Raw genomic sequence first — 88,401 nt, 5'->3', positions numbered from 1 at the left:
GGTAGATTTTTTATTAAGCTATCAGCGATTCAAAGCAGTGATATCATCAAAACAGTGTAAAGCTATTTTGAAACTAAAACTTGATAAACTCAAACAAAATAGACTAAAGCAAAATCAACTAAATACAATTACAGAAAGGTCTCATACTGCAAAAATTATAAATTACTGTAAACAATATATTAGTAAATTTAAGGTGGGGAATATAATTTAATTTCATTAATAAATATAAATTTAAAAAATAAAAAATTATAAAAATAATCAAATCTATTCTTTAGCAAGAAATACCATAATTTTTTATGAAAAAATTATATTTATCACATTTAAATAAATATAAATATTAGCAATATGGATTATCGGTGGGAGCATCTTTGAAAAAATGAATAATAATACTTTTTTACCTCCCATATCTTCAGATGATATGGAATTATTGCTCGATCGCTATCAACTAAAGCGAATAATTTCTCAAAGTGATATGGGAGAAATATTTTTAGCAGAAGATGTTTTGCTCGCCGGAGTACCAGTAGCAGTAAAATTCCTATCCTCAAATTTTTTTAATTCCAAACAACTGCAAAGTTTTGCTTCAGAAGCTCGTATTTGTGCAGCTTTAAGTCAGAAAAGCTTACATATTGTCAAGGTTACGGATTTTGGTTTAAGCAAATCAGGTAAACCTTTTTATGTAATGGAATACCTACAGGGAAAAAGTTTACAAGATTTAATGCCAATACCTTTAAATAAATTTATTAATTTGACTCGTCAAATATGTTTGGGTTTACAGTGTGCTCATCAAGGGATAAAAATTGATGGGACATTTTACCCATTAATACATAGAGATATTAAACCAAGTAATATATTAGTCCTTCCTGATCGCGTATTGGGTCAATTAGTCAAAATTTTGGATTTTGGTGTCGCTAAATTTATCAATAATTCAGCTACCCTAGCAATAGTAGATGGTTTCAGCGCTTCTTTACCTTATTCTTCTCCCGAACAGTTTCAAGATCGAGAATTAGATAACTGTTCTGATATTTATAGTTTGGGAGTAGTAATGTATGAAATGCTCACAGGCGAAAAACCTTGGGAAATAACAAATGATAACTTCGCCGCTTGGTATCAAGCACATTTGTCTGAAACACCACGACAACTGAGTAATATTAATCCTCAACTCCAATTACCCAAGGTTTTAGAGAATTTAGTTATGAACTGCTTGGCAAAATCTAAGGGCGATCGCCCCCAAAGTCTAACTGAAATTCTTAATGTTTTAGACAATATAAAATTGGAAGTCAGCGATCATCAGAAAAAACTAGTAAGTCCTACAAAAACCCTCAACACTAGAAACTTGACAACGCAAGATAAAGCAACAAACAGGAATATCCACAAACATTCAAGTCTGATTCCTTCCACTTCCGGATTAGAACCATCTCTGGAAAAAATTTGTTGGGGATTAGTTTGGAGTCAAGATAAACCTATTCAAGAAATTGTTTTCCCCCGTTTAGTGGAATTTGAAAATAGCTATGTCACCGCATTATTTCTGATGATGTCCCAAGAGGACATTCACAAACGCTTAAATTCTCAATCCTATAACCAATTTGTTTTCGCTCTTTCTCCTCATCCAATGTTGCTGTGGTTGACTGCACTCCATCAACCAGAACTAGGCGCGAAGTGGTTACCAAGCTATTTGGACATGCACAATCTAGAACATCGCCTTTTAGTGCGTTATTTAGCAGAAAACCAACGCTATCCCTTAGCTTTATTTTCTTTGGAACCCCCCCACCCAATTACCCACATTACAAGTGCTGCTGTCAGCTACCAACAGCAAGAGCTATTAAAAGATTGCTTGTTCAAAAGTGAAAACTTACCCAATTCCCATCAAGCACAACTTAGTAAGCAATTATTAAAACAGAAATATAAACAAATACGAGCCCAACTCTTGCAAACCCTTGACTGTGAGAGCGAAAAAGCCGACTTCAAATCTCCATGAAAAAAAAATTCAGCAAACCCTTGACAACTTTATAGGTCATGGAGATAATTAGTTAGTCACCAGTTGAGGGACCGTAGTTCAATTGGTTAGAGCACCGCCCTGTCACGGCGGAAGTTGCGGGTTCGAGCCCCGTCGGTCCCGTAGATTAAATCAATATCAGATTTTTATTAGCTTAGATTTTATATCTTTTATGATATTTAAATCTGAGCTAAATTGTTTATGCACGATTTATAGAGAGAATTAGCAGTGACTGTTAGAGTCCGTCTTGCTCCTAGTCCTACAGGAAACTTACATATTGGAACAGCTAGAACCGCTGTTTTTAATTGGTTGTTTGCCCGTCATCTCGGTGGCAAATTCATTTTGCGAGTTGAAGATACCGATACATCGCGATCGCGTCCCGAATATACAGAGAACATTCTTGAGGGATTACGTTGGTTGGGACTAGATTGGGATGAAGGTCCATTTTTCCAATCGAAACGTTTGGATTTCTACAAGCAAGGAGTACAAACTCTTTTAGATAAAGGTTTAGCCTATCGCTGTTACACCACCACTGAAGAGTTGGAAGCATTGCGGGAAGCTCAAAAATCTAGAAATGAAGCACCCCGTTATGATAATCGTCATCGGAATCTTACCCCAGAACAAGAAACAGCTTTTCAGGCTGAAGGTCGTAGTTTTGTAATTCGTTTTAAAATTGATGACACTCGGGAAATAGTCTGGAATGACTTAGTAAGGGGCAAAATGGTTTGGCGTGGTAGTGACTTAGGTGGTGATATGGTCATTGCTCGCGCTACCGACGGTGGTATTGGTCAACCCTTATATAATTTTGCTGTGGTTATAGATGACATGGATATGCAAATCACCCATGTTATTCGGGGAGAAGACCATATTGCTAATACTGCAAAACAAATTTTACTTTACGAAGCTTTTGGAGCGAAAACTCCAGAATTTGCCCACACTCCATTAATTCTGAATATGGAAGGACGCAAGCTTTCCAAACGAGATGGCGTTACTTCTATTTGTGACTTTCAGGAAATGGGCTTTACTGCAGAAGCTTTGGTGAATTACATGACTTTGCTGGGCTGGTCTCCCCCAGACTCAACACAAGAAATCTTTACCTTGGAAGGTGCAGCTAAAGAATTTAGTTTTGAACGAGTAAATAAAGCTGGAGCAAAATTTGATTGGGCAAAACTAGATTGGATTAATAGCCAGTATATTCACAATATGCCAGTAGATAAATTGACAGATCTACTCATGCCTGTATTGGAAAAAGCTGGGTGTAAATTGAACGATGGTAGGGAACGCCAGTGGCTAGAAGAGTTAGTTACTCTCACCCAACCCAGTCTGACTCGTCTACAGGACATAGTAAGTTTAACTAAAACCTTTTTCACAACAGAAGTGGAATATGGTGAAGAAGCGATCGCTCAACTAAAAAAAGAAGGAGTAATTGGTTCAGTCGAAGCAATTATTGCAGCCTTGGATGATAAAAATCCTTTAGATGCGACTACCGCAGGAGATATTATCAAACAGGTAGTAAAAGGACAAAAACTCAAGAAAGGTCTTGTAATGCGAAGTTTGCGAGCTGCACTAACTGGAGAACTCAATGGTCCGGACCTGATGCAATCTTGGTTACTACTTAATAAAATCAATTTAGATAAATCACGCTTAACTCAAGCTTTAGCCGCAGCAAGTTAAAGTCTAAGCATCTAAATCTTTATTAACATAGATTGTGAATTTACCATTGGGGTAATTGGTCTATGACTAATATGTAATTATTGGTAATAGGTAATAGGTTTTTCCAATTACCCATTACCCATTACCCATTACCCATTATTAGATATAAATTATCAATTCAATATCAAGTTCTTGATGTCAATCAAAAAATTTCTCAATACCCAAAAACTTATCAGCAATTACTCCTGAATCGGGAACTTGGTTTGTAAAATAAATGTCATTCAAATTACTTAAAAATCATCTAATCAGAATGGCAAATAATAATGATAAATCAAATTTTAAAGTTATCTTTGCTAACAATAACTCTGCTAACTTTATCAGATATTAAGTTTGTCGCTCATGCGGATGAAACTCCAGCACCAATTTTTGAAGATATCGTTATTGGTAACGAATTTGACCCAGATCCACTAGTTGTCAGCGGTATGAGCGGTGGAAAGATTCCAGCGAATAAACTTGCAGATAGAACAGAAACTCTTACAGGTCCATGTAAAGGTTTCTTTGACAGAGAACCAGACCATACTCTTCAATTAACTAGTAAGTTTGATTATTTAAAACTGCAGGTGCAAAGTCCAAAAGATACAACTCTGATGATTGAAGGTCCCGGAGGTAGCTGGTGTAATGACGATTTTGAAGGTAAAAATCCCGGTATTACCGGTGAGTGGCTTCCGGGAGAATATTACATTTGGATCGGATCTTACAATGAAGATGATTATCTCCCTTACCAATTGAGAATTACAGAAACAAAATAATGTTTGATAGTTTCAGCGCTCTAGTAAAATCTCATAATAATTTTTAACCACTTAACCTCTACTCTAAAGCTATCATTTTTATTGCATTAAAACCCTCATATCATGTCCGTAGGACTTACGCAACTGGCATATTTTTCCTGTAGGGTGTGTGACGCTGTAAAAATACCTGAACGTAAGAATCAGACTTATAGCGTCACGCACCAACCACCAATTGTGACACTTGCGTAAGTCCTGGTCCGCTTAATTACTTGTTTAAAAATAGTTTGTTTGTAGTAGCGCTTTAGCTTCATAGTAAAAATATTTGCGCTCAAGCGCTACTACGAACCTTATCGCAAGTGTTTTACCGGAAATGATATCACTCAGAATAGGAGGGTTTTATGGCAGCAGAATCTTATACTGATTTATGTTGAGTTTGATATATAGCAATCCTATTTGAAATGTGAACAATCAGCACCTTCAAACCCAAGCCCAGAAATAATTCCCGTTTATAAATCATTTAGGATTGCGATATACATCAAGTAAACAGTCTAAGACATGCTCAACATAGAAGCAGGTGCAGCAATAATTTCTTCCAAAGCTTGTAATAATTCCTGTTCGTTGTATGGTTTGGAGAAGTAAGCGACAGCACCAAGTTGCATTGCAAGCTTTCGATGTTTATTGCTACTACGAGATGAAAGCATAATCACGGGTATATCCTTAGATGCTTTTACTGATTTGATACTACCCAGAAAGCCATAACCATCCACTCGTGGCATCTCAATATCACATATTACAGCCTCAACTTGCAAACCACCCCCCAATTTGTCTAAAGCATCTTGACCATCTTTTGCTTGTTCTACTGAATACCCAGCTTTTTCTAGCATTAAAGCTAAGAAACGCCGGACATTTATTGAATCATCAACAATCAAAATTGTATTTCTTCTAACTCTGGATATGGAGTGGTTTGAAAGTAACAGCGATGGAGACATACCAGATGCGATGGGCTCTGGGGAAGAATTTTGATTGTTATTGACCGCTTCACTACTAGCAATCCAATACAGTAGCTCATTGATGCTAACCAAGGGTACCACTCTGCCATTACCAAGAATAGTACAATTACTAAAACCTGGTGGTAAAGGTATATTACTTTCCACTTGGCGCACCGCAACTTCCATCTCGCCCCATGTACGATCTAGTTGTACTGCGACTAACTGATTCCCACTCTTGATAATTATCACACTGGCAGAATTGATAACTGCTGGAGTTTCTAGATCAGGATTATCGTAGCGGGGACAATTAAATTTCAAATATTGATTCAACCTAATTAAAGCCAATCTCCGATCTTGCCAGTAGACAAATTCATTACTATCTACTTGAGAAATATGACTTTCTTCTAGCAAGAAAATTTCTTCAACCACATCAGTGGGAAATGCTAATAACATTCTATTGCATTCCACTAAAAGAATCCTGGCAACAGAAAGGGTAAATGGAACTGAGAGGGTAAAAGTTGTACCCTTGCCAAGCTCTGTATTAACAGTAACATTCCCCCTTACTTGTTTGAGATTATTTCGCACCACATCCATGCCCACACCTCGACCAGACAAAGATGTTACTTGCTCGTTGGTACTAAATCCTGGTTCAAAAATCAGCGACAGTAATTCTTCTTCCGTTGCTTGTGCTAATAGAGACTCATCTAAGCCCATAGCTAGAGCTTTTTGACGAATTTGCTCTAAATCAATGCCTCTGCCATCATCCCGTAAAGTAATTATGGTACGATTGCGATGATGTTTGGCTGCAATTTCAATGACTCCTGATTCTGATTTACCTGATGCTAAGCGCGTCGCTGGCTCTTCAATTCCATGATCGAAGGCATTACGCATCATATGCATTAATGGTTCATTTAAGGACTCTAAGATACTGCGTTCTATTAGAGTATTAGCACCTTCTATTTTCAATTGAACATTTTTACCGTGCTCCACACTCATATCGCGTAACGCTCTAGGAAAGCGATCAACAATATCTGATAGAGGACGCATTCTTGCTTGGGTAAGAGCATTTTGTAAATATTTTGAATTCTTATTAAATGAGCGCTTGACTTGTTGAATATCTTCTAGATTGACCTCAACATCAGCAACCACTTCCTGAATTTGAACGACGGTTTCCATAACTGCTTGAAATAGCATATGGATTTCGTCATAAGAATCTAATTCTAAAGTATCAAATTTATTAGTGAGGCTTTTTATATGAGTATTTTTATCATTTTCTTCTGAAGTTTTTGAATGATATTTTGTTGCTCTTAAAGCAGGTATTTTAAAAACTAATCGGTCATAAGCTGTACGCAGAGCATAATTTTCTGTTTCTAGTGTTTGAACGCGCTGATTTAAATTGCGAATGAGCTTTTGCAATCTTACTAATTGGAAGTCAAAACTGTGACGTTCAATTGTCAGTTCGCTAAATAAATCATTAATTTCTTCTAACTGTTTAACAGGAATCCTGACCGTATTTTCGTGGTGTTCGGAATGATTATGTGGAGTTACTAATTGCTGTGTTTGTGATTGTTGAGATTGTTGGGGAGTTTCTACAAAGTCCTCATCTCCAAATAATGTTTTTTCCACAGCCAATTTCTCGGTGCGCTGAGGTATTGGAGGATTAATAATGTCAGCAAAGAGTGATGTATCTAAAGAATTATCTAATTCTGGAGAAGCGGGTATTTTGACTTCACTCGTTTGAACTTCTGGTTTGTTGGAAACTACTGTAGTTATGTCGACATCACAATCAATTGCGTTAGGTAAATTATTAAATTGATTAGTTAATATTAATGCCTGAGAATTTCGCCATGCTTTCAATGCAGTATTAGCGATTTCTAAAATTACTGCTTCAGTATCAGTAGTTGCTAAATGATATGCAACTGATTCGCACAGTTGGGTAAAAGCTTCTATTTGTAACATCTCTCCCAAACCACCCAAACCAGCAGCCATCATTGCCAGTTCCTCTGATAAACCAGAGGTTTCACCACTTCCTAGTAATGATTCTAGGCGTTGCAAAGATTCTTCAACTTCGGTTTGGAAAATTAAAGGTATTATGTCTTGGGAGTTGTCTTCTGTAGAGAGTATTGTTGTTGCATCTTCAGGTACGGGATCTCCTAAAGTTTGATGTAAGTTCTCAAAAACTGGATAGCAATAATTTTCTAACCATTCTTCCGATATCGATTGACCTTGGGAATGAAAATCTACTATCTGTCTTAAAAAATCAATACTAGAGAGCAACAAACCTTGTAGCTCATCATCAATCTCCAACGACTTGTTTTGGGTTTTGAGAACTTTTAGGGCGTCTTCCAAGCGGTGAGCAAGATCGCTCAAAATTCGAAAGCCCATGATACCCGCACCACCTTTAATTGAATGAGCGGCTCTCAAAGCAGCGTTGATTTTTTCAATTTCAATACAATAGGTATGCTTTACTCCTAATAAAAAGTCTTCTAAAGTATTCAGATAATCGGTAGCTTCTTCTAGAAATAGTTTTTGAATTTCTAGCTCTTTATTCTCGTACATATGTTTATTAGTTATTCAAGTTATGATTCAAATATTATTTTTTATTTCCTGGGTCTTACTTTAAATCTAAATTTAGTTTAAATGTCTACAGATATTCATATTCAATTTATATCCCCTTCGATATCTTATTATTTAAGACAGTTTTTATGCATTATGTTGCTGTTCTTCTTATAGTAAATTTATCTTCTACCCATTCCACCTCTTACTAAATTTATATTTACTAAACTTACATTTACTCAATTTATCTGTAGGAGAAGATGTGAAGTGAATTTGTCAAGAACTAATGTTTTATAAAAACAATTATCTCAAAGTTCTCAGTTTTAGAAAATTTATTAATTTTTTCTAAATCACTGTAGATAGAATCGCTAATGATTAAATTTTGGCTCTCAACAAGACATTATCTCAATAAGACACTAGCATTTGATACAAGCAAAATTTAACCACTAGCAATTTACTTTCTATGCTTCGGGGTTGATTTTGAAAGTGCCAACGCTAGATTGTAATTCATGGGAAATTTCTACTGTTTTCTCCAGAGAAGCAGAAACTTTATGGGATGATTCGCTTGTCATTTCTGACAATTGGGCAACTTCTCTCATTAAATGTGCAACTTGTTTCGATGTTTGAACCTGAGAGACAGTAGCTGAAGAAATAGATTGTACTAGTTCATCAATTTGACGAGATACATCCAGAATTTGATACAAACAGTCTTTAGTATCTTCTACTAAACGAGTTCCTTCTACAACCTGAGAAGTACCTAATTCCATTGCTTTAACAACTTCACTAGTCTCTCTTTGAATGTTTGCAACTATACCTTCAATTTCTGTTGTGGCTGAAGCACTACGGGCTGCTAAAGCTGAAACTTCTTCGGCAACTACAGCAAAACCTTGACTTCCTTCACCAGCACGAGCAGCTTCAATACCAGCATTAATTGCTAACAGGTTTGTTTGAACCGCAATCTGATTAATTAATGAAACAACTCGCGATATTTGTTGTGAAGATTCTCCCAAACGTTTAACTTTTTTCGCAGTTTCTCCAATGGTTTCCCGGAGACTTAAGATATTTTCTACGGTCAAATCCATTGCTGTACCACCAGTTTCGGCAGTTTTATATGCGGTACGAGCTACTGAAGCTGCTTTGCGAGCACTGATCGCAATATCTTTAATTGAAATTCGCATTTCCCCAACCGAGTCTAGGGTGCGATTGACCTCTTCTGCTTGTCGAAGAGCTTCTGTAGCCAGTTCGTTAATTGCTCCAGAGTTATCGGAAATGGCTACATTTACCTCACTGGCTGCATGCTTAACTTGAGTAACAGTTTCCCGCAAACTTTCAATAATCGAATTGAAGAAGTCAGCAACCGTACCCATTTCTCCATTGGTAACTTCGGCTCTTACTGTCAAATCTCCTTCTGCTGCAGCTTCAATATCATTCAGAAGTCTGAGAAGTTCTTGTTGAAGTTGTTCTTTTTGTTCCCGTTGTTGCTTAGAACTGATTTCTGCTGCTTCCAGAGCTTGTTCCGTAATTTCTAGGAGGTTAGCTCGTTCGATACTCATCCCCAGAATTCTCGCAAATTGCTCGAGCAAATCTATTTCTGATTGTTCCCAAGTACGAGGTTGTATGCATTGATGAGCAATTAATAAGCCTAATAACTTGTTCCCTACCAGAATTGGCGCAACTAAATTAGCTTTAACACCAAAACTTTCTAGTTGTTGCTGATAACACTCGGTGAGATTAGCTTCATAAATATTATTGATAGCTAAGATTTGACCCTGCTGATATTTTTCTATATAGTCTTTACAACAGGGGTCGTTAATTTCCACCCCAACACTGGAAGGACAACCAGCTAACACTGATTCAGCAACAATTTTACCTGGTAAGTCCTCATTAAATTTGTAGATGACAACTCTGTCTGCAAGCAAAGCATTGCGAACATTTTGAACAGCCAAATTGTAAATTTCTGGTATGCTCAGAGAACTGGACAGATGTACGGCAAAATTTTTCAATACTTGAGTATCTTCTAGCAAACGAACCCTTTCTAAAGTAATTCCCACCTGGATTGCTAGTTGCTGAACAAAGTTAACTTCATATGATTGCCAGAAACGAACCGTGTGGCAATTATGGGCTATGAGGAAACCAAATAGTTGATTATCTTTTACGATGGGTGTAATCAGACTTGATTTAACGCGCAGCCTTTCCATCAACTGCAAGTGTTCGGGTGCGAATCCAGCTTCAAAAACATTGTTAACTGCTAGAACCCGACCATTTTTGTAAGCCTCGATTAACTCCTGAGTGATACAACTATCTTGAATTTTTTCTCCTAGGGCTTGAGGAATATCAGATGCTGCAGACTCTGCAATTACCTCTCCTCCTCCCTGAAAATCAAATCGATAGACCACAACGCGATCGACGTTCAATGAACGACGAACTTCCGTTACTGCTGCATTCATTAAATTCTCTGGGTTGGCAGAATGGCGAATAGAAATTAAGCTATTGGTAAATAACTTTAATTGTTCCGCTTCACTTCTTTGTTGGAGTAAAACTTCTTCTAATTGATCTGCCATGCGGTTAATATGAAATCCTAGGGCTGCAATTTCATCATTTCCACTAACTGCAACTCGATTATGAAGATTACCCTTAGCTAAAGATTTAACGGTAAAAGTTGCTGCAAGAATTCTTAAAACTATACGATTAGCAACAATTACACCCGCTCCACTAGCAATTAACCCTGTCAATAGAGTTGCTAGGGCGATAGTCATAAAAACATGATTGTGAGTATCTTCTTTAATTAGTTCTACTTCATCGCTATGAGGCGCGTCATGTGTAATTGAGTAGATTGATTTATGAATAAAATGATGAGTAATAGAACCAAATATTAATACAGGAATAGTTCCCAAACTCACAGAAAAAGCAATAGCTTTAGTACGCAAGTTTGTTTGTTGTAAGAATGAACTCAAGCGATTACTATCGGAGTTACGCCCCCGCATTTTTTTTTGTATTACAGTATTTGGTAAAGATTTACCTCCATTTTTTGAATTACCCAAAGTATCATTTGTATAGGGAATCTTATTTTCTAATTCCGAGTTAAAACTTTCTCGGTCAAAATTAACTTTTTTATCAAGCATCAATAAATTCTCTCTATTTATATATTGTGAAAACGGCCATTTCTAGAGTTATGGCTGATTGTTCGAAACTGCTAATTATTATGAAAAATTGCAGATTGCAAAATAGCTTGTGTATCTAATACTAAAAGTTGCTCTTGGTTCTGTAAAACCCATCCTCGTAAGTAAGGAACCAGATCGGAAGAGAATTTTTCCTGAGGAGACTCTATATCATTTGCTACTAATCTAGTTGTACCAATAATTTCTGGTACAACTAAAGCTAAGGCTGTAGATTCTGCTTGAATAACAAGTATCTTATGTTGTCTGCAAGTACGATTATTAGTCTCCAAATTTAACATATTTGGTAAATCAATGACCCAAATAATACGACTCCGCCAGTTGATTAGTCCTAAGACGCAAGCAGGCATATTTGGAATAGAAGGAATGGACTCAACTGGCACTACAACTACTTCATGTAAATATTGAACTGGTAATGCGGCATAGGTAAATTCATTTAGTTGAAACTTGAGATAAGTATCTGCCAAAGAACTTTGACTTTTATTTATCATTAAGTTATTGTTTAAATTATTCATTTGATTTTAAAATCAAGCAATTTCTTCTGTTAATGATTTAATTGCATTTAATAATTGTTCGCGACTATAGGGTTTTGTGAGATATATATCAGCCCCTTGTCTTATACCCCACAAACGATCTATTTCTTGGTTTTTAGAAGTACAAACAACGATTGGTACTTTTTTGGTATCTGGATTTCTTTTTAAGCAACGGCATAATTCGAAGCCACTCATTCCAGGCATGACGATATCAGTTACGATTATGTCTGGTTTGCTTTCTAGTGCTATTTCAAAAGCCTCTTTCCCACCCGTAGCTTTGATGATATTGTAGCCGCTATTGGCAAGATAATAGCTCATAAGCTCCAACTCGCTTGGAGAATCCTCCACTATCAGAACAGTATCAAAACTGTTTGCTTTCACTCTTTAACCTCCCTGAATCCACTAAAATATCTGTTTGTATTTATTTCGAACGCTTATAGAATATCGAGATGCTGGAACACTACTTTTAGTAGATCTCCTTGTGTGAATGGCTTCGTTAAATAACCAGATGCTCTAACCAATTTTGCTTTAGCTCTATCGACAAAACCAGTTCTACCGGTGACCATAATTACTGGAGTACTTTTGAAATATGAATGTTTCCGCAGTAAAGAACACAGTTCGTAGCCATCCAAATTGGGCATTCCAATATCTAATAAAACTAGATCTGGTTTCAAACGAATTATTTGCATCAATGCTTTTAATGGATCTTTAATACCAACTACAGAAAAAATCTGATCGTCCAAATAATTTTTGATTGCATTTAAGACTGCCGGACTATCATCAATACAAACTATCGTATATTTTGTACTGTGTATTGATGACTGATTATCATTGTTTTGATAATTGAAATCATTAATTTGTAATGATGATTTGATTTGAGAATAATCTATTAAATGTGTGCTGTTATTTTGATCGTTTATTTGCTGGTTTAGACTTTGGACATTTAGATCTACACCACTAACATTCTCCGGAAGAATACTATTATAGTTATCCACTAAATCTATAACAGAATAACTCTTGTCAGGTTGCTCTGAAGATGAGCGAGATGGCATATTATCATCTGATCCCATATTTTGACTAGATTTCATTACAGTTTTTTGAGTATTACTAATGCTTTGACTAGTTTTTTGTCTTGTTGGTGATAGGTAGCTGTTGTGTTGTCGTGATGTACTTGGAGGAGCATTATTCAATAGCGATGAGGAATCATATTGATTTCTTGGTGAGTGTTTCTTGGCGAGATCCTTAGGCTTTTGACAGCGTTCTACCAGTGAATGCCAATCTATATAATTGAACTTTGGTAGCTCTTCCAAAAAACTTTTAGGAGTAAAATCATAGCTCCCCTGCTCTAAAGATAAAAAAGACCTCATCAAGTCCAGCGCCAGATTTTCTATTAACGCACCTGCTTGGGGTGGATTAATATATTTTTTATGGACTAGCCAACAGATAGCTAAATACCCTTTATCTCTAAACGAAGCATCATCTTCATCTTTCCTACTCAATATTCTCTGTAAATGATGACATATTTCTTGATAAATATTTCGGTCACTATCAATTAAATAGCGAATATTCTGAGACAATAAATCAAGCATATTATCTGAGTAACATGCATAAATAATTTTGCTATTCTCTGTATAAAATGACCAAGAACGTAATGGACTAAAGACTTGTAAATGACCATTTGCATACTCAGTATTTATTCTTTGCAACACAGACATAGGATCTAGTTGCTGGAAAAATCTGTACCGAGCGATAGGAAGTGTATCCATTGATATAACTCAATTATTAAAGCGCAAGTGAGTAATCTTTCTATTGATGTTGCTGAGAACTTTATTAAGATGAAGGTCTTAAATTGTAGTAAATAAATATTTATTAAACTATATTTGCTACAAAATTGACCTTTCATGTATTTATAATAGAAATGTGTGTGGAGGGTGAGTTCTCAATTTAAACTCCAATGCGGTAATTGACTGCTTCAAGTAACAATATTCAACATTTTTATGTGAGAAGTTTTATACCTAAAATATAATCCCAAATTGAATTCGATATTATTGGGATATATGTGAAATTTTCATTGCTCCCCGCGAAAAAAATATTGAGATTGCACGCTGCAAAAGCTTCAAGAATAATTTCTGAATTAATCAGTCATCCTAATATTTGCAAAAAATACAGCAGGTAGGATAACAAATGTATTAGGAAGAATTTAGTCCGGAAATAATTTCACCAAAAGTATTTGGTTAATAACTTACGTACACAAATTACACAAGATTAATCCTATTACGAGTTTCTACTAATTATTAATTCTGCTCAACCCCCGATAAATTTTACAACTATACGTAGATTTTGAGAGATAGAAATAAGAAACTCAACTCCACAATACTTTTGTATCCGAAAATCTAAACTACGACCTGTTTTCAAAAGCAAGTTAATCCAAAACACACAACTAGTTTAGTCATAACCTTAAAGATTCATTATTTCAGACTGTCAGTAGATGCCATACAACATGGTTTCTATGATACAGATTACTATAAAATCCTGAAAAAAGTTAGTGATAAATATAAATTTTATCCCCAATCTTTGAAAAAGATCGGAGCAGTCACTTATTATTTTATTGTATTTTTAAATAATCATTGAATTGTTTGCTTTTTAAGTATAAGCACTTAATTAAATCATAATTAGCTCATTTTCAGTGGTTGTATTATTATTGTCATCAATATTTATATTGTAGTTTGATTATTCAGGCAAAAACTAAGGTTTTACCGTATTTTTATATACAATAAGTTTTTATATTTGAGGTATCTAAAATTTATTTTCAAAAATACCAGGTATGAATTTACACATATTTTTATGAAAGCTTATAATTTTTTATGTTTGACTTTTATTCTTGAAAGTGAATTAAAGCAATACTTTGAGAATTTTTATTTTACAAAGCTTGTATTTTAATTGAATCATTTATTACCTAGAATTATGATCATTATTTAAAAATCACAAGTACCAAAATATATATCGATTAATTTAGAAATTAACTTTATATTCTAAGTTAAATTTTGATAAATTAATTACTAGATAGCATTTCTCAAGCTTTATAAAATATTAATAAGCAGCAACTATGCAACTGTTGTTTAAAATACTTTTAATTCAGTATTAATATTTTTTTTCTGTGTATTTTAATTCTTGAAATCATAAGCTCCAATGTTACTTGTATTAAGTGAATGCTTTGCGTTGACTGCAATTGAAGCTTATTAATTAAAATTGCATCTTACTATTTGGTTTTTAAAGACTTGAACTAAAGTATTAGTTCATTTCTTAAATGCGATTATTAGTATATTTTAATTCAACAATTTATCTATTATTAGGTAGCTAATACTTGCGCAAAAAAATGCCCTGTCTAAGATAGGATAGTCTAATTCAGGGGATAGTTTGGACTGAATTGGGTAGATTATTTTTCAGGATATCTTCATCTAATAATGAGTAAAATGATACTAAATAGGCTATTTGTATGAAAAAATTTAGTAGTAAATGTATAAGTTATGTAAATAAAAGCTCCATCAGTTATTAATCAACGTCGATTTCTCTCTTGCTGTAAAGCATTTCTGATACTGCGTATGTTTAAGATAGTGGTACGAGAAAAATTAGATTGAAATTTCTCAAGTGTTTCCAAGGATTTGTCAAAATTCCTGATTATTTGTTCTAGATCCGATTTAGATAACTCAGAAGCTTTCTGTTTGAATTTATAACCAATGTTCGTTAGAGCAGAAGCAGCATCTGAACGCAGTAATTGAGATTCGTGATTTAAAGCTGCAACTATCAAAGGTAAAGTAGTTTTGACTTTACTTCCTTCAAATTCAGAGCCAATATTTGCAAGAGCGATCGCTGCACTGTAACGAACGCGAGGTTTTTTATCTTTTAAAGCTACCACTAGGTCTGGAACAGCAATTTGAGCCTGCTTACCCATACCCCCTAAGGCACGAATAGCATTTACACGAGCTTCGATATTTTTATCTTTAAGGATCTTAACTAAAGTCAATACAACACCATTAAGATTAACAGTCTGAGTTTTGAAAGTATTAGGATTTTGTGTTGGTAACACTTGAATTTGGGTTGTTTGTTCTGCCAAGCAACCTGTTATCGGAAGTATTGGCGATAGCATAGACAAGGTTACAAACCCCACAATCAAAACAGATGATTGCTGTTTTGAAGTTCTTATTCCTACAGTTTTCTTAAATTGTGTTTGCAAGTGATTCGAGCAAATACTTTTCATGAGTCAATTGACGTTAGTACTGTACTTTTATAAGCTCGATCGCTGGCAAACCGCACCTTGAGAACCAAGAAAATTTACTTTATTTTCTTGTTTCCATATAAATTACAAACAAAATTAGGCAGATCGGGATTATTTCAGAAGAATTACAACTAAAGATAGATAATTTTCCCCAAAATTTTACAAGGGATGATGAATTTAGCTGACCGGGGTCTTGTAGATCAAGCAGAGCTATGGATGAATATCTGTAGTCAAAAATTCATGTTTTACTTTACAAAGAACATAAAACAAAAAAATTTCCCTTTGGGAAATAAAGCACCATGTTTGGTTATATTTTCTTTTTGAGAAATTTTTACCCTATGAGATTAAATTTAAAAAGTATTATCATTGCAGTTCATTAGCTGTCACAAGCAAAAAACTAAAGACCTTTATTTTATGTATATAAATTTAAATTCTGTACGGGAGGGATAAAATATCAATAGACAATTGGGTAAATTCATATCTGAGTTTTATGGATTAAGGCACTTTTATGACAATTTTCCCACTCTCTCTGAAGGAAGTATAGTGTTTTAGTGATTAATATTAGTACTATATATGTTTTATTTACTATATATGCTTTATTTGTATAGGACAAAAATCATGGCGATTGACTGTGAATAAAGTTAATCTCAAAGTCGAGCAAGAAAATCTGCGCTTAGATCGCTATCTTTCCCAAGCCTTAGCAGAACTTTCACGTTCTCGAATTCAGCAACTTATAGAACAAGGAAATGTTCAATTAAACCATCAAATCTGCAATTCAAAGAAAACGATTGTTAAGCAGGGAGACAAGATAAGTTTGGAAATACCTCCTCCTGCACCTTTAGAGTTAAAACCAGAAAGTATTCCTCTAAATATACTTTATGAGGACGATCAAATACTGATTCTCAATAAGCCAGCAGGTTTGGTGGTACATCCCGCACCGGGTCATCCTGATGGTACTTTGGTAAATGCTGTTTTAGCACACTGTCCTAACTTACCAGGTATTGGGGGGGTACAACGCCCCGGTATTGTGCATCGTTTAGATAAAGATACCACAGGTGCGATCGCAATTGCGAAAACAGAATTAGCCCATCAGCACCTACAAGCCCAACTAAAAGCTAAAACTGCACGAAGAGAATACTTGGGGATAGTTTATGGTGCACCTTCCCAGAGTGATGGTACTGTTAATTTACCCATAGGTCGTCATCCGGTCGATCGCAAAAAAATGGCTGTTGTCCCTGTGGAGAAGGGTGGACGGGAAGCTATTACTCACTGGCAAATTAAAGAACGTCTAGGTAATTTCACGCTAATGCAATTCCAGTTAGAAACCGGACGCACTCACCAAATTCGCGTTCATAGTACTCATATCGGACATCCAATTGTTGGTGATCCAGTTTATGGTTCCGGTCGTTCCCTGAAAGTAAATCTTACCGGACAAGCTTTACATGCTTGGCGACTTAAATTGATACATCCTATTTCCCAAGAGTGGATGGAATTTTGCGCTCCTTTACCAGAAGAATTTACAAAGCTTCTAACTGTTTTGCAAAAAAGAGTTGCTTTTACTTAAAAATAATCGCTGATTTTATCCCACTACATTTCTGGTTCGGGACATTATTTTGTTCCCCGTTCTCTGTTCCTTTTTTGGAAATTATACTTCTTAACCAACACACTTAATGCGATGAAGATCCACAATTGACAAATGACAATAAAAACAAGAATCATTAGTCTGCGATCGCTAGCAAAAACTTTTTCATCAAAGTCCTGTAACTAACGATCGGTGACTAATGACTAAACGTTTAGACTCCAAGTTGTTATGTCACGCTGAGAATCTAAAAATCTACAATTTGCTTAGATAGATTAACTAAGGTCTGTCTGCTGTTACTTTACGATAGGGAACAGATTTAGCGATATCAATGTTAAACGGAGAAATTCTTTGGGGAGGATTACCCTGAGCATTTACACCCAATGCCATATTCATAAACAAGGATGGATCTCCTGCTTTTGGTTTTTTCTCCTGGGGAGTAAAGCGACGAATTTCGTTTTGCCAAACAATTTGGGGGAAGCCCAATTTGGCACGATAGTATTCATCGTAACGGGGAGACTGAATATTGAAAGGTCTTTCACCTTCAGCTCTTCCAGGTAATGAGCGACGTCGTTGATAGGGAACTGTATCGTAACCAAAGTTATCTAAATACTCGTCACTATCAAGTAAATCATCCACAAAACCTTTTATACCTTTGGTCGCAACCACAATTGACCAAGCAATTTTTTCGCGTTCGCTATAAACATCTCTGCCTAAAACTCTTTGTACGCATTGCTCAACAAAACGGTAGTTGCTATTGAGGTTGTAAAAGCTTCTTTTAAAAGTATCAGAAAGTACTAGACCGCGAATAAAATCTCTAACTGTAATTTGTCCACTCCGAAGTTGAGACTCCAAAAAGCGTTCGCGATCGGCTGCAAAAGCATGGAAGAACATTTGACGATAAGCTGCTTCAATTAAATCATCCATATCGGATGGTGAAAGCAGATTCTCTGTGGAATAGACTTTGGGCTGATCGTCACCGGGCTGTTCATATCCAGCTACTCTCTGGTTTTGACTTGAAGGAGCATAACCCAATAGAGGAATTGACACGCTTTATACCCCCATTTTCTTAATTAAAATTTATAACTTTCAATCACATCTTAAGGGAGCATTAGTAACATAAACTTATAATTATGATAAAAGTTAACGAAACTTAACTGTGCATCCAGTTAAGCTTCTGCTTGTTCAAAATTATACTCCAGGATTAACTCCGTAACTTATGAGTAAAGTCAGGGCTGCGACCCCTACAAACAGTAGTAGTACTCCTGCAACTCTTTTAAGGTCGATTTCTTGGATAAATTTTTCAAAATTAAAAGGTGCGTACGGGTCATAAATGCTCAATATTTTCCCGCTACTGGGAGGCAGTTTATCGCGGTAAAAACTGTCATAACGAGCCATACGGGCAAAAGGTAGTTCTCCTTGGTTGCGCTGCGGCAAAATTCGCCTTCTTTGATAAGGAATTGTCGTATAACCAAAATTACTTAAATATTCATCGCTGTTAAGCAAATCATCGATAAAACCCCTTAGCCCTTTAGTTGCTAGCACAATAGACCAAGCAAGTTTTTCGCGTTCGTCATACACTTTGCGCCCCAAAATTCTTTGGATACACATTTGTACGAAGCGATAGTTGTTATTTGTGTCGTAATTTCGAGTGCGGAAAACATCGGAAGTCGCTAGTCCGCGAATAAAGTCTTTAACTGTGATTTGACCAGCCCGCAATTGAGATTCCAGTGAGGTTTGGCGGTTGCTAGCAATCAGTTGTTGTTCGTTAAAAATTTGGCGATAAGCTGCCAAGATCAAATCATCCATATCTGATAACGATGGCAGATTATCAGTACTGTAAATTCTTGGTTGTTCATCGCCTGGGATCTCAAATCCAGGTACGCGTTGATTTTGGGATGAAGCGGGATAATCTAATAAAGGAATAGCCATATTAGTGCATCTCTAAGTATATGTAGGTTAACTAGGAGACAGAGAGCAAAAGACAATTAGCGTACCAGCAAACAGTTCAATGACAATTGCTCTATTAATACTCAGCCTAGAAGATTTAGGAATCTTTTCCTCCATAGTAGCAATAATCTGTAATATTGTTTCAGTGTAAAACCGAGAATTTGAGCCGAATGGCATCATTGAAAATTCTATTAGTCTACCTTCCTAAAGTGGGTGGTGCTATAACAGTTAGCACATATCAAATCCTTTCTATTTGTCCTAAAAGTTACCAGTAACTTGTGGAAATTATATTTGGGTGGGATTGTGCCCTTGGGGTTTTACTAGTGAATGAATTTATACCAGCAAACGAGCAACTAATTTTGGCCGCAATTCGAGGTGACACAGAAAAAGTAGATACTTTATTGGCTGAAGGCGTTGATGTGAATGCTTCAGGTCGGGGGAAGACGACTGCGTTGATGATGGCAGCTTCGGAAGGTTATTTAAATATTGTGCATAATTTGCTGGCTGCTGGTGCAGACGTAAATATCAAAAATGATTCTGATTATACAGCTGTACTGTATGCTGCAGAATCAAATTACCCGCATATAGTGGCAGCATTAGTTCACAAAGGTGCAGATATTAATGTCACTAACCACTATGGAGAAACAGCTTTAATGTCAGTCGCTCGCCAAGGACATACAGAATTGGTGGAATTACTCATTGCATGGGGCGCAGACATAAATATCACCAATTTTATTGGCGATACAGCTTTATATTTGGCAGCGGAGAATGGTCATGCCTACACAACTCAAACTCTAATAGATTACGGCGCTTGTGTAAATACAGCAAATGTTGTTGGTTGGACCCCATTGATGATGGCAGCAGCAAGGGGTGCGGCTGCAACAGTATCAGTGTTACTAGAAAATGGTGCAGATGTTAGTGCTCGAAACCGTTGGGGAAGTACTGCTTTAAAGGAAGCAAAAAATGCAGCATCCTTTGCAACAATTGAATTATTAAAACGTGCTGGAGCTAAAGAATAAGTAAATAGTTATAAACTGGGAACTTTTGTTTATTTATCTATTTATCTTATTAATTTAAAACCCACTATCAGTCTGAATTATTAATCTAGGCTTATGACCTCCACGGAGTTCGGGACAGTTCTTCGACACTTTTAGCTTTCTTATCTTTCAAAAGATTAAATTAATATGTAAAACCATCATCAAAATTAATAATTTTTAATAAATATAGCTTCGGCGTCGTATAAGAATTAAAAAGGAAAAGAAAGATGTGAATAACTTCAAAAACTAAAATAATCGTCACTATAGAGTTTTTTCAGAATGTTAATTCTGGAAGTTAGTTTCGATATGTGAAGTTTATTTGCATTTTTGTAATATTTTCTCAAGAAAACACCATTATTAACTGGGAGATAGTTTGAATGGCTTTCGGACCAGCATCTAGACTTGGGGTAGCTCTGTTTGAAGATTCAGACCGAGTTGAAATGTGCCCTGGTTGCTCTGCTGATGATAAAGAAATCGTCATTAAAGCAGTTTACAGGCAAGTTTTAGGCAATGCTTATGTAATGGAAAGCGAAAGATTGCCTGTGCCTGAGTCGCAATTAAAAAATGGAGATATTAGCGTTCGCGAATTTGTACGTCAAGTAGCAAAATCTGATTTGTACCGTTCGCGCTTTTTTGATAGCTGTCCCCGCTATCGAGCTATTGAATTGAATTTCAAACATCTTCTCGGTCGCGCTCCTGATAGCTATGACGAGATGAAAGCTCATAGTGCGATTTTGGATAAAGGTACTTTTGAGGATGAAATAGATTCTTACCTTGATAGCGATGAGTATCAAAACGCCTACGGAGAGTACATCGTACCTTACATCCGTGGCTATAAGACCCGTAACGGTCAGAGCATGGTTGAGTTCACTCACATGTTCCAACTTTTGCGTGGTGCTTCCAGTAGTGACTTCAAAGGTAATTTGGCAGGTAAAAAGCCAAGACTAAATTCGCTGGCAATAAATAATACTCCTACTCCCATTGTGCCACCTAGTGGTGCTACCAGTGGTTGGTCTTTCCAAAATCCTGCACTTGGTTCCCGGAGCCGTCATGGTGTGGGAGCTACTGCTGATGGTAAATCATACCGCATTGAGGTTACTGGCTACCGGGCAAAAGCGGTAAATCGGATTTCCAAGTTCCGCAGATCTAATCAAGTCTTTATCGTACCTTTTGATAAGCTTTCAGATGAATACAAGCGGATTCACAAGATGGGTGGCGTGATCGCGAGTATTACTCCTATCAACTAAAGAATCTGTTTGCAAATTAAATTTGGGAAGATTAGGAAATGGCAAGTACAGTATTGGATTATCCAACCGTGGAACTATGGCAAAATAGTTCCATGGAAGAGTTAGAATTAGTTATCCGCTCCGTCTATAAGCAAGTTTTAGGTAATGCTCACGTGATGGAGAGCGAGCGACTAGTAAGCGCCGAATCACAATTATGCGATCGCGCTATTACAGTACGGGAATTTGTGCGTGCTGTTGCTAAATCCGATATGTATCGGGCACGCTTTTTTGAGACTTCAGCGCCCTATCGCTTTGTAGAACTTAACTTCAAGCATTTATTGGGTCGCGCTCCCCAAGACCAAGCGGAAATTTCCGAACATATCCAGCGCTGTAATGAAGCTGGATACGATGCTGAAATCGACTCTTACATTGACAGTGCGGAATATTCAAATGCTTTTGGCGAAAATATTGTCCCCTTCTACCGGGGTAATCGCAGCCAAGTAGGGCAAAAACAAATTGCTTATAACCGAATATTTGAAGTTGTAAGAGGTGCGGCTGAAACTTCCAAGGCTGTTAAAGGGTCGAAGTTAGTTTACTCGGTAGCAGCTAATTCCACTGTCAAAATTAAGCCTAGTAATAGTGCTGCTAGCACCGAAAAAAGATTTAAGATTTTGGTTACAGGTTCTAAGTTTGATAGCCCACGTCGTCGTAGTACCACTGAATATGTTGTATCTGCGACTAAGATGACACCAACAATTCAGCGGATCAATCGTACCAGTGGCAAAATTGTCAGCATTGAAGAGATTTCCTAAGTCTTAAAACAAGATCAGGAGTTAGGAGTGAGAAGTTGAGGCTTTTAATTTATTAGCTTGGGAAATTAGGAAAATCCACATCCAAGATCGCGAATTAACAGATCGTAAATTATTAGTTATAACTTTTGACACCTAACTCCTGGACGTTAGATACTACATATAAAATAAATTAGATATAAATCAAATTAGATGTAAATTAAATTAGGTTTGTGTCTAAAAATATTATTGTTGGAGGAGTATCAAGAATGTCACTTTGGGCTACAGCTTCCACCGCAGCAGAGCTACGTCAAGATGCAAATGAAGACGATTTACAAATAATTATTCGGGCTGTTTATAAACAAGTCTTAGGTAATCAGCACTTAATGGAAGGTCAGCGCCTAAGTGTTGCTGAGTCATTGTTGCGGGATGGTTCTATATGCGTGCGCGATTTTGTGCGTATGGTAGGAAAATCAGAACTTTACAGAACTTTGTTCTTTAATTCTTCTTCTCAGTACCGATTTATTGAGTTGAACTTCAAACATTTCCTCGGTCGTGCACCTCAAGATCAGTCAGAAATTTCTGAACATGTTTGTATCTACAACGAACAAGGATATGATGCTGAGATCGATTCTTATATCGATAGCGATGAGTATCAGTTAAATTTTGGTGAAAATGTAGTTCCTTATCTTCGCAGCACTAGCACTCAAGCAGGTATTAAAAACATTGCTTTTAACCGCACATTTGCTCTGGCGAGGGGTATGGCTAGTAGCGATCGCGACACAAAAGCAAAATTAATTACATCTTTAGGAAGTAATTTATCAACAGCCATTAAGGCTCCAAGTGGACCTTCTGGTGCTGCTAGTAGCCTTGGTAAACGCTTCTTAATTAAAGTTTCCAAAAGTGCTGTCGGCCCAAGACCTCGCTTGAGCAAAATGGAATACGTGGTAGATTATACTCGTATGTCCGAGCAAATTCAAAATATTCACAAAATGGGTGGAAAAATCCTCAGTATTGCTGAGGTAGCTTAGTTTGTGAAGTTTTGGGTTGCGAATTAGGAATCTTGAGGGGAAACTTTGAGAATACTCAAAACTTACCCAAAGTAATTTTCTGCATTTTCTTCTTAAAGAGGGGATAAGTCAGATTGCACTTGCTTCTTGCTTAAAGAATGCACGTAATTCTTCAAAGATTTCGACATTTTAACTTTAACTTTTTCTTTGTCTTTACTTGTATGCCCTCAATGGGAGAGGAGAGAAAGTGTAGCATTTGATGCTAAAAGTTAAGAAAAATCAACGTTATTTTGAGGTGATTTGATGTCTGGTATGCTAACCACCGGTACTGCCGACTTAAGTGATTACAATAGTCGCACCATCATCATTGAAGTAACTGGTGCATTGGGCGATCTAGTGCGTAAAAGTAACTATACTCTCAAAGTCCCTTATAATCGGATGTCTGAAAAAGTGCGGCAAATCAACCGCATGGGTCAGAAGATTGTTAGCATTAGATTAGCATCATCTGTTGGAGCAACAGAATCTGAATAAAGCTCTATCTAGAAAGGTACAGAAGATTTAACATAAACCACACGGTTGGGTGTATGGGTTAATTCCTATACTATCTAAACCTTGCCTTGGCTGAAGGCTATATTACATAACCTTTTGCCAAGGAATACTTTAAAATTATAACTTTTTGCGATCGGCACTTTTGTAACCAAAATTACGAAATTTTCGACAATTTGTTTTATACGGTAGCGATTGCTCTGTCATGCTTGTTATTTGAGATTTGCTGACTCTGAAGTTTAGTTCCGTTAAATCAGCATTTTCTAGAGTTGATACTCAGATATTTGTTGATATTTGGATATTTACTGTTGAGGAAGTAACAGTATGAGAAATTTGTAAATCTTATAATGTTGGCTTGGGGGAAATTATCTGTCCATCGAAAGTGAGGGGCAAAATTCGTTACTTATCAATTTTCTAAAATTAGAAAAGTCAGATTACAAGATTACAGTAATTCAAATCAATCAGCCTAAATTCAATAGGATTAAAGTAAATTAAAAATCTTTAACTCCCGTTACCCTTAAATTTAGAATTTTAAGCTTAAATTTTAAGCCGACGCCTAAAATTTAACGTCTAAAATTGAAGTAAGGAAGTAACCGTGGGGCTCAAATAAAAGAACTTTTAAGTCTGAAAAATCACCAGCCAGTTTTACTTTGAAAGTACCTGACGCGAGTTCCTAGCAATCATGTATTTACATTCAGAACAACCTAAAATGTTGCCGCCACTGGCTGAAAAAAAGATGCGATGTTGGATTCGCAGTCGTCACTTAATTTGTTCCGGTAATTTTTTTATTTTTCAGACAGTTGAATACAGTACTGTTGAAAGATTTACAGAATGTGTAACCTCTCTAGGAGGAAGTTTAATATCCGTCGAACCGATTAACAAAATTTGGATGGGAAATCATCGCCAAGTAATTTTATATCAAGCAAAAGCTAGTTTGCATACTCCCCATCACGATTTAAAACAGTATTGGATCAAGTATGGTGCTTTCTATACTCGATTTGATGAACGTGGATAAGTTAATTTTAGTGATTAAAAATTTAGATTTGAATTAATTTCATAGTCAGTAATTTTAATTGATAACTATGTGTCTATTTGAGATGTAATTTTATTTGATTTTGTATCTCAATATTGATTAATGAAATTTAATCATTGATGAAATTAATATAAGTTTATATTTTTCTGCTTTTAGGCAGAAGATAATTTACATTATTTCTTGTTTAAATATAAATATATCTAAAATATATCTAAAGTCTTTGGGATGATTTTGATATTAAGCTTTTTGTAAAAATTAGCTAGTTTTGATTTTAAATAAAACAGGATAAGAACGAATTTTCTGGTTCAAACTTAGATTGTTAGAAATTTTAACTAATTAAAAAACCAAAAATTGATACATAAATAATAGACATTTGAAGGCCGAACTTTAAATTAAAAGATTTTTGGAGATGGTTTCAATGGTAAGTACTTTTATCAATCCTGCGATCGGTCGCGCCTCAAAATTAGGTGTTGGTTTTTTTGAAGATTCAGAACCATTAGAATATAGAACAGGGTATTCAGAAACAGAATTTGAAACCTTAATTCGTGCAGTATATAAGCAAGTTTTGGGTAACGCCCATATTATGGAAAGCGAACGGCTGAAAGTTCCGGAATCGCAATTAAAAAATGGTGAGATAACTGTACGTGAATTTGTCCGTCAAATAGCTAAATCAGAGTTATACAGTTCGCGCTTTTTTGATAATTATCCTCGTTATCGTTTCATAGAACTTAACTGTAAGCATTTACTTGGTCGCGCACCTAACGATCACGCTGAAATGCAGTATCACATCAAATTGTTACAGGAATCTGGCGTTGAAGCTGAAATTGATTCTTATCTTGATAGTGAAGAGTACAGTAACTTCTTTGGTGAAAATACAGTTCCCTATTATCGGGGTTATAAAACCCAATCAGGAAGAAATATATTGGGATTTACCCACCTTTTCCAGTTGCTTAAGGGTAATGCTAGCAGTGATAAATCCAGCGTATTAGCTACTTACTCAGGTTTAAATAAATCCCTGATGACCAACACTCCATTAGCTGTTATTCCCCTTACTGGTCCTTCTACTTCTCCTCAATTTACAGATATCAACAAACTAGTAGCTGATGTTCTCAAGCTTAACCAGCAAAAAACTTTATTACCAGCTACCAGCAAAAAACAAAGCTCAACATTTCTGGTAGAAGATGAAGTTAGACAACAACAATATCAAGCCTTTCAAAGGACAGAACCAATAGAATTTATATCTGGTGATTCACCTGATGATATTGAGATTGCCATTAGGGCAGTATACCGTCAAGTCCTGGGTAACGCTTATGTAATGGAAAGTGAGAGACTCGTAGTTCCTGAATCTCAACTTAGAAATGGCTTTAGCAGTGTGCGAGAATTTGTTCGTCAAGTAGCGAAATCAGAATTATATCGATCGCGCTTTTTTAACAATTGTTATCGCTATCGAGCAATTGAATTGAATTTTAAACATTTACTTGGTCGCGCACCGGGTAGTTATGATGAAATGAAGTTTCATAGTGCAATATTAGATTCAGAAGGTTTTGAGGCGGATATAGATTCTTACATCGATAGCGACGAGTATATCAATGCCTTTGGGGAGAATATAGTACCTTTTTGTCGGGGTTATAATTCCGAACCAGGTAAAACAATGATTGGTTTTACCAATATGTTCCAACTATTGCGTAGTAATTCTAGTAGTGACAAAGAACTTACTTCTCCAAATAAACCCCGATTAATGCGATCGCTAATTCGCAATACTCCCTTCGGTAAGCAGAAAGTCAGCGATGTTGATGCTATTCTGGCGAAGGTGTTCAAACCAAAAGCAGATTCAGCAGCAAAAATTAATTTGTATGAAGCACAACGTCTGCAACAAGAAAGAGAATTACAGCAAAAAATAGAAGAGCAAGAGAAACAAATAAGTGCTTTAAAAGCTCAACTTTCCGAACTGAGTCCATTTGCAAATATTGGTGCAGCACAACTTAACAGTAGCTGGCAATCTGCTGCTATTGGGGATAACAACAAAGATAACCTGTCCTTACAACAGCAATTAGAAATTCAAAAAACTGAAATTAATTCATTAGAAGCACAAATTGCTGATGCTCGTCGTTTTGCTACTATTGGTGAAGCTCGCTTAAATAAATGGCGCAGTCGGGTTTTTTCTAGTTAAATCTTTTCTAGTTAAATCTTTTCTAGTTAATTAAATACTTTTCTAGCTAAGTTTTTCTAGTTAAATAAACCTCAATTAAGCACACATCTACTAAATACGGCTCTACGTTTTTGAGGTTCTCGATCGCTTCTAGAGACGCGATATGATGACTTCAAGGTCATGCTATTACGCGTCTCTATAAAGGGAGACTTACCCTACAAGCTTGACTCTATAAGTATCATTCACCTCGTGAGAAAGGATATCCGAATTATGGGATTTATATGATGTCTAAGGTTTTTATGATTTTTTCTGAAATTCTGTTTTACATAAGCTGTTTTACATTACGCAGATAAACTGTTTTTATTAACGAGATTCTATACCTTTTGTAAATTTTTTGATTCCACGCAAGTAGAATGTACTACTATTCTCGTAAACATCAAAGTGTCCAACCTCAGGGATGAGTAACAGTTTTTTTGGTACTGGCGCTGCATTATACAGCTCTTTACTCATATCGTAGGGGACGACAGTATCAGCAGTTCCATGGATAAATAAAACAGGTACTTTTAAGTAAGGAACTTTGGAGATTGAGTTAAATCGTTGTGTGAGCAGTAAATCAATGGGAAACAAGGAGAACAAATTATGATGTTTTATTGTTTTTGCCATTGAGGTAAATGAGCTTTGGATAATTAGTCCACCCACTTCAGGATGTTTAACTGCTAAATCGATAGCAATTGCTCCTCCCAAAGATTCTCCATAAATCACAATATCTTTAGGTTGAATCTTTCGATTTTTTACCAAGTAATTCCAAGCTGTTTGACTATCTTGATAAAACTGGGATTCATTGGGATATTGTTTACCTTCACTTTCGCCAAAACCCCGGTAATCAATCACCAAAACCGAAAATCCCAATTTTCGTAACTCCTCAAATTTTTTGACCTGAGAACGGAAACTTTTATTACCAGCAGCACCACAAAAATACAATATCGTTTTGGGCGATCTGATTGTTTTTGCAGGTTTATTTGCAGGTTCATTTGCAACTACATTGATTTTCTCCTCAGATAATGGTGCATCAAACCACCAACCACTTAAATATTCACTTCGAGAGTTTGCAATTGGTATGCGCACTCTCTTGAATTCTGGAGAACTTGGTAATGTTTTAAGTTCCGGACTGGGACGAAATATTAAGTAACGTTGATGTGCAAATAGAAATGAACATGCGCAGGTGTAAATAAATATCAGAAATCCGAAAAAGATAAGTAGCTGTTTGCGACGAAAAAAGTAAAATTTTAACGTGTTTGCCACAGTTGTGTTTCCTGACAGGTTCCTGTAATAACGTCTAGTTGTTGTCCTCACACCATTCAGTCGGATGATACCCATCAACGAAGAAACCCCTCCCCAAAAAGCCTCCCAGAAATCGGGGAGGAAAATTTAAATACTCTTGGGGTGGGATTCTACAAAATAATAGGTAACTGAATCGACCGAACATCATATTTCTAGTTAATCTTTTCTATACAAACTTATAAACATCCGGCATTTATAAATATTCTTAAATAAAACCTCATAATTTAGAGATTTTCCCCAAATTTTCCGGATAAGCAAGTTCGATAAAAAGCTTTTAATTAAGAGGTTAATACTCAGACTAAGGAAAATCATACAAAATCTTGAGGTGTAGTATTTTTTTTGATACTACGTAGTGTTTGTGGCTCACGACCCTATAAAATTGTATTATTATTTACTAGTAATTAAAGGTTAGACAGGTGGTAAACATTAAGTGATGAGAGTTTTAGCTAGTCTGCGAATACCTTCTTGAAGTTGTTGTTTGGTTAATTCTCCATAACCAAAGATAAATTCACCCCTGGAATTATTACATTTTGAGTCGATGTTCAGGTAATTGGGGCTTGCAGGTGTCATTTCCACATTGACTTCTGCAGCACGGTGAATTATTTCTTCATCTGTTAAATTTGTTTGTAAGCAGACCATCAGATGGATACCAGCTTGTTCTCCTAAAATTGTTGCTTTTTTGCCAAAGTAATCCTTCAATGCTTGGACTAAAGTTTGGCGACGTTGGTCATATAGCGATCGCATTTTTCGAATATGTCTTTCTAAATGTCCGGCTTTAATAAACTCTGCAAGTACCTGTTGTTCTAGGATTGGTAAATGACGACCACTCAACCATTTCGCACGGGTAAATATAGAGACTAAGCTCTTTGGTAAAACTAGATACCCTATTCGTAAAGAAGGAAAAAGAACCTTGGAGAATGTTCCCACATAAAGCACACAAGAACCTCTGTCCAATCCTTGCAATGCGGGGATTGGTCGTCCATTGTAGCGATATTCGCTATCATAATCATCTTCAATAATTAGGGTACCGTTTTGTTGTGCCCAAGCCAATAGTTGTAAACGTCGGGGTAAGGATAAAACTGCGCCGGTAGGAAATTGATGGGAAGGAGTAACATAAACTAGCCGAATATTGGGTAATGTCGATTTTTGTATTTGTTCAACGATCAAACCAGACTCATCGACGCCAATTGGTAAAATTTTAGCGCCATGGGTTTGGAATATTAATCTTGCACTCAAATAACCGGGGTCTTCTATGGCAATAATCTCTTCAGGCTCAATTAACAGACGTAGAATTAGATCGAGTGCTTGCTGCGTACCATTGGTAATCAATATCTGATCAGGTTCACAATTTACAGCACGGGAACGCGATAAATAATGAGTAATCTGTTCCCTTAAAGGTTTATAACCTAAGGGATCTGTCGAGTAGTCCAACCAATCTAGATCAGCACTACAATAGCGCGACAGTAATCTACGCCATAATTCGATTGGGAATTGGTCAAAAGCTGGGCGCCCGAAGCGGAATTTTATTGTCAGTAGAGAATCATCGATTTTTGGTACATTATCAGCATAGATTAAAATTCTACCATAGCCGGATAATTTAATTGGACTCCGAGTAACTTTACTGGAAAATTCAATTGGAGTTGAATATAGCAGTTCTTCTGGTAGTTGCTTGCAAACAAAAGTACCACTACCAATAATGGTTTCTAAATAACCTTCACTATTAAGTCGCTCGTAACTTTGGGTAACAGTAGAACGAGAAATTCCCAAAGATTTAGATAAAGATCTGGTTGAGGGAATACGGCTCCCAGGAGGTAGTCTTCCCTTAAGGATAGCTTGACGCAGTCCCTCATAAATCTGTTGGTGTAGCGGGATTGAAGAACTGCTACTGAGTGCAATCGCTACATCCATATTCCCCATTTTTTATTAACTTCCCCCATTCCCTTATTATTCATTGCCTTATTATTAACTATTAAAGCAAAGTGGACTGGCACTAAAAAATTAAATTGGCTCTTGTAACAAACCAATAAGGAAATTAACTTATTCTATATAGATACCAATAAAGTTAAAGTGAACCAAAAGTAATTTTGAGCTTTTATGAAGCCTCCGAGTATGCCTACTGTAAGCAAGATTTGCATCTATCCGATCAAATCCCTTGATGGAGTTGAAGTTAAGGAAGCATCTGTTCTTCCGAGTGGTGCACTTCAAGGCGATCGCGAATTTGCAATGTTTGACGAACAAGGTAAGTTTGTGAATGGTAAGCGCAATCCCAAAGTTCATCAGTTGCGGACAAAATTTATTTTGGAGTCTAAAGCTGTTTCTTTACAGATCCAAGGGAGTGATGAAGAACAAAGCTTTGATTTAGAAACAGGAAAACCAGCTTTGGAGGGGTGGCTGAGTAGTTTTTTTGGTTTTACAGTCAAAGTACGGCAAAATTTATTGACAGGTTTTCCTGATGATACTGTGTCTACTGGTCCAACAATAGTTAGTAATGGGACTCTAAAAGAAGTAGCTTCTTGGTATTCTCATTTAGATGAAAATGACATACGTCGTCAGTTACGCAGTACCATCGAAATTGATGGCGTTCCAGCTTTTTGGGAAGATAGATTATTTTCGGAAACAGGGGATGTTGTTCCATTTCAAATTGGGAATCTGAATTTTTTAGGAGTTAATCCCTGTCAGCGTTGTATCGTTTTCGCTAGAGATGCTGTTACTGGTAAAAATCATCCCAAATTCCAGAAAATATTTATTACTAAGCGTCAAGAAACTTTACCTCAATGGGTAACCACATCTCGTTTCGATCATTTCTATAAACTCACCGTGAATACCAGATTGGCGAGTTCGGAGGTTGAAAATCAAGTTATTCGAGTAGGTGACAAAGTAAATTTAATATCATAGTTTGTCATATCCTGAATATGGAAGCAGAAAAACAGATCGTCATTAGAGAAACAACTGTACGGGAAGATTCAATAATTGCCAAGCATTTTCAGCAAATGTGGCTGGATATAGGAGTTCCCGAAGAATTAATTCACTCAGACTGTGAGAATAATACTGTTAACTTTATCGAACAAGCTCGACAGAATTTATCTTATCAGGGATTTGTTGCTCTTGTTAATGATGTAATTGTAGGTTCTGCAAGTTGTCAACTTTTTGCAGGTTTGTATCCAAATGCTTTAAAAGCAGAGTATCGCAACTACGGATATATTTGGGGTGTGTATGTGGAAAAGCCTTATCGCAGACAAGGAATAGCGAGAAAATTAACTAGAAAAACAGTTGAATATTTGCATAAAATTGGTTGTACCAGAGCGGTTCTAAACGCTTCACCAGAAGGAAAATCCGTATATGAAGGTTTGGGTTTTATTAACAGTAATGCAATGCATTTAGATTTGACTCAGATGTAACTTTACCGATTGGGCTGAATAAATGAAGCAAAAATCAAGCGATTTAATTTTTTCTTCCTCATAACCCTTCTTTTTTAGTTGTTAGGGTAAGCATTCTCAACCTGAATTCGTAAATTATGATCCAGAAACATATTGCAATCCGAGATGCAGAGAACAGAGATATTCCCAGCATCATGGAATTGATTTGCTTAAAAGCTGAATTTGATGGGTTTCCTGAATCTGTAAAAACAACACCTGAAAAACTGAAAGATGATTTATTTGGTCAAAAACCCCTTGCATTCGTCCTTGTCGCTGAAATAGATCGTAATTTAGTTGGTTTTGCTACCTATCACTTTACATACTCAACATTCTTGGCTAAACCTTGTATCTGGTTAGATGATCTATACATTAAGACCGAATACCGAAGTAAAGGGATAGGTGAAGGATTAATCCAAAATTTGTGTAAAATTGCACAATTAAAAGGTTGTGGCAGAATTGATTGGACTGTAGCTGCACAAAATGAAAGAGGAATAAAATTTTATCAAAGGATAGGTGCAAAGATTATTCAAAAAGCTAGACTATGTCGCTTGGATCTTGAAGCAATCTCTCAGAATTCATACCAATAGATTTTTAGATGCTATGAAGATATGCAAGTATTAAATCTCTGCAGTAGATTTTTGTTCATAAATTCTTAATTAGCTATAGGTGCAGATATATATTGTAGGAAAACTACATCAAATTTAGCCTATCGATAACAACTTTTTGCTCTTTTTCACTTTCAGTCATTAGTTAAGTAATACCAAAAAATTGAAATTACATCATAGTTATGAATACTTCAAAAAAACAAATCGATTCAGAAAAACTGACTCCTAGCCAACGCAGTCAAGTTAAACGAGTACCAAAACGTGGAAATTATGAACTTCAGGTAATTTATGACATTTTAGATGAAGCATTAATTTGTCATGTAGGATTTATTGCGAATAATCAACCATTCGTAATTCCCACAGCCTTTGGGAGAGTTGGAGATAAAATTTATATTCATGGTTCTCCTGCAAGTCGAATGTTGCGCTCCCTATCTCAAGGTATCGAAGTTTGCGTTACAGTTACTCTACTTGATGGGTTAGTGCTAGCACGTTCTGCATTTCACCTTTCCATGAACTATCGTTCTGTAGTCATTTTTGGTACAGCAGAAATAGTTAAAGATCCAGAGGAGAAATTGCAAGCATTAGAAGCCTTTACCGAACAGATAATATCTGGGAGATGGGGAGAAGTTAGATCACCCAATAGTGGGGAATTACAAGGAACTTTAGTACTTTCCTTACCTTTAAATGAAGCATCAGCAAAAGTTAGAACGGGAATGCCCATAGATGATGAAGCTGACTATAATTTACCTGTATGGGCGGGTGTTTTACCTTTGAAGCTAGTTGCAGGTCAAGCTATTGCTGACAATCGCTTACTTGAAGGTATGGTTGTACCTGATTATGTGGAAAAATACACTCGCGATCGAGTTAATTCGGTTTCGTAATGGAAAATCAAATAGCAAAAATCGTTTAAAGAGGCTTGCACAATTTAATAATGAGTCTGCTATTTGCTGTTTTATGTAAGTGATAAGTTCTTTTGAAGGATTTTTTAATGCATCAGTTTGAATTAGTAATTTTTGATTGTGATGGAGTATTGGTTGATAGCGAAAGGATAACCAACACAGTTTTTGCACAAATGCTTAACGAGTTGGGATTAAATCTTACCCTTGAAGATATGTTTAATAAGTTTGTTGGTAATTCTATGACGACTTGTCTGGAAATGATTCAAGGTATGTTGGGTAAATCCATACCAAAAACATTTGTCGGTGAATATAAGGTACGAACCAAAAAAGCCCTTGAATCTGAATTACAAGCCGTTGAAGGAATAAAAGATGCTTTAGACAGATTAAATTTACCCTATTGTGTTGCATCAAGCGGCGATCGGGAAAAAATGCAAACAACTTTAGGAATAACAAATTTATTATCTTACTTTGAGGATAAACTATTCAGCGTGACAGAAGTTGCAAATGGAAAACCTCATCCTGATATCTTTTTGTATGCTGCGGAAAAGATGGGATTTAAACCAGAAAAATGTGTAGTTGTTGAGGATACTCCAATTGGAGTTAAAGGTGGAGTAGCAGCAGGTATGACAGTATTTGGTTATGCAAAACTGATGAAACCAGAAAAATTAACAGCAGCTGGTGCTCATATCATTTTTGATGAGATGAAGTTATTACCAGAATTGGTTGAGAATAATTGAGAATAATATTAATTAGGTTCTTTCAGTGTAGTTTCAGGAAATACTACATCTTCATACAGTGCATCCATTTCCCCTTCAAAATTAATACTTTGCAGTTGAAATAATTTTTCTTCTGACGTATAAGACTGCAATACCCAAAGTCCTTCATTATTACGACGAAAACACTCAACCCTTTGACGTTTAGTGTTAATTACAACGTATTCTTGCAAAGTTTCTAATAATTGATAATCTGCGAATTTATCCCCCCGGTCGAAAGCTTCCGTAGAATCAGATAAGACTTCAACGATTAAACAAGGAAATTTTTTAAATGTAGTGTTTTCTTTATCCCGTTCATCACAACTGACCATTACGTCAGGATAATAGTAGCGATTTTGTTTTTCGATTCGGGCTTTCATGTCGGAAATATATACTCGACAACCAGAAACACGCACGCGATCGCGGATGAGTATAGCAAGATTTCCAGCAATGGTAACGTGGGAATCATTAACATCACTCATTTTACGGAGGTAACCGTTAATATATTCATGCTTTCTATCATTTTTTTCCTCGACTTGGAGGTATTCTTCTGGAGTGAGATATAAAGATTGGGTTGAACCTAACACTGTTTGAAGCAGCGAAAAACTATTTTTATTGTAAGTCCATTATGTACTTATTCATTTGAGTATGAGAACAAGATTTTTATAGTAAAAATAAGGAGCTTTTCTTAACCGAAATTATCGATTTAATTTAGAACAGCATTTCCCTTCACAATTACGCTGACTGCGGATACAACCATACATTCCATAACGCTGACTGTGTTTAGATACAGTTGGTATAGCTAATAATTGTAGTGGAATACCTGTTAACTTCCAAAATAATCTTCCACCTGAATGTAAAATATCCCATGCTTCTCCAATGTTTGGTGTTTCCATAAATTCTCTTAATTCACCATAAAATGCTTCCCATTGAGAATTAATAGTTGGGGGATGACATTTATCGTATGCTTTCATCCCCTCCCAATAATTTTCTAAGTGCTTGCTAATAGACATTGTGGATTTAGACTAGATAGCTTATTTTTAGTAACATAAATCTATAGCAAAATGAATCAAAACGATTAAGAACTGGCTGATTGAATCGTTTTGTCTGAATTATTCTCAAAGTTATTCCCAGAATTTTCAACTCCTGTTAACTTATCTAACTTCTGGAGTACAAAATCACATTCTTTTGCATTACTAATCTTAGACAAATAGGAATCTCTTACCGCTAATAAAAAACCTTTAATATTATCTTGTGCGCCCTTCTTGACTAAATCGTCAACTTGTTTAAAGAAATCAGAACGCCATTTACCATTATTATCACCAAGGGCTTCTACAACATACAAACCTGCTAAATACTCGGCTAAAGGATCCAAGCAAAAACGAATTTCGTCTTTAGCGTAACCTATAGTTTGAATCAAATGTAAACGATTTTCTAAATAATCAAGATGCATTTCCGGCTCATCAACACCCATATCTGATAGTGCATCGATCGCATCATTGAGTTTAGCGTTTCCTGGCTGATAATTTTCCTGCAAACATTCCCAAGCGATCGCCTTCATGTCTTGGTGAACTGTGCGATCGTCTAAGTTATCTTCAGTTACGTCGCGGTTAACTTCATTGAGATAACCTAACATTAGGCTAGGAACATTTTCAGGTAACGAATTCTCCTGCTGCATATCAACATTAGCAATCAATTGTTCGGCATAAAGTTTAGCCAGCAAAACAGTAATATTACGCTCGCCAATCATCAAGGAAAGGCGATTACAAGCATCAAAGAACTCTTGGTCTGTAAATTTATCCCGTTTGTCCCGCAGGGTTAAATAAGCTTCCATAAATGAAGACAGCTTATTTGCTTCTATTCGCAGGGGTTTAATGACTGTTTTATTCACCCTTCCCAATTTTTCTTCAATTCGGGAAGTAATTACCAATGCATTGACAGGAAAATCAGGAGATTCTGGTTGAATCGCATCTCGGGTATCAGCACTTAATTCGGAGAAGCGATCGACAATAACTAAAATGCGTCGCTTTCTTAACAAAGGAATCAATAACTCCTCGCAAATTGGCTCTGGTTCGTCAATTAAGGCTTGTAACTGTCCCCGAATTGCTTCCAATAGACGTGATTTATCTTCAACTTCCCGAAATTCCTCTTCTAAGAAGATGGGTAACATCAAATGTTCGCAGAGACGTTTTTCCTTTTCCTCCGCCATTGCCCAGTTAGCAATTTGACAAGCTAAACTAGTTTTACCAATACCGCCTTCCCCATTAACAAGTATGCAAGTGCGCTGTTTTTTGAATGTTGATTGCAAATTTTTCGAAGTTAGTTGGGGAACGGTATTACCTTCAAGAACTACAGGGATAGGAATATAACAGGAGCGATAACTAACAGTATCTTTTTTCGGGAATTGCTCCCGCACAGATTTGATATATTTTCCAACCCAAGCATCAAGTACTTTTGGGTGGTAATGAAACCAACCGACAAATAATACATATCTGAGGGGAACGTTAATGCTGATTAATGGAAGAGAAAAATCTGTGTAGGGTTTCAGGGCATTATTAATTTTTAATAGCCATAATGGTTTTACCCTGAGCATAATCAACCATAGCAATGGTAGCAAAGTAATGTAAGCAGCAATTCCCAAAAGTAATTTATGCTGTAATACCCACTCCGAACCCTTATCGAATAAACGAGTTTCTTTTTCAGCTTTAATTGCATTGAGGGGACGACGTATCCGGACGATTTCTTCTAGGGTAAATTTATTATTTTCGTTTTCTTCCAGAGTTTTTAGAACTGGTTCGAAATCTGATATTACATGGGCTAACTTGCTACTAGAAAGTTTAGCAGCTTCGTCCTGAAAACCTGCGGCGATACCTCCTAAACCTTTAACAGCAGCATGACGTACATAAGATTTTTCATCATCAAGCAATTTAATTAGATTTGGGATTGCGGATGAAGCGTCGCTTCCCATTGCTCCTAAAGCATAAGCAGCATTCAGACGTACTCCAACATTATTATCTTTTAACGCCCCAATTAATGCCGGAACTGCGACTTTAGCTTCTACACCAATTTTTCGTAGTGCTGATGGTGCATAAATTCGTACATATTGTTCCTTATCCTGTAAAGCTGCAATTAATGAAGGTACTGCAGGTTTTGCTGCTTCACCAATATTTCCCAAAGCAATGGTCGCATAAAGTCTAACTTGCGGGTCGTCATCCTGTAATGCTAATGTCAAAGCTTCAACTGCAGGTGCTGCTTCTACACCAATATCGCTTAATACCGAAGCTGCGCGCCAACGTAGGTTACTATCTTCATTTTTCAAAGCTTCAATTAAAGCCCCAACAGCAGGTTCACCGATATTAACCAAAGCATCAGCAGCATCAGTAAATCTGACATTCTTACTTGCTAATTTTTCAATTAAGGGTTCAATCTTTGTGTTCGTAGTGATTTGTGCCCAACTATTTCCAGTCCACAACCAGAATATCATCACAGACAACACAGCTACTTTCAGTGACGCCTTTAGTAATCGCCTGATAGTTTGCGTTCTCATGAAATTGTTAACTCCAGTCATGGGAAAACTGAATACATTGTAATCTGCTTATTGACCTGGTTATTGCGAACCATAGAATTTGCGGGGTTATAAAGTCAGGGTTCAGATTTATATTTTTCTTGATAAACGCCCAAATATAAATAATTTTAGATAGATTTTTAGAATATTTTTCTAGACATTTTGAAAGCATTTGAAAACATTAGTTTTTTAAAAAAAAATATCATAATCGATGCTGAATCATAAAATTTCATTATTATCAATAGTAGATGATTTTCTATTTTAAATAGAAAAATAAACAGATATAATGCTAATTCAATAAATTTAAAAAAACATATTATTTATATTTTGAATTTTAAATAAAGCATAATCTATATAGTATTTAATTTTATTTTCTAATAGAAGTATTTGAATAAATAAAATACTTCTCAATAATGCCAATCAAAAAAATATTATTAACCACTTTTTATATATATAAAATTATATAATCAGTATGTAATTATATACATAGAATTACATACTAGTCTCTGTAGAAAAACATTGGATAATATGGATGAAATCACTGAACCATAGCTATGAAAAGTAACGCTATATTTTAAGTCTCGTCAAATAAAAAGGTGCAATGAGAGGGGTGTATCTACCAACCCATATAAGTTATGAATCAACTTGAAATCCCATCTTGGTGTCAAATTCGTGCAAGCTTTAAAAGTATTTGGGGTTATGAAGATTTCCGCTTTCCCCAAGGTGAAATTATTAATAATTTATTAGCCCATAAAGATGCATTAATTATAATGCCTACAGGTGGGGGAAAATCAATTTGTTTCCAACTTCCAGCATTATTACAAACAGGGTTAACTTTAGTTGTTTCGCCATTGGTTGCTTTAATGGAAAACCAAGTGGCTGAACTACAACAGAAAAAATTACCAGCAGCTCTTTTACACAGTGAATTACCCCCTTGGCAAAGACGAAAAACTTTGCAAGCATTAGAACAACAAAGTTTGAGATTACTGTATTTATCTCCGGAGACTTTACTTAGTCCTCAGGTATGGGAAAAACTGTGTCATCCCCAATTAAAAATTAACGCTTTAATTTTGGATGAAGCCCATTGTCTTGTACAGTGGGGAGATACTTTTCGTCCCGCTTACCGTCGTTTGGGAGCAGTGCGAAAAACATTACAAAAATCAAAACCACCAGGAACAAAGATAAGTTTAGCGGCATTTACAGCAACAGCCGACTTGGAAGCACAAAAAGTTATCCAACAAGTTTTACAATTACAACAACCACAAATTTATCGCCTCAATCCCTATCGCCCTAACCTTCATCCCAAAATTTCCATTGCTTGGACTCCACGATCCAGACAACAACAATTATTAAGTTTTATTAAAGGATTTGTTAGAGGAAAATCTCAACAAGCGGGCTTAGTTTATGTCCGTACAAGGCGAGACAGCGAAGAATTATCCACGTGGCTGCAAAATAAAGGTTACATAACCGCTAGCTACCATGGTGGACTAGATGCAGAGGAACGTCGCAATATTGAAGCAAAATGGTTGAATGGGACAATACCTTTTGTTGTCTGTACTTCTGCTTTTGGTATGGGTATAAATAAACCTGATGTGCGTTGGGTTGCTCATTACCATGCACCATTATTGCTTTCCGAATACGTGCAAGAAATAGGAAGAGCGGGTAGAGATGGGAAACCTGCTCGAGCATTAACTTTAATTAGTGAACCCACAGGATGGCTAGATCCGGAGGACAAACAAAGACAAAAGTTTTTTACCGAAAAAATGCGATCGCAATTATTATCTGCTCAGAAATTGATTAAAAAAATACCAGTTATGGGAGAAGTAAATACTGTTGCTGAGAAATTTACCGAGGGTGAAGTAGTGCTATCACTAATGCACAGCATGGGTAAGTTAGAGTGGCTCGACCCATTTAAATATCGTATAAAAAAGTGTAATTCTTCTGGCTTGTCTACCCAATTAACTGCAGTCAAGCAAACTAATCAATATTTGATGACAAAGCAATGTCGCTGGAAATTCTTGCTAAATGCTTTTGGCTTTAAGGAGCAAGCACAAAATTTACGCTGCGGACATTGTGATAATTGTCGGAGGTAGGGATTGGGGATAGCACGCAGTGCTATCCCCAATCCCTAAAACTGCCTTAAAAACCGTAAGTCGCTGGTATAAACGCGACGAATATCATCTAGTTGGTGTAGTACCATGGCAAAGCGTTCTACACCAAATCCTGCTGCAAAGCCAGTGTAAATTTCCGGATCGTAACCTACGGCTTTAAGTACATTTGGATCGACCATTCCACAACCCATTACTTCTAGCCAGCGTCCGTTCCACTGCAAATCAACTTCGGCTGAAGGTTCGGTGAATGGAAAATAGCTTGCACGGAAGCGAATAGGTAATTCGCCAAACATTTGTTGTAAAAACTCTTTGATCGTGCCTTTGAGATCGGTAAATGTTAGCCCTTCATCTACAGCCAAAAGTTCCAGTTGATGAAATACTGCCGCATGGGTAGCATCTACGTTATCACGACGATAAACTCGCCCAGGAGCAATGATACGAATCGGTGGTTCCTCAGATTCCATAAACCTGATTTGTACCGATGAAGTATGGGTTCGCAGTAAATTCCCGTCCGGAAGATAAAACGTATCTTGCATATCGCGGGCGGGATGGTCTGGCGGTGTATTAAGTGCTTCAAAATTGTAGTAATCTGTTTCCATCTCTGGTCCAGAAGCTACTGTATAACCCAAACCAACAAAAATATCTAGCGCTCGATCAATTATGCCATTGAGGGGATGAATCCGACCTTGGGGACGATAAATTCCCGGCATGGTAACATCTATAGTCTCAGCTTCCAATTGTGCTTGAATTTTTGCTGCTTCTAAAGATTCACGTTGCTTTTCTAAGGCTGCTTGGATCGCTTCTTTTACTGTATTGGCAACTGCCCCAACTTTCGGTCTTTCCTCAGCACTTAATTTACCCATTGTCCGCAACAGTAAACCCAGCTGTCCTTTTTTACCCAGGTAGCTGACCCGTAGTTCCTCTAGGCGTTCGAGATTGTCACTGGCTGCGATCGCACTTTCTCCTTCTTGTCGCAGTGTTAATAATTGAGCCTCTAAGCTGCTGGGCTGATTCGTCATGGGTTCAACTTCAATACAAATTAATTAATAATTATTACTTTCGAACTTTTAGTCCAAAATTAATGATCTACCAACAAGGTCACATTAGTAATATACCTAATCCGTATCAAAAATAATGGAACAGATGCCACCTATTTTAATTACGGTTTGGGAACCAATATAATTTATCTTTCTAGTTGCCAATCCCCATACGACGCTGTAAACACTCACATGTCTGTGCTTACGCATCGCATCGCTTGGCTAAAGCTTCGCGCTATGCTAACCCTAATCGCCAAAATATATTTCCAAAATATATTTTTTTAGATAGGCACTTGTGAGGATAAGCAATAACAACTGACAATAACTCTTAGCTAACGAACATCAAATATCAATTTATAACCATTTAAAAATGAAACTATTAATTAGTAACGATGATGGAGTTTATGCTCTAGGTATTCGTGCTTTAGCAAATACTTTAGCCGAAGCCGGTCATGATGTTACGGTTGTCTGCCCCGATAGAGAGCGTTCGGCAACAGGACACGGACTAACTCTACATCAACCAATTCGTGCCGAAATCATTGAATCAGTATTCCATCCCAGTGTTCGTGCTTGGACTTGTGATGGAACCCCCTCTGATTGCGTTAAATTGGCATTGTGGGCTTTGCTAGATTCTCCGCCAGATTTAGTACTTTCCGGCATTAATCAAGGAGCAAATGTTGGGACAGAAGTTCTTTATTCTGGTACAGTTTCTGCAGCGATGGAAGGGGTAATTGAAGGAATTCCTAGCTTGGCGTTTAGTCTTGCTAGTTATACTTGTGCTGAGTTTCAGCCTGCGGCTGATTTTGCTAAAAAATTAGTCGGTCAATTAGGAGAAAAACCTTTATCAGAACTAATGTTACTCAACATTAATATTCCCCCAATTCCAACCGAAGAAATAGCTGGAGTTATCTTTACCCGCCAAGGAATAAGACGCTATATCGATGTTTTTGAGCGTCGAGTAGATCCCAGAGGAAAAAATTATTACTGGCTAACAGGCGAAGTCCAAGAGGATTTGGAACCACCAGAAAGTTTAGGACTGCCGAAGACTGCACCAGTAGATGTTCATGTAATTGCTAAAAAATATATTAGTATTACCCCTTTGCAATACAATCTCACATACGGGAGCGGTTTAGATAAACTGCTTAAAAATAATATATTTTCGAGTATATTTTAAATCTTTTTTGTTAGTGAAGATTACGTTAAATGCATTGAGGCAAAATTTAAGTTATAAATTAGATCCAATGAAAAAAATATTTCTTAACCCTAACTACAGAAGAAAATTTGTATGTTTCGGAGTCCTAAAAATGTTTTTAGCAAAAAATGCATGAATAATGCATGAATTAAGAAATTTGGATTACCAACCAACGCTTTCTTATCTCACTTGCAACTGGACACCATCAACTTAACACATAAAAAGTAACAATTTTGTATTTATCGCTTGCTTTGCACGGCAAGCAATACTTATGTCTAGAATTGAAAATCAATTTATTGTACATTTTTGGGGCGTTCGCGGCAGCATACCATGTCCAGGTCCACACACTGTCCGTTATGGCGGTAATACCTCTTGCGTTGAAATGCGAGTTGGAGGAAAACGCTTGGTATTTGATTGTGGTACGGGACTACATGTTTTGGGGAAGTCATTACTATCTGAAATGCCTGCAGAAGCTCATATTTTCTTTACCCATTCCCATTGGGATCACATGCAGGGATTCCCCTTTTTTACTCCAGGTTTTGTTAAAGGAAATACTTTTCATATATATGGCGCGATCGCACCTGATGGTTCAACAATAGAGCAGCGCCTTAACGATCAAATGCTTCATCCCAATTTTCCAGTACCCTTGCAGATTATGCAGGCGAATTTATATTTTCGGGATATTAAAGCTGGAGAAGAAATTAAAATAGATGATGTGACAGTAGAAACAGCACCACTTAACCATCCAGGGGAAGCTGTTGGATATCGAGTTAGTTGGAAGGGTGGTACAGCAGTTTATATTACCGATACCGAACATTTCCCCGACCATTTAGATAAAAATGTTTTGTGGTTGGCACGTGATGCCGATATCCTTATTTATGACTCCACTTACACCGACGAAGAATATTACTGTAAAAATTCCCCTAAAATTGGCTGGGGACATTCCACTTGGCAAGAAGCAGTCAAAGTTGCACAAGCTGCGAATGTGAAACAATTGGTCATTTTCCATCATGACCCGGCTCATGACGATGATTTTCTAGATAAAGTTGGAGAAGAGGCAAAAGAAAAATTTTCTGGAGCAATAATGGCGAAAGAAGGTATGGAACTTCAAGTCCATGTATCCTAAACAACTAATATCTTTAGTTATCTATGTTCTGTTTCGCAGTCTGTTATTAACCCCTTTATCAAAAAAAATTTCCTGTTAGTAAGTCAAAAATAGTAGAATTTGCATTCGGAGATATTAGAAATTTTAGATTAGATTGGTGATTGAGGGCTTTAACATTAACTCCTTCAATAACTGAAAAACTAATCCAAAACAAATCTATGGGCGCTAATTCAAACAGAAATACAAATATCCAACCAAAGAGTTTATCCAACCCAAGAAGTTGGTCAGTTCTGTCATGAATTTTTTAACTAATTTACCCTTTTTTGTTTGGATCCAGTAAAAGGGTTACTTGGAAGAGCAAATACTAAAGTGAAAGGAAGTTTTCACTCTAGAAGCTTCTAAATAGTTCTCGAACAAATCTAAAATCTTTGTATCCACGTGCTAAATTTGTCTCAAAATGGGTGTTCTGTGTGGGTTACTTCTTCAACTGAATTGGCGCTAACACCAACATGCCTTGCCCTTGGCAAATTTGACGGCGTTCATCGCGGTCATAAACGGGTGATAGAGCCAATATTACCGACTTCCCAGAACGAAATAAGGGGAGAATGGCAGAGTGGAGGGAAAAAGGAAATTAGTAACATTTATGGTGAAAGCACTTTCACTGCTAATTCAAGCCTTCCTTCTTCTCATACTTATTCTACAGTAGTAACATTTAATCCCCATCCCCAAGAATATTTTACGGGTAAACCTAGAGCTTGGTTAACCCCAATGGAGGAAAAAATTGAACAACTGCGATCGCTGGGTGTGGAGCAGTTAGTGATGTTACCTTTTGACAAAATTTTGTGTGCTTTGAGTCCTGAAGATTTTGTAGAAAGGATTTTAGTGGAACAATTACAGGCTGCTCGCATCAGCGTGGGCGAGGATTTTCGTTTTGGTTCCCGGCGTCGGGGTACAGCCCAAGACTTACAGTTCATTGCTGCAAGGTATAACATTCCTGTCAATATTATTTCTCTGGAAACCCAGGGAAGTACTCAAATAGATAACTCGGGTAAGGAAGAACGTATAAGTACTTCCCTTATTCGAGAAATATTAGCAACAGGGAATATGGAAAAAGCTAATGAACTGCTGGGTCGTTCTTACGCCCTAATTGGTAAAGTTGTTACCGGTGAGCAAATAGGTAGAACGATTGGTTTCCCTACCGCTAACCTGCAAATACCTAAAGATAAATTTTTGCCGCGTAAAGGAGTTTATGCTGTCCGCGTTTCCATTCTGAATGACGTATCAAACAAGTACGAATATCATTGCTTGGGCGTAATGAATATTGGTAGTCGTCCAACTGTAAATGGTGCAAATCTATCTGTAGAAGTACATTTATTTGATTGGGCTGGCGATCTTTATGAGCGAACACTAAAAGTCAGAATGGAGAAGTTTTTACGTCCCGAACAAAAATTTTCCGGTCTTGAAGCTCTAAAAAATCAAATAAAACAAGACTGCATCAACGCAAAAATTTTCTTTGGTAGTGAGTTGTGAGGTTTGAGTGGGAATACTAGGGATTGGCGATAGGGGACTGGCGACTGGGAAAGTAAGAACCTTAAATCCTTACATCCTTAATCTCTAATTCCTAATCGCCAGAGGCTCCGCCGACGCCGCAGGCTCTAGCGGTGTGTTAGCACAGGCGGGGACACGCAGTGCTATCCTTAATCCCTAATCGCCATTACTGCATGAGAGAAAAAATTGACGCCCTCAAACAAAATTTAGCTTTGACTATTGTTGGCAAGAATGATGCTATTCGCTTAATACTAGTAGCTTTGCTTTCTGGCGGTCATGCTTTATTAGAAGACGTTCCTGGAGTGGGCAAAACATTGCTGGCGAAATCTTTAGCGCGTTCTATTGATGGTAAATTTCAGCGCTTGCAATGTACCCCAGATTTATTACCGACTGATATTACCGGTACCAACATTTGGAATCCTAAAAGTGGAGAATTTAATTTTCTCCATGGACCGGTATTTGCTAATGTCTTGCTTGCTGATGAAATTAACCGCGCTACACCTCGTACTCAGTCAGCTTTGCTAGAGGTTATGGAAGAACATCAGGTAACAGTCGATGGGGTTTCTCGTGCAGTTTCCCAACCTTTCTTTGTCATCGCAACACAAAACCCAGTTGAATATCAAGGAACTTTTCCTCTACCAGAAGCCCAAATGGACAGATTTATGATTTCATTAAGTTTGGGTTATCCTTCAGCAGCAGAAGAATTACAAATGCTGCAAAATCTTCAAGGTGAATTCAACGTCAATAATTTACAACCTTGCATTACTCCAGAAGAAGTACAGGAGTTACGTCGAATATGTGCCCAAGTCAAAGTTGAAACAATATTACAGCAATATATTCTCGACCTGGTCAGAACTACCAGATATGACGAGGAAATTACCCTTGGTATTAGTCCTCGCGGTACTGTTGCTTTACAAAAAGCGACCCAAGCCTTAGCTTTTTTATGCGATCGCGATCACGCTATTCCCGATGATGTCAAATATCTTGCTCCCTACGTTCTGTGTCATCGTCTCATACCAAATAACGGGCGCAGCACTAGAAGTGTTATGGAGCGTTTGTTGCGATCGGTTCCGATTCCGTAATGGGTAATTGGTATACGCCTGCGCCTAACGGCGTTAGCGGTAGCGTGGCGTATGACTGGCGTCACGCTCCGCTAAGAGCCCGCCCCTGAGAAGGCGCTGCGCGTTTGGACGCATCCTACGGATGTTCGGCTACGCCGCGTCCAAACGTGGCTTACGCCAGCCACACCCCTCACGTGGCGCAATACCTACGGTACACTACGTTAGCAGCCGCGCGTTCTTAGCGGCATATGGTAATTGGTAATGGCTTGGAATTACAGCATTTTACTAACAAGTACTGCTGTTTGTTTTGAGGAGACGATAGGAATTATTTCGAATTCAGCTAGATCTTGCCACTGCAATATCCATTCCTGCAACAGACACAGATCGTCACATTCCATAAGTTGGAAACAACGCTCTAAGTTTACTTCAACCCAACTATCCAGATATTTTAAGCCTTCTGGCATCATCCGCCCTTTTTCTTGAAATCGGCGGTATATTTCTTTGGTTTTACCGTCCTTAAATCGCTCGATCACCATGAATAGCATATTAAAGAAGGTTTTAAAAAAGATATGAGTTTATGTTATTACGATTTGAGTTTTTTTTTTGCGCTGTAATACACCCTACTGGGAATTGATTTAGTTGACGTTGCGCTACGGCTTACATTAAATCCATCATTAGGTCTGAGTTTTTTTTAAGCAGTAACACACCTTACTTGTGGAGGAAGTTGACTGTTAACATAAACTTTTAAGGATATTTTGAAGTTTAGGGCTAACTAAAAGCAAATTTAGCAAAATATGTAACCCATTTATCGTCCAAAGGTATGAGTCGCAAATATACCATATACATTCGAATATTTACTTACAGGATATATTCATATTGAAATTCAGGAAACAAAAATAGGTTGAAATCCAGACTTATAATAATCAACCATTAACCGACCGAGAAGCAATTATTTGCAGAACAGATGAGTGTGAGGAGGATTGTAGATGTTGAAGCGTAGATATCGCCGAAAGGTAAGACACAAATCTATAGGAATGTTTGTAATAGTCTTAGTCTGGAGTTTAGGAATGGGATGGCTTTTGGCTTTTGCTAATAATGCTTACAGTGCAGTTCCTTCAACGGAAATTGGTACTGTTGATGTTGTTCCGGCAAAACACAAAATAGGTCAGGAACTATACTTAGAAAACTGTTCTAGTTGTCACATTGCCTTACCACCTGCTGTTTTACCTAGCCAAACTTGGAGAAATCTTTTGGAAGATTCCCAACACTACGGCGCAACTCTCAAACCATTGGTAGATCCAGGACGTATTTTGGTATGGAGATATATTTCTACCTTTTCCCGTCCCCACAAAAAAGATGAAAGAACACCCTACCGCGTTAATTCTTCCCGTTATTTCAACGCTCTACATCCCCAAGTAAAATTACCCCGTCCCGTAAAACTTGGTAGTTGTGTTGCTTGTCACCCTGGTGCTAGTGATTACAATTTCCGTCGTCTATCCTCAGAATGGGATAACCCAAAGCAATAGGTGAAGATTTTCTTCTACATCTCATACTTCTATCTTTATTTTTTATTAACCATTGAGTTGTTAAATTTCAAGTAATCAGCTTTCAAATCATCAACGATAAACTCGTACCTTCCCCAGCATCTACATAAGGTCGCATTAACCATAAACTTATTCCCCAATGACTTAGTTTGACCTGTAGCTATAAAAGGGCTAGTGACGGGAAACGCTACCTTTCCTGGTCGGAGTTCGCTGCTTTTGCAGGGGCTGAAATGATACTATTAATTATGTTTAAAATATAATTTATTAATTAAAACAGACTGTGAAAGTAAGCTAATTAGCTTATTTCTATCCCACTGCAAAGTTAATCTTCATTTAAATACCATTTTGTGAACACCGTTGGTAAACTAAACAGGCATGTTTAGGTGAAATAAAGTAAATAATTTACATATGACATTGTAGACACTAAAGTGTCTCCCTACGACGGGAAAGCGTCAAGCTACTCTATCGCAAACCTTGCCTTTAAATTCGATCACCCTATATTTTTGTTCAAAAACCTGTCATGCTAAAAAATCTGTTCGGCGACCCTAATGCTCGTAAACTAAAAAGATATCAACCATCTGTCACGGATGTTAATCTTGCAGAAGAAGATATAAAAGCCCTATCGGATGAAGAACTTAAGGGCAAAACGCCAGAATTTAAGCAGCGTTTGGCAGCAGGAGAAACTCTGGATGATATTTTGCCAGAAGCATTCGCTGTGGTTCGAGAAGCTGGGCGAAGAGTTCTAGGTTTGCGACATTTTGACGTACAGATATTGGGCGGTATCATTCTGCACAGCGGACAGATTGCGGAAATGAAAACGGGTGAGGGTAAAACATTGGTTGCAACCTTGCCCAGCTATTTGAACGCTTTGACAGGTAAGGGTGTCCATGTAATTACCGTGAATGACTATTTGGCTCGACGTGATGCTGAATGGATGGGACAGGTACATCGTTTTTTAGGGTTGAGTGTCGGGTTGATTCAGTCAAGTATGACGCCACAGGAACGTCAGAAAAACTATAACTGTGATATTACTTATGTAACTAATAGTGAAGTCGGTTTTGACTACCTGCGTGACAACATGGCGACGGAAATGAAGGATGTGGTGCAGCGTCCGCTTCATTACTGTGTAATTGACGAAGTGGACTCAATTCTGGTTGACGAAGCGCGAACTCCACTCATCATTTCTGGTCAGGTAGAACGTCCCACAGAAAAGTATTTGAAAGCTTCAGAAATTGCTGCATCTCTGGACAAAGAAGAACATTATGATGTTGATGAAAAAGCTCGTAATGTATTGCTGACAGATGAGGGCTTTGCAAAAGCGGAAGAACTTCTAGAAGTTAAAGATTTATTTGATCCAGAAGACCCTTGGGCACATTTTGTATTTAATGCGATTAAAGCGAAAGAACTATTTGTTAAAGATGTAAATTACATTGTCCGCAACGGTGAAGTGGTAATTGTGGATGAATTTACTGGTAGGGTCTTACCAGGGAGAAGATGGAGTGATGGTTTACACCAAGCTATTGAAGCAAAAGAACATGTAGATATTCAACCTGAAACCCAAACTTTAGCTTCCATTACCTACCAAAACTTGTTTTTGCTGTATGACAAATTAGGTGGAATGACAGGAACTGCAAAAACAGAAGAAGCTGAATTTGAAAAAATCTACAAACTGGAAGTAACTGTAATTCCTACTAACAGACCGCGAAATCGTAAAGATATGGCTGACATGGTCTTTAAGACTGAGGTTGGTAAGTGGCGAGCGGTAGCAAAAGAATGTGCTGAAATGCACGAAACAGGTAGACCTGTACTAGTAGGAACCACCAGTGTAGAAAAATCTGAATATCTCAGTGAATTATTGAAGGAATTGGAAATTCACCACGAGTTATTGAATGCTAGACCGGAAAACGTGGAGCGAGAAGCAGAAATTGTAGCTCAAGCAGGGCGTAGTGGTTCCGTTACCATTGCTACCAATATGGCGGGTAGAGGAACTGATATTATCCTGGGTGGTAACTCAGAATATATGGCTCGTTTGAAGGTACGGGAATATTTTATGCCCCGAATTGTTCAGCCAGATAATGAAGATACTTTTGGCGTTCACACAGCATCGGGCTTACCAAGCGCAAATAGTGCTGGAGAAGGATTTGTTCTCGGTCGTAAAGTCAAAACTTGGAAGGCTTCACCACAGGTCTTTCCAGTAGAAATAAGTAAAGGAACTGAAAAAATACTCAAAGAAGCAGTAGAAGCAGCTGTTCGGGAATATGGCGAACGTTCTTTACCAGAATTAGAAGCAGAAGAAAAAGTTGCTGTTGCTGCGGAAAAAGCACCAACACAAGACCCTGTAATTCAGAAATTGCGGGATGCTTATCAAGCTGTTAAAAGGGAGTATGAAAACTTCACCCATGCAGAACACGACCGAGTCATAGGTCTGGGTGGGTTGCACGTAATCGGTACGGAACGTCACGAATCTCGCCGGGTAGATAACCAACTCAGGGGACGTGCTGGAAGACAAGGTGACCCTGGTTCTACAAGATTCTTCCTCAGTTTGGAAGATAACTTGATGCGGATTTTTGGTGGCGATCGCGTAGCCAGACTAATGGATATGTTCAATGTGGAAGAAGATATGCCCATTGAATCTAAAATGTTAACTGGCAGCTTGGAAAATGCTCAAAAGAAAGTAGAAACTTACTACTACGATATTCGTAAGCAAGTATTTGAGTATGACGAAGTAATGAACAATCAGCGTCGTGCAATTTATGCCGAACGTCGTCGTGCTTTAGAAGGTGAAGACCTCAAAGAAAAGATTATTTTATACGCTGAAAAAACAATGGATGACATCGTTAATTATTATGTCAATCCAGAATTACCTTCAGAAGAATGGGAATTGGATAAATTGGTCGATAAGGTCAAAGAATTTGTTTATTTATTAGAAGACCTAAAACCAGTTCAGTTGGAAGATATGTCAATGGCTGAGATTAAAGCCTTCTTACACGAACAGGTACGTATCGCCTACGACATGAAGGAAGCTCAGATAGATCAATTCCAGGCGGGATTAATGCGTCAAGCCGAACGTTTCTTTATTTTGCAGCGGATTGATACTTTGTGGCGGGAACACCTACAGCAAATGGATGCTTTACGCGAATCTGTAGGTCTGCGGGGTTACGGACAGAAAGATCCATTAATTGAATACAAGAGTGAGGGTTATGAACTATTCTTGGATATGATGACCAACATCCGTCGCGATGTGGTTTACTCGCTGTTTATGTTCCAACCCCAACCTCAGCAGACAGTAGAAGTATCTTCAGGGTCGGGAGTAGTTTAACAGTTAACAGTTAACAGTTAATGCGCAATACTTACAGTACGCTAGAGCCTGCGGCGTCGGTCGGCAAAGCCTCTGACTAACGTCACGCAGGGTGCGCTTACACGTTTGACGCACTACGTGAACACCGTAGGTGCGTCGTCTTTCGCCGCTAACCGCTAGAACGCGCACGCTGCGCTAACAGTTATAGCAATAGAAACCTCGTCTATAGGACTCATATTTGATTTTTGAAAATATACTGAGACTCAAAAGCTTATGTAGCAAGCTTGAAAGCTAAAAACTCGTTCAGAAATCAAACCGGATTCCTATAGGACATTATAATTTTGGTTTAAGGGGAAAAGCGGCGGTCAAACCCCGCGCCGCCGACAGGTACCAACCATCCGGCGCAGCCACCCCGCAGGGTGGGAATGCTGACCAAGACAGGGAAAAGGGAACGGGGAACAGAAAAACGTCCTAAAAATAATGGCGACAGCTATATCAGTTAACAGCTAATAGCTAACGCTATAGTTAACAGTGGTCGCTTACCAGTTAAGAGCGATAGTTATTAGTTTCTTGTTAATAGGTTTGTTGTGGTAGCAGTATTTTTAAGACTCAGTTTGTTGCTTTACTATGACTGCTACAAGTATAAATTTTTCTTGATGTATTTTCGTCTAGCAACATAGCTTTCCCAATACACATCAAACTTCACCTGTTACCTGTAGCCCGTAAGGGCGTGGCGTTAGCCATAAACTGATAACTGAATCAAAACCAACCTTCTTGTTCCAAAGTTTCAATCATTTGTAGTCCGCGAATATCTCCAACTCCTAAGATGGCCGACTTTGCATCTTCGCGTACTCCCAAATCCGTATCTTCAGCAAAGGCTTCAATCAAAGCATCAATCGCTGTTGCATAAACAACATTAGATGGAAGTTGGCGACACAATTGTCCGATCGCCCAAGCACAGTTACTTCTGACTGCAGCTACAGGATCTTTAACTAAGGTTTCAATTAAAGCCGGCATTGAGCCCACAACAGCTTCATAGCCAACATCTGACATCTGTGCTAAAGCGCTACCAGCCCACAAACGTACTGCTGGAATATCAGTTTTTAAAGCATCTGTAAGAGAAGTAAGACAGCGTGGATCTCGACAATTACCTAAAGCCCACACTACACCTTTACGAACATAACCGTTAAAGTCATTATTGAGTCGTTCTATTAACGGTTCTACAGCTTCTGGACTTGGATTGCGTCCGATCGCATAAGCAGCACTAACCCTCACCAAAGGACAGGTATCTGTTAATAGATTAATTAAAAGTGGCATTGCCCGCGCATCTTCAATGTCACAAAAAGCACGTGCTGCCAACATCCTTTGTTGCGGTTGGGGATGTTCCAATAATGGGAGCATTTCCTCCGGATCTGGCTTGGGTATTTCTGACTCTCCAGTCAGTGGCTCCATACTATCCAGTGGACTTTCGAATTCCGCTTCTGCTTCTAATAAACTTAACTCTTTTTCGTCATACATATTTCAATGGTAAATTGAGATGATTTTGTAACATCCCCAAAACAACATAAAATCCTGTACGGATAATAGCTTTATTGTATGTGTTACTCAGTAGCAACCGTATAACTATTATCCTGTGGCAGGATAAATAAATTTTTTATCAACTTAAATTTTCTATCAATTTAATCTTCAATATGCAAAGATTTTATCATCCACAGTGACTGAGTTTGATAACCCAAATGATGATAAAGATTTAATGCTGCTGTGTTTGCCGGAAAAACCTGTAAGCCAATTTGGCGATCGCCCCGTTCTTTTGCCCAGTGTTGGGCGTGTTCCATTAAAGCAGTACCTATACCACGTCGACGATGTTGGGGCACAACATAAACCAAAAAGATATGAGCATGACGATTTCCGGAAACTTGATCGACAGCATTCCCGATCCATAAACATCCTACTGGAGAAGACAAAGAAATGGAGGAATACTCTTTTCTATTTGTGTTATTTCCTGTTTCTCCAACAAAATCAACCCACCATAGAGGTGTTTGCGGCGATAAATACTGTTCGACTGTTTGCGCTAGATGAGAAAAGTCTTGCTGGGGAAACATATCTTGATAAGTTAGCCGCATAAACTTAACCAACAGCGCTCGATCCAAGGTAGAACCAGAACGAATTTGGTATCCAGGTAAAATTTGTTTTGTCATCTATCATTTGTTATATTTCATCTGTCATTTGTCATTTATCCACTGACTGATGACCAATAACTAGTGATAAATTGAAATATTAATTGAATTTACTATTTTTTGTAGTTAGTTTTTTATAACTCCGGAGCATAAAAAGCAAGAGCTTGTCCCCGTAAGGACAATCCAACTTCCCCATCAGTTTCAATAGGTGCTGGTGCAGCCATATCTGAAGGTAAAAAGATTCGAGCACTAACTGCAACCAGAGCGCAAACAAATATCAGCACTACTAGTAAGGGAGCGATGTACTGACGAAATATAGACATACGAATTTAGAAACTAAGATACCCTACCGTAACATGATACCTAAAGTTTTGTTAAAAGAGGGATTGGGGATTGGCGTTAGCGCCTAGCGTAAGCGTACCGGATCCGCAAGGTAGCGCAGCTAGAGCCTGCGGCGTCGGCGAAGCCTCTAGGTATTGCGTGGCGTTAGCCATGTAGGGATTAGAGATTAGGGATTATTAACTCATTACTCATTACTGTGCGCTTACGCGCCCCGCAATACCTACGGTACGCTAACGCTAGGCGCTAACATTACTTATTATTATTTCCAGTCACCAATACCCAGTCCCCAGTCCCCAGTCCCCAGTCGCCATCCGCCAATCCCCAACCTAATCCCAACCGGCTTGTTCGCGTTTGAAGTGAGATAAAGCTTTTTCCCAATAAAAATTTTCCGGCATGTCGGGGTCATATTCTTGTTTAACTTTGTTAAATCGACGTTCTGCTTCTTCGACGTCACCATCTAACATCTCAATCAATCTGGTTCTATAATGACTATCGCGCATGGGCTTTTCTCTTTCAATACCTCTTTCTTGCTGTAATTTCAGCGATTTGCTTTGTTTAATTTCCCAAAATAAAAGATAATAAATCGTTCCAAAAATTACAATTAGGCTGAAGGTTCCTAAAGATGTAACTAAGTTCAACTGCATGTATCCTAAAATCAACTGGGAGACAACGTAACCTAGTAAGACACCAGTAAATGAAAGGATCACAGTAGAAATAAAAGTAGTAGTTTTCTTAATCATAAATAATTTTACTTATTATTAAATTCTGCTATTGTGACTATTATCAAATTACTTACAAATGAATATAATAACCAGGAATATTAATCTAATTATGTTTTATCTAATACTGGAACGATAAAGTTAATTAAACAAGCAAAGAATTCAACAATAAAAGATAATCCCCAATTGTTCAATGCAAACAATTTCCAGTTTTAGGAGAAAGTAACATAACAGAATATTAGATACACATTGTTTTTCTATAAAGGCTGTAGCAAAATCATTCACCGATTTACATCATTATTTTTATTCGAACTTATAAATATTTGGATTGGATAATAAGATTTATAGTTAATACCAAACTACGTAGTGAGGTTTTTGAGTTCTGTAAACTTCGTCATAAAAAGAAAAATTTACGTGGTTTGTATTAATCTTAAGCTTCCATAAAAGTAAAGATTATTCTAATATTTTTGAATAGTAAAGCATATTAGCTCAAGTTGCTTGTTAGTTGTAGTGTGCTAAATATCCTTCACGTGTACCGTTCGCAATTCATGATAAACAATAAAGGTCATCTGTGCTGACTTTGCTGTATCAACTTAAATCTCAATAGCATGGGTTGAAACGAAATTTTAATAGAAGTTTTGAGTTTAATGAAAGTGTTGAGCGTGCGCCTACAATACATAGAGATTATGGGGTTTGAAAAGAAGTAATGTTCTCTTATATTGTGTGTGGAATCAATTCGTTGTAGCACATCACAAGAAGAACAGTCATCAGTATTGGTGACTGGTAAAACGTAGCGTTAAGGTTAGCGCTATATCGTAATGGGAATTGGGAGATTATATGATAACTGTTAACTGTTAACTGTAGACCGTAAGGGCGTGGCGTTAGTCATGAACTGATATCTGATGTCCTTTAATTTCTACGTTTTTTTCTGCTAAGCATTTTTCCCAACCTCTACGGGTACCTATTTCGCTTTTTTGGTCCAGAAGTCCCAATTCAACTTCTTTTCTCGTAAGCTCGGCAAATTCTTCGTAACGTGGATAATTGGTAGTAACAAAAGTTTCTTTACGATGCAATATTGGTGGATTTATTCTAGTTGAATAATCGCTACGAGTTACTTTAAATGTTTGTAAGTGAATGCTGATACTTGCTTTTAATGCTGGATGGGGGTCTACATCAAAATCTGGATAAAATAAGTAAGATATTCGCGGTTCATCAATACAAAGTTTAATTAGAGTTGCACCTTCTGCACGTCCAAAATTACGACTTGCACAACCTTCATAAATTCGCAGGATAGGATCTAGTTCCCCAAGCGCAGAAAAATGAACATAAAGAGCACCGCGAGTACATTTACCGATTTTACTTTTTTTGCAGGCAGCTTTTAATACTTCTGTTTGCCCCAAGCTAAATAGTTTGCGATCGCCGACTTCACAAGCATCTTGATAAGTTCCAAAAAATGCTTTGATGTCATGACGAATTTCTGAAGGTAACTCACTAAATTTCGGACGTTTTTCAAATTGGGTGAGTGCGAGATAAACTTGAATATCTAAAGAACGACGGTAAGCGATCGCATCCCATTCTGCTTCGTCGGTTGCTTGTAAAATTAATTTGAATGCTTTACGAAAGCTACCAATTTCTAATAAGATTTTTTCTTCATCTTGTGGTGCTAATTCTTCTTTAACTGGGAGTCTACCCCGTTTAGTATAAAATTTTATTAATGGTGCTAGTAATTCTTTGTAATCTTCAAATTTTTTACCAGCAATTCTAATTCTTGGTGCGATCGCACCGGAACGAAACCATTCAAGACGAAAGCTTTCTTTTTGATTATCATCTCGAAATACAAAATAAATTCCTAATCCAACAGGTATTGCATCGACTTTGAGAACTTCATCAATAAATTTTTTCAGTTCTTCTTGGTCATAATATTTCTGGAAAGTATTGCGAGATGTGACAATACCATCACCATAGGGAAGTTGAGTTTTGCTATTGGGAGCATTAACTAAAACTTGTGCAGAAACAATTAAAACTTTATTAGTTAATTCCCAAGCTTTTAATAAAGCTTCACAACGTTCTTCAGGGTCTTCAATTACGTTTAAAACGTATCCTAAATTAACAATATCAGAATTAACCCGGCGTTTTTTCGGGTCGTAATAAGGGTCCCAACCTTTACTTTTATAACCTAAATGCTTCAGTCGTTTGATATCACCACCATGTCCGCATCCATAATCAAAAAAGCTTGTTTCTTTGGTAAGAACTTCTAATTCAATTGCTAGCTTGACTGGACGGGATATATCATTACGATGAATCGCAGCTTTGTGACGTTCAATTACAGTAGCTTCTGACATCAGTTCAGACAGTTTGTAGACACCAATTTAATCTTGTTTATTGGTGATTGGTAATTACCCATTTTTCAATTTTTGGTGGCTAATTCAATCAAATCTTCAATTTTCTTGATATTTGGATCGCCTGATAAGTAACTGATACCGCGATGTAGGTGGAGACGAAGTTGGGTTGCGAGAGTTTCTTTATCGATAGTCAAACCATCGTTATAACAGCGTTGTTTGAGCGCTAGCAGCAGCATATCAGAGATTTCCCCACCGAATACGCGCCATGTCATTTCCACATTACTATCTTGGGGAATTGCTATAGGTGAGGGTGGGGTTGGTTCTGCTAGGGAGCGACATAAAGCCCATCTACACAAAATATTCCATTGATCGATTTTGGTTAGACGTTTGAGTTTAATTAGTTGCTCTTTAGCGGTTTGGGAAAGACGAATGCGTTCGATTGGGGTTTCCATGGGGATTGGTAATTGGTAATGGGTAATGGGTAATTGGGAATTATGAGTTGAGAAAGTAAATTTGGAAATTGGGAATGGGAAGACCTGATTTTGAAAAATTAGAAGTATATAAATTAGCAGAAAATTTGGCTAATGAAATTTGGAAAATAGTTATATTTTGGGATTATTTTTCTAAAAACACTATTGGTAAGCAAATGGTCCGTGCTGCAGATAGCATTGGGGCTAATATAGCAGAAGGTAGAGGACGTTATAACTTTCAAGACAATAAACGTTTTATTAAAATAGCTAGAGGTTCTCTAAATGAGACGATTCATTGGATGAGATTAGCTTATAAACGTAAATTATTAACAGGTGAACAAGTAAATATTCTCAAATCAATTATCGATGAATTATCCCCAAAACTAAATGCTTACTTAAACTCAATCGGTAATCAAACTAATTCATAAACAATTACCCATTACCAATTACCAATTACCCATCACCAAAAATACCCCTCTTTTACTGTTGTTTGACGCGATTTTGGATCGTATTTAAGAAGATATTCGTGGGCGATCGCTTCGTTTTGACGCAGAGTTTTGATTTCTCTTTCGCCGATTTCGGTGTCGGTGGAAAGTAATATTACTTGATGGGAAGCTGAAGGAAAGTATCTTTCAACTAAGTTAGTGCGGTGAGAAGAATCTAAACGTCCAAGGGGAGTGTCAATCGCAACTGGTAAGCTACGTCCAGATACGCGGGCTAATCCCCATAAAAATGCGATCGCAAGTAGTTGTTTTTCTCCTGCTGAAAGGCGATGTTTGGGTACTGTTTTTCCTGCTTGGTTATAGAGGGAAAGGCTGAAAGTATTTGTATCTATGGCGATACGGTGTACTAGATCTGATTTATGGAGTAGGTAACGAAAACATTCTGTTACTTCAATTTCAAGTTTGTTGAGTTTGCGTAATGTAAGTTTTTCCCGGAAAATTTTCAGGGTTTCTTGAACTTTTGCTGATGCGGCTATGATATGTTCTCGATTTCGGCGATCAATATTTTCAACGCTATATTCCTGTAAGCTTTTTTTGGTTTTATTGATGCTATCTGCTAATTCTGTGAGTCGATGATTTGTTGTTTCGAGTTTGGCTTTGAGTTGAGCAACTTTATCTTGTGACTCTTGAAGTGTTGTCACTAATTTTTTATATTCTTCGGGTTCTGCTGCTCTTTGGATTTGTCTTTCGAGGTTGATAATTTCTTCTTCTTTATTTTTTAGACTAGTAAGTTGTTGTTTGGCGAGTTTTTCTGAATTTTGTAAATAGTAAAGAATATTTCCCAGTTGACTCAAAGTTTCGGCGTCTGTTAACAACCAAGATGCTTGTCCTTGTAAAAAACTAGAATTTAATGTATCGACATCTTGTTCGAGAAATTTTTTGATTTCATCGATTTTGGTAGCTAAAACTTCTTGTTGGTTAATCCAAGCAAGTAAACGTTTATCTCGTTCTTCTAAAATTTCCCGCGCCATTTGGGCTTGTTGGATTTTAACTTCTTTTTCCCCTTGTCTCTGTGCTTGTGTTAATAGGTCTTCAACTAATGTCAAGGGTAAAGCACTCGCTGCTAGTTCGGACATTGATTCGCGAGCATTTTCTAATTCATCAGCTTTTGCTACTTTTTGTTTTTCCAGCCGATCGCGTTCACCAGCAATCTTACCACCATCGGAAACAAATTTATCAAATGCCGATTGTTGATTTTTTTCTGCTGTTTTTAATTCTTCCTGTAGAGACGCGCCATGGCGCGTCTCTACATCATATTCTGTTTGTAACTGTTGTAATTGTGCTTCAATTTCTTCGAGATTTGCTAAATCTTTTGTATCTGCTAATTCTTTGCGCTTGCGGTTAACTAATATATCAATATCAATTGCTAAACGTTCGGCTAATTCTAAACCTAATAATGCTCGAATTGCTTCAGTAACTGCTGCAGGAGGAACATCCTGTTCTGCTAATTCTTTAACTTGTTCACCATCAAATAAAAATAAATTAGAAATACCTAATGGTAAAAGATTTTCAATATATTCATCCCAAATATTAGTTAAAGTATCAATACCCCAAGTTTTATCTTCTTCACCAAAAATCCCCAAACTATCTTTACCGTCTTTAGGTTGTTTGGACCAATTTCTAACTATTCTGTATTTTACAGGTTGGTTATTTTCAATATGTTCAAAAGCTAATTCAATTTGGGTTTTCTCAAAAGGTTGGGCGTGACTATTAACGCATTGAGAAAGGAAATCACTATAACTTAAATTACCCCGAGTAGAACATTGGGCGCGATGACCGTAAAGTGCGAGACGAATAGCATCCATTAAGGTGGTTTTTCCCCCACCATTCATCCCACCCAATAATACTATTGGACGTAAATTTTCATCGTCAGTTTTAGGATCGAGATTAATAACTTGTTCGCCAGAATATGGTCCGAAGTTTTTTAGGACTAGTTCGAGGAATTTCATGCTTTGGTAATTGGTAATTGGTAATGGGTAATTGGTAATTGGTAATCCGGATAATAAACTTCTTCTGACTTCTGACTCCTGACTCCTGCTGTGCTTACGCCCCGCTCCGCTAACGCTCGTTAGAGCGCGGTCTGTCCTAACTCCTGACTACTGACTTCTTATTTCTTCTTTTTCTTCTTAAACTTCATACTCGCCCAATCCGGAACTTTACTTTCATTTTCCTCTTGTTCTACTGCATCTCCCAAAGTTAGCTGTTTGACTTTTGCGACGTCTCCTTTATCAACAGCATCTTTTAAATCTCTTTTGAAATGAGCATTTTTTATTGCTTCTTCTGGAGTCCGAGAACTACTTCTAAAACAACCTTCTAATGCTTCATAAATTCCCACGCGACGAGATTTTTTACGATATTGACGTTCTGTATCTAATAATTTCGCCATTAATTCTAAATGCATTCCGTCGCCATCACAAATTTCCTCCAATACCGCCCATTCATCACTACCTAGTAAACTGTAGTCAGCACCAGGTCGGGGATCGATAAATTCTTCTCCAGTCACTTCTTGATAAATCCTGGGTACACTATCATCAAACTCATGTCTTTCTTCGAGCCAAATCCTACGAATTTCACTCAATTCTTCTGTGGTAATTATAGTAATATCGCGCATATTTTCCGGCGCAGTACTACGCAATTGTTTTTGCATCGTGAGAAGTTTTCTTAACCAATCTTCCCTAGCTTCTTTAAGGTAAGGACCCGGAATTGGTTCGACGGAAATGTCACCTTCTATGTTGCGTTCGTACAGTTGAACATCTCCACTTCTACGGCGAAAATCTCTTCTTTTACGACCTTCTTCAATGTCTAATTCTTTACGAAAATCTAGTAGGGGTTGTAACCATTCTTTCTCTTCGTCATTTTGAATCATCGCTGATAATGATTTATCCTGACTCACCAAGGTACAAACCCAACAACCAAACCGAGAACTACCACAACTTGGAGTTGATGTATCTACTACTAGAGGACATTCATTATCTGCACTCGCACCTCTGTACATGGTAAATAAATCTTTGTTGCTATACCCCCAAGGATTTTCCCACTGCATGAGATATAGCCAAACTTCGTCGTTGCGCCAATCTTCAACTGGGCTGTAAACTAAGGAATTCGGTAAATTCATGTTGGGACTGAGACGCTCGCGGACTCGTTTTTCTTCCCATTTTTTCATTCTGTTCGCACGTCTGGTACTCTCAGCTTTACGAATTCCCAAAACCAAAATTGCTTCACCATTGGTACGAATCACATCGCGAATAAACCGATTCGAGGGACTAATTTTCAGACGTTCGGTACACCAGCGAAATTTTCCCCGGGGTGCTGGGTAACCTTTACCAATTAAACCCACCCAAAATGTATCTTTGGTTTCTGGTTGCAGTAAATGAGGTTCAAAAGGTAATTGTTTTTCCTCAACTGCTACTTTCATTTGCTTCAAAGAATTCTTTACCCATTGGGAAACGTAGGGATTTTCCACCAGGGTATCTGTGGTAATTACATGTATCGTTTTGGTGCGCTTTTCCGGTGGTAGTTGCGCGATCGCATTCCAAACTAGTTGTAAGGTCGCGGTACTATCTTTACCACCAGAATATCCAATCACCCAAGGAACCTCGTCTAAGCAATATAATTCTTGGATTTCTGTGGTGAGACTCTGGATGTCTTCTACTAAATCTGCGACAGTCCGCTGACTTTGACTTTTTTTCTCTTTTTGTTGGGTTGTGGTCATTGGTCTGTCCTGGGTTTAACTGCTTTTGTAGGATTGGACAAGTTAAGGTTAAACAAATTTAAGCTGGAAAGTTTAATTTGGAAAGTTTAATTTGGAAAGTTTAAGCTGGAAAGTTGAACTTAAAAAATTTAAGTCTAAAAATTTAAGTCTAAAAATTTAGGTTGAAAAAATTTAAAAGTGCATTAGCGTAAGTTAAGTTTCTAAAACTTTTACGCTGTTAGGAAACAAATAGTAATTTTTATCCTCCCAAACCCTTCTCTAAAAAGAGGATTTTTCACTCAAGCTTTGCTCTAGTTAAAATACAACTTTGCAAAGTCAAGCGGGAAACTCTTGTTTTATAGCAAAGAACATATTATTTGGAACATTATATTTTGCTTTAAAGGGAGCCGGAAAAAGAAAAATGTCCTAATAATTATGAAGATTGCTATAATCCACCAAGTTACACTAACCAAGGGAAACAAATATCGATACAAGGATTCTCTAGTTACCCCTCAAATAATTGATTGGAATTTATCTGAGTAAGGGCAAAACTAGTATTACATAAATTAAGGTTTTTAAAAACTTAATTTATAATGTCTCAATTTTCTATATATTTAATCTGTGTCAGGATTTTAACTTCAAGATATTAATATGATAGCTAGTGCATCCGATCCCATCGCCGATATTTTTAGTCAGTATGATGATGCAGAAGAACGTAATCATAAGTTACTTGCTTCTCTATTCGATGAGTATTTTTCCGGAGATGAACAACTGATAGTTCAAAAAACTCAGATGGGTGGTACTGAGGCTTATGTAGGTTCTGTCACATTGGAATGGTTTGCAAATCGGGTTAATTTCGCTTCTCATTTACCATTACTACAGCATAAGTATAATCCTGCAACAGATAATATCGAAATTGACGCTGATAGTATTGATGAAATTCAACAGCGTCCCCTTGATTGGTCGCGTCAAGCACCATTAGTACAGTATCTAGCATCTCGAAAACATCATAAGTTCCCCCCAGTTTTGGTCGTTATCAACCAACCTTGGGTAGATAATCCTAAAGCTAAGCAATGGAATAAGAAGAAATGCGCCAAAAAATCTACTACCCAATTCACACCCTTAGGTAAAGATAGTAATTTTGGCTTGCTTAATGTTTCCGAAGATGACGTTACTATCTATGCTTTGGATGGTCAACATCGATTGATGGGAGTACAGGGTTTGATGAAGTTACTGAAAACCCAAAAACTCGAACGCTACAAAAAAGATAAATCTCCCTACGGAAGTGCGATCGCAATCGACGATCTAATCGAACAGTATCAGATCTCTCCGGCTTATTTAAGAAAATTACCCAAAGAAAAGATTGGAATCGAGTTTATTTCAGCGGTTGCGACAGGGGAAACCCGCGAAGAAGCAAGAAGACGAGTAAGGTCAACCTTTGTTCATGTTAATTTGATGGCTGCACCTTTAAGTAAAGGACAGTTAGCACAGTTAAATGAAGATGATGGATTTTCCATTGTTGCCAGAAAGATTGCTGTAAGTCATCCGCTTTTGGAACAAAAGAAAGATAGAAAACCCCGAGTAAATTGGAATAGTGCTACAGTAGCAGCAAAATCTACGGTTTTAACCACCTTACAAGCACTCAAAGAGATGTCCGAAAAATATTTAGGACATAGATATCCCCAATGGAAACCTTCAGATAAAGGTTTGATTCCTCTACGACCTGAAGATGAGGAATTAGAGGAAGGGATTCAACATTTTCATGAATTTTTCGATAATTTAGCGAGTTTATCTAGTTACAGATTGCTGGAATATGAACAGACACCGAGTTTGCGACGCTTTAGTTTTGAAAAGGATGGTGGTGGTGAAGGAAATCTGCTTTTCCGTCCTGTAGGTCAAGTTGCGTTAGCACAAGCTTTGGGAATATTGGTATTCAAAAAAGGATTTTCCTTAGAAAATGTTTTCAAGAAGTTGACTAAGTTTGACCGGGAAGGTGGTTTTAGCGGGATGGAGTACCCGAAATCTTTGTGGTATGGGGTTTTGTACGATCCGAATCGAAAGCGAGTACTAGTTGCTGGACGGGAACTCGCAGCAAAGTTGTTGGTATATATTCTGGGTGGTACCCAAGATACGCAAGAACTAGCTCAACTTCGGAAAAGTTTAGCTCGCGCTCGTACTTTTGAAAACAAAACTGTGGATTTTGAGGGGAATTTTGTGGAACCCAAGAAGGTTGGACTTCCAAATATATTGTAGGGAAATTCACATCTTGCACCAAGAAAATCGCTTAAATAAATAATACTCAGTGTACCTGACCACCTTGGACTAAAAGTCCCAGGCTTATAGGCAAAGTCCTCTAAAAGAGGACTAAAGAAACCTTGAAAAAAAGTCTTATTAATAACCATTAATTTTACTTTTAGTTATTTATACTTCTAGGTGCAAGATTTGAGAAAAAGGGAACGGCTAATAGAAAGTGTTTTACGCGATCGTCCGCTATGGGATGTAGAGACGCGCCAGAGTCTGCGGCGTCGGCGAAGCCTCTGGCGCGTCTCTACAAGAATTTTGGGTTTGGCATATTATCTTGCAATGAACGATAAATGGTGCTGTAATAATTACCATTTGTTATCGCAACTAGCATCCAGAACCGTCAGGGAGTTTATTCCCTGTCTAATAGCGCTTAGTGTACGTGGTGTTAGTCATACATAATCCATTGAAATGGACTGGAAATCTCGCTAATTAAAATTGATTTTTTATCCTAATAATCTAAATCCTAAAAATGATTTCTACAATTAACTTATACAGAGTTTTAACCCACAGAATTTTAACCGCTACAGGAATAGCTATTCTCACCTCTTCAATCTCTTTCAATGATGTAAAAGCTCAACCTTTACCACAGAGAGAAAGTTTCTCCATCGCTCAAGCTTCTAGAGGAATAAGAGGAATAGAAAGAAAAATACCTCTTTCAGAAGTACCAATTACTGTTATTACTTCTGTCAAAACTGTTACTGGATCTGAAGCAACAGAAGCAGGAGTAGAAATGAGATCGGACGGTTCTATGGTCTATGAAATATATGGTCAAAACCAACAAGGTTTTCAATTTGTTGTAGATGCGACTCCCAATGGAACAATTGTTGAAGTTGACGAAGAAGTAGACAGCAGTGCTATTCCTGAAAATATCATGAAAGCATTCAGGCGATGGGTACCAAATGGGAAAATTGTTAGCAGCTGGCGAAGTACGCGTATAGGTGCATTATTTTATGAATTTGTCATTGATGATGATTTCTGGATTGAAATTCCTGCTGAAGCCGATCGAGTAATTATCCACAAATTTAAACGTTCATAATTCAAACCTTCGTAATTCAAATGTTCGCGATCGCCGAGAAAATTCAGTCTTTCAAAGCATTTCATGAAAACCTGTACAATCATTAATCCTGTAGCAGTAGTAGCACTGACTGCGATCGCTACAATTGTTTCTCATACCAATCCTGTCTCTGCTCAATCTCTTAGAGGTTCTGGTGCTTCGTTTCCCGAACCTCTCTACAAACGTTATCAAACAGAATATGAGCGAGAAACAGGTAAAAAGTTTAAATATACGGATGTTGGTAGTGGGGGTGGGATTAGGTTATTTATTAACAAATCTGTAGATTTTGGATCTAGCACTTTCATTCCTACCCCAATTGAGCAAAATCAGATGGAAGATGGTTTGTTAATGGTACCAACGGGGGGAGGTGCATTAGCTATTGTTTATAATCTCAAAGATGTAACTACTAATGTTAAATTGTCTCGCGATAAGTTAGCAAAAATATTTACAGGTCAAATTTCTAACTGGCAACAAGTTAATCCTCGTTTTCCTAATAAAGAAATTCAAGTAATTGTTCGTTCTAATAGTAGCGGTACATCTTTTATTTTAAGCAAATATTTACAAAAAATTACTAATGGCAAAATAGCAGCGAGTAGAAAACCAAATTGGGGATTTGAAGTATTTTCTAGTCATCCTCAAGATAGTGGAGTCGCAGGAGAAGTTAGGCGAATTGATGGTGCTATTGGTTATGTTCAAGTAAATGTTGCTCAAACAAATAATCTACCCATCGCTAGGATTGAGAATCAATCTGGACGTTATGTTAGACCAACTTTGGAAGAAACGAAGAAAGCCTTAGCTAATATCAAATTCCAGGAAGACTTTACTACTGAAAATATTAATGACCCAGAAGATGGTTATCCCTTAGCTAGTTTGACTTGGCTGTTATTTCGTCAAAGGTATCCCAACCAAGATACAGTCACAGCAAGTAAGGAATTATTAACATGGATTTTAACTAAGGGTCAAAGTTTTAATGAAGAGTTAGGGTATACAAAAATTCCCGAAAATGTAACTCAGAAAGTCATTGAAAGTATTAACAATGAGTTCAAGGTTAGTCCTTATTAGGTAATTGGTAATGGGTAATTGCTAATGGTTAACTAGTAATTGTTATAAAAAGTTTTCTAAGCCGAAGAGCTAGAGCTAAATACTCTAAGTTATGAACGATAAATAAATTATTGAAAATATTCAAATGAAAAAATTTGCTATATTAAAAAATTTAACTTCAGTAATGCTGGGCTATGGTTTATTAACTTTATCTCCGGTATTAGCGCAGGAAAAAAAAGACAATTATTCTGAAACTGTTTCCGATTTACAATCTTTTAATTCACAACAATCTCTTAATTCACAATCTCAAGTAAAGAAAAATTCTACTTTTCCTGGATTATTATCACAAACTCCAAGATATCGCGAGCCTCCTAGATTTGATGGAATTATTAATGTTAATGAATTAGAGGATGTCAGCCCCGGAGATTGGGCTTATGAAGCGCTACGTAGTTTGGTAGAAAAATACCGTTGTATTACTGGTTCTGACGAAAAAACTTTCAACGGTAATCGAGTAATGACTCGTTATGAGTTTGCAGCAGCTTTAAATGCTTGTTTACTAAAAATTGGACGTTCAATTTACAGTTTAAATAATAGATTTTCAGACAAAGAAGAATTAGCAGTTGTTCAAAGATTACAAACAGAATTTGCCACAGAACTAAAAAATATTACTGCCAAAATAGATAATATAGAAGAACGAGTTAACTTTCTTAAAGAACGTCAGTTTAGCCCTACAACTGTTTTACGGGGTACTGTAGATTTTAATTTAATTAGCGCTTTTGGTAATAGCAAAGCTGTTTCTCCAAATGAAAATCCCACAGAAGAGTTAGACGAAATTCCGACTTTATCAGCACGAACGAGCCTCAGTTTTGATACCAGTTTTACAGGTAGAGATAGATTGCGAGCCAGAATACAAGGAGGAAATGTTAGCAACTTTGGTGCTGATTTCACTGGTACGGATATGACTCGCTTGGTTGGTGCAACCAACACTGGTAACGATATCACTTTAGGTACCCTGTTTTATGAATTTCCCGTTGGCGAACGTGGGATAATTGCGATCGCGCCAGCTGCAGACTTCCCCACTCGAATTTTCCCCGCTCTTAATCCTGTCTCCTCAATATCTAATTTTGGTGGTGAAAGTCCGATATATTCCTTTGCTTTTGGTGCGGGTGCAGTTGCTTACTATCAATTCACCGATGAGTTAGCTGCAGGTATCAGTTACTTAACAACTTCTGGTAGCAATCCAGATGAAGGACTATTTAATGGTCAATATACTGCATTAACTCAGGTAACCTATACCCCATCTGATAAAGTTGGTGTTGCTTTAACATACGGTCGTTACTATGCACCAGACCCTGGTTCAACCGTTAATATTACGGGGAATAAAGGTAGCGAATTTGCTCAATTACCCTTTGGTGGTGATACTGCAACTTCCTCAGATGCTTTTGGTTTGCAATTTACTTACAAATTGAATGATAAGTTGATTTTAGGAGGTTGGGGAAGTTACTTTAAAGCTAATGCTGAGACTTCTCCTAGCGTTAGTGGTTTTAGTGGTTCATCTGGAAGTGATGCAGATATCTGGAGTTGGGCTGTTACAGCATCCTTAAAAGATTTAGGTAAGTTGGGTAGTCAATTAAGTTTTGTCTTTGGTATGCCTCCCAAAGTGACTAATAATGATGTTGTAGAACGTCAAGATGAAGATACTTCTTTGCATTTTGAATTATCTTATCGCTACCCAATTACCGACAGAATATTTATCACTCCTGGATTTTTGGCGATTACTAATCCAGAACATAATGCTGATAATGATACGATTTGGGTCGGGTTGATGCGTACTAGTTTTGATTTTTAGATGTGTCCATGTTTAATCCCAGTGGGACAGGACTTATAACAGTTGCATAAGTCTTGATAAAGTAGAACGCGCTCAACTTCGGAAAGATTTAGCTTGGATTCGGACTTTTGAAAATAAAAATATGGATTTTAAGGAGAATTTTGTGGAACCAAAGAAGATAGGGCTTTCAACTATTTCGTGATTACCAACATTGAAGATATTTGTGTTGTAATGAAAAGCTTGTGACAAATTTGTTACACTTGATACAATCCAAAATAGCAAATAATTTTTACATCTGTTAATCATTATTATGTTATCGAAGAATGATAGTAATCCTGGTCAGGAGCTACGCAAATTTTTAAAAGTAATTTTCCCTCAAGATTACAAAAATACAGATTACGAAAAACCAGAATCTTTTATTTTAAGAATTGATGAAGGTTTGATGGCAAATGGTGAATTCACTAAAATAGTTTACGAAAGTAGTATTAATTATTTGTTAAGGAGATTGATTAATACTGCTGAGTATTTAAGAATAAAATATCAAACTGACGAATTTCCACCTGAAAAATTTAATCAGGAACTTCGACGTTTTATTATAGAAAACACTCATATCCCAGAAGAAAGTTCTGAAAAATTATTTGCTTTATTACAGGCTTGTCTTCAAGCAAAACGTAAAAAAATAAAACCAAATAAAAGAGAACGGCTAATTAGAGATTATAAGTCAAGAAATGAACTACGCTGTTATATCTGTGGCAAATATTTAAATGAAACAGAAGCAGAAATAGAGATTGAACATTTATGGCCAAAAACAATGGGAGGTGCAACGGAAGATTTTAATCTCAAAATATCTTGCAGTTTTTGCAACAAAAGCAAACAGGACTATATTGATGCTAGTGACTTTCATTATGAACAAATATGCTTAGTAAATGACAAAAATGACACAAATTTTTCTTATGAGATGCAAAGAACTTATAAAGTAGCGCTATTAAGTAAAAGTAATTATAGTTGCAGTGTATGCAACAAACAAGCTGCAACTGTAGGTAAATTAAATTTTGGCAGACTGAATCTTAACGATAGTTGGCACTTTTTAAATATTCAAGCTTATTGTGATGAACATAGACCGGAATAAATTACTAACATTACATCATTATTAGGATATTAATATGGAACAAAAAATTTACTTTGGTTGTCGTGTGAGACAAAGAGGTGATGAAAATACTACTCCTTTTTTTATATTTAATGCTCTCGTAAAAGATATCAAGCAGTGGGCAGAAGTCCGAAGAACTCAAGATTCACCAGAAGGTATTCAAAGATTATTAAGAGAGACGAGAAGAAAATCTATTACTAGATTTGTGAAATCGGATACCAAGAATACTATTCCAAATAATATTCTCTTGGCGTTTGAAGAAGGGGTAGTAAAATTTAATTCTTTAGAAGAAAAAGTAGGAGAATGTTTTGGCGAACAAATTAATATCTATAATGGATGTGATGAGAAATTGCAATGGGGAACAATTGAATTTTCACTCAATAATAAACCTTGTGCTTATGTAGTCGATGGACAACACCGTCTATATGGTCTATCAGATTATTCCTCAGAAGATTTACCCGTGCTTGTTGTTGCTTTGCTAGATGCTACTCTTGAAGAGCAAGCATTTCAGTTTATAGTCATAAATAATAAAGCAGTTAAAGTATCTACAAATAATGTTAAAGCTATAATCGCTAATTTAAATGAAAAACAACTACAAGATCGTCTTTTAAAAGCAGGTGTAAAATATGGAAACACATCTCCGACACTCAGAGATATTAATGATTTAGATACAAGTCCATTTAAAGATTTGCTAGATTGGCCATACAATAAAGAAGGGCAAAAGTTAGTTCCAATAGCTGCAATAGAGCAATCTATCAAATACTTGAAAAGTGTTTTTACTTTCTTGGAAGAGGATGAAGATTCTTTAGTTGATATTTTTTGTGCTATGTGGCAAGTTATCAAAGATAACTATCCGGAATTATGGGCTAAAGATAATACATTTATGAAGAAAGTGAATATCAATGCATTGAATGAGTTTATTTCTGAACGCTTGAAATATGCATGGGAATTAGATTTGGTAGATGTATTTGAGTCAAAAAAAGTAAAGAAACATGTTTTAACTATTGTCAAATTACTTCCAAAAGAATTTTGGGAAGCAGAGTGGTCTATTAGGCTTCAGGATAGTGCTAGTGTGAGAAATCAAATTAAAGAAGATTTGTCCAATTTAGTAGATAATTGTAAACTTAGAAGATCCTGGGAGCAAGATTTAAAATTACCCATCACAAACAACGAAGCAACAAATTAATTTTACCCATATAGTCCAAGATAAAACTTACTCAAATCAAACTCCTCCTCTTGCAGCTCAGTCTACAGCGATCGCACACACTATTCACAAAAAAATCCAGCGCATACCAAACACACTGGAAATCTCAATCAAAACAAGAAAAAAATAAGTAAGTAATATTTACTCAGCTTGATTATCAACTTGAGTGCTTTGTAATTGCTGCACTTCTTCCACTGTTAAACCAGTAGTTTTTGCAACTAATTCAATCGAAATTCCTTCTTGGAGCATATTAATAGCAATTTTTCGAGTGTTTTCTTCAGCACCCTCTTCTTTAATCAATTGATAAGTTACTGAATCGCGCATAATATCCCTCCTCAGTAAACGTTGAATTTCCTCTTGTTTCAATACTAACCCAGCTAGAATAAACGCAGATGCAGCCACATCGCTTTGGATTTTTTTGTCATTGATGTTATTTATTCGGGTTGCAACTTCCTGCAAAGTGCTAGTCTTACTTTCAGTATTGCTTAGAACTGCAAATGGAAGTAAAGCGGGAGTTTGCAAGAATATTTCTGTTGGTTGCTCCCAAAGACGAATGACTTGAAAACGATGTATGGTTTCTTCAAGCTCAAATTTGCTTTTATAAACTTCTTCAGAATTGGTTTTTTTGAGATAAATCACCACTTGACGCATCTTTTTATCGGGAAAACGGCGATATACTCGCAAACGATAATCCGTCATCCGAAAGGGAATTTTTGGATCGGGTTGAGTTTGAAATTCGACCTGTAAAACAAGTTTTTCGGATTGTCTTAATATCAGAGCGTCAGCGCGAATTGGTTCCAGAGAAAGTTCTTTGGGACTTAACTCGGTTAAGCTGATTGGTTCTCCTAACAACCAAGTTGCAAAATCATCAGAAAATTTTTCTACCAGGTATTTACAAAGACTATCAAACATAGCTGTCAAACATACAAGTGACTTGGAATGGATTCCAAGTCTCATAGCGTGGGTCCACAAAAGTAGTAGATTTAAGCCAATTTATAATAAATTCTGCTGAAAAAGCTAGATTTTGCTGGTTTTTTGCTTATCTAAAATCTTCTAACTTAATTACGTAGTGTTATGCAGCCCAAAATAATTTTTAGAGACGCGATACCATGATCTGAAGTTAGATCCAAAACACCGCGTCTCTGTAAGAGAAATATAGACTTCACAGTTCAATTTGTGAAGCACAGATGAAGAGATGAAAGTACATCTTTAACAGATATTTCAATGTGGTTTGTCCACATCGTTAATAAGTAACTGTTTAGATGTCTAAAATGTACCCAGCTTTGGTAATAAACCAAGTATAGGTAATAGATATACAGCAATAATCAAAGCTGCAGAAGTTGCTAACAAACCTAAAACAATGGGTTTGTCAGAAAGCTCATATTTAGGCTTAAATGCAGCAGCTAAGCTAGACTTAGGCAGTTTATTACGGTAGTCTTCCCCATAACGAGCCATACGAGCAAAGGGTAATTCGCCATGAGAACGTTGAGGTAGAATACGTCGTCTTTGATAAGGAACAGTACTATAACCAAAGTTGGTCATATACTCTTCACTATTTAATAATTCATCAATAAAACCTTTCAAACCTTTGGTTGCTAACACAATTGACCAAGCAAGTTTTTCACGTTCATCGTAAACTTGACGACCTAAAAGACGTTGAAAACAAATTTCTACGAAACGATAGTTATTGTTGCTGTTATAGTTCAGTCTGCGAAATGGATCGGAAAGTGCTAATCCTCTGATAAAGTCTTTTACATTAATCTGACCCGATGCAAGCTGAGATTCCAAGAATGATTGGCGGTTACTACTCAGCATCTGTTGTTCGTGAAATACTTGATAGTATGCAGCCCAAATTAACTCACTAATCTCTTTGGGATTGTATGAGAATTCACTTGAATAAACCCTGGGTTTTTCTTCATTTGGAATTTCATATCCAGGTACGCGTTGATTTTGACTAGAAGGAGAATAAGTTAAAAGAGGAATAGCCACTCTTGTATACCTACTATGTTTGAAAACTATGGGACACATTTTATGTGTGGGTTCGGCAAGTAAAATTGCCGCCTTCATTTCAAACTAATGCAAATTTTGCATTCCAGTCATAATTGTTAAAGAATCTTCAAAGCCCAATTAAATAATTAAAAAAAATATACATTACGGGCTTAAAAAAGTTTTAAGTGTATATTTAAATGAATTTATATTTTGAATAAGTTATTTCTTGTATCAGATGTTCTAATTTATAGCTCCAACTTATATTTAGGACTTGTATAAATTTCATACAATTAAATAATAATTATTATGCGATCGCTAATTTGATGCGATAAGCCCGTAGGGTATAGCCGAAGCCATCGCCAATTTTAAAAATGCACAAATACGACTGCAATCTAAAAAAGTCTTTTGTTATAAATTGGTACGTACTAACAAAAATTTTTTACTAAACCTGTTGTTAATTACTTTTAAACAATAAAATATCAACTGTAGTTATAGTCTGACATGGTAATTATTAATTTTGCCAATCTTTATATAGTATTGCAACCATCACTACATCTTCAAATACACCCCACTTCTTGACCCGTTGACGCAGAATTCCTTCTTGCACAAACCCATTTTTCTTTAATACCCGACCAGAAGCTAAATTTCTTGTCATGTGATAAGAATAAATTCTGTTCAGATGTAGATGGTTAAAGCAGAAATTTAACACAGGTTTTAACGCTTCAGTCATATAACCTTTCCCCCAACATTCAACCGCTAACCAAAAACTTAATTCTGCTTGAGAATGCTCCAGTTCAATTTCTCGAATTTCAATCACACCTCTGAGGAAATTGTTCCCTTTTGGTTCAATAACAAAAGTTACAGAATTACCCGATTCAAACTCAGAAATCTTTTTGCGAATATATCTTTCAGCTTCACTATGATGATAAGGATAAGGAATAGAAATCATAGTATCAGCGATATCACGTGTGCTTATTACCTTTTGCAGTGAATCTAAATCTGACAAATATAAGGGACGTAAATTTAATCTTGTTGTCTCTAAAGTTAATTGTACTGTCATTAACTTTATTTAATTTGTACCTTACTAAAATACCTTATTTTTAATTAAATGTAATTCAATTGGGATTTACGACTACATCGGTCAGTATAAAAACTTGCATAATATTTCACTATGGTATGACTAAGTAAATTAGTTATCCTGGTAAATTAATAACTCTAAATATCAAGACTAAAAAATCAAAAATCACAAAATCAACTAATAGGTAGGGTAACTATAAATTCCGTACTTTGACCAGGAATTGAGTTATATTCGATAGTTCCATTGTGTTTTTCCACAACTATCTGACGGCTGATTGCTAATCCTAAACCAGTTCCCTTACCAACAGCCTTAGTAGTAAATGTTTGGTCAAAAATTTTATCTTGTATTTGAGGGTTTAAACCAATACCATTATCTTTAATATAAATTGTAACTGTATTTTTTTCGTCACTCACTCTTGTTTTTACATTGATAATATTTGGATCGGCAATGATTTCTTGATAAGAGCGATTACAATTGAGTTCCTCAAATGCATCAATTGCATTGGCAATTAAATTCATAAATACTTGATTTATCTGTCCAGGATAGCAAGTGATAGGTGGTAAATCACCATAGTCTTTGACAACCTCAATTTCGGGACGATCTTTATTACTTTTAAGTCGATGCTGAAGTAACATTAGAGTACTATTAAGTCCTTCATGAATTTGAAATTCAACCTTGGATGAAATGTCGGAACGGGCAAAAGTTCTCAAAGAAAGGCTAATACCTTCCAAGCGAGTAACCCCGTGTTGCATTGATTTTATTAAGCTTGGCAAATCCTCGTTGAGAAACTCTAAATCAATTTTCTCCAACAATTTAGCAATATTTGGATCTAGTTCAGCAAACTTTTCTTGGAAGAGGTTTAGTACCTCAAGCATATCACTAGTATATTCTTGAACATGGAATGTATTTGCAACTATTGAGTTAAGCGGATTATTAATTTCATGACCGATACCTGCTACTAGCTGTCCCAAAGTAGACATCTTCTCACTTTGGATCAATTGTAATTGAGTTTTTTGTAGCTGTTCTAGAGATTTGCTTAATTCAGCAGTCCGCTCCTCCACTTTTTGTTCAAGAGTATGGGTAAGGTGAGATAAATTTAAATGTAACTTTAATCTGGCAATTACTTCTTCCTGTTGAAATGGTTTAGTAATATAGTCAACTGCACCAATTTCTAAACCTTTGACTTTATCTGTAGTGTCCGATAAAGCAGTCATAAAAATTACCGGTACATCTTGAGTGACAGAATTAGCTTTAAGTCTGCGACAAGCTTCAAATCCATCAATTCCAGGCATCATAACATCCAACAGAATCAAATCCGGTTTGGCATATTCTGCTTGTTCAATTGCTGATTCTCCATTTGTTGCCATCAAAGCCTTCCAACCATGACCCTGAATAGCTTCAAATAACACCTTGAGATTATTGGGATTGTCATCAACTAAAAGGATATACTTGGGCTTGGAAAGAAGTTTGATAGTCATTGAGGTGAATCCTTTAAGACAAATTGCTCGAGAAAATTACGTATTTTTCTAGTTTGAAAATTGGCTGCAAGTTCTCCAATTTTTTTGGTAAAAACAATAAATTCTGCGCTCTGATTGGTAACATCTTTTAGTGTTTCCTCAATAGTTGGGATATCACCCATCATTGCCAAGTGATAAAGTTGCTGCAAAATATCTTGGGATGGCAAAATTAACTTGCTTTCAGGAATTGAAGTCTGTGATTCTTTCCAAGATGGTTTTGCTAATTCCGATTGCTCGTATATCCACTCAATTTTTAGTATGGTTTGTAATGCATTAAGTAACTCCTCTATTTGTAGAGGTTTAGGTAAAAAGTTTTTTGCCCCTGCTTCTAGACTTTTTTGACGCTCGGCTTCAAACACTTTTGCACTGGAGACAATAATAGGAATTGAGGTTGTTTGGGGATTCTCGTGAAGTTTAACCATGAGTTCAAAGCCATCCATATTCGGCATGACTAAATCGAGTAAAATTAAATCAGGTCGATTTCCAATTGCTAACTTTAGACCTTGTAAACCATCACTTGCTTCCAAAGTACGAAAACTAATACTTTGTAGTAAATTACTCAACATGCAACAGTGCTGATTGTCATCATCAACAATAAGAATTTGAGGTGGGGTACCCCGAATTCCTGTAATTTTTTGTTGTTGTGATACTACTTCTTGTGTATTCCAATCATTAACGATCGGCATCGTTAAATCCAACGAAAAAATACTTCCTTCACCGCAACGACTCTGGACTTTTATTTGACTACCCATCAAAGTCGTAATTCTTTGACTGATGGTTAATCCTAAACCTGTACCATCAGGACGCTTTCCAACATCACCTACTTGCTCAAAAGGTTGAAAAATTTTCTCCAATTGTTCGGGTGACATTCCAACACCTGTATCTTCTATCTGAAAACGAATATTGCAAGCTGGTGAGGGGTTTACAATTTCTTTACTGTCTATATCTCTATTTTCCGTGACTAAAGTTTTAGATGTAATAGTTTTAATAGTATCTATTTTAAAAATTACTCCACCATTATCAGTAAATTTAATGGCATTTCCAATCAAGTTTATTAGTACTTGTCTCAATCTTTTTTCATCAGCATTGACAGCAGTCGGTAGATTTCGATCCAGAATGACATCAAACGAAATACCTTTCTGCTGTGCCCGAATCCGACACATCTCTGTAACGCCATTTAAAAAACCTGGTAAATGAATTTTGTTGGGAAATAACTCTAATTTACCGGCTTCGATTTTCGAAAGATCTAAAATATCATTAATCAGCATTAGGAGATGGGAACCACACTGATGAATAATACTAACTCCTTCTCGATTTTTATCTGTAATGGTTGGCGAACGCTCTAAAACTTGAGCATATCCAATTATGCCATTGAGTGGCGTGCGCAATTCATGACTCATATTAGCAAGGAAATCGCTTTTAGCTTGGTTCGCGATCTCTGCAGCTTGCTTCGCTTTGAGCAACTCGTGGGTTCGTTCTTCGACTTTTGTTTCTAGGGTTTTCGAGTATTGCAGTAATTGAGTATTAGCAATTTCCAATTGGCTATTAGTTTCTTCCAGTTTCTGCTGTTTATAGGCATTCGTTGTGGCGATCGTGCTACCAATAAAAGCAACTAAAGTGGGGACTACCGGTACCAATAGTCCGCCTAAGAAACTCCAATAGGTACCACCCAGAAAGACTATACTAATACCTGCAGTTGCCCAGAGTATATTGCCTCCGATGAGGGATTTTTGAGTACAATTAGCACTTAAAAACCAAGTACCGAAAGACCCAATGGCAGACCAAAAAATGATCCAAACAAGAAAATCACTTCCAGAAAAACCTTTTAAGTTAGCTGTGCCAGTTTTTGCTCCGTGGATTAATTGTAAAGCAATATTAGCGTGAATAGCTACACCAGGTGTCTGAGTTGTTTCCGATAGCCAAGAAGAACTAAACGGGGTACTAAAAAAATCATTAGTACTCGCAGCAGTTGAACCAATAAACACCATGCGATCGCGCATTATATCCTTGGGAATATTTCCCTGTAAAACATCCCGCATCTTCACCCTTACGAAGGCTTTTTCCGAGCCATACCAATTAAGTAAAATTTGATATCCACCTAAATCTTTATCCCGATAACCAGCTTCTAGATTTTGTAAGGGTAGGTAAATTTGTTTACCTAACCGGAATTTTTGTCGTTGGGGGTCAATGCTTTCTAAAGTAATTCCTTCTTTTTCCAAATACTTTAAAGCAACAATGGTTCCTAATCCTGCTTTGAGAGTATTTTCTTCTTCTTTATCAACAGCAGTTAGTAGGGCTCGTCGTACATGGAAATCGCTATCTAATACTAAGTCTGCCAAACCAACTTGCTCTCGTTTTTTTAATTCCGGTGGTGGTTTGACTCGTTCTCCTGTTATTTTTTCAACTCCAAATAAATTTGGAGTGGTACGAAAAACTTGTACAAGCTCTTCTCTTCCTGTTCCTTCTGGTAAATCTCGATATATATCTAGACCAATGGCGCGGGGTTTTTGTACGCGAATTTTTTTTAATAATTGAGCGAGGGATTGGTCTGAAATTGGCCATTTACCTACAAATTGAATATCTTGTTCATCAATAGTGACAATTACAACTTCCGGAGCTAATTTTTTTGTTGAGCGCCAGCGAAAAAATTGATTTTGGGTTGCCCATTCTGCTAAGTTAAATAGTCCTACTGCCTGTCCAACTGAAACGACAAGAGCAACACTTGGGGTAATAATAAAAACACTATGAGTTTTTCTAAATAAAGCTTTAAATTTCTGCCACATACATCTATTTTGAGCAGGGAACAGTCAAGTTTATAACTATAGAGACGAGACATATCCCGTCTCTGAAAAAAAATAAAATATATATTCTAGAAATGTATATCCTAGAAATATATATCTTTAACACTATTTATGTATCCTTGATCATGTTTTAAATATCTGATGTATTGTTGCGAGTTGATTCTCATACAGTTTATGGTTTTGGAATTCTAAATTCGTACAATCTCTCCTCAAATTAGTAAATCACTTAAAGAGAATAAGAATTGGTGAAATCTTTCCTAGAAGTATCTAAAAAAATCTCTAGCAAAAGATACCATAAACGATTAAATAGCTTGTTATGGGCATAGTTTTAATGTGTGCTACTGAAATTTATTGATTTATGAACTTGTAAACTTGAATTAATTATTTAGAGCTACGATAGGAGCCTTGTCAATATCTTTTAGTTCAACAGAACCTAGCAACTCTGACCAATGTTTATCTAAAATTTTATCATTGGGTTTTTGAACGCGCAGTTTTGCTAAAGTTTCTATGCAGTCGTACCATACACCATATTTGCCAAAAGCTTTTGCTTGTTTAAGACCATCTTCATTTTCTATAGCCTGTAATAATTCTGAATTTGGTTGAATTCGCTTGATCCAACCATTGACGTAAGGTGTTCTAGGGGTAAGCTGATTATTAACCTTTAATGCTAAAAACCATTTGTAATTTTGTTCCAACTCTAAACTCGTGGGAATTTTTATAGCCAGAACTTCAGCCTTACCCGAAACTGGAATTTTCACATGATGCAAGGTTTTACCGGCAGCATTTTTAAAGCTAAAAATAGCTTCTTGTGCTGTAGACTCAGGTAAATAAACAAAAATGTTAGGTCGCTCAGAGACTGTTGTACCAAAAAAGGTTTGAGGTAAAAGCGGTAAAATTGTCCGAGGAGAAATTACACTAGATTGAGGATTGATATTTTGAGAACTGGAAGATGTTGGATCATTACGAGATCCTCCTCCTGCTGTTCCGGATTTAGGGGTTTCATTTCCTGGTTTTGGGGTAAATAAATCCCCACGAGATACTCCTCCGGTACCAGATTTTGGAGTTCCATTTTCCCGTTTAGGAGCAAATAGACTACCTCGAGAACCACCACTAGAAGTTCGACTAGGAGTTTGACGTTGAGGAGGTGGAACAAATTTCACATCTCTACGGGATGCTCCTCCTTTTGTTTCCCTCGGAGTTCCTTCGTCAGGTGGTGGTTGAAAGATAACGGCATGAGCACTTTTAGAGTATATCCATATAAAACTAGTTAAAAAAGTACATATACTTAAAGTGCCAATAAATACTTGTTTTTTCATCACTTACACCCGTAAATTCAAAAAAGACTAGTGCTAAAGGGAATATTAAATTATAGATTGATAGATTGTGGTTATTGATTTTGATACCTGAAATAGTAAAGTTTTGAGTTATGAAGTTTAAGATTTTTATCCTTTGAAATCTACTAATATTGTAGAAATGTTTCTTTTTAGAGTCTGCCCAGAGATTACTTACATTTTTTAAAGACTGTTTAAATTTATGTTTAGAAACTTACAAAAATCTGTTTAGGATATATTTTTTTAGTTTTTTGAAAATGTAAATTTGAAAATTTAACTTTGAAAATGTAATTGCCGAACAGAAGCACAGGTTGTTGGGACAGTGTTAAATTTATTATTCCCAAAATTAGCTGGAGCTATCAATTCAATTTCTCCCTTGGAATTACGTATCAAGTGGGAGGTTTCCACAATTAATGTTTGACTTGATTCTTGGTTATTAGTTGTAGCTACTCTAGTAGACCTTTGAACTGGGGTACAAACAACCCTATCATTGATAACTTTCGAGTAATTTTGTGTAGATTTCTATGAATGATTCTGTTAATTAGCCTTTCAGCTTCTATTTCACATAAAGTGTAGTTTAGCTTTTCAATGATAATTTTACTTTAGGTGAATAAATAAAGCTTGAAATTAAATCAGAGTTTATACTGATTACTTCTTCTATTTTAAGTATTTAAATAAACATGAACCTTGGTTTTGTTAAAGTTTGGGATTAAGATTTCTAGATTTAATATTATCTCCGCTTTAATTTGTATCTGCACTTTAATTGAATGGCTTTTGAAAGAGTGCTTGTGAAAATTACTACACAAAAATTTAGATTTATTGTTTGTAAGCTTTGTCTAAGCTTGAATTTAGTCGTGGTTGCAAGCTTAGCCTCATCAAAGCCAGTAAATTCTCAGGTAGTGCAAAACCCAAATGTTAACCGACAGGATATTAATATTACCCCAAGAAATATTGAACCGTCTCCAAATAAGCCATTCGAAGAACCACAACCACCACAACCATTACCACCACCAGAAGATTTATTACCAAAACCTAGGTTGTCAGAACCAGAATTTACTTTACCAGGTGATACTTCTCGACAAATAACCGTAAAACAATTTGTCATTACTGGTAATACTGCTCTTAAACAAAAAGACTTTGACAAGATTATTACACCTTATCTCAACCGTCCCTTAACAATTGCAGAGTTATTTAAAGTTAGATCGGAAATTACTCAGATCTATATAAGTAAGGGGTATATTACATCCGGGGCTTTTATCCCACCACAGAAATTCAAAGACGGTGTGGTTGAAATAAAAGTTATTGAAGGGAAGCTAGAAGATATCAAAGTTAGAGGGAATCAAAAACTTAAACGCGGTTATATCCGCAGCAGACTTGCGAGATCGACTAAGAAACCCCTAAATCGGGAAAAGTTATTAAAAGCTTTACAGTTATTACAAATTAATCCCCTAATCGAAAATATTTCAGCAAAATTATCTGCTGGAACTCGTCCGGGAGAAAGTCTACTAGAGATAGAAATTCAAGAAGCAAATACTTTTCAAACTTCTTTGGTCTTAGATAATGCACGTTCTCCAAGTGTTGGTACTTTCCGTCGTCAAATTCAGGTCGGTGATACTAATTTGTTGGGCTATGGCGATAGCATAAGTGGAAGTTATAAAAATACTGATGGTAGTAATTCTTTTGATTTTCACTACAAGTTACCAATTAATCCCCGTAACGGTAGCATATCTTTAAATTATGGGATTTCTGAGAATAAAGTTATTGAAGAGCCTTTCAATGTTCTTGATATCCAATCTGACTCGCGATATTACGAAGTTAGTTTTCGCCAACTAATAGTAGAAAAAACTCAGCAGGAATTAGGTTTGGGTGTAACTTTATCTCGTCGAGAAAGTAAAGCCAGGTTTCTCGAAGATCAAGTACCTTTTCAGGCTTCTGGTGCTGATGCTGAAGGAAAAACAAAAGTAAGTGCAATTCGGTTTTTTCAAGATTGGACATCTCGCGATCGCAAACAAGTATTCGCTTTACGCTCTCAATTTAGTATTGGAGTTGATTGGCTCAATTCAACTATTAATGAAACATCCCCCGATAGTAATTTTTATGCTTGGAGGGGACAAATGCAGTGGGTACGTTTATTAGCAAAAGATACCTTATTACTGTTGCGTGGAGATATGCAATTTGCGGATCGACCATTAGTTCCATTTGAACAATTTGGTTTAGGGGGTCAAGAAAGTATTCGCGGTTATCGTCAAGATGCACTGCTCAAGGACAACGGTATTTTTGCTTCTGCAGAGGTCAGGATTCCCATAGTTCGCTTCTCAAGAAACAAAAGTTTGTTGCAGGTTGCTCCTTTTATTGATTTTGCTACAGCTTGGAATCGTAGTGGTAGAGAAAATACCAGTTCTAATTCTGACCCAAATACTTTAGTTTCTGCTGGTTTGGGCTTACGTTTACAACTTGAAGATCGTCTCAGCGCCCGTTTTGATTGGGGTATACCTTTAGTTTCTGTTTCTGGGGATAAAGATAGTTTACAAGAAAATGGACTTTACTTTTCAATTATTGCTAATCCTTTTTAAAGGATTGGGGCTTTGCTAGGCGCGAAGAGGGATACCCAGGGGCTTTAAAATTAATCCCTTGTTGTAACTGGCTTTGAGGCTTTTTTCTGCTTGTTTTTTGTCTAAGTCCCGTTAACAGGGAAGATTACGAGCAGATGCTTTAAAGCTAATAGTACTATACTCATAGCTTTGATTATTGGTTTAGGTAATGGGTTTTCCTGTTAACCATTACTCATCACCCATTACCTATTACCCATTACCAATTCTCAAACCGCTGTTTCTTCCAACATCAACTTAGAAGCTTTAAGTCGGTCGGGAACTGGAACTGGATAATCCCCAGTAAAGCAAGCAGAGCAAAAAGTGTTAGTATCTTCTTGAGTTGCTTTGAGCATTCCTTCCCAACTCAAATAAGCAAGACTATCCACCCCAATTTGTTCGCTAATCTCTGCAACCGATTTAGTCGCAGCAATTAATTGATCTTGGGTATCGGTATCAATTCCATAAAAACAAGGATGGGTAACCGGTGGAGAAGAAATTCGCATATGTACTTCTGAGACCCCAGCATCCCGCAAAGCTTTAACTAATTTGCGACTGGTAGTACCCCGAACAATGGAATCATCTACAATTACTACCCGTTTACCATCAAGGACATCTTTAAGGGGGTTAAGTTTCATTCGAATACCAGACTCGCGCATACTCTGGGTCGGTTGAATAAAAGTACGCCCAACATAACGATTTTTAATTAAACCTTCGCTGTAGGGAATACCACTAGCCTCAGAAAAACCAATTGCAGCAGGAATTCCAGAATCTGGAACACCAAATACAAAATCCGCATCTACAGCAGACTCAGCAGCTAATTGTTTTCCTAGTCGCAATCGATAGCTATACAAAGTCTCATTGTGCATCATACTATCTGGGCGGGCAAAGTAAATCATTTCAAAAATGCATAACTTACGTTGCTCTTGCTTATTCCAGTGGTAAGAAGCTAAGCCTTCCTCAGTAATCCAAACTAACTCCCCTGGTTCTACATCTCGCAAAAATTCTGCCCCAATTATATCCAAACCGCAAGTTTCAGAAGCCAGAACATAACGCACCGGATTTCCGGGTAAAGTTCCAATTACTAAAGGACGAATCCCATTGGGATCCCGCGTACCCATTACACCTTCTGGAGTCCCAATAACTAAACTAAAAGCTCCTTTACATCGCTTTAGAGCTTTAACTGTTCCTTCTAACCAATTTAAATTTTTATCTTTATTAATTTCTTGAGCGATCGCTAAAGCAATCATTTCTGAGTCGGTGGTGGTGACCAAGTTATGATTATCTTCCAGTAATTGCGATCGCAAATCTAATGTGTTGACTAGGTTCCCATTATGCGCTAATGCAATTTGACCTAAACGGGTTTCAACTACAGCAGGTTGGGCGTTAGCCTTGTGACTCGAACCAGTAGTAGAGTAACGAGTGTGACCAACGCCAATATTACCAGGCAGTTCATCTAAAATAGATTCATTAAAAACTTGGGAAACTAAGCCCATATCCTTATGTAAATGGACTTTCTGTGATTCAAAGGTTGCAATTCCAGCAGATTCCTGACCCCGGTGTTGTAGGGCATATAATCCAAAATAAGTAAGTCTGGCAATATCTTGTTCTGGTGCATAGATACCAAAAACACCACAAGCTTCTTCGGGTTTATCGGGACGTTCTTGTTGGTGTATGATTTTTTGCTCTTCTGTAATTTTTGGATTTTCTATAACTTGCTGCGGTTCTGAGAAATTATGGGAGTTATGCAATTGTTCTTTAGCGGTAGATGGACGGGGAATCATGCTAGCTCTGCTCCTGTTCTGGATGTCAAGTCAATAAATGGGAGTACTGAATCAAATAAATGCAAATAATTTAAAAAAAACTTAACCTTCCATTAAAACAGTATCGCAATCATGGTCACCATAAACAAGTAAATTTGAAATTAGGCAAATATTTATACGAAGTAAGGAGTAAGGAGTAAGGAGTCAGAAGTAAGGAGTAAGAAGTCAGAAGTCAGAAGTCAGAAGTAATTTATTGGTTAAAGCTGTTAAGTGATAACTGTTAAGTGATAACTGTAGCCCGTAAGGGCGTGGCGTTAGCCATAAACTGTTAGCAAAGCGTGCGCGGTAGCGCATTAACTGAATAATGGGTAATGGGTTAATTAATTTTCCCATACCCAATGTGCGATCGCCTAATTCGCAGGTGTCCCATCTTCAGCCTTTTTAAGTGCTATACGGTTGGGGATTGAATTGTAATAATGATTGCTCATTTTTTCGATACCAGCCTGAATTAAGGTTTGTTTATCGGCGTTTAAAACTCGCAAACCAATATCACAATCTGCTACTGCACCCAAATTTTGCCAATTTTGTCCGAGATTTTCTTGCAAGTAAGATTCCCAAGTTTCTTGTTGGTTCGCAGATACAGAAACGATAATTCTCGCTCCACCTTCAGCAAAAAGTATTTCGTCCCAACGTGTAGAGTTATCAGGAGCAACGTCTAAAGTAATTTCTGCACCCAACTTACTACTAATGCAACATTCCGCAAGTGCAACAACTAAACCACCCTCAGCACAATCATGAGCCGAATGGATCAAACCTATATCAATACCATGACGGCAAGCTTCCTGAACCTTCCTTTCTAATTCAAAATCTACTTGCGGAGGTCTTCCAGCAACAATATGATGAACAGCTGCCAAATATTCCGATCCCCCAAGGGTAAGTTTGGAATCTCTTTGGCTGTTGGTTGGTAATCCCAGAAGATATATCAAGTCACCAACTTCACCCCATGCTTGGCTGCAAGTTTTAGCTAAATCTGGAATTAATCCTACCATTCCAACCACAGGGGTGGGATAAATTGCTTGGGGGTTACCGTCAGCATCTAAAGTCTCATTGTACAAAGAAACATTTCCGCCAGTAACAGGTGTTGATAATTCTTGACAACCTTCTGCTAAACCACGACAAGATAATGCTAATTGCCAATAACCAATGGCTGTTTCTGGACTACCAAAATTTAAGTTATCGGTTACTGCTAAAGGTTGGGCTCCCACACAACTCAAATTCCGAGCAGCTTCTGCAACCACTGCTTTTGCACCTTCGTAAGGATCGAGATACACATAGCGAGAATTACAATCTACTGTTGCTGCAACTCCACTTGGGGGTACCTCCGCATCCGGGGATGAAGAATCATTATTTTTTTCTAAGGGACGCAGTCGTATAACAGCAGCATCTGCACCTCCTGGTAGTTTTACGGTATTATTTTGTACCTGATGGTCATACTGACGATAAACCCAACTTTTAGATGCGATGTTGGGAGTATCCAAAAGAGCTAATAATACTTGATTCCAGGTGTGTCTTTCTTCTTTAATTTTTATCCCAGATACCGTGCAATGTGGTAAAGAATCAATATTCCATTCCCAGGCTTTGACTGCATATTCTGGTGTTTCGGCTGGTAATTCTCGATGATATAAAGGTGTATTTTCTGCTAATGCATCGGCGGGAATTTCCGCAGCAACTTCACCTTCAAACAAAATTCTAACTACTGGTTCGGCTATTACTTCACCTGCAACTACTGCATGAAGTCCCCAACGTTGAAAAATATCAATTAATTCTTGCTCTCTTCCTTTCTCTGCTACAAATAGCATTCTTTCTTGGGACTCGGAAAGCAAATATTCATAGGGAATCATTCCGAATTCGCGCACCGGTATTTTATCTAAGTCGAATTCAACACCGACCCCACCTTTCGCCGCCATTTCTGAGGTCGAACAGGTAATACCGGCTGCTCCCATATCCTGTGCTGCAACAACTGCACCGGTTTTAAATGCTTCCAAACAAGCTTCAATTAAAGATTTTTCTAAGAACGGATCCCCTACTTGTACTGCTGGGCGATCGTCAAGTGATGAAATAGTAAGTTCGGCGCTGGCGAAACTAGCTCCACCCATACCATCACGTCCGGTGGTAGAACCAACATATAATACTGGGTTACCAATCCCAGATGCGCCAGATTTAACGATTTCTGGTGTTTCCATTAACCCCAACGCCATTGCATTAACTAAGGGGTTACCGGAATAAGCCGAATCAAAGTAAACCTCACCACCGACAGTTGGTACTCCTACAGAGTTACCATAATGGGCAATACCTGCTACTACTCCATGAAATAATCTTTGGGTTTTAACATCTTCAAGGGAACCAAAGCGCAAAGAGTTAAGGACTGCGATCGGACGAGCGCCCATGGTAAAAATATCTCGAAGTATACCGCCTACACCTGTAGCTGCACCTTGGAATGGTTCTACTGCGGAAGGATGATTATGGGATTCAATTTTAAATGCTAGTTGTAGCCCATTACCTAAATCGACCACACCAGCATTTTCTCCAGGTCCGACTAAAATGCGATCGCCAGTTGTGGGAAATTGTTTGAGCAGAGGGCGAGAGTTCTTATAACAACAATGTTCGGACCACATGACCCCAAACATTCCCAGTTCGGCTTTATTGGGGTGTCGTCCAAGTCGCCGGACTATTTCTTGATATTCTTCAGGTTTTAAACCTTCTTTAGCAATTTGTTCAGGAGAAAAGGGTGAAGGGGATGTGGCGGTCATAGCACTAGTGCAACAAGGAAATGAATAATTATTTTATCGACTTAATTGTACAAATTAGCATTTATTTTCTAATTAGGGTTAACAGGAGTCAGGAGTTAGGGGTTAGGAGTCAGGAGTCAGGAGATATAAAACCTATGATTAGTAAACTTTTGACTTTTAAATTTTGACTTTTTTAACAAAAAAGCACCCCCCTTGACCTGAGAGGCACTTTTTAATTTGGCTGGATGAATTAGCTAGATAAATTTGGCTAAATATCTATAACAGGTTAACCAAGATTGAGTGAATTCAGACCAACTGAACTAAGATTAACCATTAATAGCGGGAGCACTCACAGCTACAGGAGTTACTTCACCAGATGCTAAATCTAATGGGAAGTTGTGAGCGTTACGCTCGTGCATTACTTCCATACCTAAGTTAGCTCGGTTAATAATGTCTGCCCAAGTGGGAATTACATGACCGCTAGAATCAATTACAGACTGGTTAAAATTGAAACCATTTAAGTTGAACGCCATGGTACTAACACCCAAGGCAGTAAACCAAATTCCAACTACAGGCCAAGCTGCTAAGAAGAAGTGTAAGGAACGGCTATTATTGAAGGACGCATATTGGAAAATTAGACGACCAAAGTAACCGTGTGCAGCTACGATGTTGTAGGTTTCTTCTTCTTGCCCAAATTTGTAACCATAGTTGAGAGACTCAGCTTCAGTGGTTTCACGTACCAAGGAGGAGGTTACCAAGGAACCGTGCATTGCACTAAATAAAGAACCACCGAATACTCCTGCTACACCCAATTGATGGAAAGGATGCATCAAGATATTGTGTTCAGCTTGGAACACAATCATGAAGTTGAAGGTACCGCTGATACCCAAAGGCATTCCATCAGAGAAGGAACCTTGTCCTAATGGATAGATCAAGAATACTGCGGTTGCTGCGGATACAGGTGCAGAGTATGCAACGCATATCCAGGGACGCATACCTAGGCGGAAAGAAAGTTCCCACTGACGACCCAAGTAGCAGAATACTCCGATCAAAAAGTGGAAAACGATCAATTGATAAGGACCGCCGTTATATAACCACTCATCTAGAGAAGCTGCTTCCCAGATGGGGTAGAAGTGTAAACCGATAGCATTAGAAGAAGGTACGATCGCACCGGAAATAATGTTATTTCCGTAAATTAAGGAACCGGCAACGGGCTCGCGAATACCGTCAATGTCTACTGGAGGAGCTGCAATAAATGCAATAATGAAACAAGTTGTTGCAGCTAACAACGTAGGAATCATTAATACGCCGAACCAGCCAACATAAAGACGATTGTTGGTACTAGTTATCCATTCGCAAAAACGTTCCCATAGAGAACCATTGCCACGTGTCCGTAATGTGGTTGTCATGTTTCTATGATTGCTTTGAGATATCTAGATACATCTTAGGCTAGCTATTTATGCTTGTGTCGGATTAGGTAACACTTTTTTACTTATTTTCAACTATTGAAAAATTTGATTGATTTATACAAATAATTATTTTCACTTATGTAGAACCCATTTGGGATCTGTCTAACCAGTCACCAATCTTCCTAAATATTAGTCTGACCGAAAATCATAGGGCGCAAGCCCTATTTTGTTACTTTCGGTTAATACTCACTATCTACAAATAATTTTGTTGCCGAAAATAGCGTACTTTTTCTCTTGTAAAAATGGGATTTCCGTTATCTATGATGGTAAATACGGCTTCATTATCTGAAATCCACTTAATACTACCCTTACTCAATAAACCCAAGCTATCAGTTTGATAGAGAATACCGTTAGAATATCGCCAACTTCCTCGATCTCGCATGCTTTGTAAACCAATTTTTTGTAATGATGTATATGTTCGATCTGGCTTTAAAGTAACGCTGATTTGAATTTGCTGACCATATTTAACTATACTTCCATTCCATGTACCAATCAGCCGCTGAGAATTATTTACTCTTGGATTATTTGCTCTTGTTTTTTGTAAAGGCTTTTTCAGAGGTAAAGGAGATTTGATTGGCGATACAGCCACAGAGGAACCCAAATCAATTCTTGCTCTAGTCGCTAATTTTTCAGCAGTATTGATAGGAATTCCAAATAAAGTAGGAGAACTTGTTCTAATATCAACGTCTGTCAAACCATATATTCCAATCAATCGACCGTTACTATCTAATATGGGACTTCCACTCATCCCCGGTTGTGGTTCGCCACTGTAAATTAATTCATAACCATTTTTAACATCGGAAGGTGAAAGAAAACCAATCAAATTTTCCGAATAAAAACGATAAATACGCTCTCTTGCTAGTTTTTGTGATGCAGAATAACCAGCAATATATACAGTCTGTCCTTCAACTAACTTGTCAGAACACAAAGGTAGCAAAAAATGCTAAAACAGTCTCCAATTGATTTAACTGTTCATCCCGACGCAAAATTTGCAATTTAATGTACAAAAATCTAATTTATTAATTAGCCACTCTTTTTGTTCATTAATTGTGAGAAAGAATCAACTCTTCCCCAATTAATAACTTTCATATAAGCTTTTATAACTTCATCAGTTAATTGTCGTTTATAAATATGATGTTGTTATTATCAGTTCTGGGATTGCAGGCTCTACTTTAGGAGCAATTTTAGCTCGTCATGGTTTAAAAGTCATCATTTTTGAAGCCAAATCCCATCCACGATTTGCAATCGGTGAGTCGATGATTTTAGAGACATCAGGATGAATTTTTCAAACCCTTAATTTACGGTAGTGACATTTGTCGGAAGATTTTTACAATTGAGAATCCCCCAAACTCATCACTGGAGAAAGATTTGGGGGATGTTCATTTTTAGATTAAATTGCAAATCATTGCTGCAGCCCGAAAATTTAGCATCACAGCTACGGAAGAACCGTTTTATCTGGTACAAATCTTTTTGTCGGATTTATTTGACTAAATAAAAC

Annotated in this window: 68 protein-coding genes and 1 tRNA gene; 35 read left to right on the top strand and 34 right to left on the bottom strand. The window is 37.1% G+C overall.

Annotated elements, in window-relative coordinates:
* The 5 genes from QNJ50_RS03420 to QNJ50_RS03400 form a co-directional block, all read left to right on the top strand.
* On the top strand, positions 1-211 hold a 211-nt coding region (locus tag QNJ50_RS03420; RefSeq protein ID WP_300631985.1), incomplete at its 5' end, for a hypothetical protein.
* A gap of 165 nt (positions 212-376) precedes the next feature.
* Complete coding sequence (locus QNJ50_RS03415) at positions 377-1,975, top strand: serine/threonine-protein kinase (protein ID WP_300631982.1); 1,599 nt, start codon at positions 377-379, stop codon at positions 1,973-1,975.
* Between the two features lie 67 nt (positions 1,976-2,042).
* A tRNA-Asp gene (locus QNJ50_RS03410) sits at positions 2,043-2,116 on the top strand.
* 105 nt (positions 2,117-2,221) lie between these two features.
* Complete coding sequence (gltX, locus tag QNJ50_RS03405) at positions 2,222-3,667, top strand: glutamate--tRNA ligase (RefSeq protein WP_300631979.1); 1,446 nt, start codon at positions 2,222-2,224, stop codon at positions 3,665-3,667.
* A gap of 302 nt (positions 3,668-3,969) precedes the next feature.
* Complete coding sequence (locus QNJ50_RS03400; protein WP_300631977.1) at positions 3,970-4,455, top strand: hypothetical protein; 486 nt, start codon at positions 3,970-3,972, stop codon at positions 4,453-4,455.
* 527 nt (positions 4,456-4,982) lie between these two features.
* Here QNJ50_RS03400 and QNJ50_RS03395 read toward each other — a convergent pair.
* From QNJ50_RS03395 to QNJ50_RS03370, 6 genes are all read right to left on the bottom strand, one after another.
* On the bottom strand, positions 4,983-7,982 hold the full coding sequence (locus QNJ50_RS03395; RefSeq protein WP_300631974.1) for a hybrid sensor histidine kinase/response regulator: 3,000 nt from the start codon (positions 7,980-7,982) through the stop codon (positions 4,983-4,985).
* Positions 7,983-8,440: 458 nt separating this feature from the next.
* On the bottom strand, positions 8,441-11,101 hold the full coding sequence (locus QNJ50_RS03390) for a methyl-accepting chemotaxis protein (protein ID WP_300631973.1): 2,661 nt from the start codon (positions 11,099-11,101) through the stop codon (positions 8,441-8,443).
* Between the two features lie 71 nt (positions 11,102-11,172).
* Positions 11,173-11,646 (bottom strand): chemotaxis protein CheW, encoded by a 474-nt coding sequence (locus QNJ50_RS03385; protein ID WP_300631971.1) that lies wholly within the window; start codon positions 11,644-11,646, stop codon positions 11,173-11,175.
* 36 nt (positions 11,647-11,682) lie between these two features.
* A complete protein-coding gene (locus QNJ50_RS03380) occupies positions 11,683-12,069 on the bottom strand; it encodes a response regulator (protein ID WP_300631969.1) in 387 nt (128 codons plus the stop codon).
* A gap of 53 nt (positions 12,070-12,122) precedes the next feature.
* Positions 12,123-13,454, bottom strand: coding sequence for a response regulator (locus QNJ50_RS03375; RefSeq protein WP_300631967.1), 1,332 nt, complete (start codon positions 13,452-13,454; stop codon positions 12,123-12,125).
* Between the two features lie 1,790 nt (positions 13,455-15,244).
* The gene (locus QNJ50_RS03370; protein WP_300631966.1) at positions 15,245-15,946 is read right to left on the bottom strand and encodes a HEAT repeat domain-containing protein; all 702 of its coding nucleotides are present in this window, start codon (positions 15,944-15,946) and stop codon (positions 15,245-15,247) included.
* Positions 15,947-16,595: 649 nt separating this feature from the next.
* Here QNJ50_RS03370 and QNJ50_RS03365 point away from each other — a divergent pair.
* A complete protein-coding gene (locus QNJ50_RS03365) occupies positions 16,596-17,528 on the top strand; it encodes an RluA family pseudouridine synthase (protein ID WP_300631965.1) in 933 nt (310 codons plus the stop codon).
* A 294-nt stretch (positions 17,529-17,822) separates the two neighbouring features.
* Here QNJ50_RS03365 and QNJ50_RS03360 read toward each other — a convergent pair whose 3' ends face one another.
* Complete coding sequence (locus QNJ50_RS03360) at positions 17,823-18,593, bottom strand: phycobilisome rod-core linker polypeptide (RefSeq protein ID WP_300631964.1); 771 nt, start codon at positions 18,591-18,593, stop codon at positions 17,823-17,825.
* Between the two features lie 141 nt (positions 18,594-18,734).
* On the bottom strand, positions 18,735-19,475 hold the full coding sequence (locus QNJ50_RS03355; RefSeq protein WP_300631963.1) for a phycobilisome rod-core linker polypeptide: 741 nt from the start codon (positions 19,473-19,475) through the stop codon (positions 18,735-18,737).
* A 341-nt stretch (positions 19,476-19,816) separates the two neighbouring features.
* Between QNJ50_RS03355 and QNJ50_RS03350 the strand changes: the two genes are divergently transcribed.
* The 7 genes from QNJ50_RS03350 to QNJ50_RS28540 all read left to right on the top strand — a co-directional run bounded on the left by QNJ50_RS03350 (position 19,817) and on the right by QNJ50_RS28540 (position 27,303).
* Complete coding sequence (locus QNJ50_RS03350) at positions 19,817-20,512, top strand: ankyrin repeat domain-containing protein (protein ID WP_300631962.1); 696 nt, start codon at positions 19,817-19,819, stop codon at positions 20,510-20,512.
* A 395-nt stretch (positions 20,513-20,907) separates the two neighbouring features.
* Positions 20,908-21,777, top strand: a complete 870-nt coding sequence (locus QNJ50_RS03345; RefSeq protein WP_300631960.1) for a phycobilisome linker polypeptide — start codon at positions 20,908-20,910, stop codon at positions 21,775-21,777.
* A 38-nt stretch (positions 21,778-21,815) separates the two neighbouring features.
* A complete protein-coding gene (locus QNJ50_RS03340) occupies positions 21,816-22,568 on the top strand; it encodes a phycobilisome rod-core linker polypeptide (protein ID WP_300631958.1) in 753 nt (250 codons plus the stop codon).
* A gap of 245 nt (positions 22,569-22,813) precedes the next feature.
* A complete protein-coding gene (locus QNJ50_RS03335) occupies positions 22,814-23,575 on the top strand; it encodes a phycobilisome rod-core linker polypeptide (protein ID WP_300631956.1) in 762 nt (253 codons plus the stop codon).
* A gap of 282 nt (positions 23,576-23,857) precedes the next feature.
* Entirely contained in the window at positions 23,858-24,085 is a 228-nt protein-coding gene (locus tag QNJ50_RS03330) for a phycobilisome linker polypeptide (RefSeq protein ID WP_300631954.1), read from the top strand.
* A gap of 697 nt (positions 24,086-24,782) precedes the next feature.
* Positions 24,783-25,115: a hypothetical protein gene (locus QNJ50_RS03325; protein WP_058183703.1), complete on the top strand. Its 333-nt coding sequence runs from the start codon at positions 24,783-24,785 to the stop codon at positions 25,113-25,115.
* A 436-nt stretch (positions 25,116-25,551) separates the two neighbouring features.
* A complete protein-coding gene (locus QNJ50_RS28540; RefSeq protein ID WP_366914205.1) occupies positions 25,552-27,303 on the top strand; it encodes a phycobilisome rod-core linker polypeptide in 1,752 nt (583 codons plus the stop codon).
* 342 nt (positions 27,304-27,645) lie between these two features.
* Here the strand turns inward: QNJ50_RS28540 and QNJ50_RS03310 are convergent, their stop codons facing one another.
* Positions 27,646-28,584, bottom strand: coding sequence for an alpha/beta fold hydrolase (locus QNJ50_RS03310; protein WP_300631951.1), 939 nt, complete (start codon positions 28,582-28,584; stop codon positions 27,646-27,648).
* 465 nt (positions 28,585-29,049) lie between these two features.
* Positions 29,050-30,531: a PLP-dependent aminotransferase family protein gene (locus tag QNJ50_RS03305; protein WP_300631949.1), complete on the bottom strand. Its 1,482-nt coding sequence runs from the start codon at positions 30,529-30,531 to the stop codon at positions 29,050-29,052.
* Between the two features lie 186 nt (positions 30,532-30,717).
* Between QNJ50_RS03305 and QNJ50_RS03300 the strand changes: the two genes are divergently transcribed.
* The 5 genes from QNJ50_RS03300 to QNJ50_RS03280 all read left to right on the top strand — a co-directional run bounded on the left by QNJ50_RS03300 (position 30,718) and on the right by QNJ50_RS03280 (position 34,280).
* Positions 30,718-31,518 carry an MOSC N-terminal beta barrel domain-containing protein gene (locus QNJ50_RS03300; protein WP_300631948.1) on the top strand — a complete coding sequence of 267 codons (801 nt, stop codon included), beginning with the start codon at positions 30,718-30,720 and terminating at the stop codon, positions 31,516-31,518.
* 17 nt (positions 31,519-31,535) lie between these two features.
* Positions 31,536-32,021, top strand: coding sequence for a GNAT family N-acetyltransferase (locus tag QNJ50_RS03295; protein ID WP_300631947.1), 486 nt, complete (start codon positions 31,536-31,538; stop codon positions 32,019-32,021).
* A gap of 116 nt (positions 32,022-32,137) precedes the next feature.
* Positions 32,138-32,626 (top strand): GNAT family N-acetyltransferase, encoded by a 489-nt coding sequence (locus tag QNJ50_RS03290; protein WP_300631946.1) that lies wholly within the window; start codon positions 32,138-32,140, stop codon positions 32,624-32,626.
* Between the two features lie 200 nt (positions 32,627-32,826).
* Complete coding sequence (locus QNJ50_RS03285; RefSeq protein ID WP_300631944.1) at positions 32,827-33,525, top strand: pyridoxamine 5'-phosphate oxidase family protein; 699 nt, start codon at positions 32,827-32,829, stop codon at positions 33,523-33,525.
* A 107-nt stretch (positions 33,526-33,632) separates the two neighbouring features.
* The gene (locus QNJ50_RS03280; protein WP_300631943.1) at positions 33,633-34,280 is read left to right on the top strand and encodes an HAD family hydrolase; all 648 of its coding nucleotides are present in this window, start codon (positions 33,633-33,635) and stop codon (positions 34,278-34,280) included.
* A gap of 8 nt (positions 34,281-34,288) precedes the next feature.
* Here QNJ50_RS03280 and QNJ50_RS03275 read toward each other — a convergent pair whose 3' ends face one another.
* The 3 genes from QNJ50_RS03275 to QNJ50_RS03265 all read right to left on the bottom strand — a co-directional run bounded on the left by QNJ50_RS03275 (position 34,289) and on the right by QNJ50_RS03265 (position 37,842).
* Positions 34,289-34,882: a Uma2 family endonuclease gene (locus tag QNJ50_RS03275; protein ID WP_300631942.1), complete on the bottom strand. Its 594-nt coding sequence runs from the start codon at positions 34,880-34,882 to the stop codon at positions 34,289-34,291.
* 111 nt (positions 34,883-34,993) lie between these two features.
* Positions 34,994-35,308 carry a hypothetical protein gene (locus QNJ50_RS03270; protein ID WP_300631941.1) on the bottom strand — a complete coding sequence of 105 codons (315 nt, stop codon included), beginning with the start codon at positions 35,306-35,308 and terminating at the stop codon, positions 34,994-34,996.
* A gap of 65 nt (positions 35,309-35,373) precedes the next feature.
* Positions 35,374-37,842 (bottom strand): HEAT repeat domain-containing protein, encoded by a 2,469-nt coding sequence (locus tag QNJ50_RS03265; protein ID WP_300631940.1) that lies wholly within the window; start codon positions 37,840-37,842, stop codon positions 35,374-35,376.
* A 653-nt stretch (positions 37,843-38,495) separates the two neighbouring features.
* On the opposite strand from QNJ50_RS03265, the gene QNJ50_RS03260 reads away from it, so the two are divergent.
* Positions 38,496-39,953 carry an ATP-dependent DNA helicase RecQ gene (locus QNJ50_RS03260; protein ID WP_300631938.1) on the top strand — a complete coding sequence of 486 codons (1,458 nt, stop codon included), beginning with the start codon at positions 38,496-38,498 and terminating at the stop codon, positions 39,951-39,953.
* 35 nt (positions 39,954-39,988) lie between these two features.
* Here the strand turns inward: QNJ50_RS03260 and pheS are convergent, their stop codons facing one another.
* Positions 39,989-40,990, bottom strand: a complete 1,002-nt coding sequence (gene pheS, locus QNJ50_RS03255; RefSeq protein ID WP_300631936.1) for a phenylalanine--tRNA ligase subunit alpha — start codon at positions 40,988-40,990, stop codon at positions 39,989-39,991.
* 388 nt (positions 40,991-41,378) lie between these two features.
* On the opposite strand from pheS, the gene surE reads away from it, so the two are divergent.
* The 4 genes from surE (at position 41,379) to QNJ50_RS03235 (ending at position 45,935) form a co-directional block, all read left to right on the top strand.
* Positions 41,379-42,182, top strand: a complete 804-nt coding sequence (surE, locus tag QNJ50_RS03250; protein ID WP_300631935.1) for a 5'/3'-nucleotidase SurE — start codon at positions 41,379-41,381, stop codon at positions 42,180-42,182.
* A 289-nt stretch (positions 42,183-42,471) separates the two neighbouring features.
* Entirely contained in the window at positions 42,472-43,326 is an 855-nt protein-coding gene (locus QNJ50_RS03245; RefSeq protein ID WP_300631933.1) for an MBL fold metallo-hydrolase, read from the top strand.
* A 447-nt stretch (positions 43,327-43,773) separates the two neighbouring features.
* Positions 43,774-44,835, top strand: coding sequence for a bifunctional riboflavin kinase/FAD synthetase (locus QNJ50_RS03240; RefSeq protein ID WP_300631931.1), 1,062 nt, complete (start codon positions 43,774-43,776; stop codon positions 44,833-44,835).
* A gap of 191 nt (positions 44,836-45,026) precedes the next feature.
* Positions 45,027-45,935 carry a MoxR family ATPase gene (locus tag QNJ50_RS03235; RefSeq protein WP_300631929.1) on the top strand — a complete coding sequence of 303 codons (909 nt, stop codon included), beginning with the start codon at positions 45,027-45,029 and terminating at the stop codon, positions 45,933-45,935.
* A 251-nt stretch (positions 45,936-46,186) separates the two neighbouring features.
* On the opposite strand, the gene QNJ50_RS03230 is transcribed toward QNJ50_RS03235, so the two are convergent.
* Positions 46,187-46,450, bottom strand: coding sequence for a DUF3303 family protein (locus tag QNJ50_RS03230; protein WP_300631927.1), 264 nt, complete (start codon positions 46,448-46,450; stop codon positions 46,187-46,189).
* A 450-nt stretch (positions 46,451-46,900) separates the two neighbouring features.
* Here QNJ50_RS03230 and QNJ50_RS03225 point away from each other — a divergent pair, with 450 nt between their 5' ends.
* The gene (locus QNJ50_RS03225) at positions 46,901-47,440 is read left to right on the top strand and encodes a cytochrome C (protein WP_300631924.1); all 540 of its coding nucleotides are present in this window, start codon (positions 46,901-46,903) and stop codon (positions 47,438-47,440) included.
* 538 nt (positions 47,441-47,978) lie between these two features.
* Positions 47,979-50,777, top strand: coding sequence for a preprotein translocase subunit SecA (secA, locus tag QNJ50_RS03220; protein ID WP_300631923.1), 2,799 nt, complete (start codon positions 47,979-47,981; stop codon positions 50,775-50,777).
* Positions 50,778-51,515: 738 nt separating this feature from the next.
* On the opposite strand, the gene QNJ50_RS03215 is transcribed toward secA, so the two are convergent.
* The 6 genes from QNJ50_RS03215 to dndE all read right to left on the bottom strand — a co-directional run bounded on the left by QNJ50_RS03215 (position 51,516) and on the right by dndE (position 56,788).
* Positions 51,516-52,274, bottom strand: coding sequence for a HEAT repeat domain-containing protein (locus QNJ50_RS03215; protein WP_300631921.1), 759 nt, complete (start codon positions 52,272-52,274; stop codon positions 51,516-51,518).
* 161 nt (positions 52,275-52,435) lie between these two features.
* A complete protein-coding gene (locus QNJ50_RS03210; protein ID WP_300631920.1) occupies positions 52,436-52,954 on the bottom strand; it encodes a GNAT family N-acetyltransferase in 519 nt (172 codons plus the stop codon).
* Between the two features lie 113 nt (positions 52,955-53,067).
* Complete coding sequence (locus QNJ50_RS03205; protein ID WP_300631918.1) at positions 53,068-53,256, bottom strand: hypothetical protein; 189 nt, start codon at positions 53,254-53,256, stop codon at positions 53,068-53,070.
* A 345-nt stretch (positions 53,257-53,601) separates the two neighbouring features.
* Entirely contained in the window at positions 53,602-54,015 is a 414-nt protein-coding gene (locus tag QNJ50_RS03200; protein ID WP_300631916.1) for an ABC transporter permease, read from the bottom strand.
* A gap of 860 nt (positions 54,016-54,875) precedes the next feature.
* Entirely contained in the window at positions 54,876-56,336 is a 1,461-nt protein-coding gene (locus QNJ50_RS03195; protein WP_300631915.1) for a DNA phosphorothioation-associated putative methyltransferase, read from the bottom strand.
* Between the two features lie 65 nt (positions 56,337-56,401).
* Positions 56,402-56,788, bottom strand: a complete 387-nt coding sequence (gene dndE / locus QNJ50_RS03190; protein ID WP_300631913.1) for a DNA sulfur modification protein DndE — start codon at positions 56,786-56,788, stop codon at positions 56,402-56,404.
* Between the two features lie 74 nt (positions 56,789-56,862).
* On the opposite strand from dndE, the gene QNJ50_RS03185 reads away from it, so the two are divergent.
* Positions 56,863-57,234 carry a four helix bundle protein gene (locus tag QNJ50_RS03185; RefSeq protein ID WP_300631911.1) on the top strand — a complete coding sequence of 124 codons (372 nt, stop codon included), beginning with the start codon at positions 56,863-56,865 and terminating at the stop codon, positions 57,232-57,234.
* A 32-nt stretch (positions 57,235-57,266) separates the two neighbouring features.
* Here QNJ50_RS03185 and dndD read toward each other — a convergent pair whose 3' ends face one another.
* Positions 57,267-59,258, bottom strand: coding sequence for a DNA sulfur modification protein DndD (dndD, locus tag QNJ50_RS03180; protein ID WP_300631909.1), 1,992 nt, complete (start codon positions 59,256-59,258; stop codon positions 57,267-57,269).
* A gap of 158 nt (positions 59,259-59,416) precedes the next feature.
* Positions 59,417-61,021, bottom strand: a complete 1,605-nt coding sequence (gene dndC, locus QNJ50_RS03175) for a DNA phosphorothioation system sulfurtransferase DndC (protein ID WP_300631907.1) — start codon at positions 61,019-61,021, stop codon at positions 59,417-59,419.
* Positions 61,022-61,651: 630 nt separating this feature from the next.
* On the opposite strand from dndC, the gene QNJ50_RS03170 reads away from it, so the two are divergent.
* The 7 genes from QNJ50_RS03170 to QNJ50_RS03140 all read left to right on the top strand — a co-directional run bounded on the left by QNJ50_RS03170 (position 61,652) and on the right by QNJ50_RS03140 (position 69,560).
* Positions 61,652-63,253, top strand: coding sequence for a DGQHR domain-containing protein (locus QNJ50_RS03170; protein WP_300631904.1), 1,602 nt, complete (start codon positions 61,652-61,654; stop codon positions 63,251-63,253).
* A 189-nt stretch (positions 63,254-63,442) separates the two neighbouring features.
* On the top strand, positions 63,443-63,703 hold the full coding sequence (locus tag QNJ50_RS03165; protein ID WP_300631902.1) for a hypothetical protein: 261 nt from the start codon (positions 63,443-63,445) through the stop codon (positions 63,701-63,703).
* Between the two features lie 70 nt (positions 63,704-63,773).
* Positions 63,774-64,340, top strand: coding sequence for a hypothetical protein (locus QNJ50_RS03160; RefSeq protein WP_300631899.1), 567 nt, complete (start codon positions 63,774-63,776; stop codon positions 64,338-64,340).
* Between the two features lie 63 nt (positions 64,341-64,403).
* Positions 64,404-65,420, top strand: a complete 1,017-nt coding sequence (gene pstS, locus QNJ50_RS03155; RefSeq protein WP_300631897.1) for a phosphate ABC transporter substrate-binding protein PstS — start codon at positions 64,404-64,406, stop codon at positions 65,418-65,420.
* A 124-nt stretch (positions 65,421-65,544) separates the two neighbouring features.
* Positions 65,545-67,248 (top strand): iron uptake porin, encoded by a 1,704-nt coding sequence (locus QNJ50_RS03150; protein WP_300631895.1) that lies wholly within the window; start codon positions 65,545-65,547, stop codon positions 67,246-67,248.
* Between the two features lie 289 nt (positions 67,249-67,537).
* Complete coding sequence (locus QNJ50_RS03145) at positions 67,538-68,356, top strand: HNH endonuclease (RefSeq protein WP_300631892.1); 819 nt, start codon at positions 67,538-67,540, stop codon at positions 68,354-68,356.
* 34 nt (positions 68,357-68,390) lie between these two features.
* The gene (locus QNJ50_RS03140) at positions 68,391-69,560 is read left to right on the top strand and encodes a DGQHR domain-containing protein (RefSeq protein WP_300631890.1); all 1,170 of its coding nucleotides are present in this window, start codon (positions 68,391-68,393) and stop codon (positions 69,558-69,560) included.
* A 159-nt stretch (positions 69,561-69,719) separates the two neighbouring features.
* Here the strand turns inward: QNJ50_RS03140 and QNJ50_RS03135 are convergent, their stop codons facing one another.
* The 6 genes from QNJ50_RS03135 to QNJ50_RS03110 all read right to left on the bottom strand — a co-directional run bounded on the left by QNJ50_RS03135 (position 69,720) and on the right by QNJ50_RS03110 (position 78,279).
* On the bottom strand, positions 69,720-70,490 hold the full coding sequence (locus tag QNJ50_RS03135; RefSeq protein ID WP_300631991.1) for an Rpn family recombination-promoting nuclease/putative transposase: 771 nt from the start codon (positions 70,488-70,490) through the stop codon (positions 69,720-69,722).
* A 354-nt stretch (positions 70,491-70,844) separates the two neighbouring features.
* On the bottom strand, positions 70,845-71,567 hold the full coding sequence (locus QNJ50_RS03130) for a phycobilisome rod-core linker polypeptide (RefSeq protein ID WP_300631888.1): 723 nt from the start codon (positions 71,565-71,567) through the stop codon (positions 70,845-70,847).
* 511 nt (positions 71,568-72,078) lie between these two features.
* The gene (locus QNJ50_RS03125) at positions 72,079-72,627 is read right to left on the bottom strand and encodes a GNAT family N-acetyltransferase (protein WP_300631885.1); all 549 of its coding nucleotides are present in this window, start codon (positions 72,625-72,627) and stop codon (positions 72,079-72,081) included.
* A 191-nt stretch (positions 72,628-72,818) separates the two neighbouring features.
* Positions 72,819-74,123: a response regulator gene (locus tag QNJ50_RS03120; protein ID WP_300631882.1), complete on the bottom strand. Its 1,305-nt coding sequence runs from the start codon at positions 74,121-74,123 to the stop codon at positions 72,819-72,821.
* A complete protein-coding gene (locus QNJ50_RS03115; protein WP_300631880.1) occupies positions 74,120-76,945 on the bottom strand; it encodes a CHASE2 domain-containing protein in 2,826 nt (941 codons plus the stop codon). The genes QNJ50_RS03120 and QNJ50_RS03115 overlap by 4 nt, the downstream gene beginning before the upstream one ends.
* 395 nt (positions 76,946-77,340) lie before the next feature.
* Positions 77,341-78,279, bottom strand: coding sequence for a DUF928 domain-containing protein (locus tag QNJ50_RS03110; RefSeq protein ID WP_300631877.1), 939 nt, complete (start codon positions 78,277-78,279; stop codon positions 77,341-77,343).
* Between the two features lie 782 nt (positions 78,280-79,061).
* Between QNJ50_RS03110 and QNJ50_RS03105 the strand changes: the two genes are divergently transcribed.
* Positions 79,062-80,867, top strand: a complete 1,806-nt coding sequence (locus QNJ50_RS03105) for a ShlB/FhaC/HecB family hemolysin secretion/activation protein (RefSeq protein WP_300631874.1) — start codon at positions 79,062-79,064, stop codon at positions 80,865-80,867.
* Between the two features lie 245 nt (positions 80,868-81,112).
* On the opposite strand, the gene purF is transcribed toward QNJ50_RS03105, so the two are convergent.
* The 5 genes from purF to QNJ50_RS03080 form a co-directional block, all read right to left on the bottom strand.
* Positions 81,113-82,666: an amidophosphoribosyltransferase gene (gene purF / locus QNJ50_RS03100; protein WP_300631871.1), complete on the bottom strand. Its 1,554-nt coding sequence runs from the start codon at positions 82,664-82,666 to the stop codon at positions 81,113-81,115.
* A 204-nt stretch (positions 82,667-82,870) separates the two neighbouring features.
* On the bottom strand, positions 82,871-83,038 hold the full coding sequence (locus tag QNJ50_RS03095) for a hypothetical protein (RefSeq protein ID WP_300631869.1): 168 nt from the start codon (positions 83,036-83,038) through the stop codon (positions 82,871-82,873).
* A gap of 17 nt (positions 83,039-83,055) precedes the next feature.
* Positions 83,056-85,455 (bottom strand): phosphoribosylformylglycinamidine synthase subunit PurL, encoded by a 2,400-nt coding sequence (gene purL / locus QNJ50_RS03090; protein WP_300631866.1) that lies wholly within the window; start codon positions 85,453-85,455, stop codon positions 83,056-83,058.
* Between the two features lie 305 nt (positions 85,456-85,760).
* Positions 85,761-86,843 carry a photosystem II q(b) protein gene (gene psbA / locus QNJ50_RS03085; RefSeq protein ID WP_300631865.1) on the bottom strand — a complete coding sequence of 361 codons (1,083 nt, stop codon included), beginning with the start codon at positions 86,841-86,843 and terminating at the stop codon, positions 85,761-85,763.
* Between the two features lie 253 nt (positions 86,844-87,096).
* Entirely contained in the window at positions 87,097-87,831 is a 735-nt protein-coding gene (locus tag QNJ50_RS03080; protein WP_300631988.1) for a serine protease, read from the bottom strand.
* 187 nt (positions 87,832-88,018) lie between these two features.
* Here QNJ50_RS03080 and QNJ50_RS28535 point away from each other — a divergent pair, with 187 nt between their 5' ends.
* Positions 88,019-88,183 (top strand): NAD(P)-binding protein, encoded by a 165-nt coding sequence (locus QNJ50_RS28535; RefSeq protein WP_366914206.1) that lies wholly within the window; start codon positions 88,019-88,021, stop codon positions 88,181-88,183.
* Positions 88,184-88,401 lie beyond the last annotated feature (218 nt).

Origin of the sequence: Mastigocoleus sp. MO_188.B34 (assembly GCF_030065675.1) — a bacterium.
In the GTDB taxonomy this organism is placed as follows: Bacteria; Cyanobacteriota; Cyanobacteriia; order Cyanobacteriales; family Nostocaceae; genus Mastigocoleus.
The sequence above is the reverse complement of the archived record's forward strand: the minus strand, read 5'-3'. Positions and strand labels throughout refer to the sequence as shown.

What these genes read in the sequence shown, in the direction of transcription:
- QNJ50_RS03195 (WP_300631915.1), bottom strand. Translation starts at nt 56,336, where the DNA reads ATGTCAGAAGCTACTGTAATTGAACGTCACAAAGCTGCGATTCATCGT.
- QNJ50_RS03225 (WP_300631924.1), top strand. Translation starts at nt 46,901, where the DNA reads ATGTTGAAGCGTAGATATCGCCGAAAGGTAAGACACAAATCTATAGGA.
- QNJ50_RS03105 (WP_300631874.1), top strand. Translation starts at nt 79,062, where the DNA reads ATGGCTTTTGAAAGAGTGCTTGTGAAAATTACTACACAAAAATTTAGA.
- QNJ50_RS03345 (WP_300631960.1), top strand. Translation starts at nt 20,908, where the DNA reads ATGGCTTTCGGACCAGCATCTAGACTTGGGGTAGCTCTGTTTGAAGAT.
- QNJ50_RS03135 (WP_300631991.1), bottom strand. Translation starts at nt 70,490, where the DNA reads ATGTTTGATAGTCTTTGTAAATACCTGGTAGAAAAATTTTCTGATGAT.
- QNJ50_RS03300 (WP_300631948.1), top strand. Translation starts at nt 30,718, where the DNA reads ATGAAGCCTCCGAGTATGCCTACTGTAAGCAAGATTTGCATCTATCCG.
- QNJ50_RS03340 (WP_300631958.1), top strand. Translation starts at nt 21,816, where the DNA reads ATGGCAAGTACAGTATTGGATTATCCAACCGTGGAACTATGGCAAAAT.
- QNJ50_RS03245 (WP_300631933.1), top strand. Translation starts at nt 42,472, where the DNA reads ATGTCTAGAATTGAAAATCAATTTATTGTACATTTTTGGGGCGTTCGC.
- QNJ50_RS03120 (WP_300631882.1), bottom strand. Translation starts at nt 74,123, where the DNA reads ATGACTATCAAACTTCTTTCCAAGCCCAAGTATATCCTTTTAGTTGAT.
- QNJ50_RS03185 (WP_300631911.1), top strand. Translation starts at nt 56,863, where the DNA reads ATGGGAAGACCTGATTTTGAAAAATTAGAAGTATATAAATTAGCAGAA.
- QNJ50_RS03295 (WP_300631947.1), top strand. Translation starts at nt 31,536, where the DNA reads ATGGAAGCAGAAAAACAGATCGTCATTAGAGAAACAACTGTACGGGAA.
- QNJ50_RS03280 (WP_300631943.1), top strand. Translation starts at nt 33,633, where the DNA reads ATGCATCAGTTTGAATTAGTAATTTTTGATTGTGATGGAGTATTGGTT.
- secA (WP_300631923.1), top strand. Translation starts at nt 47,979, where the DNA reads ATGCTAAAAAATCTGTTCGGCGACCCTAATGCTCGTAAACTAAAAAGA.
- QNJ50_RS03125 (WP_300631885.1), bottom strand. Translation starts at nt 72,627, where the DNA reads ATGACAGTACAATTAACTTTAGAGACAACAAGATTAAATTTACGTCCC.
- QNJ50_RS03110 (WP_300631877.1), bottom strand. Translation starts at nt 78,279, where the DNA reads ATGAAAAAACAAGTATTTATTGGCACTTTAAGTATATGTACTTTTTTA.
- dndD (WP_300631909.1), bottom strand. Translation starts at nt 59,258, where the DNA reads ATGAAATTCCTCGAACTAGTCCTAAAAAACTTCGGACCATATTCTGGC.
- surE (WP_300631935.1), top strand. Translation starts at nt 41,379, where the DNA reads ATGAAACTATTAATTAGTAACGATGATGGAGTTTATGCTCTAGGTATT.
- QNJ50_RS03370 (WP_300631966.1), bottom strand. Translation starts at nt 15,946, where the DNA reads ATGAAAAGTATTTGCTCGAATCACTTGCAAACACAATTTAAGAAAACT.
- pstS (WP_300631897.1), top strand. Translation starts at nt 64,404, where the DNA reads ATGAAAACCTGTACAATCATTAATCCTGTAGCAGTAGTAGCACTGACT.
- QNJ50_RS03375 (WP_300631967.1), bottom strand. Translation starts at nt 13,454, where the DNA reads ATGGATACACTTCCTATCGCTCGGTACAGATTTTTCCAGCAACTAGAT.
- QNJ50_RS03210 (WP_300631920.1), bottom strand. Translation starts at nt 52,954, where the DNA reads ATGACAAAACAAATTTTACCTGGATACCAAATTCGTTCTGGTTCTACC.
- QNJ50_RS03170 (WP_300631904.1), top strand. Translation starts at nt 61,652, where the DNA reads ATGATAGCTAGTGCATCCGATCCCATCGCCGATATTTTTAGTCAGTAT.
- QNJ50_RS03260 (WP_300631938.1), top strand. Translation starts at nt 38,496, where the DNA reads ATGAATCAACTTGAAATCCCATCTTGGTGTCAAATTCGTGCAAGCTTT.
- QNJ50_RS03205 (WP_300631918.1), bottom strand. Translation starts at nt 53,256, where the DNA reads ATGTCTATATTTCGTCAGTACATCGCTCCCTTACTAGTAGTGCTGATA.
- QNJ50_RS03230 (WP_300631927.1), bottom strand. Translation starts at nt 46,450, where the DNA reads ATGGTGATCGAGCGATTTAAGGACGGTAAAACCAAAGAAATATACCGC.
- QNJ50_RS03265 (WP_300631940.1), bottom strand. Translation starts at nt 37,842, where the DNA reads ATGAGAACGCAAACTATCAGGCGATTACTAAAGGCGTCACTGAAAGTA.
- QNJ50_RS03290 (WP_300631946.1), top strand. Translation starts at nt 32,138, where the DNA reads ATGATCCAGAAACATATTGCAATCCGAGATGCAGAGAACAGAGATATT.
- QNJ50_RS03115 (WP_300631880.1), bottom strand. Translation starts at nt 76,945, where the DNA reads ATGTGGCAGAAATTTAAAGCTTTATTTAGAAAAACTCATAGTGTTTTT.
- purF (WP_300631871.1), bottom strand. Translation starts at nt 82,666, where the DNA reads ATGATTCCCCGTCCATCTACCGCTAAAGAACAATTGCATAACTCCCAT.
- QNJ50_RS03395 (WP_300631974.1), bottom strand. Translation starts at nt 7,982, where the DNA reads ATGTACGAGAATAAAGAGCTAGAAATTCAAAAACTATTTCTAGAAGAA.
- QNJ50_RS03355 (WP_300631963.1), bottom strand. Translation starts at nt 19,475, where the DNA reads ATGGCTATTCCTTTATTAGATTATCCCGCTTCATCCCAAAATCAACGC.
- QNJ50_RS28540 (WP_366914205.1), top strand. Translation starts at nt 25,552, where the DNA reads ATGGTAAGTACTTTTATCAATCCTGCGATCGGTCGCGCCTCAAAATTA.
- QNJ50_RS03390 (WP_300631973.1), bottom strand. Translation starts at nt 11,101, where the DNA reads ATGCTTGATAAAAAAGTTAATTTTGACCGAGAAAGTTTTAACTCGGAA.
- QNJ50_RS03150 (WP_300631895.1), top strand. Translation starts at nt 65,545, where the DNA reads ATGAAAAAATTTGCTATATTAAAAAATTTAACTTCAGTAATGCTGGGC.
- QNJ50_RS03325 (WP_058183703.1), top strand. Translation starts at nt 24,783, where the DNA reads ATGTATTTACATTCAGAACAACCTAAAATGTTGCCGCCACTGGCTGAA.
- QNJ50_RS03385 (WP_300631971.1), bottom strand. Translation starts at nt 11,646, where the DNA reads ATGATAAATAAAAGTCAAAGTTCTTTGGCAGATACTTATCTCAAGTTT.
- QNJ50_RS03145 (WP_300631892.1), top strand. Translation starts at nt 67,538, where the DNA reads ATGTTATCGAAGAATGATAGTAATCCTGGTCAGGAGCTACGCAAATTT.
- purL (WP_300631866.1), bottom strand. Translation starts at nt 85,455, where the DNA reads ATGACCGCCACATCCCCTTCACCCTTTTCTCCTGAACAAATTGCTAAA.
- dndE (WP_300631913.1), bottom strand. Translation starts at nt 56,788, where the DNA reads ATGGAAACCCCAATCGAACGCATTCGTCTTTCCCAAACCGCTAAAGAG.
- QNJ50_RS03400 (WP_300631977.1), top strand. Translation starts at nt 3,970, where the DNA reads ATGATAAATCAAATTTTAAAGTTATCTTTGCTAACAATAACTCTGCTA.
- pheS (WP_300631936.1), bottom strand. Translation starts at nt 40,990, where the DNA reads ATGACGAATCAGCCCAGCAGCTTAGAGGCTCAATTATTAACACTGCGA.
- QNJ50_RS03285 (WP_300631944.1), top strand. Translation starts at nt 32,827, where the DNA reads ATGAATACTTCAAAAAAACAAATCGATTCAGAAAAACTGACTCCTAGC.
- QNJ50_RS03095 (WP_300631869.1), bottom strand. Translation starts at nt 83,038, where the DNA reads ATGGGAAAATTAATTAACCCATTACCCATTATTCAGTTAATGCGCTAC.
- QNJ50_RS03235 (WP_300631929.1), top strand. Translation starts at nt 45,027, where the DNA reads ATGAGAGAAAAAATTGACGCCCTCAAACAAAATTTAGCTTTGACTATT.
- QNJ50_RS03305 (WP_300631949.1), bottom strand. Translation starts at nt 30,531, where the DNA reads ATGGATGTAGCGATTGCACTCAGTAGCAGTTCTTCAATCCCGCTACAC.
- QNJ50_RS03215 (WP_300631921.1), bottom strand. Translation starts at nt 52,274, where the DNA reads ATGTATGACGAAAAAGAGTTAAGTTTATTAGAAGCAGAAGCGGAATTC.
- QNJ50_RS03270 (WP_300631941.1), bottom strand. Translation starts at nt 35,308, where the DNA reads ATGTCTATTAGCAAGCACTTAGAAAATTATTGGGAGGGGATGAAAGCA.
- QNJ50_RS03415 (WP_300631982.1), top strand. Translation starts at nt 377, where the DNA reads ATGAATAATAATACTTTTTTACCTCCCATATCTTCAGATGATATGGAA.
- QNJ50_RS03160 (WP_300631899.1), top strand. Translation starts at nt 63,774, where the DNA reads ATGATTTCTACAATTAACTTATACAGAGTTTTAACCCACAGAATTTTA.
- dndC (WP_300631907.1), bottom strand. Translation starts at nt 61,021, where the DNA reads ATGACCACAACCCAACAAAAAGAGAAAAAAAGTCAAAGTCAGCGGACT.
- QNJ50_RS03335 (WP_300631956.1), top strand. Translation starts at nt 22,814, where the DNA reads ATGTCACTTTGGGCTACAGCTTCCACCGCAGCAGAGCTACGTCAAGAT.
- QNJ50_RS03330 (WP_300631954.1), top strand. Translation starts at nt 23,858, where the DNA reads ATGTCTGGTATGCTAACCACCGGTACTGCCGACTTAAGTGATTACAAT.
- psbA (WP_300631865.1), bottom strand. Translation starts at nt 86,843, where the DNA reads ATGACAACCACATTACGGACACGTGGCAATGGTTCTCTATGGGAACGT.
- QNJ50_RS03200 (WP_300631916.1), bottom strand. Translation starts at nt 54,015, where the DNA reads ATGATTAAGAAAACTACTACTTTTATTTCTACTGTGATCCTTTCATTT.
- QNJ50_RS03140 (WP_300631890.1), top strand. Translation starts at nt 68,391, where the DNA reads ATGGAACAAAAAATTTACTTTGGTTGTCGTGTGAGACAAAGAGGTGAT.